At 47.5% G+C, this 115,343-nt stretch carries 96 protein-coding genes and 2 pseudogenes (2 of these 98 cut by a window edge); 70 read left to right on the forward strand and 28 right to left on the reverse strand.

The window, feature by feature from the left end; translation table 11 throughout:
• The 3 genes from ASF12_RS36385 to ASF12_RS25705 all read right to left on the reverse strand — a co-directional run.
• Positions 1-476, reverse strand: partial view of an S-layer homology domain-containing protein gene (locus tag ASF12_RS36385; protein ID WP_063892658.1) — the 5' end (the start) only. Its footprint begins 1,078 nt before the window's first position; only the first 476 of its 1,554 coding nucleotides appear in the window; it begins with the start codon at positions 474-476; its stop codon lies off the left edge, out of view.
• 63 nt (positions 477-539) lie between these two features.
• Positions 540-2,300, reverse strand: a complete 1,761-nt coding sequence (locus ASF12_RS35915) for a glycosyltransferase (protein WP_235533283.1) — start codon at positions 2,298-2,300, stop codon at positions 540-542.
• Positions 2,301-2,454: 154 nt separating this feature from the next.
• Complete coding sequence (locus ASF12_RS25705) at positions 2,455-3,174, reverse strand: response regulator transcription factor (RefSeq protein ID WP_056040930.1); 720 nt, start codon at positions 3,172-3,174, stop codon at positions 2,455-2,457.
• A gap of 282 nt (positions 3,175-3,456) precedes the next feature.
• Between ASF12_RS25705 and ASF12_RS25710 the strand changes: the two genes are divergently transcribed.
• The 15 genes from ASF12_RS25710 (at position 3,457) to ASF12_RS25780 (ending at position 23,984) form a co-directional block, all read left to right on the forward strand.
• Entirely contained in the window at positions 3,457-4,647 is a 1,191-nt protein-coding gene (locus tag ASF12_RS25710) for an ABC transporter substrate-binding protein (protein ID WP_056040933.1), read from the forward strand.
• Between the two features lie 34 nt (positions 4,648-4,681).
• Positions 4,682-5,641, forward strand: coding sequence for an NHLP bacteriocin system secretion protein (locus tag ASF12_RS25715; RefSeq protein WP_056040934.1), 960 nt, complete (start codon positions 4,682-4,684; stop codon positions 5,639-5,641).
• 196 nt (positions 5,642-5,837) lie between these two features.
• Positions 5,838-7,994 (forward strand): NHLP family bacteriocin export ABC transporter peptidase/permease/ATPase subunit, encoded by a 2,157-nt coding sequence (locus ASF12_RS25720; RefSeq protein ID WP_081419050.1) that lies wholly within the window; start codon positions 5,838-5,840, stop codon positions 7,992-7,994.
• Positions 7,995-8,020: 26 nt separating this feature from the next.
• Positions 8,021-10,939: an NHLP bacteriocin export ABC transporter permease/ATPase subunit gene (locus tag ASF12_RS25725; RefSeq protein WP_056040937.1), complete on the forward strand. Its 2,919-nt coding sequence runs from the start codon at positions 8,021-8,023 to the stop codon at positions 10,937-10,939.
• A gap of 102 nt (positions 10,940-11,041) precedes the next feature.
• Positions 11,042-11,425 (forward strand): hypothetical protein, encoded by a 384-nt coding sequence (locus ASF12_RS25730; RefSeq protein WP_056040939.1) that lies wholly within the window; start codon positions 11,042-11,044, stop codon positions 11,423-11,425.
• A gap of 177 nt (positions 11,426-11,602) precedes the next feature.
• Complete coding sequence (locus tag ASF12_RS25735) at positions 11,603-12,886, forward strand: dicarboxylate/amino acid:cation symporter (RefSeq protein WP_056040940.1); 1,284 nt, start codon at positions 11,603-11,605, stop codon at positions 12,884-12,886.
• Positions 12,858-13,748, forward strand: a complete 891-nt coding sequence (locus tag ASF12_RS25740; RefSeq protein ID WP_155973466.1) for a GNAT family N-acetyltransferase — start codon at positions 12,858-12,860, stop codon at positions 13,746-13,748. Before ASF12_RS25735 ends, ASF12_RS25740 begins: the two co-directional genes overlap by 29 nt.
• A gap of 18 nt (positions 13,749-13,766) precedes the next feature.
• On the forward strand, positions 13,767-16,202 hold the full coding sequence (locus ASF12_RS25745; RefSeq protein WP_056040945.1) for a beta-ketoacyl-[acyl-carrier-protein] synthase family protein: 2,436 nt from the start codon (positions 13,767-13,769) through the stop codon (positions 16,200-16,202).
• A gap of 66 nt (positions 16,203-16,268) precedes the next feature.
• On the forward strand, positions 16,269-16,574 hold the full coding sequence (locus tag ASF12_RS25750) for a phosphopantetheine-binding protein (protein ID WP_056040947.1): 306 nt from the start codon (positions 16,269-16,271) through the stop codon (positions 16,572-16,574).
• A complete protein-coding gene (locus ASF12_RS25755; RefSeq protein ID WP_056040950.1) occupies positions 16,571-17,314 on the forward strand; it encodes an SDR family oxidoreductase in 744 nt (247 codons plus the stop codon). The genes ASF12_RS25750 and ASF12_RS25755 overlap by 4 nt, the downstream gene beginning before the upstream one ends.
• A gap of 29 nt (positions 17,315-17,343) precedes the next feature.
• Positions 17,344-18,075, forward strand: a complete 732-nt coding sequence (locus ASF12_RS25760) for an SDR family NAD(P)-dependent oxidoreductase (protein ID WP_056040952.1) — start codon at positions 17,344-17,346, stop codon at positions 18,073-18,075.
• A 50-nt stretch (positions 18,076-18,125) separates the two neighbouring features.
• Entirely contained in the window at positions 18,126-18,350 is a 225-nt protein-coding gene (locus ASF12_RS25765) for a hypothetical protein (protein WP_056040954.1), read from the forward strand.
• Entirely contained in the window at positions 18,347-19,339 is a 993-nt protein-coding gene (locus ASF12_RS25770; RefSeq protein ID WP_056040955.1) for an ABC transporter substrate-binding protein, read from the forward strand. Before ASF12_RS25765 ends, ASF12_RS25770 begins: the two co-directional genes overlap by 4 nt.
• A 131-nt stretch (positions 19,340-19,470) precedes the next feature.
• Complete coding sequence (locus tag ASF12_RS25775; protein ID WP_056040957.1) at positions 19,471-22,809, forward strand: ATP-binding protein; 3,339 nt, start codon at positions 19,471-19,473, stop codon at positions 22,807-22,809.
• Positions 22,810-23,003: 194 nt separating this feature from the next.
• The gene (locus ASF12_RS25780; protein WP_056040959.1) at positions 23,004-23,984 is read left to right on the forward strand and encodes a cell wall hydrolase; all 981 of its coding nucleotides are present in this window, start codon (positions 23,004-23,006) and stop codon (positions 23,982-23,984) included.
• Between the two features lie 165 nt (positions 23,985-24,149).
• Here the strand turns inward: ASF12_RS25780 and ASF12_RS25785 are convergent, their stop codons facing one another.
• Complete coding sequence (locus ASF12_RS25785; RefSeq protein ID WP_056040961.1) at positions 24,150-24,821, reverse strand: zf-HC2 domain-containing protein; 672 nt, start codon at positions 24,819-24,821, stop codon at positions 24,150-24,152.
• Positions 24,821-25,306, reverse strand: coding sequence for an RNA polymerase sigma factor (locus ASF12_RS25790; RefSeq protein WP_056040963.1), 486 nt, complete (start codon positions 25,304-25,306; stop codon positions 24,821-24,823). The genes ASF12_RS25785 and ASF12_RS25790 overlap by 1 nt, the downstream gene beginning before the upstream one ends.
• 207 nt (positions 25,307-25,513) lie before the next feature.
• Between ASF12_RS25790 and ASF12_RS25795 the strand changes: the two genes are divergently transcribed.
• Positions 25,514-25,891, forward strand: coding sequence for a VOC family protein (locus ASF12_RS25795; RefSeq protein WP_056040965.1), 378 nt, complete (start codon positions 25,514-25,516; stop codon positions 25,889-25,891).
• 110 nt (positions 25,892-26,001) lie between these two features.
• On the opposite strand, the gene ASF12_RS25800 is transcribed toward ASF12_RS25795, so the two are convergent.
• Positions 26,002-27,039 carry an NAD(P)/FAD-dependent oxidoreductase gene (locus tag ASF12_RS25800; RefSeq protein WP_056040966.1) on the reverse strand — a complete coding sequence of 346 codons (1,038 nt, stop codon included), beginning with the start codon at positions 27,037-27,039 and terminating at the stop codon, positions 26,002-26,004.
• A 199-nt stretch (positions 27,040-27,238) separates the two neighbouring features.
• Between ASF12_RS25800 and ASF12_RS25805 the strand changes: the two genes are divergently transcribed.
• Positions 27,239-27,727 carry a SitI3 family protein gene (locus ASF12_RS25805; RefSeq protein ID WP_056040968.1) on the forward strand — a complete coding sequence of 163 codons (489 nt, stop codon included), beginning with the start codon at positions 27,239-27,241 and terminating at the stop codon, positions 27,725-27,727.
• A 791-nt stretch (positions 27,728-28,518) separates the two neighbouring features.
• Here ASF12_RS25805 and ASF12_RS25810 read toward each other — a convergent pair.
• The 3 genes from ASF12_RS25810 to ASF12_RS34030 form a co-directional block, all read right to left on the reverse strand.
• The gene (locus ASF12_RS25810; RefSeq protein ID WP_056040969.1) at positions 28,519-29,499 is read right to left on the reverse strand and encodes a hypothetical protein; all 981 of its coding nucleotides are present in this window, start codon (positions 29,497-29,499) and stop codon (positions 28,519-28,521) included.
• 301 nt (positions 29,500-29,800) lie between these two features.
• On the reverse strand, positions 29,801-30,337 hold the full coding sequence (locus tag ASF12_RS25815; RefSeq protein WP_056040971.1) for a hypothetical protein: 537 nt from the start codon (positions 30,335-30,337) through the stop codon (positions 29,801-29,803).
• A gap of 430 nt (positions 30,338-30,767) precedes the next feature.
• Entirely contained in the window at positions 30,768-30,968 is a 201-nt protein-coding gene (locus ASF12_RS34030; protein ID WP_081419055.1) for a transposase, read from the reverse strand.
• A 197-nt stretch (positions 30,969-31,165) separates the two neighbouring features.
• Between ASF12_RS34030 and ASF12_RS25820 the strand changes: the two genes are divergently transcribed.
• Complete coding sequence (locus ASF12_RS25820) at positions 31,166-31,579, forward strand: hypothetical protein (RefSeq protein WP_056040972.1); 414 nt, start codon at positions 31,166-31,168, stop codon at positions 31,577-31,579.
• 820 nt (positions 31,580-32,399) lie between these two features.
• Here ASF12_RS25820 and ASF12_RS25825 read toward each other — a convergent pair.
• Positions 32,400-33,911, reverse strand: a complete 1,512-nt coding sequence (locus tag ASF12_RS25825; RefSeq protein WP_056040974.1) for a methyl-accepting chemotaxis protein — start codon at positions 33,909-33,911, stop codon at positions 32,400-32,402.
• 280 nt (positions 33,912-34,191) lie between these two features.
• Here ASF12_RS25825 and ASF12_RS25830 point away from each other — a divergent pair, with 280 nt between their 5' ends.
• The 11 genes from ASF12_RS25830 (at position 34,192) to ASF12_RS25880 (ending at position 45,844) form a co-directional block, all read left to right on the forward strand.
• Positions 34,192-35,955 (forward strand): sensor histidine kinase, encoded by a 1,764-nt coding sequence (locus ASF12_RS25830; protein ID WP_056040976.1) that lies wholly within the window; start codon positions 34,192-34,194, stop codon positions 35,953-35,955.
• Positions 35,948-37,555, forward strand: a complete 1,608-nt coding sequence (locus ASF12_RS25835) for a helix-turn-helix domain-containing protein (protein ID WP_056040977.1) — start codon at positions 35,948-35,950, stop codon at positions 37,553-37,555. Before ASF12_RS25830 ends, ASF12_RS25835 begins: the two co-directional genes overlap by 8 nt.
• A 276-nt stretch (positions 37,556-37,831) precedes the next feature.
• Positions 37,832-38,746 (forward strand): ABC transporter permease, encoded by a 915-nt coding sequence (locus tag ASF12_RS25840; protein ID WP_056040979.1) that lies wholly within the window; start codon positions 37,832-37,834, stop codon positions 38,744-38,746.
• Positions 38,747-38,778: 32 nt separating this feature from the next.
• A complete protein-coding gene (locus tag ASF12_RS25845) occupies positions 38,779-39,708 on the forward strand; it encodes a carbohydrate ABC transporter permease (RefSeq protein ID WP_056040981.1) in 930 nt (309 codons plus the stop codon).
• 86 nt (positions 39,709-39,794) lie between these two features.
• Positions 39,795-41,363 carry an ABC transporter substrate-binding protein gene (locus tag ASF12_RS25850; RefSeq protein WP_056040983.1) on the forward strand — a complete coding sequence of 523 codons (1,569 nt, stop codon included), beginning with the start codon at positions 39,795-39,797 and terminating at the stop codon, positions 41,361-41,363.
• 413 nt (positions 41,364-41,776) lie between these two features.
• Complete coding sequence (locus ASF12_RS25855; protein WP_056040985.1) at positions 41,777-42,073, forward strand: LiaF transmembrane domain-containing protein; 297 nt, start codon at positions 41,777-41,779, stop codon at positions 42,071-42,073.
• A 33-nt stretch (positions 42,074-42,106) separates the two neighbouring features.
• Entirely contained in the window at positions 42,107-42,781 is a 675-nt protein-coding gene (locus ASF12_RS25860; protein WP_046232873.1) for a PspA/IM30 family protein, read from the forward strand.
• Positions 42,782-42,786: 5 nt separating this feature from the next.
• Positions 42,787-43,284: a PspC domain-containing protein gene (locus ASF12_RS25865; RefSeq protein ID WP_063892659.1), complete on the forward strand. Its 498-nt coding sequence runs from the start codon at positions 42,787-42,789 to the stop codon at positions 43,282-43,284.
• Between the two features lie 2 nt (positions 43,285-43,286).
• The gene (locus tag ASF12_RS25870; RefSeq protein WP_056040988.1) at positions 43,287-43,979 is read left to right on the forward strand and encodes a PspA/IM30 family protein; all 693 of its coding nucleotides are present in this window, start codon (positions 43,287-43,289) and stop codon (positions 43,977-43,979) included.
• Positions 43,980-44,058: 79 nt separating this feature from the next.
• Positions 44,059-45,144: a sensor histidine kinase gene (locus ASF12_RS25875; protein ID WP_235533284.1), complete on the forward strand. Its 1,086-nt coding sequence runs from the start codon at positions 44,059-44,061 to the stop codon at positions 45,142-45,144.
• Positions 45,145-45,184: 40 nt separating this feature from the next.
• Complete coding sequence (locus tag ASF12_RS25880) at positions 45,185-45,844, forward strand: response regulator (RefSeq protein WP_056040989.1); 660 nt, start codon at positions 45,185-45,187, stop codon at positions 45,842-45,844.
• A gap of 38 nt (positions 45,845-45,882) precedes the next feature.
• Here the strand turns inward: ASF12_RS25880 and ASF12_RS25885 are convergent, their stop codons facing one another.
• Positions 45,883-46,566: a hypothetical protein gene (locus ASF12_RS25885; protein WP_056040991.1), complete on the reverse strand. Its 684-nt coding sequence runs from the start codon at positions 46,564-46,566 to the stop codon at positions 45,883-45,885.
• Positions 46,567-46,657: 91 nt separating this feature from the next.
• On the reverse strand, positions 46,658-47,020 hold the full coding sequence (locus ASF12_RS25890) for a hypothetical protein (RefSeq protein ID WP_056040992.1): 363 nt from the start codon (positions 47,018-47,020) through the stop codon (positions 46,658-46,660).
• 311 nt (positions 47,021-47,331) lie between these two features.
• On the opposite strand from ASF12_RS25890, the gene ASF12_RS25895 reads away from it, so the two are divergent.
• The 10 genes from ASF12_RS25895 (at position 47,332) to ASF12_RS25940 (ending at position 59,208) form a co-directional block, all read left to right on the forward strand.
• Positions 47,332-48,102, forward strand: a complete 771-nt coding sequence (locus ASF12_RS25895) for a YwmB family TATA-box binding protein (protein ID WP_056040994.1) — start codon at positions 47,332-47,334, stop codon at positions 48,100-48,102.
• Positions 48,103-48,245: 143 nt separating this feature from the next.
• Positions 48,246-49,802: a glucose-6-phosphate dehydrogenase gene (gene zwf / locus ASF12_RS25900; protein WP_056040996.1), complete on the forward strand. Its 1,557-nt coding sequence runs from the start codon at positions 48,246-48,248 to the stop codon at positions 49,800-49,802.
• A gap of 147 nt (positions 49,803-49,949) precedes the next feature.
• On the forward strand, positions 49,950-51,536 hold the full coding sequence (locus tag ASF12_RS25905) for a peptide chain release factor 3 (RefSeq protein ID WP_056040997.1): 1,587 nt from the start codon (positions 49,950-49,952) through the stop codon (positions 51,534-51,536).
• Between the two features lie 269 nt (positions 51,537-51,805).
• The gene (locus tag ASF12_RS25910) at positions 51,806-52,135 is read left to right on the forward strand and encodes a hypothetical protein (RefSeq protein WP_056040999.1); all 330 of its coding nucleotides are present in this window, start codon (positions 51,806-51,808) and stop codon (positions 52,133-52,135) included.
• 184 nt (positions 52,136-52,319) lie between these two features.
• Complete coding sequence (locus tag ASF12_RS25915; protein WP_056041002.1) at positions 52,320-53,348, forward strand: LacI family DNA-binding transcriptional regulator; 1,029 nt, start codon at positions 52,320-52,322, stop codon at positions 53,346-53,348.
• Between the two features lie 20 nt (positions 53,349-53,368).
• On the forward strand, positions 53,369-54,535 hold the full coding sequence (locus ASF12_RS25920) for a Gfo/Idh/MocA family protein (protein ID WP_056041004.1): 1,167 nt from the start codon (positions 53,369-53,371) through the stop codon (positions 54,533-54,535).
• Between the two features lie 18 nt (positions 54,536-54,553).
• Positions 54,554-55,255, forward strand: coding sequence for a ThuA domain-containing protein (locus ASF12_RS25925; RefSeq protein ID WP_056041006.1), 702 nt, complete (start codon positions 54,554-54,556; stop codon positions 55,253-55,255).
• The gene (locus tag ASF12_RS25930) at positions 55,248-56,351 is read left to right on the forward strand and encodes a Gfo/Idh/MocA family protein (protein WP_056041008.1); all 1,104 of its coding nucleotides are present in this window, start codon (positions 55,248-55,250) and stop codon (positions 56,349-56,351) included. The genes ASF12_RS25925 and ASF12_RS25930 overlap by 8 nt, the downstream gene beginning before the upstream one ends.
• Positions 56,352-56,596: 245 nt before the next feature.
• Complete coding sequence (locus ASF12_RS25935; RefSeq protein ID WP_081419057.1) at positions 56,597-57,700, forward strand: M24 family metallopeptidase; 1,104 nt, start codon at positions 56,597-56,599, stop codon at positions 57,698-57,700.
• A gap of 248 nt (positions 57,701-57,948) precedes the next feature.
• Positions 57,949-59,208, forward strand: coding sequence for an alpha-D-ribose 1-methylphosphonate 5-triphosphate diphosphatase (locus ASF12_RS25940; protein WP_056041010.1), 1,260 nt, complete (start codon positions 57,949-57,951; stop codon positions 59,206-59,208).
• A gap of 6 nt (positions 59,209-59,214) precedes the next feature.
• Here the strand turns inward: ASF12_RS25940 and sspI are convergent, their stop codons facing one another.
• A complete protein-coding gene (sspI, locus tag ASF12_RS25945) occupies positions 59,215-59,445 on the reverse strand; it encodes a small acid-soluble spore protein SspI (protein ID WP_056041012.1) in 231 nt (76 codons plus the stop codon).
• 195 nt (positions 59,446-59,640) lie between these two features.
• On the opposite strand from sspI, the gene ASF12_RS25950 reads away from it, so the two are divergent.
• Positions 59,641-60,306 (forward strand): potassium channel family protein, encoded by a 666-nt coding sequence (locus ASF12_RS25950; protein ID WP_056041014.1) that lies wholly within the window; start codon positions 59,641-59,643, stop codon positions 60,304-60,306.
• Positions 60,307-60,315: 9 nt separating this feature from the next.
• Positions 60,316-61,167, forward strand: a complete 852-nt coding sequence (locus ASF12_RS25955; protein WP_056041016.1) for a TrmH family RNA methyltransferase — start codon at positions 60,316-60,318, stop codon at positions 61,165-61,167.
• A 745-nt stretch (positions 61,168-61,912) separates the two neighbouring features.
• On the opposite strand, the pseudogene ASF12_RS25960 reads toward ASF12_RS25955, so the two are convergent.
• Positions 61,913-63,076: pseudogene (locus ASF12_RS25960) on the reverse strand (DHA2 family efflux MFS transporter permease subunit).
• A gap of 104 nt (positions 63,077-63,180) precedes the next feature.
• Positions 63,181-64,113 carry an alpha/beta hydrolase family protein gene (locus ASF12_RS25970; protein ID WP_056041022.1) on the reverse strand — a complete coding sequence of 311 codons (933 nt, stop codon included), beginning with the start codon at positions 64,111-64,113 and terminating at the stop codon, positions 63,181-63,183.
• A 395-nt stretch (positions 64,114-64,508) separates the two neighbouring features.
• Between ASF12_RS25970 and ASF12_RS25975 the strand changes: the two genes are divergently transcribed.
• A complete protein-coding gene (locus ASF12_RS25975) occupies positions 64,509-65,126 on the forward strand; it encodes a TetR/AcrR family transcriptional regulator (protein WP_056041024.1) in 618 nt (205 codons plus the stop codon).
• A gap of 588 nt (positions 65,127-65,714) precedes the next feature.
• On the opposite strand, the pseudogene ASF12_RS34035 reads toward ASF12_RS25975, so the two are convergent.
• A pseudogene (locus tag ASF12_RS34035) lies at positions 65,715-66,491 on the reverse strand (IS5 family transposase).
• A 717-nt stretch (positions 66,492-67,208) separates the two neighbouring features.
• Between ASF12_RS34035 and ASF12_RS36685 the strand changes: the two are divergent.
• The 5 genes from ASF12_RS36685 to ASF12_RS26005 form a co-directional block, all read left to right on the forward strand.
• Positions 67,209-68,916: leucine-rich repeat domain-containing protein (locus ASF12_RS36685; RefSeq protein ID WP_442952557.1), on the forward strand; the 1,708-nt coding region annotated here is incomplete at its 3' end.
• Between the two features lie 103 nt (positions 68,917-69,019).
• Entirely contained in the window at positions 69,020-69,280 is a 261-nt protein-coding gene (locus ASF12_RS36690; protein ID WP_056041030.1) for an FIVAR domain-containing protein, read from the forward strand.
• A gap of 62 nt (positions 69,281-69,342) precedes the next feature.
• The gene (locus tag ASF12_RS26000) at positions 69,343-72,003 is read left to right on the forward strand and encodes an S-layer homology domain-containing protein (protein ID WP_056041033.1); all 2,661 of its coding nucleotides are present in this window, start codon (positions 69,343-69,345) and stop codon (positions 72,001-72,003) included.
• A 582-nt stretch (positions 72,004-72,585) separates the two neighbouring features.
• Positions 72,586-72,798, forward strand: coding sequence for a hypothetical protein (locus ASF12_RS34740; RefSeq protein ID WP_155973468.1), 213 nt, complete (start codon positions 72,586-72,588; stop codon positions 72,796-72,798).
• A gap of 279 nt (positions 72,799-73,077) precedes the next feature.
• On the forward strand, positions 73,078-74,019 hold the full coding sequence (locus tag ASF12_RS26005) for a LysR family transcriptional regulator (RefSeq protein ID WP_056041035.1): 942 nt from the start codon (positions 73,078-73,080) through the stop codon (positions 74,017-74,019).
• A gap of 20 nt (positions 74,020-74,039) precedes the next feature.
• On the opposite strand, the gene metE is transcribed toward ASF12_RS26005, so the two are convergent.
• Both metE and ASF12_RS26015 read right to left on the reverse strand, forming a co-directional pair.
• On the reverse strand, positions 74,040-76,310 hold the full coding sequence (gene metE, locus ASF12_RS26010) for a 5-methyltetrahydropteroyltriglutamate--homocysteine S-methyltransferase (protein ID WP_056041037.1): 2,271 nt from the start codon (positions 76,308-76,310) through the stop codon (positions 74,040-74,042).
• A gap of 664 nt (positions 76,311-76,974) precedes the next feature.
• Entirely contained in the window at positions 76,975-77,232 is a 258-nt protein-coding gene (locus ASF12_RS26015) for an RNA chaperone Hfq (RefSeq protein ID WP_056041039.1), read from the reverse strand.
• Between the two features lie 661 nt (positions 77,233-77,893).
• Between ASF12_RS26015 and ASF12_RS26020 the strand changes: the two genes are divergently transcribed.
• Positions 77,894-78,253, forward strand: a complete 360-nt coding sequence (locus ASF12_RS26020) for a hypothetical protein (protein ID WP_056041042.1) — start codon at positions 77,894-77,896, stop codon at positions 78,251-78,253.
• A 256-nt stretch (positions 78,254-78,509) separates the two neighbouring features.
• Here ASF12_RS26020 and ASF12_RS26025 read toward each other — a convergent pair whose 3' ends face one another.
• The gene (locus ASF12_RS26025; protein ID WP_056041044.1) at positions 78,510-78,941 is read right to left on the reverse strand and encodes a MerR family transcriptional regulator; all 432 of its coding nucleotides are present in this window, start codon (positions 78,939-78,941) and stop codon (positions 78,510-78,512) included.
• Positions 78,942-79,170: 229 nt separating this feature from the next.
• Between ASF12_RS26025 and ASF12_RS26030 the strand changes: the two genes are divergently transcribed.
• Complete coding sequence (locus tag ASF12_RS26030) at positions 79,171-80,292, forward strand: NADH-dependent flavin oxidoreductase (protein ID WP_056041464.1); 1,122 nt, start codon at positions 79,171-79,173, stop codon at positions 80,290-80,292.
• Between the two features lie 54 nt (positions 80,293-80,346).
• Here the strand turns inward: ASF12_RS26030 and ASF12_RS26035 are convergent, their stop codons facing one another.
• Entirely contained in the window at positions 80,347-80,922 is a 576-nt protein-coding gene (locus ASF12_RS26035) for a chloramphenicol phosphotransferase CPT family protein (RefSeq protein ID WP_056041045.1), read from the reverse strand.
• 432 nt (positions 80,923-81,354) lie between these two features.
• Here ASF12_RS26035 and ASF12_RS26040 point away from each other — a divergent pair, with 432 nt between their 5' ends.
• The 7 genes from ASF12_RS26040 to ASF12_RS26070 all read left to right on the forward strand — a co-directional run bounded on the left by ASF12_RS26040 (position 81,355) and on the right by ASF12_RS26070 (position 92,528).
• Positions 81,355-83,124 carry a cache domain-containing sensor histidine kinase gene (locus tag ASF12_RS26040; RefSeq protein ID WP_235533285.1) on the forward strand — a complete coding sequence of 590 codons (1,770 nt, stop codon included), beginning with the start codon at positions 81,355-81,357 and terminating at the stop codon, positions 83,122-83,124.
• Positions 83,125-83,165: 41 nt separating this feature from the next.
• The gene (locus ASF12_RS26045) at positions 83,166-84,749 is read left to right on the forward strand and encodes a helix-turn-helix domain-containing protein (RefSeq protein ID WP_056041049.1); all 1,584 of its coding nucleotides are present in this window, start codon (positions 83,166-83,168) and stop codon (positions 84,747-84,749) included.
• A gap of 151 nt (positions 84,750-84,900) precedes the next feature.
• A complete protein-coding gene (locus ASF12_RS26050) occupies positions 84,901-85,806 on the forward strand; it encodes an ABC transporter permease (protein ID WP_056041050.1) in 906 nt (301 codons plus the stop codon).
• Positions 85,807-85,808: 2 nt separating this feature from the next.
• Entirely contained in the window at positions 85,809-86,678 is an 870-nt protein-coding gene (locus ASF12_RS26055) for a carbohydrate ABC transporter permease (RefSeq protein WP_056041051.1), read from the forward strand.
• A gap of 65 nt (positions 86,679-86,743) precedes the next feature.
• Entirely contained in the window at positions 86,744-88,315 is a 1,572-nt protein-coding gene (locus ASF12_RS26060) for a hypothetical protein (protein WP_056041052.1), read from the forward strand.
• A gap of 57 nt (positions 88,316-88,372) precedes the next feature.
• A complete protein-coding gene (locus ASF12_RS26065; protein WP_056041053.1) occupies positions 88,373-91,021 on the forward strand; it encodes a glycosylhydrolase-like jelly roll fold domain-containing protein in 2,649 nt (882 codons plus the stop codon).
• 331 nt (positions 91,022-91,352) lie between these two features.
• Positions 91,353-92,528, forward strand: a complete 1,176-nt coding sequence (locus ASF12_RS26070) for an MFS transporter (protein WP_056041054.1) — start codon at positions 91,353-91,355, stop codon at positions 92,526-92,528.
• Between the two features lie 114 nt (positions 92,529-92,642).
• Here ASF12_RS26070 and ASF12_RS26075 read toward each other — a convergent pair whose 3' ends face one another.
• Positions 92,643-93,002, reverse strand: a complete 360-nt coding sequence (locus ASF12_RS26075) for a winged helix-turn-helix transcriptional regulator (RefSeq protein WP_056041055.1) — start codon at positions 93,000-93,002, stop codon at positions 92,643-92,645.
• A gap of 125 nt (positions 93,003-93,127) precedes the next feature.
• Positions 93,128-93,346 (reverse strand): helix-turn-helix domain-containing protein, encoded by a 219-nt coding sequence (locus ASF12_RS26080; RefSeq protein ID WP_081419059.1) that lies wholly within the window; start codon positions 93,344-93,346, stop codon positions 93,128-93,130.
• Between the two features lie 514 nt (positions 93,347-93,860).
• On the opposite strand from ASF12_RS26080, the gene ASF12_RS34745 reads away from it, so the two are divergent.
• The 11 genes from ASF12_RS34745 (at position 93,861) to ASF12_RS26130 (ending at position 105,072) form a co-directional block, all read left to right on the forward strand.
• Positions 93,861-94,319: a hypothetical protein gene (locus tag ASF12_RS34745; RefSeq protein WP_155973469.1), complete on the forward strand. Its 459-nt coding sequence runs from the start codon at positions 93,861-93,863 to the stop codon at positions 94,317-94,319.
• Between the two features lie 56 nt (positions 94,320-94,375).
• A complete protein-coding gene (locus tag ASF12_RS34750; RefSeq protein WP_155973471.1) occupies positions 94,376-94,558 on the forward strand; it encodes a helix-turn-helix domain-containing protein in 183 nt (60 codons plus the stop codon).
• Positions 94,555-94,686, forward strand: a complete 132-nt coding sequence (locus ASF12_RS36695) for an AraC family transcriptional regulator (RefSeq protein ID WP_081419060.1) — start codon at positions 94,555-94,557, stop codon at positions 94,684-94,686. Before ASF12_RS34750 ends, ASF12_RS36695 begins: the two co-directional genes overlap by 4 nt.
• Positions 94,683-95,276 (forward strand): hypothetical protein, encoded by a 594-nt coding sequence (locus ASF12_RS26095; protein WP_056041063.1) that lies wholly within the window; start codon positions 94,683-94,685, stop codon positions 95,274-95,276. Before ASF12_RS36695 ends, ASF12_RS26095 begins: the two co-directional genes overlap by 4 nt.
• A 31-nt stretch (positions 95,277-95,307) precedes the next feature.
• Positions 95,308-96,018: an S-layer homology domain-containing protein gene (locus ASF12_RS26100; protein WP_056041065.1), complete on the forward strand. Its 711-nt coding sequence runs from the start codon at positions 95,308-95,310 to the stop codon at positions 96,016-96,018.
• A gap of 403 nt (positions 96,019-96,421) precedes the next feature.
• The gene (locus ASF12_RS26105) at positions 96,422-98,164 is read left to right on the forward strand and encodes a sensor histidine kinase (RefSeq protein WP_235533297.1); all 1,743 of its coding nucleotides are present in this window, start codon (positions 96,422-96,424) and stop codon (positions 98,162-98,164) included.
• On the forward strand, positions 98,157-99,308 hold the full coding sequence (locus ASF12_RS35125; RefSeq protein WP_056041067.1) for a response regulator transcription factor: 1,152 nt from the start codon (positions 98,157-98,159) through the stop codon (positions 99,306-99,308). Before ASF12_RS26105 ends, ASF12_RS35125 begins: the two co-directional genes overlap by 8 nt.
• Positions 99,309-99,447: 139 nt before the next feature.
• Complete coding sequence (locus ASF12_RS26115; RefSeq protein WP_056041069.1) at positions 99,448-101,124, forward strand: extracellular solute-binding protein; 1,677 nt, start codon at positions 99,448-99,450, stop codon at positions 101,122-101,124.
• A 193-nt stretch (positions 101,125-101,317) separates the two neighbouring features.
• On the forward strand, positions 101,318-102,277 hold the full coding sequence (locus ASF12_RS26120; protein ID WP_046232844.1) for an ABC transporter permease: 960 nt from the start codon (positions 101,318-101,320) through the stop codon (positions 102,275-102,277).
• Between the two features lie 32 nt (positions 102,278-102,309).
• Positions 102,310-103,197: a carbohydrate ABC transporter permease gene (locus tag ASF12_RS26125; protein ID WP_046232843.1), complete on the forward strand. Its 888-nt coding sequence runs from the start codon at positions 102,310-102,312 to the stop codon at positions 103,195-103,197.
• Positions 103,198-103,302: 105 nt separating this feature from the next.
• Entirely contained in the window at positions 103,303-105,072 is a 1,770-nt protein-coding gene (locus tag ASF12_RS26130) for an extracellular solute-binding protein (RefSeq protein ID WP_056041071.1), read from the forward strand.
• Between the two features lie 162 nt (positions 105,073-105,234).
• Here ASF12_RS26130 and ASF12_RS26135 read toward each other — a convergent pair whose 3' ends face one another.
• Entirely contained in the window at positions 105,235-106,725 is a 1,491-nt protein-coding gene (locus tag ASF12_RS26135; RefSeq protein ID WP_056041073.1) for a glycoside hydrolase family 43 protein, read from the reverse strand.
• A 173-nt stretch (positions 106,726-106,898) separates the two neighbouring features.
• Between ASF12_RS26135 and ASF12_RS26140 the strand changes: the two genes are divergently transcribed.
• The gene (locus tag ASF12_RS26140; RefSeq protein WP_056041467.1) at positions 106,899-107,813 is read left to right on the forward strand and encodes an ArsR/SmtB family transcription factor; all 915 of its coding nucleotides are present in this window, start codon (positions 106,899-106,901) and stop codon (positions 107,811-107,813) included.
• Between the two features lie 92 nt (positions 107,814-107,905).
• Here ASF12_RS26140 and ASF12_RS26145 read toward each other — a convergent pair whose 3' ends face one another.
• The 4 genes from ASF12_RS26145 to ASF12_RS26155 form a co-directional block, all read right to left on the reverse strand.
• On the reverse strand, positions 107,906-109,186 hold the full coding sequence (locus tag ASF12_RS26145) for a glycoside hydrolase family 27 protein (protein ID WP_056041075.1): 1,281 nt from the start codon (positions 109,184-109,186) through the stop codon (positions 107,906-107,908).
• Positions 109,187-109,294: 108 nt separating this feature from the next.
• The gene (locus ASF12_RS26150; RefSeq protein WP_056041077.1) at positions 109,295-110,176 is read right to left on the reverse strand and encodes a helix-turn-helix domain-containing protein; all 882 of its coding nucleotides are present in this window, start codon (positions 110,174-110,176) and stop codon (positions 109,295-109,297) included.
• An 89-nt stretch (positions 110,177-110,265) separates the two neighbouring features.
• Positions 110,266-110,448: a helix-turn-helix domain-containing protein gene (locus ASF12_RS35920; RefSeq protein ID WP_235533286.1), complete on the reverse strand. Its 183-nt coding sequence runs from the start codon at positions 110,446-110,448 to the stop codon at positions 110,266-110,268.
• Between the two features lie 32 nt (positions 110,449-110,480).
• Complete coding sequence (locus ASF12_RS26155) at positions 110,481-111,098, reverse strand: AraC family ligand binding domain-containing protein (RefSeq protein ID WP_235533287.1); 618 nt, start codon at positions 111,096-111,098, stop codon at positions 110,481-110,483.
• Positions 111,099-111,329: 231 nt separating this feature from the next.
• Between ASF12_RS26155 and ASF12_RS26160 the strand changes: the two genes are divergently transcribed.
• Together ASF12_RS26160 and gnpA are read left to right on the forward strand one after the other, a co-directional pair.
• Positions 111,330-112,349 (forward strand): glycoside hydrolase family 88/105 protein, encoded by a 1,020-nt coding sequence (locus ASF12_RS26160; RefSeq protein WP_056041078.1) that lies wholly within the window; start codon positions 111,330-111,332, stop codon positions 112,347-112,349.
• A 12-nt stretch (positions 112,350-112,361) separates the two neighbouring features.
• On the forward strand, positions 112,362-114,527 hold the full coding sequence (gene gnpA, locus ASF12_RS26165; protein WP_056041080.1) for a 1,3-beta-galactosyl-N-acetylhexosamine phosphorylase: 2,166 nt from the start codon (positions 112,362-112,364) through the stop codon (positions 114,525-114,527).
• Between the two features lie 141 nt (positions 114,528-114,668).
• On the opposite strand, the gene ASF12_RS26170 is transcribed toward gnpA, so the two are convergent.
• Positions 114,669-115,343, reverse strand: partial view of a MerR family transcriptional regulator gene (locus ASF12_RS26170; protein ID WP_056041082.1) — the 3' portion only. Its footprint extends 66 nt past the window's final position; 675 of the gene's 741 nt are visible here — the last part of the coding sequence; the start codon falls outside the window, past its right edge — the gene reads right to left on this strand; its stop codon occupies positions 114,669-114,671.

Below are 115,343 nucleotides of genomic sequence, written 5' to 3' on the forward strand. Positions count from 1 at the left end.
GTTTTGCCCCAAGTTTCGGAGGCCGCCTTCTCTTCCTCTGGTACAATAATACCTTGTTCAATAGCTAAAGCAATCCAATCCTGAGCCCATAGGCTGGCTGAAAGCGGAGACTTCGCTGCGCTTTTCGGGGGCGTTTCCACACCCTTAAGCCGGAGCGTCATAATGAGCGCTTCCTCATAGGTCATTTTTTCATTGGGATAAAATAAATTTTGTTTATTATTGCTGATAATCCCCATCGCGCTTAGCTTCATGACCGCCGGGTAAGCCCATGAGCTTTGCGGGACATCGCTGAACCGGAAAGGCTCAGCTGCTGCTGCATGGACACCAGAAATGCCAAGTCCCGATACCGTGCCAGTCATGGAGCCTACAGCTCCTAAAGCGAGTAAAACCTTGGAAGCGCTTTGACGTAATGAATTGCTCTGCTGCGCCGCTTTGCGGTATTTGCGCATTTCCTTCTTCAACAAACGGTCATTCATTTTAACTCACCCTCATTTTCGTATAATGTCCTGCTTATATGTAAATTGGTTATTCAACGGAAGCTAATGACTAACTAAGTGTTCAGCAAAATAGAGCCTGTTCCGCAATACGCTTTCATGATTCGGAATAAATACAGCGGCCTCCTCGTTATGCATCCGCGCTAGCTCCGGCATATTTAAACGATCGTAGCATACGCATAGCTGCAAGTGAGGTACCCAAGTCCGGCAGCCGTGTGCCTGAAGCGAATTGGTTTGAAGGAAGGAAGGGATGTGCAGCGCCTGCTTGTACCACGAGATAGCCCCGGCATAGTCACCCTCCTCCATATGATAAAAACCGAGGCGGCAGCAGTTTTCCGGTCTGGGTGAGGCATAGGTGAAGGATTGCAGCACCATTTTTCGTGCTTCGCCCAGCTTCCCCAAAGCATGAAAAGCATCCGCAGCGTTTCCGCATGCAGCGATGTTATCGTCCTGCCAGCCTTCTCCTTGGTCCAGCATCTTTTTGTACTGGGATATGGCGCGATCCCACAGCTTGTGATCTTTCAGCTCATTTCCATAATAAAAAAGATCGCGTGCCGAAAAGCGTTCCCCGCTCTGCTCCCGCTCCTCATAAATGAGCAGATTGCGCATGGACTGGGAATGCTCGCGTCGATGGGTAACGGCCGCATCAGACTTACGGATTTCTCCATGTACGGCCAAATATTCGTGAACTTGTCCAATCCATTGGAAGCCTCGTTCTCTTCTCACGATACGGTTGCGTCGCAAGCTGCTGGAAACATTGCCGTCATCATCAAACGAAAGATGATACGGCATGGACACGGCATCCACATCTGAAGTCAGCTCGGACAAGGTTTGCAGCAGCAGCTGGGTATCCTCAGGCAGCAGCACATCGTCAGCATCCAGCCAAAAAATGTAGTCCATCTTCGCCTTGCTGAAAGCATAATTACGCGCCTTGGCAAAATCATTCACCCAGGCAAAATCATAGATGCTATCGGTAAAATCACTAGCGATGGCTTTGGTTTTATCGATTGAGCCTGTATCGACGATAATAATTTCATCGACGGCCACATTGACGCTGGACAAGCAGCGCGCAAGGGTCTGCTCTTCATTTTTTACAATCATGCATAGGCTTACGGTAAAGGGACGATTGAGAATTGGAGGGTGGGTCTGAGGTGGTTTATGATCGTCGTGTTCAGAAGGGAGAAGATTAATGACCGTGCAATCTTGGGCGACAGCCAGCTCGTAGCCAGCCGGAATGGCATCTAGGCCAACAGTTGAAAAAGCAAGGCTGCCCTGTTCAGGCTGAAAATAAAAACCGCGCATTTCGATGAAGGCGCTCTTGCGTATGACGAGCAAGGGTCCCGCCAGCGTGTCCACTTTGCGGATTCCGCGTGAACGAAGCGCACGTCTTCCTTTTGCCAGCGTATAAAGCGAGGCGATATCAGAGTAATCGTATTCCAGCCGCTGCTCCCCGGTTATGTCATTCATCATAGGACTAATAACCGCAAGGCTGCGGTTATCTTCCAGACACCCAGCAAGATCGGCCAGCCACTGGCTGGTCACCGCGATATAATCATGCATAAATACTAATAATTCGCCTTCAGCCAGGGAAGCTCCGATTTGGAACCCTTCGGCAGCGCTGAGTGAGTCAGGCCAAGTTAAGCAGCGAAATCCCGGCATGCCCTTATATCGCTCAAGTCCGGAAGGGTCATCCAGCTCATTGATTACAATCAGCTCATAAGGATAAGCTGTATGCAATTGAATGCTTTGGATACAAAAATGGAGCCTGTTCATTCGCTCGGCAAAGACAATAATGGAAACGCTCATTGCAGCCCCCTGTGTAATAGACGAAAATGGCTTCTTTCACTTATATGTTATGAATTCTACCATATCCAACAATGAAATAATATTGGGCTTTTAGATTAAATGAGAGGGAATTTATACTGCGGGATGAATAAAAATGGAACCGATGCCATCCCATTTACTCAGTGGCTTCGGCAGGCTTGTCGTTGAACTTATAGCCGACGCCGCGAATGGTGCGGATATAATGCGGCTTTGCTGGATTTTTCTCCAGTTTTTTTCGCAAATTATAAATATGTACCATGACGGTATGCGTATCTCCCATATGAACATCATCCCAGAGCAGCGAGAAGAGCTGTTCGTTTTTGTATACCCGATTTGGATTTTTAGCGAGATGGAACAGCAGCTTGAATTCCTTGGCCGATAGGGAAACGGGCTTGTTGTCCACGAGCACAAGGTGGGTGGCAGGATCAATGAGCAATTGATCAAATTTTAACGTTTTGTCGGATACCTCTTCGTGCTTATGCAGCAAATTGCTTCTTCGGATATGTGCTTTAACTCTGGCGATTAGCTCAATCGGGCTAAACGGCTTCGAAATGAAGTCATCCCCTCCAAGGCCAAGCCCCAGCACTTTATCAATATCCTCATCCTTGCAGCTGACGAACAAAATCGGCACATTGCTCGTTTTGCGAATTTCGCTGCAAATTTGAAAACCGTCCATGCCTGGCAGCAGCACATCGAGCAGCACCAGATCAGGAGCATGCTCCTGCGCGGCTCTAAGGGCATCCACCCCATTGTAGGCAGAGAGCGTATGAAACCCTTCCCTTTTCAGAGACATAGTCAGCAATTCATTAATTTCATGATCGTCATCCACGATCAAAATCGTATTCTTTGAAGACATAAGATAGCCATTCTCCTCTTGTATAGCTTGCTGGTTGCGAGCGAGTAGATTTCTCTTCTCTAGCAGCGGCATACCCTGCCGAAAGTCTCAAAATTATCCTGTTTTAAGTATCTCATGTTCGCAAAAATATGTCGATTGGATAAATCAGATTTTAAATGAAATTGAGGTTATCTTGACTTTGAATTGATGGTTTAACATTTTGGGCTATTTTATAATGTAGGGCAGTAGGACTTGATAGGTATTAAGGTTTAGTCAGGTTTAGTTTTGAAGGGAGATAGCCTAGTGAATGTTATTGGGGGAACACGCCGAAAGGGGCTGTTATGGAAAATCGCACTGCTCGGAATCGCGCTGACGATAAGCGGATGCGCTTCGTCCTCCGAACCGGATCAAGCTCGGGAGCGGGCGCTTAGCGGCTCGTCTAACGAGGTGGTCATTGGAGCGGTATGGCCATTTGAGCAGCAGAACGATCAATTTCATGAAGGGCTTCAGCTGGCGCTTGAGCAAATCAATCAGGAAGGCATTCTGGGCGGGAAGAAAATCAAGCTGATGGAAATGGATGATGATGCCTCTACGACAAAAGGCATGGCGATTGCGCAGCAATTTGCGGATAATCCTGCTGTCAGTGCGGTCATCGGTCATCGTGGTTCTTCCGTCACGGTACCAGCGTCACGCATTTATGCGCATGCGGGCATTGTGCTGCTGACTCCGGCATCGACATCACCGAAGCTCACTGATGTGAACAGCTCTTATATTTTCCGCAATATTCCTAATGATAATCAGCTAGGACAGGCGCTTGCCATGTACGCTGGTGGAACGAAGCACCGTAATATAGCGATTTATTATACGGATGACGAGTATGGTAGAGGACTGGCGAATGCCTTCGAAGATCAGGCATCCCAGTCTGGGCTTCGCGTCGTTGACCGTCTATCAGGCTATAAGGATACGGCTGATATTATGCGTATTGTCGATAAATGGAAAACGCTAGATAGCGATCTTATCATGGTAGCCGCGAGGGCAAGCGAAGGAATCTCCTTCGTAAAAGCCATTCGCGCAGCTGGCATGGATATTCCCGTCATTGGCGGCGATGCGCTGGATTCGGCGGAATTTGCCAAAGCGGGTGAAGCGGTGGAAGGAACGATTGTCGCTTCCGTTTATTATGAGCTTGGACCTTCCGAGCTTAATCAAAGCTTCCGGCAGCAGTATATCGACAAATATGGGAAGGAGCCGGGCAAATGGGCTGCACAGGCCTACGATTCGCTGAGGCTGCTTGCTGACGGCATCGAGAAAGCGGGCTCCCGCAGCCCGAAAGCGTTAGCTGCCGCGCTGTCCGAGCTGAAGGGCTGGGAAGGGGTCACAGGCCAGCATTCCTTCGATGCAGAGGGCGACGTTCAGGGCATGAGCATCGTCATGAAAAAGCTGGAGGCAGGAACCTTCAATCGTCTGGATGAGGTGCTCCTTCCGAATCCATTGTAAGGCAGCGTTAGGCTTCAACACTTGGGAGGTAGCGATGAATAATCATGTTTTTCGTAAAGTGGCACTTGAGCGGCTGTCTTCCCCGGAGCAGCTCGACAATTTGGTTCGGGTAACCTCGCCTCGCGGCTGGCTTATGCTCACGGGTGTAGGCTTGCTCATTGTCGCCGCCTTGTATTGGGGGATATTCGGCACAATGACCGTCAAAGCGGATGGGCCGGGTGTACTCATTCGCCCAGGCGGACTGAAAACGGTTCATGCCTCTGCGGCAGGAGCGATGTCTGATATTCGTGTGGTCGAAAATGACACGGTGAAGCAAGGCGAGGTCATTGGCCGGATGGAGCAGCCGGAGCTGCTGGAGCAAATTAAACAGACTAAGCTTGCCATTGCGAGCCTTGAAGGGGCGACAGCTGAAGACAGGGCAGGCCGTGTAGCGGAGCTTAAAAGCCTGAAGCAGCAGCTCGAGCAGCAGCAGCTCGGCTATGAATACAGCACAAGAGTAATAAGCCCGTATACGGGCAAAGTGAAAGAGGTTTTGGTGAAAACCGGCAATTACATTGGTGACGGCTCTGATATTATCCGGCTGGAAACGTACGGCGTGCAGACGGATGAATTGATTGCCGTGCTGTATGTGCCGGTCAGTCAGGGCAGGCAGCTGCTTCCGGGCATGGAGGTACGCGTTTCGCCAGGCTCGATTAACCGCGAAGAATTTGGCTCGCTGGTTGGGCAGGTCGTCTCGGTATCCGAGTTTCCAGTAACGGTGCAGGGAATGATGTCTACGCTGGGCAATGAAGGTCTTGTACAGCAAATGGCGTCGCAGGGCGTATCGCTTGAAATTCGCGTCAATCTTGCCCCTAATTCCGAGATGGCAAGCGGGTACAGCTGGACGACGGAGCAAGGTCCGCCCGTTCGGCTGAACAGCGGCATGATGGTCGATGGTTCCATCACGGTCAGCTCGCAGCGCCCAATTGCGACCGTCATTCCATATTTTAAATAATTAAGAAGGGCGCGGTGAAAAAGGCGCAGCGGAATGAAAAGTTTGGGCTGGAGAAACGCAAGTGTTCGCTTTTAGCCTTGAATTTCCCCGGACACGGGTATATTCATAGAAATTCAAGGCTAATGGCGATCGGAGGCCCTATCTTTTCATGCAGCGCAGCCTCTTTTAACCACGCCTAACAGAGGAGAGCGGATTCGTGGCCTCAAAAAGAGTAAAGACGCCAACCGTATTGCAAATGGAGGCCGTAGAGTGCGGAGCGGCTTCACTTGCTATCGTGCTCGCTTATTACAAGAGCTTCATTCCGCTTGAGGAGCTGCGAATTGCCTGCGGTGTCTCCCGGGATGGAAGCAAGGCCAGCAATGTGCTCAAGGCAGCGCGCCAATACGGCATGGAAGCGAAAGGGTATCGCAAAAATCCGGAAGATCTAAAAACGATGGAATGGCCGCTGATCATCCACTGGAATTTCAATCATTTCCTTGTACTGGAGGGCATTCATAACGATCGCGTGTTTTTGAATGATCCGGTCACGGGTCCCCGTGAAATTACATTCGAGGAGTTTGACCAATCTTTTACCGGCGTTGCCATTGCAATTAAGCCATCCCCTACGTATGTCCGTCAAGGGAAAGCGCCAAGTGTGCTAAGCTCGCTGTCCAGCCGAATCAAAGGGTCGGAAAAGGCGCTCATCTTCGCCATAGTGGCTGGATTATTTCTTGTATTGCCGGGCCTAGTTATTCCGGTGTTCAGTAAGGTGTTTATTGACCAAGTATTGCTGGGCAATTTGAAAAATTGGCTGTTCCCGCTGCTTATCGGCATGGGGCTGACCGCTTTGCTCCGGGCGTTTCTGACGTGGCTGCAGCGCTATTACTTGCTCAGGCTGGAAATGAAGCTTGCTCTAAGCTCATCCAGCCGTTTTTTCTGGCATGTGCTGCGGCTGCCGATTGAGTTTTTCTCCCAGCGGTTCAGTGGAGATATTGCGGCAAGAGTTGCCATTAACGACCGCGTTGCCCAACTGCTTTCCGGGCAGCTTGCTGTAGCGGCGCTCAACTGCGTCATGATTGTATTTTATTTGCTGCTGATGCTGCAATACAGCATAGTGTTGACCGGCATCGCTATCGGGGCTTCCCTGCTTAACCTTGTGTTCATGCGGTTTATTACTCGCAAACGCAACGATCAAAATTTGCGCCTGCTGCAGGAGGCCGGCAAGATGCAAGGCGTGTCCATGAATGGACTTCAAGTCATTGAGACGTTGAAATCGAACAGCTCCGAGGCGGACTTTTTCGTCAAATGGTCGGGCTACCAGGCGAAGCTGCTTAATTCCACCCAGCAGTTTGGGGTGTCGAATCAGTTTCTAATGGCCGTTCCTGCTTTGCTGACGAGTCTAAGCGCCATTGCGACTTTGTTTCTCGGCGGCTTTCAGGTTATGGATGGGGCGCTGACCATCGGCTCGCTGGTCGCCTTCCAAAGTCTTGCCGCAAGCTTCAGTCAGCCGGTCAACGAAATGGTTGCGCTGGCGGGCACGATTCAAGAAGCGGGAGGAAGCATGAAGCGGCTGGATGATGTGCTGCAATATCCGATTGATAGACAAATGCAGCAAAATCAGGAGCAGGCTTCTGAGTCGCCTGATATGGCGAAGCTATCGGGGCAAATTGAAATTAGCAATTTGACGTATGGCTACAGCAAGCTGGAAGGTCCGCTGATTGACCGGTTTAATTTATCGATTCAGCCGGGAATGAAGGTCGCATTGGTTGGCGGCTCCGGCAGCGGAAAATCGACGATTGCGAAGCTGATTGCCGGCATTTACGAACCGTGGGACGGCGATATCCGCTTCGACGGGTTAAAACGCGATGAAATTTCCCGCAATCGGATGGGCAATTCGCTTGCCGTTGTCGATCAGGACATTGTGCTGCTGGAAGGAACGATTAAAGAGAATATTACCTTTTGGGATTCTACCATACCGGAGATAGACGTTGTTCGGGCTGCAAAGGATGCGGTGATCCATGATCATATTGCGGAGCGCAGCGGCGGTTATGAGCATATGATTTCGGAAAATGGCGGCAATTTCAGCGGGGGGCAGCGCCAGCGTCTGGAAATTGCACGGGCGCTGGCTGGCAACCCATCGATTGTTATTTTGGATGAGGCGACAAGCGCGCTGGATCCGGCAACGGAGAAAAAGGTAGACGATAGTCTGAGGCGCAGAGGCTTGACCTGTATTACGGTGGCCCATAGGCTCAGCACCATCCGGGATGCGGATGAGATCGTTGTGCTGGAGCGCGGAAAGATTATTGAACGGGGCACGCATACTTCTCTCATGGAACGAAATGGCTATTATACCCGTCTCATTCAAAATCAATAGACATGGTGCGAAAAGGAGGTGGAAAAGTGGCTGAAGCAATAAAATTCAACCTGCATTCATTTTTTGAAGAATACGGTGCCTGTCATGAGGTGGAAGGCAACAGACCGATCCTAATAACCGATCAAAATGATGTATGGTACGTCGATTCCGGTTATGTGGATATTTTCGCCGTGACCGTTGAGCTTGAAAATGGCGGGACGAGAAACAAGCGGCGCTATTTATTCAGTTTGGAGGAAGGGGCTCTCCTATTCGGTTTTGAGGATTATGCAGGGGTAGAGAAAGCGGGCTTGCTGCTGACAGCATCCGTAGGCACGAAGGTATTCCAAATGAACCGGGATATGTTTATGAGCCGCAGGGCGGAATACAGGCTGAGCGACGAGAAACTTGGCCCTTTAATTGATCAATGGGTAGGCTGCTGGTCAGCGGCGCTGAGTGTGCGGAATGCCCCGCCGGAGTTTGAGCTGCTGGAGCAAAGCGAGCACCTTGAGCTGGCACCCGATCAAACCTGGCGGTCTCTGCAAACGGTATGGGTGAAAATACGTGACGGCGTCGTTTACTGGGTATCCGAACATCCGATTACAGCGGAGGAGCCCTATTACATACCCGTGACCTCCTCCAGCTGGCTGGAAACGAAGCAGGCTGCGGAGCTCGAATTGCGGAGCACGCTTGAATGGCTGCAAAATGATCAGCAGCTGCAAGGCTTATATGCGTTTCATCAATTAATCGCAAGCCGCTTGGCTGTGCTGTTGACGAAGGAGCGGCTGCAGGAGCATGAACGCCTGCTTCGGCGAACAGAGCATGACGATTCGCTAATGGATCATGCGCTCAAGCGCTTGCTTGCCGTTACAGGACCGGAAGATCAGCGAGCTGCTGCTTTCCATTCAACCGATCCGTTGTTTATGGCCTGCCGCATCGTCGGCGAATATGCCAGCATCGTCATCAGGCCTGTAGGCAGAAAGCTTAAAAAACAGTCGCAGCGTTCACCTATTCAGGAACTGGCTGAATCCTCTGGCGTCCGCTCCCGCAAGGTCGTACTCAAAGGGGAATGGTGGAAGGAGGATAATGGGCCGCTGGTCGCGTTCATGGAATTATCCCGTGAGCCCGTTGCTCTAATTCCGGCTTCTGCCGGCTCCTACACGTGGGAAAATCCGCTTAGCGGCGAAAAAGGCATCGTTCATGCCGATACGGCGGCGGGCCTCGAGCCGATGGCTTATATGTTTTATCGGACCTTTCCAGCTCGTGTGCTCGGCATAAAAGACATTTTGCAGTTTGGCACGCATCATTCGATTCGGCGGGATCTCATTATGGTTCTGCTCATGGGTGCGTTAGCCGGCTTGCTCGGCATTATGCTGCCGGTTGCTACCGGCATATTGGTAGATACGATTATTCCGGAATCGTATCGCGGACCGCTCGTCCAGATGGCGCTAATTCTCGTCTCTGCCGTCCTGTCGATTGCCTTGTTCCGGCTGGCGGGGTCGCTCGCTTCGATGCGAATGGAGGGACGGGTAGAAAGCTCGATTCAGGCGGCGATTTGGGATCGGCTGCTGAATTTGCCGGTATCCTTTTTCCGCAACTATACCGCTGGCGATTTGGCATCGAGAGCGAGCAGCATAAATACGATCAGGCAGCTTTTATCAGGGGCGGTTTTGGGCTCGCTGCTGACGGGTGTATTTTCTATTTTTCAATATGCGCTGCTGTTTCGTTACAGCCCGAGTCTTGCTTTAGTGGCAGGGGGTCTTGTGCTCATTTCCATGACGTTTACGGTTACCATTGGCTTGCTGCAAATTCGTTACCAGCGCAGGCTGCTGGATATTCAAGGACGTATTTCCGGCACGGTGCTCCAGCTGCTGAACGGCATTAGCAAATTTCGCATGGCGGCGGCGGAAAACCGCGCTTTCTTCTTATGGGCAAGAGCGTTTGCGGAGCAAAAGAAATTGTCCTTCAAGGTTAGAATGCTGGATAACTACTCCAGCGTGTTTCAATCCTTTTTCCCCTTGGTCACCTCCATGGTGTTGTTTTATTTGGTCGTTTCCAGCAATTCCGCGCTGTCGGCGGGACAATTTATCGCTTTCTTCTCCGCCTTCTCCAGCTTTCTAATGGCGATGCTGGCGATGGCTTCCGCGCTGCTGTCGGTCGTGCATATCGTGCCGCTTTATGAGCGGGCGAAGCCGATTTTAAGGACGCTGCCCGAAATGCATGATCAGCTGGAAGATCCGGGCGAAGTGAGCGGGGCGATTGAAATTCGCCATATCCAGTTTCGCTATGCTGAGGATCAGCCGCTTGTGCTGAATGATCTGTCGATGAACATTAAAGCAGGGCAGTATGTCGCCTTCGTCGGTGCTTCCGGCTGCGGCAAGTCCACGCTTATGCGGCTATTGCTTGGTTTTGAGCAGCCTCAAGGCGGCTCGGTTTATTTTGACGGACAGGATTTGCGCTCGCTTGATGTGGGGCTGCTGAGGAGCCAGTTTGGCGTTGTTTTGCAAAACAGCAAGCTGATGTCCGGCGATATTTTCACCAATATTATTGGCACCTCCGATTTGACGCTTCAGGATGCTTGGGAAGCAGCGGAGATGGCGGGCTTTGATGACGATATCCGCAGCATGCCGATGGCGATGCATACGGTTATATCCGAAGGCGGAGGCACGCTTTCCGGCGGGCAGCGCCAGCGCCTAATGATTGCGAGAGCGATTGCCAAGCGGCCGAAAATTCTCTTTTTTGACGAGGCTACGAGTGCGCTGGACAACCGGACGCAAAGCATCGTCAGCCAAAGCTTGACCAAATTGCAGGTGACGAGGATCGTCATTGCCCATCGTTTGAGCACGATTACGCAGGCTGATCACATTTATGTGTTTGATAAAGGGCGAATTATTCAATCCGGCACTTATGAGGAGCTGCTGCAGCAGCAGGGCCTGTTCGCGGAGCTTGCCAGCCGCCAATTGGCGTAACAATTGAACTAAAATTGAACGAGAGTTGAGAGCAGATTGAAGCTGGGCTGTTATTCTAATACCTGTAAGAAACAAAACTACATTTATTGGAGGAATTAAATCATGAGTTGGAATGAACAGCAAGTTACGGATACGGTAAATGCAGTAATCACGAAAGCGAATTCGGATGCAGAATTCCGCGCGCTTGCAGTAAGCGACATCTACGCAGCAATTAAAGCAGCAACAGGACATGAGGTTCCACAAGAATTTAAAATCAACATCGTTGATGCAACTGGCTACCACGCGACAATCGTACTGCCGGAAGTACGCGGCGCGGCTGATGAACTGACAGAAACAGAACTGGAATCCGTTGCTGGCGGCAGCAAATCGGGAGCTAATGATTTCTTTAATGGCGTAGGCTCTATTGCCGAAAATGCAGCTAACACAGCAATCCGCGTTGGCGAAAATATCGGTAATGCAACAGCTGACCAAATCAGAAATGCTTAATTCCTTTATTCCTTTCATACTTAAATAGAGCTTGCATTGGAGTGATATCCGCCGCTGAGGCACGATGTCACTCCAAATTTATAGAGAAGCGATGAGAGGGACAGCTGCTTGCCAGCGAGTGCCCGCGGTTTCCAGCGGAGGCTGCTTCGTCGCAATGCCTAACAAGAGGGTGCTTGTGTGTCGGTTGTGTCTGTTTTGTCATTCAAATGGATCAAGTCTTTCTGGATGATTATGCTGTGCATGGTGTCGGGTATAGCTACTGGCCTCTATGCGCCAAGTATCGCTCATTCTGTAGCGGATTTCGGCGATCTTTATTTATCCTTCCTGAAAATGTGTGTCATTCCGATTATGATGACCGCCATTATTTCCAGCATCGGCAGCTTATTCATCAATAGCGGCGCCATGAAAACGATTGGACGCATGTGCCTCGTCTATGCCGCTGCACTCGTCATTTCCGGCGTATTCGGGCTGGTATTTGGGGAAATCGGCCATCCGGGGGCCGGATTGCCGGAGCAATCGAAGCAGGTGCTGGGTGCGATCGTCAACGACTCCAGTACAAATGGAGCGACTGTAGAAGAGGAGAAATCGCAAGGGATTTTGCTGTTTTTGCTCGATATGATACCTTCTAATATTTTTACAGCACTGATGGAAAACAATACGCTGCAAATTTTGTTCTTCTCCGTTATCGTCGGCGTAGCCGTTGGCATGATGCGAACGAGGCAAGGGGAAGATGTGCTGCAGCTGGCGGATGTGCTGTTCCGTGCTTTTCAAAAGGCGATTTCCTGGTCGATGTACGCGCTGCCGTTTGCTTTGTTTTGCATGATGGCGGGTCAGTTTGCCACGTTGAACTTGGACATTTTGCCCGCCATGCTCAAGCTGATTATGATGTTTTATCTCGTTAGCGTCGTTTTAATTATCGTCTCCGTCGCCGCATTATCATTGCAATTGCGCCAGCCGGTCAAGGTGGTCATCAGCGCTTTGAAGGAGTCGCTTATTTTAGCATTTGGCACGCGAAACAGCATTGCTACCGTTCCATCCTGCATGCATGCTTTAAGCAAAGAGCTGCAGCTGCAGCCGCATGCGATTCAACTGGTTGTACCGATCGGCATGATTATGTGCCGTTACAGCATGGTGCTTGTCTATACGCTGGGCATTGCATTTACCGCTCAATTGTATGAATACGACTTTACGATGATGCAGTGGATGCTGGTGCTGGTCGGAGCTGTGCTGACTTCTATCGCAGGAGCAGGTTCGCCGGGCGTCGTATCCATTGGCATGATCGCGATTATAGCAGGGATGCTGAAGCTTCCGGCTGAAGTGACGATCATTTTATTGCTGGCAATCAATCCGATTATCGATCCCATTATTACGGCGGCTAATGTATCTATTAACTGCGCTACAGCTTCACTTCTGTCAGCCAGAAAGGAACCTCATGTACAAGATAAAGAGATTAGCGCCTAATGACAGATTGAAATACAAGCCGCTCATGTTTCAGTGGCTTTATTTGCAATTGGAGCAGAGCGAGAGGAGCGGTCAAGGGCAAAGCCGCTTTTTGCTGATAGGGGCGGAAATGGGAGATGAGCCGGCAGGCTTGGCTGTGCTGGAGCTGCGGGAAGGGGCAGGGGCGCAGCATGCGATATTGCAATGCCTGTTCGTAGCGAAGCCATGGCGCAGGAAGGCAATCGCCTCCTCCATAATGAGAGAAGTGCGAAGCCTATGCCTTGAGAAGCAAATGGCAAGCCTTGAAGTTTATTATTATTCCGGAAAGTCCTCTACGGAGTCGATAGAAGCTTGGCTGCAAAAAGAAGGCTGGACACATCCATTATGCGATGCGGTTGTTTTCCATATTAATCGCGATATCGCCCGCGCAGGCTGGCTTCGGGAACGGCCTTTGCCAAGCGGCTTGGAGCTGTTTCTGTGGGCAGACAAGAAGGAACAGGAGCTTAAGCAATCGATTGAAGCAGCGGCAGCTGTTTTTCCAGATTTCCTGTCGCCGTTCAAAACCTTTGCGCCTTTGGAGCCAAGCAACAGCCTTGGGTTACGCTCGGAGCAGGGCATTAAGGGCTGGTCGATGACGTACCGGCTGAACGAAGAGACGATATTGTACGATGCGGTATACATTTCGCCGGAATATCAGCAGATAGGTCTAGCTTTCCATATGCTGGCGAGGTCGATCTGCCTTCAATTGGAAGCGGGCATTCCCTACGGCATTTTTACAGTGAACCGAGGGACCCCTGTCATGATGAAGCTCGCGCAGCAATGGCTTGCGCCTTATTCATGGAAGACGAGCGAGAAGCGGATTAGTTATTTGCCATTGAAGTAGGGATTTGGGGGAATGAACATGAAGGACAATGAACGCACCCATCGTATTGCGGTAACAGGTATAGGCGTATTGTGCGCGCTGGGCAATGAGCCGCAGGCCGTCTTTGAGCGAATGCTCGCGTCAGAGACAGGAATTGGGACAGTTACCCGTTTTAAGACGGACACATTGTTAAGCTCGCTTGCCGGACAATTGGAAGAATCGTGGCGGGAATCGGCACTTGCACATACGGCGGATCAGTCGATGGACTGGTGCGCGCGGTATGCCATTGCGGCTGCGAAGCAGGCGCTGCACAGCAGTGGCCTTACTATAGCACCAGGAGATTCCGCTGTGCAGACAGCAGCAGTTGATTCAGCAGATGTCGCTGCAACTGCAACTGCTGCTGCGCATCAGATCCCAGCCTCAAGAATTGGGCTGGCGCTTGGAACGTGCAACGGCGGCATATTATCGCTGGAGAAGCAGTGGGATTTGTCGGCGCTGGATGAGGAAAATACAGCTAATTATCCCTTTTACCAGCAGGGGGATGATACTGCGCGGCTGCTGGGCGTGCAGGGACCGGTGGCGACGTTAAATACGGCATGTGCCGCTAGTGGCAATGCAATCGGCTATGCCAGCGATATGATTCGCTGGGGATATGCCGATGTCATGCTCGCAGGCGGTTCAGATCCGCTGTCGCATAGTGTATATGCCGGATTTAATGTACTCCGGGCGCTTAATCCGCTGCCATCCTCGCCGTTTGGCAGCCGCTTTGGCCTTAATCTGGGCGAAGGCGCAGCATTTGTCGTGCTGGAGCGGATGGATGCCGCTGCTGCGCGCGGAGCGACCATCTATGCGGAGCTATGTGCCTATGGGCTGAGCAATGATGCCCATCATATGACGGCTCCGCATCCGGAAGGCGCAGGGATGCAGCGGGCGGTAGATATGGCCCTGAGCCTTGCGCAGGTTGCCAAACAGGATATTGAATACGTGAACGCGCATGGCACCGGAACGCAGGCGAATGACCGCGCGGAAATTAGCGGTTTGAAACGCAGCTTTGGCGAGCAGCTGACCATTCCGGTCAGCTCAAGCAAAGCGTATTTTGGGCACAGCCTAGGTACCGCTGCTGCCCTTGAGCTTGTCACTTCGCTTTATGCGATCAAGCAAGGCTATGTGCCGGCAACGCTGCATTTTGATACGGCGCGCGAAGGCTGCGAAGAGGCGGATATTATTCAGCACAGCATGCGCCCGATGCGTCCAAAGTATATCGTCAGCAATAATGCCGCCTTTGGCGGACACAACGTTTCATTAGTGCTGCGGACGGATAATTTGAGTGAAGCAGCGATACTGCATACGGAAAGCATAGCCCAGCTCGCCAAGCGGCGGGTTGTCATTACCGGGCTTGGCGCTGTTGGAGGCGGCCATATTCATCAGGGCAGCATCCTGAATGGGCTTGCAGAGGACGCTTCCTCAGAAGCAGTCGGCGCATTCTCTTTTTCCCTGAAGGAGTATGACAAAAGCAAATATGAGCGCCGAATGAATCAGCTGTCGCAAAATACGATCGGAGCAGCACTTGCTGCACTGGGGGACGCGCAAATAACCGAGGCGGAGAAGGAAGAGCTCGGCTTTATTTTTGGCACAGCCCGGGGCAGTACAGATAGCATTTCGCAATATTTGGAGTCGGTATTTGTGAAAGGGCCGGAATATGCGAGCAGCATTTATTTTCCGCATACGGTCATTAATTCAATTGCCGGGCAGACGGCGGAGAAGCTGAAGCTGCTGGGCTTCAACAGCTCATTCAGCACGGGAGGAAATGAGGGCCTGACGGCAGCGCTGTATGCTGCTGGCAAAATCCGCGAGCGTACGTTGTCCTCCTGCCTTATTGGAGCGGGAGATGAACGCTCGGCGCTGTCGAGCAACATTGACCGTGCGAAAGGCTTGCAGGCGAGCCGTTTTCGGATGGTAGAGGGCAGCGTCTGTATGGTGCTTTGTGATCTGGAGCAAGCGAGGCAAAGGCAGACTGGCATTTATGCGGAATTAAGCGGCTTTGGCACCGCCTTTGGAGCAGTGGCAAATGCTTCCCAGCAGGAAGCGACGCTTTGCAAAGCGGTAACCGAAGCATTAAATGAAGCGAAAATTGGCATGGCACAGCTTGGCCTGATTTTGCTGAATACGGTCGGCAGGCCTGATGAAACAGAAGGCGAGCATCGCGCTCTATCTTCATTGGCCGCCCATGACCAGACACCGCCCATTATCAGCTTCAATGAAAGCGCGGGCTTTGGCGAATCCTACAGCTCGATGCTGCATCTTGCTGCGGCTGCGGAGCTTGTGAGCGGTAAAGCCGCAAGTGAAGTGGCGAGCGGCGCCTATGTCCATCTGGGCATTCCGCGGCAAACGGATCAGCTACAGCATGTGTTAGCGATAAGCTCGACGGTCAACGGCAGCTACTGCGCGGCAGTTGTAAGTGCATGGAACGATTGATGGGCGCTTGCACGAGGGAGCTATTTTCACGATACAAAAAGCTTAATACCAAGGAGGCGCATACGTATGAGCGTAGAGCAAATTTTAGACATGGAAACGATTAAACAGACGATTAAGCAACAGCTGTTAATTGACAGGCTTAAGCTTGAGGATATTACAGCGGAGGAAATTACGGACGATTTGATTTTATTCGGCGATGGGCTGGGCCTGGATTCGGTAGAAGCGTTCGAGGTAATGGTAGGCATGGAAGAATTGTACGGGGTAATGGTGGAGCAAATTCCAGCTGATGAATTAAAAATTCATTTAAAAAATGTCCAGTCCATAGCCGAGCTGATTATGGCCAGCCAGCAGAAGGGGACCGAAGGGCCATGATCTTTCGTGATCACGTCATTTTGATTACTGGCGTAACACGCGGCATTGGCCGGGCCATCGCCCTGCGATTCCTTGCAGAAGGAGCTGTCGTTGCCGGCATTTATGTGCGGGATGATGAAGCGGCGGAGCAGCTGCGGGGCGAGGCTGAGGAAGCTGGCGGACGGATTAGTTTGTACAAAGGCTCTGTCAGCGATCATCATTTTGTAGCAAATGTAATGAAGGACGTATTCGAGACGTATGGCCGTCTGGATGTGCTGGTCAACAATGCAGGACGGACGAATGATCAAATGGCGCTATTTATGGAAGAGCAGCAGTGGAATGAGGTGCTGGATACGAATTTTATCGGCACCTGCTGCTGCTCGCAGGAGGCGGTCAGCTATATGCTGCGCCTTGGGAAGGGCGCCATTATTAATATGGTGTCCGTCAGCGGCATTTACGGACGCGAAGCCCAGACGAATTATGCGGCATCCAAAGGCGCGATTATGGGCTTAACGAAGCTGTATGCCCGGCTTTACGCCTCGCGAAACATTCAAGTTAGCGCTATTGCGCCAGGCATGATTGAGACCGAAATGGCCCAAGGAGTGCCAGCGGAGAAAATGGCTGATTTTTTAAAGCATACGGCAGCCGGGAGGCTTGGCTCAGCTGAGGAGGTAGCCGAAGCGGTTATGTATTTGGCGGGACCTCTAGCAAGCTATCATGCAGGTCAAACATTGAAAATAGATGGCGGGTTTTTGCGTTAAGCTGGATTGGGATAGAAGGGGGAATGAGGATGAAAACCGCATTTTTGCATCATGCCGAAAGTGCTTTGGGCACAGCGATAGCGCTATATTTGCTGCAGCGGGGCATCCGGGTTGCGGCGAGCTTCCAGACGCCTGAGCAGGCGGAGCAGTTTAAGGCAGAGCTGCCGCCTCCGTTGCAGGAACAATGTCAGACGATTGTTGCGCCGGACGTCCAAATGAAAGCAGTCGAGTCGGCTATTGCGGGCATAGCCGAGCAGATGCAAGGGCTTGACCTGTATATTCATGGCCATGATTGGGTCGACGAGCTGGAGGCGCAGCAGCATGATCCCGCCGAGTTCGCCTTGAAGAGCTACAGCCTTCTGAGCGAGCTGTTTTTGTACAGCCGGGCGGCGGGGAGCGTGATGGCCCGCAAGCAGCGGGGGCAGATTATCGTGCCGATGCTGGCAGATTCGCTGCATTACGACGGCTTTCCTACATCCCCGGTATATAACCAGGGAGCGCTCGCTTTTGTCAAAAGCTTCGCCAAGGAGCTGTCGCCGTTTCGCGTCAGTGTAAATGCGCTGACATTTGGGTATTTTCGCAGGGAGAAGCAAGCGGCCGCTGGTCGAAGTAATCGCAAGCCGTTTGATATTTATGCATTAAAACCGCCATTGCCGGAATTGGAAGAGCTCGCCCACGGGCTCGGCCTGCTTCTTGATTACGGTCATGGCATGAGCGGTCAAAATACGACATGGGGTTACGGTATTCAGTCTGTTCTCTAGCAAGGATATGAGGACGCGGCTTAAGGTAACCTTTGAAAGAGGCGGGGCATATGGGGGATCAGCAGCAGGCCGAGAACGATCAGAAAAAGGAAAATGGGCAGGCTGATGAGCTGTTGGAGGAGGAGCTGGAAGAGGTAGTTGGAGGCTTGGCGACCGTCTCGATTCCACGCTGCAAGCTTTGCCATGTTCGTATCGCTGTGTATGACATGACCGTATGCGCAGTATGCTTTCGCAAAACTCAAGTTTCGCATGGAGGGGAGGATGGCCAGCAATGATCGGCAAATACGATCGCTTGGCCTTCTGCTTGTTTTTGGTGTTGGCAATAGGCTTTATTACAGCATCATGTGCAAGCACGTCACAGCAGGCCTATCAATTGGAATCAGAAAAACAAGCTCATGCAGCAAATCCAGCCGCCTTCAGCCCATCTCCCGCAAGTTCTGCCGTTCCGGCTGCTAAAGCGGAGGTGGGGGAGAATGCTGGAAGTAAAGTGGAGCTTCCGGTTTACACAGAGGAGCAATTAAAGACATACCCGGAGGACATCCGGGACATTTTGAGCAGAGGCAAGCTGAGGGTAGCCCTCTATCAGGAGGACCGCTATCCGTTTTTTTATGTAGATGATCAGGGAGTGCTCCGCGGAAGCGATGTTGAGCTTGCAAACGACATCGCTCTTAAGCTTGGCGTACAAGCAGCATTTATACGAACAGCTGATTCATTCAATGAAGTTATTAATCAAGTATCCCAAGGGGAGGCGGATATCGGCGTTTCCAAGCTGAGCATTACCTTGGAGCGGGCGAAGCGGGTATTATTTTCCGATGCCTATTTGAATTTGAAACAAGCGCTGTTGATTAACCGTATGCAGCTTGCCGCAATTACTGAAAAAGGCGATGCTGCTGATCCGCTTGCCCTCATCCAAGGCCGCGGGGAGCAGGTGGGCATTGTCGGAGGCACCTCTTATGCGGGCTTTGCCCAGGAGCTTTTTCCAAATCAAAGCCAGGCGAGCTATCCGAATTCGGCCGAGCTGTTTGATGGCGTAAGGCAAGGGGATGTGCTAGCAGCCGTTTATGATGCCTTTGAAATTTCCCGTTATTTGAAAAAATACCCTTCGTATTCGCTCCAGCTGCAATTCGTGCAATTGGATGATCACGATGATGATATTGCCATTGCCGTCGATCCGCAGCGTTATCATCTCCAACAGTGGATTAACACCTATCTCCATATGGAGCAGAAGGAAATTCAAAAACGGCTTGAAAACTTTGAGATATAAGCCCATTACAAGTATGAAACTTATAGATTCTTATATTTTAAAAAAAGGATATGGTATGATGCATAGGCGAGTGTTACTGCTTCGGCCATCTTATTTTGTAATAAAAAGGGGTAATCAGCGGTGAAGCTTCCATGAAGAAACGTGTGCCTTTCCTCTATTTTTTCGTTCCGATAGCGCTGGCTGCATTTATATTCATCATACTGATGACTTTTAATTCTGCTTTGGATAAGGATAAACCAGAAGCGAGCAGGGGGAAGCTGTCGATTACAGCACAGGATCAGATTGCGGGTAATGGCAGCTCGCTCGACGGCGAGTGGGAATTTTACTGGAATCAGCTGTTGGAGCCTGATGATTTTACAGCGGGGAATGTCGGCGAGGCTGGCTACATAAAAGTGCCCAGCTCATGGAGCAAGCATGAAGTTGACGGACAAAAGCACACAAGCAAGGGCTATGCCACCTATCATCTTGTCATAAAATTGCCGAAGACGGACACCGAGCTGGGCCTGGTTGCTAAAGGGATAACCTCCGCCCACCGCATGTGGATCAATGGGAGGCTCGTTTCTGAAAGCGGAGTTGTTGGTCGAAGCGAGGCAGAGGCGACATCGTATATGATGCCGTCAGTACTTCGGTTGGAGGTAGGACAGACGCAGGCAGACATTGTCATTCAAGTGTCCAACTACACGCAGCGCAAAGCAGGCCTGTTTGCTTCTTTAACTTTGGGAGAATACGACAGCCTCCATTCGTATATGAAAAAGAAGCTTGTGTTCGAAAGCATGTTAATAGGCTGCATGCTCATTATGGGGCTCTACCACATCGTTTTGTTTATCCTCTTGCGTAAAAATTGGGAATCTTTGTTTTTTGGCCTCATTTGCATTTTGCTGGCTATGAAAAATAGCTCCCAATCCCAATACACGTTATCCGTCTTATTTCAAAGCTTAAACGATAATGTTTTAGTGAAAATCGAATATTTAGGCTTTCTCGGGAGCGCCCCGCTGTTTGTGCTGTTTTTCTATTACAGCTTTCCACGCCAAATGACAAAACGAATGCGCAATATACTGTGGATTCCAGGCATGCTGCTCACCTTGTTTATTGTGGTGACGCCGGTTCAAATATTTACGAAGCTGGCCGTTGTCATGCAGGTTTATGCGATTGGGATTGGTTTTGTGCTCATTCAGTATGTATTTAAGGCTGCCATTGGCAGGCTGTCAGGCGCAAATTTGATGCTGACGGGCACCGTCGTCTTTTTTATTACGGTCGTCAACGATATTTTGATGAGCAATGACACGATTAGAACGGGCATCTATTTTCCATATGGGCTGCTGTTTTTAATTATTTGCTTATCCATTATTGTGTCGATCAAATTTTCCAATGCCATTAAAACGAATGAGCGCTTATCTGCCCGCTTGCTAGATCTGGATAAGGTAAAGGATGAGTTTTTGGCCAACACCTCTCATGAGCTTCGTACACCGCTTAACGGCATTATTGGGCTGGCGCAGTCGCTGCTTTACAGCATGCATGATCGGATGGAGGACAGCCAGCGTGTGCATTTGAATATGATTGTATCGAGCGGGCAGCGCATGTCCTATTTGATTAATGATATTTTGGATTACGCTCTATTAAAAAATAATGATATGCGCCTTCATATTGCAAAAATCGATTTGCATCAGCTGGCGCAGGTTGTGCTGACCGTCGTCAAGCCGCTGGTGACGGGCAGAGATCTAGTGCTCCTTAATCAAATTGGCACGGATTTTCCGCCTATTTATGCCGATGAAAACCGGATGCAGCAAATTTTGTTTAATTTAATAGGCAATGCGATCAAGTATACGCCATCGGGATATGTAACGATAAGCGCACAGCATTACCGCGACTATGTGGAAATTCACGTCGAGGATACCGGCATCGGCATAGCAGAAGACAAGTTTGAAATCATTTTCAATCCGTTTGAGAAGCTTGAATCCATTGATGATACGGGAGCAGGTCTTGGACTTAAAATTACGAAGCAGCTTGTCGAACTGCATGGCGGGGAAATTACAGTATGGTCGAAGGTGGGGCAGGGCTCTCTATTCAGCTTCACGATTTTTCATCAGCCGGTAAATCGTTCGGCTGGAACGTTGATGACGCAGAAGGAGACGGGCAGGCAGGCGCTCATGGGTGATGCTGAATCGATGGCAGCATCCCTATACGCTCCAGCAGGGGATAGAAGCGATGCAGAGCTGTCTGTACAGCGTCCTTATCGCGTGCTTATTGTGGATGATGAACCAGTGAATTTGCAAGTGGTCATTCAACAGCTGGCACCGCTGCCATGCGTATTCGAGACCGCGACTAGCGGCGCTGAGGTGCTGGCGCGCATGGATGAGCTGCATGAGGTGGATTTGGTTATTGCCGATTTAATGATGGTTGGCATGTCCGGTTATGAGCTGTGCGGTCTGATTAGAGAAAAGTACAATTTAATTGAGCTGCCTATATTAATTATGACAGCAAGCAGCAGGGATCATACGATTAAGGCCTGCTTCAGCGCCGGAGCAAATGATTATATTTCGAAGCCGATTGGGCGCAATGAGCTCGTAAGCCGCGTTCGTACGCTGCTGCTGTTAAAAAGGTCCGTTCAGGAAGTGAGCCTGAATGCGCAGCAGCTTGCAGAGCTAAACGAGCAGCTTTCCGAGCTGAACACGAATCTGGAGCATCGCATTCATGAGCGAACGGTGGAATTGGAGCGCAAAAACAAAGATTTAAGCCGGCTGGAGCTGTCACGCAGGCGGCTGCTCAGCGATATTTCCCATGAGCTTCGTACGCCGATGACGGCGATTCAAGGCTATGTGGAGGCGATCGTATCTGGACTGGTGGAGCAGGAAGCGGATAAAAAAAGATATTTACAGATGGTTTTGGTCAAAGCGCTCGGTCTAAACCGTTTAATTCATGATTTATTCGAGCTGTCGCGGCTGGAATCAGGCAAATCCGAAATGATCTTTCTCATGATGACGCTGCAGGAGCTGGTGGCGAAAATCGAGGATAAATTCATGCTCGATGTCGTGCGCGCCGGGCTGCAATATGATTTTCAGCTGGCATTCGATTCGGCTAAATTGGCTGAATACCATGTAGTTGTGGATATGGACCGAATTACGCAGGTGCTGACCAACCTTGTGTTTAATGCAATTCAGCACACGGGGGCGGAAGGGCAAATTCGCATACATTGTGCGATCGAAGAATGGGCAGGCAATGACGATTCCGCCGGCCAGCTCACCATACGTGTTCAGGATAATGGGGCAGGCATGCAGAAGGAGTCGCTGCCGTTTGTATTTGACCGCTTCTTTCGGGAAAAGCATGATCGGCAGGCGGTTCAGGGGAGCGGAATTGGCCTTGCGATTGCCAAAGAAATCGTCCATTATCATGAGGGAGAAATTCATGTGGAGAGCGCGTTGGGAGTAGGAAGCACCTTCTATTTCACGCTTCCGCTGTACGTTTTTGAATAGCGGGTGGAACAAGCTTTTTATTATTTCTGTGAAAATGTTAATCCTACAGCCCTAATTAGCTGTGGTATAATTTTGCCCAGAGAAAGAATGCTGGGAGATTGCTCCAGCTAGGGCCGTGTTTTAACTGAGGAGCTGCGACGGTTTGCTGTCATCTCTTCAAATGAAATACGACCACAATATTCTGGGAGGTACGTATGATTAAAGAAAGCAGGCCGGTTAAACGGCTAATATTCGCTATGGTTTTGGGAATGCTTCTGCTATGCATCGGGCCCTTGGCAAGCGCTTCGGCCGCGGATGACGCGAAGATTAAACTCGACGGCAAGCAAGTAGTGCTGAATGATTCTACGTTTATTCTGGATGGAAGATTGTATGTGCCTGTGGCCCGCATCGCTGAATTGTTCAGTGCCAAGTCGAGCTGGGATAGTGACAATGAGGAAGTAACGATACATACGGCATTGAATGATAAAATCGTACTCGGAAACGAAGTGCCCGTTGTCTATTTCAATGATGAGCGCTATGTGATGGATGCGGCTCCCGTTTTCAAGGAAGGCAGACTGTATGCGTCCCTGCGCCAATTAGCCGAAATGCTGCATGCCGATTTGCAAGTGAATGCACAGTCAGGCGATATTGAGCTTGCTACTGTGAAGCCAGCAGTAGTAACAGACAAATACGGAATAGACGAGATCAGCAAGGAAACGAGCAGCAGCAAGTCGGAGCTGCTTAAGCGCAACGGACTGGATAGCAAGACCAAGCTTAAAGCAGGTACGAAGCTGAAGGTGGTCATTCCTTCGATTTTCGATCACGCAGCTGACCCGTTCACAGAAGCAGATTTGACGCTGCTTGCCAAGATCACAATGGTTGAATCAGGCTATGAGTCGTATCAAGGGCAGCTTGCCTTGGCGAATGTTATTTTGAACAGAGTGAAGGACTCCCGTTTTCCGAATACGATTCGTGAAGTGATTTATTCCGGCAGACAGTTCCCGCCAGCCCACAATGGCCTCCTTGATAAAAGCAAGCCCAATGAAGGCTCCCTGCGCGCAGCTAAGGAAGCGCTCAACGGCAAAAACAATGTGCAAAACGCCATCTACTTCTTTAACCCTAATATATCCCAAGGCGCGTTCTGGGATAGCCTAGAAGTCATTACGACGATCGGCAATCATAGCTTCGCAAAATAGGAACGACACATATAGAGAAGTCCGTTATGGCGTAGTGAGCCGTAACGGACTTTTTTGAAATATAGGAAAGGATATGATGTTTCCATCCTTTCTCTATATTTCTCGGACTGAAACGCGCCGCGCCGCCAAAGGAAGGCGCCAGCCGTTTCACCTTGCTGTATGGACCTAGGAAGCCGGCTTGGGATTCATACGTTTATAGTCAGCTTCTTGCTCGGCAGTTGCTTTAGGAATATCCATGCCTTTTTCCCAAATGATGAGACGGTCGTTTTCGTCCTTGCCTTCGTAATAAATAATTGTTTTCTCTTGCGTAGGATCGGGGCTGTCCAGTGAAGACCAATATTCGGGCAATATTTCAGGCTTTTTATCCTGTTTAGAAAAGAAACGCCTACGCTCATTAATTTTGTGTACTTCTCTATTGGTATCGGTTAGTCCGCCTACGTTGCTTAGATAGCCATTCACATTGGCTGTCATTCGGTAATGAATGGAGCCATCCTTCATTTGATAGACTTCGCTGATGGCAATATCCTTGCTGGCTATAGCAAAATTCCTCATGCCAAAAAAATAGAGGGCTGTCAGCAAAATAATAACGGCAATACAGACGCTGATGCCAGCTATGACCCATTGTCTTCGTTTGATTTTTTTTAGAAAATTGATCTGTTTCTGTGGGGCCGCCTGAAAGCCCTCGGTCTCCGTCATCATGCTGTCGAGCACCTGCCTGCAATCGCTGCACGAAGCGAGATGCTGTTGGATGGCTTCATTCGTATCTTCGCTTGTCAGCCCTTCGATATAGTTGGGCAGCAAATCCTGCACAATATGGCAATTTAATTGTTGTCCCATTATACGCTCCCTTTCATCATTTTTTGCTTGCCCCGGTAAAAGGTTACTCTGGCCCAAGCTTCGCTTTTTTCCAAAATTTCTCCGATCTCGGCATAGCTTAATTCGCCGGAAAGCCGCAAGTACATCACTTCTTTCGTTGTTGCATCCAATTGATGCAGCATACGAAACAAGGAGAGCTTATCTTCCTTATGTAAAATATCTGCTTCGACCTGCTGCCCCATAGAAACAGGAATATCACATGCATCCAAGGAAACGGATGGCATCTTTTTGTTTTTATTAAGCTCCCTATACCACGCGCGCTTAGCGATTTGGCATAACCAGACCGACATTTTGCAATCGCCGCGAAAGTTGTGGATCCCCTTCATCGCTTGATAAAAGGTCTCCTGCGTCAGCTCCTCCGACAAATCGGCATTTTGCGTCAAGCTGTACAAATATTTATAAACCGTTTGCGCGTACGTGCTATAGAGCTGCTCCATGCTTTCCATTTCTACACCTCCTACCCTATAAGTGCATGAACATTGGATTTCGTTACAGATGCCCTGCAATATTTTTTAAACCGATTGAAAGCATGGCTATGATAATTTAGTTTACTGCATCAAAGTGAAAAAGGCTGGATTTTTATGGGGAAAGGATTTAAAATAGAGTCATAAAATGAAACTGTGTTTCACTATATGAAACAGGAGGCGGAATATATGGCTTATCATTTTTATGGTATTGATCATGTTCAGCTGGCAGCCCCGGAAGGCTGCGAAACAGAGGCAAGGCGCTTTTTTAACGGCATATTGGGGTGGACGGAAATTCCAAAGCCGGAAATGCTGAAAAAACGCGGCGGAGTCTGGTTTAAATGCGGCACCCATCAAGTACACATTGGTGTACAGCGGGACTTTGTTCCGGCAACGAAAGCCCATCCTGCCTTTCATGTACAGAGCCTAGATGAATTGCGCGAGCATTTGCTTCAGCATCATATCCAGGTAATCGACGACGAGGCCAGGGCAGATGAAGGGGTCAAACGCTTCTATTTAAACGATCCATTTGGCAACCGCCTTGAGTTTCTAGAGTGGCTCTCCTAATCATTTAATAAGCCGAAGGCAGACGTCTATACGCAAAAGCCCCTATCCGGGGATGAACCTGGACAGGGGCATAGCTCACAATAAGCATTCTGTTTATGGAAGAGATAACTTTACGATTTAATAGAGGCGATATGCAGCTGCTTATTGCGTTCTTTGAAGCGCACATTATGGGAGGACACGTAGGCGTATTGATCCGCTTCCGGCTCCATGTACAGTTTGGCGCTGTTCAGGGCAAGCACAGCATCGGTAAACGTTCCGGCAATCAGCCTAACCTTGCTGTCATAATGGACGCAGTCGCCAGCCGCGAAAATGCCCGGTACATTCGTCGCCAGACGGTTGCTCACGTTGATTGCCCATTCGCCCAGCTCAATGCCCCATTCTGCAATTGGACCATAGTCGCTCGTATAACCATGGTTGACGACTACGGCATCAACATCAAGCACCTCGGATTCGCCCGTCTCGGCATGGGTAATCGTAACGCTGTGAATCGTCTCCCCTTGCCCATTCAGCTGGCTGACGAAATAAGGCGTACGTACATCAGCAGTTGCCATCATATCCGCGACATGCTTCTCCATCGCTTTGAATTGGTCACGGCGGTGAATTACGATAACCTCTGCCCCAATACCCGTAAGCTCATTCGCCCAATCGACGGCGGAATTGCCGCCGCCTGAAATCAGCACTCTTTTTCCACGGAAGGAGATCAGCTCTTGAATGGTGTAATGCAGATTCGTCACCTCGTAGCGGTCAGCACCCTGAATATCAAGCTTCTGAATTTGCGTAATGCCGCGGCCTACGGTCACAATGACCGTACGCGATAGATGCTGCTCGCCAGTTGTCGAGGTAAGAAGGAAGTTGCCATCCTCTTGCTTGACGACGCCGACGATTTTTTGGTTGAAGACGAGTGTAGGGTCAAACGTGCGAGCCTGCTGCTCCAGCCAGGCAATCAGCTTGTCACAGCGCATCGGTGGAATGCCGCCGACGTCCCAAATCATTTTCTCCGGGTACGTGTGCAGAAAGCCGCCAAGCTCATTTTGAGCTTCAATCAGCTTGGTTTTCAAATCGCGCATTCCGCTATAGAAAGCAGTGTACATGCCCGCAGGGCCTCCACCAATAATCGTTACATCAAATAATTCCAAGGATTCAGACATTTGAACTAGCCTCCAATTATAATGAAAATCATTATCAACTCACTATTTTCTATAGTAAAGGAGAATAAGGGGGGGCGTCAACAATTGGCATATGTCAAAAAAGAAAATTTTTCCGTTTAGCGCTCCGGTCAGAATCCGTTCAGAGCTATTTGCTATGATGCATGTAGGATGCTGATATCAATAAAGCGGAGGGGAATTTATGGCACTGCAATATTCCTTAATGTTTGAGGAGCGGTCATTGACACAGTCGATGGTGACAAAGGTTTTTAAGCAACTGGGCTTTGTGACCGAGCAACTGGTTCCGCTTGCGGGTGGTTTTCGGGTGGATGAGTTTAATGAAAGAATCGGGTTTTCGATGACGGTTATCGATACGCTCGATATGTCATTTGGATGGGATTCCGACTATTTGGAAGACGAATTTATGTACCAGCAGCATGTGAGCTTTAAGCTGTACAATTCGTATGATACAGAGCCGGAGGCTTGCGAGCTGATGCTCCAAATGGTGTTCAGCCTACTTGATATGGCGGGCTCGGATGCCCTCCTGACATTCAGTGATTCAGAAATTTTTTATCGGAAAAATAACGCCTTCTACGTCAATAATGATTTTGGCTTCTGGGAGCATGACAGCGTGAAAGCTTTAATCGGCACGATGGAGTATCAGCCGTTTAGAGCTGTGGTGCATATATAATAGAAAGCTTATAAATATGATGTCCGCTGAGGAATATATTCCTTGGCGTTTTTTGTTATTTGAGAATCATTTATAAGAGTGATTATCTCAGGGGATTTTTCTAAAATATAATAATAAGCAATAGATACGTAGAAGGATAAATGCTGAATTAATTTAATTGATGGAATGTCGAGACATATGCTGCACTTCAACTCTGAAAGTTGCATGTGAGGTTTTCCAGCCAAGACACTTTTTAGGTCTGTTATTGATTAAATCAAGGGCGGGCGAGAGAGAGAAGTTCTTCCGCAACCTCAGCAAAATTAGAGAGTCTATTAGAGAAATATCTTGTGTAAATTTTTTTGCATTTTCTTTGGTTCACCGTTTCTTGGAGAATGTACTCACGTGTAACATTGGGAGGATTGATATGCTTTTGTAACAAGCAAATTACTTGTGATAAAGGCTGATGCTGGAATATATGTAGCCTGTTAGAAAGCTTCTTCCATTAAATTAACGGTATGATAATCTAACGTAACAGCTTGTTAATATGCTCTAGCAACGTGACGATACAAGACCTGCGCTTCCATCGTTCAGAGACCACAATACCCCATTCCAAATGACCAAACATTATGCTATCGTTCTCTTGTGGTAAAATACCTAAAGCTCATGGCTGATTCAACTGTATAGGGGTGTCTGGTAACTTCATTCTACATAAGAATCAGTCATGAGTCATTTTTTGTCTCGTCTTTTGATTATTTTCTGTAATATAATCTTTCTAGTAATCTAGTTAATTGTTTATATATGCTTATGAAATGCTATTGAACGGGATATATTTCTATTACTTGTTGAAAGCTTCTTGTATGGGGGAGTAATCCCTCATTTACAGCATTATAATCATAATACATTGCTTCATTTCTATTATTCAATATAAGCAAAAACTTTTTTCTTCCATTATTGCTTATAAACTTTTTCATTTTACTTTCTTCAAAATTTAGTATTATTTGTTCTCCTTGATTTAAAGATACAGAATCTAAAATTTCAACATCACCTTTGTTATCAAGATACAAGATATCAGCATTAGTTGTGTAGGATATCGGGGACAGTTCTAATTTATCATAGAAATTAGTTGCGTAATTACGTTGCTCTTCTGTAACAAGAGGAATAGATTCATTATTCTGTTCGATCCAACGTAAGGCTGGTATAGTTCTAATTCCCCCTTCAATCTCTATGTGCTTCTGTATGTCGATAGTGTGTGTATTGTCGATTTTGGAGTTAGTTACAAATAACCTGATTACACTTGCACCTAAACCACTATACTGATGTGGAAAATTATCTAATATAGGGAATAAAATTAACTCTTTACTACCGTTTGCATCCCATCTAATCCGTAGATCAATTTCTATAATGGATCCTTTAGGAAGAGGAATTTCCATAGTTTTATACCAATCTGATTCGCTACTGACACTTAGTTCTTTTAATTTATTTCCCTGTAGAGCAATTAAAGATACATTTGTATCCATAAATTCATTACGAAGGTACAACTTAGCCTCAATTATATCTGATTTCTTCTCTTTTAATACATAGTAGTAATAGTCTTTTATGGGTGTTTTTATTGCATTTTCATCATTTAATTCGAAATTAATATTGAAATGAGATTTTTCGGATAAAACTTGTGGGAATTCTTCTAACTTTATTCTATTAATATGCTTGCTTTTTAAAGTAATGCTGTTCGTTTCTCCCTTGCAACTTATTAAAGTGAAAAGACATATGAAAAAAAATATAATATATTTCTTCAATATTTTCTCTCCTAGTTTTTTGAAATTAACATAAAAACCCGTATCAACGGTGGTTGTAGACTTCTTCTTGTCCACAATCCGAAGAAACGGATTTTTAAACAACAACATTTGATACTATTTAGGTACCTATGTAGTGAATCAGGTTGCTCTTTTAGGTCTCATTCACTATATGGATATTTTTACACAAAACCAAAACGAAGAAATCTTAAAATATTTCATTAGAGGTTATTTAACCTCAATAATTGTGTTTTAAGACATTACGAATCAAGATGCTGTACCTAAGTAGTAAACACTATTCAGCTTACCAGGTTTGTCGATAAGATGTGTATGCGTATTCAATTGCAAATATTCCAGAAACAGAGTGTTGAGTGAATCCTTCCCAAGTGCCTCTCGCTGTTGAAGTAGCAGATGCTGTCGATAGAGCAATAATACCGGTCTCAACATCTCTATTCCCTTGGGATTTAACAACCATTGCTCCATTTTCTTGATGAGCAAGTAAAGTTTCAGCAGAAACGACGTAGGAATAATGATCTGGAGTAGTGGTGCCTGCGGATGTATATATAATGCCACCCCAGTTTTCTAATTTCGAACCAAGTTTTGTCTCACCATCTGCCGCATCAGAAATGCGGATCTTTTGGGTGCAGATCATACCTTCTGAACATCCTTCTTCAGCATTTCCAAATGAGACAGAAGATTGGAGTTGCGATGTATCAATAGATTGATAAATTACACTAATATTAGATCTTTCCTCTTTGTTCTTGTCATTTGCTAGTACATTAGTTGACATACTCAAAACTAATGCAGATGATAAAACTAATAATGATATCTTCTTATTCATAAACGTATTCCTCCTAATATGTGTATTTTAATTCGGATAGGGAGTATTACCCCTACAAAAAAGGTTAACATTTCTATAAATGATATTCATTAGACTAAATTACCATTTTTTATAAAATTCATTTTTTTAATACTTTGTTATCTTCGCTAGCGTTCTGTAATATTGTTCCGCTGACAAAACAAAGGAATGTCATTTTCCGTTCAAAGATGATGAAGACATTGATTATGTGTTGACTGTAGATATTAGGTTGTCCAGTGAGAGCATGATAAAAAGATACTTTTCAACCTGATGAACTATATAAAAAGGAAGATGAAGTGATTTTTCAGTAATGCTAGGAACTTCATCTGAATAAATGCGAATTTATTTCAGTTAATGACCCACATGTGCAACGATAGTTTTCGGAAAATTGCCCAAGGAGGCTTTGATTTTTTCAAATATTGGTTGTAAGCTGGCGAGTCTTAAGCCACATTATTGGAATGTTCTCTCGAAATGCTTTGGAGATTTTTCGGGAAGAATAAATACGGTGCGTATAGGCATAAATGATGATTTTGGTCAGTATGTTGGGATGGCAACTGTTCGCGATCACTAGGGGCAGCGTTAAATATCGCATCATCAACACGTTTCTGGACATTGTTAATCATACGTGCAACATGTTTTACTCGTTTATTTTTTTAAAAAATCCATTGGCAGAAAAAGTTAATTCATGGTATATTCATTGAGAAAAAAACTCTCTAATTTATCCCAATTTAGATACAATAAAATCAAGCAGGGAAGGAGTAATAGAAAGATTCGAATTTAAAACCTTAATATTTACTGGGAGGAGTTTAATTGAACTATTATTCTCTTGAATATATTTGCGAAAATATGTTGGATAACGCAAAGCTTAAATTTGATATATTAAATAATCCACACAAGATCATTTTAACGTTTATGGTTTATGAGAAAGCAGATAACAAATATTTCAAGGTTGTTTTTGAATTCAATAACTACTACTACTTGAACATCCTGAAAGATATTGAAGCTAGTTTTAAGGAACAAGGATTATTCACATTTGTATTAGAGGTTAGTATTAAAGAAAAACCTATTTCAGAACTGAATGTTGTTCTTAATAATGAAACGCAAGTAGAAACTTATTGGGAATTAAATATTATTGGAGATTTCATAATTACTATTAAGTATTTGACTATTCAGTATCATTTAATTGAGGTTAATGAGGAAGTGTATAGAGCATATTCTAATTAATAAAATCATATTAACATTGAATAAATCAGCTATATGTGCTGAATTGAAAATATTTCAACATGGTGATGCTTCCCGAAGGGATGCGTTTAGCACCGTGTACAAGAAATTCAGAAACGTTTCTGCCTTTTACGCCTCTTACTTGTGCTAGAAGATGATTCTGCTGAAATAGTCAATAGTCGTCAGAAACTTAACGCCTATATGCTCCCCGTTTGTAAAATCATGCGATGCTTGCCCTTTTGAAACTCTGTTCGTTGCAGGGTGATGATCACGAAACATGCTTTCATATTCAAACAAAAGATGCTCAATTACGCTGTATTCAACCCTTTTTTAAACGGAAATGTCTCTGAGACACACTGTTTGTGTATTAATGGGTCTACATAGCCTCAAGGGTATAGGTCGGCTTTGTATATTTCAAATTCTTGTGTTCCATGAGTTTGGAGACTCTCCGCAAGGAGAAATGACACCCATTTATACTTTTAACCTAACATGTAATGAGCTGCAATTTCCAATTAAATCTCGCAGTGAAGCTGGCATCTACTGCACTTTGTTTACAATGAAAATCTTCAACTCGTTATGTTTTGGGGAGAAGTCCCCATTTTATGATGTCCACTCCAAAGCTGGATAGGCAATTATTAAAGGGGATTTAGATGTCTTCAATATGGCGAAGTTCTTATGGTAGAGGTATTACAGTAACTCTAAGTACATATTTATACTAATTGATTAAGGGTATTTCAGTAGTGAAAAGTCAGTGTGAAGAGCAGACAATTGCCCCCTAAACTAAAGGCAATTGTCTTTTTACCGTGTACTTAATATCTTTAAACTACAACGTCCTCGCAATATCGACCAGCGATTGTGACATGTCGTTAATTTCATCCATGGAGGCGTTGACTTGCTCGGTCAGGGCAGCCTGCGTCTGCGTTAAGCTAGCCATGTTATGAATGTGCTGGAGAATTTCCTCGATATAATCCTTCATCTTGTTCAAGCTGTTTTCGATATTGACCGTTGCATCGGCGCTGTGGACGGCAAGCTTGCGCACTTCATTGGCGACGACGGAGAAGCCTTGGCCGAGCTCGCCGGCACGCGCTGCCTCAATTGCAGCATTGAGGCCCAATAGATTCGTCTGATTTGCGATTTCTTTAATAAAATTAGAAATGTTTTTCGTTTCATCGGCACTATTTTTGGCATGATTGGCTGCTTCGGTCGATTGCTCTTGGGCAACGGCGAGCTCCTGCGCCTGGGTCGTTACATTGTTAATGCCTTTGACCATATCCATAATCGATTGCGAAAGCTGCTCGGTTTTCTCATTCAACAGCTTGACGACATCATCTTTATTTTTCTCATATGTAATATCCCGAATCGTGCCGGCAACGCGAAGCGGAACGCCTTTGGAGTCCCGAATCGTTTCTCCGCCTGCATGGAACCAGCGATATTCGCCATTTTTCAGCTTTAAGCGGTAGTCCAGATCATACGGCGTTTTACCGCTGTAATCGTTCATATGATCCGCAAATCCTTTCACCGTCCGTTCGGCATCGTCAGGATGCAGCCTGCTGCTCCAGCTGCTGAATACGTTAGGGAAATCACTTTCGTCTTGAAAGCCGAGCGTTTTGCGGAATTGGGGTGACCACCAAAATTCATTATTTGGATTAACCACGTCGCCAGCTACAACCGTCATATCCCATGGGGCTTCGACTAGGGCACGGTTAATCAGATCGTAGCGCGTAACGAGAGCCGCTGTTTCCTGATCTTTCATTTTCTTGTCATGGATATCGAATAAAGCGCCAGCTACGCGGAGCGGAACACCCATCGAGTCTCTTACCGTCGTGCCCGTTGCACGGAACCAGCGATATTGACCATTTTTCAGCAGCAAGCGGTATTCCAAATCGTAAGGGACTGTCCCGGTTCGATCGTTCAAATGGTCGGCAAAGGCAGCGAGTACCCAGTCATGATCATCTTTGTGCAGCTTGGACGACCAGCTGTCCAGTATATTCGGGAAATCAGCCTCATTCTGATAGCCTAGCATTTTGCGCAATGCATCGCTCCAAATAAACGTGTTTTTCGGATTGACCGGATCTCCGGCAATGACCTGCATATCCCATAGTCCAACTTGGATAGCCTCCGTTACAAGCTGTAAACGAAGCTCCGCATCTGCGGCTTGCTGGGTCACCATCTGAAGGGCAGCATTAAAATGCTCTACAATGGCTTTCGTTGCGTCTGAATGGACAGCAGGCAGGGCAAATGGAGAAAAATCATGCTGTGAAAATAGCTCGGAGCGTTTTTTGGCTTCTTCTAGCAAGGCTGTCATGGCCTTGGATTGAGCATCCTTGAGAAACATAAGGTTGTCCCCCTTTTCATTTGCGAAACTTTTCTATAAAGTCCCAGGTTAACTCCACGATAACACTTAAAAAGCTATATTTCTACAGCGTTCGACAAACTTTCATAGGTTTAAATTGCGTCTTTTTTCCTAAACGGCAAAAACGAATGAAAACCGTCCGCTAGACGGCACTTTGAAGGAAGAATGACCGCTGCTAAACTCATAGATTATGATTCAAAGAAAAGCCTTTCAATGGTAATATAGGAGTAATTAGTAGATTAATTTGGGAGGATTTCGGCCTATGAGGTTTGGGCAATCGATTAAAACGAAGCTGATCATCGGCTTTATGGGCGTTATGCTCCCCATTGTCGTATACATGCTCATCAACAATATGTATGCGAAAACAATTGTGAGGGAGAAGGTTTCGGAGACGTATCGCAATACGCTCGATATTTTTGGCGGGCAGATGGATCATAACCTGGAAGAGATCAATGAATATTTGTACCAGATGTCGGTGCTGGATTCCGATGTTGGCCTCCTCACCTCGTTTCCGATGGACAGCGACTGGTATATGCTCACCAAGGTGCAGATCGATTCTAAGCTGAACCGGGACGTTGGCGTGTACAGCCTGCTGGACAGCATTTTTGTCTATCACGAGCATGACATCATATTTGGCACAGACAATGCGGTGTATGAGGATGCGCGGCAAATCATTAAGCAAAATATGGTGCAGATGACGAAGGGAGGACAAGCGCTGCTCAATGATCCCGAAACGTGGGAGGTCAAATACGACGAACGTATTCCCGGGCATTATTTTCTCATTAACTTTATTGAGGTCAGAGATGGGCTTTACGTCGGCGGCATCATTCGGGTGATGGATTTGGAGCGGCTGCTGGCGATTCAATGGAGCGATGGCGACATCGGCAACAACGGCATTTATTTGCGTGAAGGCGATCAGTCCGCCCAGGCACTGACGGAGCAAGCGCCGCGGCTTCTGAATGGGCAGCTGACTCCTGGGACGGAGTCGCCCAATTCGGTCGTCGATCCCGATACGAAGCAATCGTATTTGGTGTTAAACCGCAACAGCAGCTTGGCGAATATCTCCTATAGGGTGCTGGTTCCGGAGCAGACGCTGCTGAAAAGCCTCATTTTTTTCCAAAATGCAGCTTTGCTTGCGCCGTTTGGCTTTTTGCTGCTGCTGGGCATTTATTTGCTGTTTATGCGCAATATGCTGTTTAAGCCGCTGCGCGAGCTCATGCTCGGAATGAAAAAAATCGCCATCGGCCAGCTTGATGTCCGCCTTGCGGCGAAGCAGTCGGGGCAATCGCTGGAGTTCGCTTTTCTCGGCAACACCTTCAACAAAATGGCGGAGCAAATTACGACGCTCAAAATCGACGTTTACGAGGAGCAGCTGCGCGTCAAGCAGGGGGAGCTGCGGCAGCTTCAAGCGCAAATCAACCCGCATTTTTATATGAACAGCCTGAACATTGTTTATAATTTAGCGGCGCTTGGCGATACGGAATCGGTGAAAAAAATGTCCCTGCATCTTGCCGATTATTTCCGCTTTATTATGCGGTCAAACCGCGACATGATTTTGCTCAGCGAGGAGCTGGATCATATCGACAATTACATTACGATTCAGAAAATGCGCTTCCCGGACAAGCTGCAATTTACATATGACGTGCCGGAATTTGTGAGAAACTACAAGGTCGCGGCGCTGACGGTGCAGCCTTTTGTGGAAAATGCCATTATTCATGGGTTCAAAAACCGCCGCAAGCCATTCATCATACATATTGGGGTGGAGGCGCAAAAGGATGGCGGATTTTATTTGACGATTACCGATAACGGAACGGGCTTCTCGGAGCCGGTGCTGGACAAGCTGCAGCGCAAAATTCCGCTTATCGAAGGCGAGACGAGCAGGCTCGGCATTATGAATGTCATCCATCGGCTGCAATTAATTTATAGCGAACGGGCAGCCATTACGTTCAAAAATGTAGAAGAAGGCGGCGCTGCCGTTACCATTCGATTCCCGGTAGGGGAAGAGGAGCTAATTTCGAATGTATAATTTGCTAGTAGTAGATGATGAGGATATTGCCGTTCGCGGCATAGTGCAGGGGATTAATTGGTCGGATGTGCCGATAGGCCAGCTGTTTACCGCCTGCGATGCGGAGGAAGCCAAAGAAGTGCTGCTGCAGGAGAAGGTGCACATCGTGCTGTCGGATATTGATATGCCTGATTTGAACGGCATTCAGCTATTGGAGTGGGTCAATGAGCATTCTCCTTCCTCGGTCACCGTGTTTTTGACAGGCCATGCCGATTTCAAATACGCGCAGCAGGCGGTGCAGCTGGATTGCTTCGATTATTTGCTGAAGCCGGTCGATCATGAGGTGCTGAAGACCTGCATTCATAACGCGATTGAGAAGGTTGTGGAGCTGGAGGAGCTTGAAGAAATCCGCAGCACCTACAGCCATTATTATGAGCAGTGGAACAAGCAGCGGCCAGCACTTATTGAGCGTTTTTGGCAGGATATGCTGCATTACCGGGTTTCGGCTGCCCCTGTGCATCTGGATTCTTCGATGGAAACGTACGGCATACCGCTGCGTGCGGATAGTGAAATACGTGCGGTGCTGATCAGCATCGAACATTGGCGAGAGGAATGGTCGGCGCGCGATGAGGAAATTATGACCTACGGGGTGAAAAATGCCGCGGCCGAGCTCGTGCTGGGCGGCAAGCCCGGGCATATTGTGCACGACGGAAACGGCATTTTGTACGCTCTCTTCTATAGTAATGAGGAGGACGAGCAGGCGATTGCTGCTCGCTGCAAAAATTTCATCCAGCAGGCACGGGGCTTGCTGCATTGCCAGCTGTCTTGCTATATCGGCGCCGCGACGGTGGCCCAGCAGCTTCGCGGCAGCGTGCAGCGGCTGCTTGATCTGGAGCGCAGCAATGTAAATGCGGCCTGCGCCGTTATACACGAAAGCAGCCATAGCATTCAGACTTCGAGCGTATCGACAGCTTCACAGCCGCTGCCCTTCACCGATTGGGCGATGCTGCTTGCACCGGGCAAGCGAGCGGAACTGCTGCTGCGCATTGACGAGCATTTTGATCATTTGCAGCACAACAACGGCGATTATACGCAGCTGGCTTCGTTTTATTTCGGCTTTATGAATATGGTATTCCAGTGGCTAAGCAAGCAGGGGGTCGCTATAACCGACGTATTCGCAAAGCGCGAATGGGAGGCGGGCGAGCAAGTAATGAAGTCGCTGCCGCGCATGCGCAGCTGGACGCATCAAGTATGCATGCAGCTAACGGACTATGCCGGAACGGCGGGCAAGGACGTATCGCAGGTCGTAGCCAAGGTGCAGCGTTATATGGAGGAGCATTTGGATGAGCAGTTCAGCCGCGAGCATGCGGCGGAAGCCGTCTATTTGAATCCGGCGTATTTGTCCCGGCTGTTTCGACGGGAAACGGGGCATTCGCTGACAGATTATCTCGTCAGAATGCGCATCGCCCGCGCCCGGGAAGAGCTGGAGAAGACGAATACGAAAATCAGCGATATTGCGGTCATGATCGGCTATTCGAACTTTTCCCATTTTTCCAAGCTGTTTAAGAAAGAGACGGGTCTCACCCCGCAGGAATACCGCAAAAAGGTTCAGCATATTTAGAAGCGTGGTGAAAAAGCGAAGCGGAATGAAAAGGTTGAGCTGGAGAAGCGGCAGCGTTCGCTTTTATCCTTGAATTTCAACAAGTTGCGGCTCATTCATAGAAATTCAAGGGTAATGGCGATCGTAAGCCAATCTTTTCATGCAGTGGAGCCTCTTTTTCACCACGCTTCTAAAATAAGTCATTATAGCGTTAATACAGTCACGGAGCCGATAGATGAGAGGCTCCGTTTTTCATTACAATTTAAACATAGAGAGGGATGGAGAAAGGATGAAAATATGACGCTCGCTACCAACATGAGAAGATATTGGATCTTCTATGTCATGATGGCTCCCGGAGTATTGTTTTTGATTTTCAACAACTATATTCCGATGCTAGGAACCGTCATCGCATTCAAAAACGTCAATTACACTGATGGGATCATTAATAGTCCTTGGGTCTGGTTCGACAATTTCAAGTATTTGTTTAAAACATCAGACGCCTGGATTATTACGAGAAACACGCTGCTTTACAACATTTCGTTCATTATTCTGAATATGATTGTGCCGGTCGCATTTGCGATTATGCTCAATGAGATGAAAAACAAGCTGATGGCTAAGTTTCATCAAGCCGTCATTTTCCTAGCTTATTTTTTATCGATGGTCGTAGTCAGCTATTTGGTGTACGGATTCCTGCATGATACGCATGGCTTCGTCAATACCTCCATTATGAAATGGCTGGGACTAGAGCCGCTGCAATGGTATTTCGAGACGAAAATATGGCCGTTCCTGCTGCCAATTATTAATACGTGGAAAAATGTCGGCTATTACACCGTGCTTTATTTGGCGGCTATTATTGGCATTGACGACGAATATTACGAAGCGGCAACGATAGACGGCGCCAGCAAATGGCAGCAAATCAAAAGTGTGACGATTCCGCTGCTTATGCCAACTATTATCGTACTAACGCTGCTGCAAATTGGACGGGTATTTTATGCGGATTTCGGTTTGTTCTTCCAAGTGCCGCGCGAGTCGGGTCCTTTGTTCCCAGTAACGAACGTTATCGACACGTACGTTTACCGCACCTTTATTGCAATGGGCGATATTGGCTTATCGTCAGCAGCGGGGCTGTATCAATCATTGGTCGGCTTCATACTCGTATTCCTGTCGAACTGGTTCGTTCGCCGAGTCGACAAGGACAGCGCATTGTTTTAGAGTATGGATAAAAATGGGAGGAAACAAACCTTATGCAAACTGAAATGAGCAAATCGGGCTCGAACCCGTTCAACGCGATTTCGCCTACAGCGAACACGATCATCAACATTGGTTTTATGCTGTATACGATCGCTTGTCTGCTGCCGATTCTTTTGATCGTCATGGTATCGCTATCGAATGAGCAGGATGTGCTGACGAAAGGCTACAGCTTCATTCCAAGTCAAATCGATTTTACCGCTTATAAGTTTCTCTTTACCGATTGGCAGCAAATTTTGCGCTCTTACGGCGTTACGATTTTCGTAACGATTGCCGGTACCATTCTCAGCCTCATTATTATGGCTCTGTATGCGTATCCGATTTCGCGGACGGACTTTCCGCACCGCAAGTTTTTCACCTTCTTTATTTTCTTCACGATGCTGTTCAACGGCGGGCTGGTGCCTTGGTATCTTGTCTACGTGAACATGCTGAATCTGAGGGACAACATTTGGGCCCTTGTGCTGCCGCTGCTCGTCTCTGCGTTTTTCGTGCTCGTCATTCGCACGTTTTTCCAGTCGACGATTCCAGTAGCCATTCTCGAAGCAGCCAAAATCGACGGAGCGAGCGAGATGCTGATTTTCTTCCGTATCGTCACGCCGCTTTCACTGCCCGTGCTGGCAACCGTTGCGCTTTTCAGCACCGTCAACTACTGGAACGATTGGTTCCTCAGCCTCGTCTTTATTACCGATGACAAGACGCTGAGCATCCAATATCTCATGTACAAAATGCTGCTCAACATTCAGTTTCTGGCGAGCAACAGCAACGCAGCATCGGCCATTGCCGCAGCGGGAGGCCAAGTCTCCTTCCCGAATGAAACGGTGCGTATGGCTATGGCGATTATGGGTATTGGACCGATCGTATTCGCTTATCCGTTCTTCCAGAAGTATTTTGTAAAGGGTTTGACCGTCGGCGCTGTAAAAGGCTGACGGCAGGCTCTGCCTGCTAAGGGCTGTTACCGGATCAATGCCGGTGCAAGCATAGATTTATCATTTTTGGGGAGGTCAATGGGGATATGATTAGAACAAATAAGGGAGTGCTTGGCGTTACCACCACGATGCTCACTTTTGCTTTATTGCTGAATGCTTGTTCCGGCGGCAGTGGTGCGACGAATGGAAATGCTTCACCAAGCAATGCAGGGGAAGCAGCGGCAAGCCCAGCTGCATCCGAGGCGGCAACACCAGCTGACAATGGAGCTGCGGGCCTGGAGCCGTATACGATTAAACTCGTGTACACAGGAGCACCACAGGCAGATGAAGCGAAAGTGGAAGCGAAGCTGAATGAATATTTGAAGGATAAAATCAATGCTTCCATTGATTTAATGCCCATCGATTGGGGTCCGTGGGATGATAAAATCAATCTCATGATCGCTTCGCGCCAAAAGGTTGATATTATTTTCACCGCGCAATGGAATAAGCATGCCGTTAACGTTGCAAAAGGCGCATTCCTCGATTTGGGCGATCTGCTCAAGGAAAATGGCCAAGATATTTTGAAAACGCTTGATCCTGTATTTTTGGAAGGCGCGAAAATCAACGGCAAAAACTATGGCGTTCCAACGAATAAAGAGCTTGCGGCGCAAGGCGGCATCATTTACCGCAAAGACATTGCCGATGAGCTTGGCATCGATATGACGGCAGTAAAAACGATTGCTGATCTTGACAACGTATACAAAGTTGTAAAAGAGAAGCATCCGGAATTGACTCCGCTTTATTTGAAAGACGGCGAGACGTTCAACTCGCATTATTTCGGCAATTATGACGCGCTGGGCGATACGTCGATCCCGGGCATTATTTTGAAAGATGAAGATGGCACGACGGTTAAAGCGAACTATGATGTAGCGCGTTATGTCGATACGCTTAAGCTGACTCGCGACTATTTCAAAAAAGGCTACATTAACAGCGACGCAGCAACGAACCAAACGATGAACTACGATGCTATGAAAGCAGGCAATGTATTCTCGATGACTTCGTCGCTGAAGCCAGGCAAAGATAAAGAGCTTGAGAACCAGACAGGAATGACTGGCAAGCTTGCTCAGCTGGAACTGAACACGAAGACGATTGCGACTTCGGAAACAGCTGGCTCTATGCTAGGTATTTCTTCCACTTCGGAGGATCCTGCTCGCGCTATGATGTTCATCAATCTGCTTCACTCGGACAAATATGTCAACAATCTGCTTAACTTCGGTATCGAGAATGACCATTATACGAAGGTTAGCGATGAAGTGATTAAGTCCAGTGATAATACGAAAAACTACAACCCAGGCGCAGCTTGGATGTTCGGCAGCCAGTTCCTGAACTATGTATGGGAAACTGAGGACCCGAACAAGTGGGAAAAATTCAGAGAGTTTAACCAAAATGCCAAAGTTTCTCCTGGCCTTGGCTTCGTCTTTGACGGCGAGTCTCTGAAAGCGGAGATCGGCGCAGTTGTCAACGTCGACAAACAGTATTTGACGGCACTCGAAACAGGTTCGGTCGATGTGGATAAAGTACTGCCGGAATATACAGCGAAGCTGAAATCCGCAGGCATCGAGAAAATCATTGCTGAGAAGCAAAGCCAGTTTGACAAGTTTTTAGCTAGCAAATAAAGGTGAAACGGCCGAAAGCCGTCCTCTGGCGGCGCGGCGCGTTTCAATCCGAGAAATATAGAGAAAGGATAGCGATACGATATCCTTTCCTATATTTAAAAAAATACCGGTAGACAACGTAATTCAAGCGAGCGGGCAGCCTCCTCAGGTAGAGGGGGCTGCCCGCTTGTTTTCACATAAAAAACCGCACTAAGACTGCGGTACGGCATGCCTCCCCGACCAAGGTCTAGTGCAAAAACAGCCGCAGGTCCATTTTAGAAACATGCAAAACAACCTACAATAAGTACATAAGCAACACCGCAACAAACGAAGCAAATGAAACAAGCGAAACAAAGCAAGAGGCACAAGGAACTAACAAACGATTGGGTTTGCGGCATTTCACAATTCACAACACGGAAGGCGGTGACAAACAAATGGCAAATCAAAAACTGCTTGGTGTTATCCTAGCGATAGTAGGAAGCTTCATCGTTCTCAAATTTCTCGGCGTACATCTTGGTGGATTAATCGGCTTCCTGTTCCCTTTCATTCTGATCGGCCTAGGTGTTCTTGGCTGGAGCAACAATAAGAAATGGATCGGCGGCATTCTCATAACGATCGGTGCACTCGGTGTTTTCTCAAAATTTTCAGGCTTGATCCTGCTGGTCTTGGCTGTTGGACTCGTCGTTTACGGCGTTTCGCTTCTGAAAAAAAGCAGCTATCGCGGTTACTAATCAAATATAGATGGAGATTAAGGAGGGAAGCCAATGAGCATTATGCGTAGAGTTCGCGACATCACGGTCGCCACACTAAATGAACGATTGGAAAAAGCAGAGGACCCCGTTAAGCTGATTGACCAGTTTCTCTGGTCGACAAGGGAAGATATTTTGCAGGCGGAACGCTTGTATGAGCAATATACAGGGCACACCAACCACTTGAAGATCCAATGGCTGCAAGCTGAGCAGCAGAAGGAAAAGCGTGAACAGCAAGCGATGACTGCCTTGAAGGCAGGCGAGGAGCAGCTGGCAAGGCTGGCGCTTCACGAGAAGGCAAGCAGCGAGGAGCGCGCAGCGCAATACCGCGATTTGTACGAGCAAAGCAGGTTGAATACGCTCGGCCTTGAAGAACAGCTTCGTGAAATGCGCAGTGAATACCAATCGGTTTATGATAGACGTGAATATTATGCAGCAAGAATGGAATCGCTAAGGTTGCAGCAGCGAATGAATGCAAGGTTTAGCGGAATTGGCGAGCAAGGCGCACAGCCGGGCAGCATGTTCAGAAGGCTCGAAGACAGCATCAGCAACATGGAGCTGGAAGCGAAGAGCCTGCATGATTTGCGCCGGATGGGCAGAGAGTTCGCTACTGAAGCAGGCCATTCGATTCAATCGGCAATCGAGCAAGAGTTGGAGCAGCTCAAAAGGAAGCTGCAGAAGGAGGGCTGATTGATTTGAAGAAACTATACCGTTCGTCACGAGACAGCAAACTATTCGGCTTATGCGGCGGGATTGCCGAAGCCTACAATATAGATGCAACACTGCTCAGAATTTTACTCATCGTAGTGACCATATTCTCGAGCGGAATCGTTATTTTTATCTACTTACTGGCTGGTCTGGTCGTTCCGAAAGAGCCGCCTTATTATAACAATGGCGGGTTTGGAAATGGATTCGGCAACGGTTACGGCAATGGCGGTCAAGGATCGCAAGGCAATGGCTACGGTTATGGCAGCGGCGGTGCTGGTGGAAACCAAAACTTCGGTTCGCAATTCCAAGGCTCGTTCACCAAAGGGCCACAGCAGCAATGGAACGGTCAAACTGGGCAGACGCCACCAAACCCATCCTCGTCGCAATTTGACAGCATGTTTGAGGATTTGGAGAAAAAGGCACTTCGTAAAGAAATCGATGAGTTACGCGCAAAATTAGCCAAACACGAGAAGGGAGAGTTATAATTATGGGAATCTTCAAAAGAATGAAAGATATGACGAAAGCATCGGTGAATGAGGTATTGGACAAAATGGAGGATCCGGTTGTGATGCTCAATCAGTACCTGCGTGACATGGAAGCGGAAATTCATTCGGCAGAGGTTACAGTAGCGAAGCAAATCGCCAACGAGCGCCGTATGAAGCAGCGTTTGGAGGAAGCTGTTCGCAGCACGGCTGACCGTGAGTCGAAAGCAGAAGCGGCAATCCGCAATGATCAAGAGCAGCTTGCCCGCAAATTGCTGGAAGAAAAATTGTTCTTCGATCAAAAAGTAATTGAATACACGGATCTGTATGCTCAATCCAAATCGCAAGCAGAGGAGCTGACTCAGCAGCTGCATGCGCTGAAAGACGAGTTTTATCAGCTTCGCAACAAACGCAATGAGCTGGCATCCCGTGCTCAAGTCGCGAAAGCGCAAAAGCATATTGCTCAATTGACGACTACGAATACAATTGACAAAGGTACAGCTTCCAGAGGCTTCAACCGTATGGAAGAGAAAATTTTGCAAATGGAAGCGGAAGCGGATGTATTGCGCACACCGTATTCCTACAGCGGTACGGCTGCACCATTTAATGCAGTAGAAGCCGAAAAACAGCTTAAAGTGGATGAGCAGCTGGATGCACTCAAAAACAAGCTGAAGCTGGATAAAGCACCACAGGAATAATACAACCCGCAGGATGAGAAGAGAGCGGACCGGGCAACCGGTCTGCTCCTTCTTGCTTGTCGTTTAAGGAGTGAGCAGGTTGGCCGAAGAGAAGCCCTTGCAAGGAGATCAGCCTATTGCGCCGCAGCAACAGGATCAAAGGCAGCCGTTACCAGGCCCAGGCCATCATCAGCAGAAACTGGGCGGCCAGCGCAATGGGCGGGATGCAGCCAATCGGCGCAAAAACTTAACGGAGTCGCTCCTATGGCTTCTTATTATACTTAGCCTCGCAGTCATTATGCTGCAAGGCATCGGTTATGTGAATTTATTTACGCTGCAGGCGAAATGGGCAGTTATTGGGCTCGCGATTACTGGAGCAGCAATGGCACTTGTTGCTTTGAACAATTATTTGCAAAATTCGAAGCTGCGTGAGGTCATTAAGCGGTTGACCGAGCAGCAGCGCAAACGCAGCTATCCGGTGACGATTGATTCGGCTGAGCATGATGAGCACTCGGAAAGCATACAACGGGAAGAGCAGGATGATGTATGGACGGAGAAGGTTAAATTTTCTGCAGTTATTGAAGAACGCCAGCGGCTTGCGCGCGAGCTTCATGATGCGGTCAGCCAGCAGCTATTCGCAATTTCGATGACGGCGACGGCGGTCAGCCGGACGATTGAGCGCGATTGGGAACGGGCGCGCCGGCAGGTGCAGCTGATTGAAGAGATGGCCTCCGTGGCCCAGTCGGAGATGAGAGCGCTGCTGCTCCATTTGCGGCCTGTACACCTCGATGGGAAAAATCTCGCTCAAGCACTGACGCTGCTTGTTGGTGAGCTTAAGGAAAAAGTGCCGATGACGATTGATTTGTCGTTGGATGATTCCATAACGATGAAGCCAGCGGCGGAGGATCATTTGTTCCGCATTGCGCAGGAGGCATTGTCCAATACACTTAGACATGCCAAAGCGGATACAATGAACATAAAGCTTTATCGGGAGGATGGAGCCGTATGCATGCTGCTGCAAGATAGCGGTGTGGGCTTTGATCTGGAGCAGAAGAAGAAAACCTCCTATGGCTTGCTCACGATGGAGGAGCGGGTTAATGAGCTGCGCGGCAAGCTGTATATGTCATCACGCCCTGGGGAGGGCACACTGATTCATATTACGGTGCCGCTGGATATAAATGGGTAAACAGTGAAAAGGACGAAAGTGGGGGAGCCGTGTGGAGTCGATGGAACAATTAGCTGCACCCGTAAAAGTGCTGCTGGTAGATGATCACGAGATGGTGAGAATCGGCCTTGCTGCCGTATTGGATACGGAAGAAGGCATAGAAGTAGTCGGAGAAGCAAGCAACGGGTATGACGGTATTCGTATGGCCCAATCGTATAAGCCGGATGTTGTGCTGATGGATTTGGTGATGGATGGCATGGATGGCGTGGAGACAACAGCGAAGCTGCTGGAATTGTACCCGGATTGCAAGGTCATCGTTCTGACGAGCTATCTCGATGACAGCAAGCTGTATCCGGTCATTGAAGCGGGTGCGTTCAGTTATTTATTGAAAACATCTAGAGCAAACGAAATAGCGGATGCGATCCGTGCGGCCGCACGCGGGCAATCGGTACTGGAATCGCAAGTAGCGGCCAAGATGATGAGCCGCATGCGCCAGCCTAAGCAGCCCGTCGTAGCTCCGCTGCATGATGATTTGACCGACCGCGAGATGGATGTGCTGAAGCGGGTCGCACAGGGGATGTCGAATCAGGAAATCGCGGATGAGCTGTTCATTGGGGTGAAAACCGTGAAGTTTCATATTACGAACATTTTCAATAAGCTTAACGTAGATGACCGGACACAGGCTGCCATATACGCACATAAGCAAGGAATTGCCGAATAGGAGGCAATTTCCTTGCTTATTTTTTTGAAAGTTATTGGTTAGCCTTCATCGTTCAGCAGCAGGCCGCTTGGGGGAAGCGGATAATGCATTTTCATCGAGCTGTAGTAAGTGGCGTATGGCTGCGTACGCTCGGCACTATTTTTCAAGAGATCGGTTGTCCGGATTTCGTCGCCGCCGAGCGACAAGGCCTGCAGCAGCGTCGTCATTAGCCCGTAGGGGCCTAGAAGCTGGCGATACAAATGCTGGCCTGACAGCGGGTACTCGCGGTAGATGGAAGCGGCAATGGCAGGACGCAGCATCCAGCGGCTTGTGATGTCGTCCCGTATAAAGCCAACCAGCTCCGCCGCATGATGGTTCATGGCCTGCTGCGCACGATCCCACAGCGATGGCTTAATGTAGCGGGCTACCTGTACAAAAGCTTGCTGCAGGCGATTCATGACGCCCGTCAGCTTCGTCAGCTGTTCGACAAGGCAGCGCTCGTTGAAATCATTGCGGATTTTGATAGCAATGACTTGCACCTCTTTGTGGGCTTGTCTATATTGTTCGAGCCAGACGGCCGCATGGCCGGCAGCTTCGCGATAAGGATCATTCCAGTCAAAATCATGCTCGGGAGGCCGTTGAAACTCCATGTCCCTGTAGGGATAACTGGCATAAGGCGTGATGCGCTGTATAGGCTCGAAGATGGCTCTCCGGTTCGTACGTTCGATAGGGCGGATGGACATTTCAATAACCTCCTTCAATCGGTTTCCTGTAGTTAGCATAAAGGATGACAGCTGCAAATACTGCTGAAAATCGCTGTCGAAAGCTGGCTTATTAAATGAGCAGGAACAAAAAGGCAATTAGGGCAAGGTCAATAGCGAACGCGCCGCCATACGGCCAGTTATACCCCGGGTAATTATAATAGTAGGGATCATAAGGATAAGCTTGGGTTTGAGCGACTTTTTCTTTGGCTGTTTTGCTTGCTTTGCCTTTGTTTTTGCCTTTGGCCTTATCGGCTTTAGGGGATTCGGCTTCGGCCAGCATCTGTGCGCCCGGTTGTTCATTCAGCGTAAGCTTGCCGCCTCGGCAGTGGCTTAACACGCCGAAATGCCTTGCGCCGTCGTGGGTCACAATGCAAACGGGCATTCCGCAAAAACGCGATATGACGCCTTCTTCAAGCGGATAAATTTGTTCCATATACGAGTAACCTCCTATTGGGCTTTATGCTTTTGCAAGCAGTATATTCACCTACAGGCGGATGTGTATGGATGTTTACCCAGATGAGCGAAGAAAGCAGCCTATCTACAGTAAATTCACCTTTTTCTGCCTAATTCAAACAGCAATCGCGTTTTTAAATAAGCGGCAAGCGGAAATGTAAGGCTAGAGGCTCAAAGGAACACAAGCAAAAATAAATATATTGCTCCTGTTCTTTCATGGAATTTCATGTAAAATGGAAGCGTTATCCATGATTTGGAAGGCTATGTAGACCAAGGAGGCTGATGTGTTCGATGGCAAAGCTGAACAGGTACACGGAACCGGATAAAATAAAACGGCGCAGCCGAATCGGCGTGCTGGCAGCAGCAATGGTATTGCTTTTTGGCGCGGTATGGGCGCTCGTTAATCAGGACAAGCTGACAACGCAGGGGAAAGCGGAGGGCAGCTTGCTTCAGCATGACGTTAAGCAAATGTGGAGCTGGAGCGATGGGCTGCTGAAGTCCGGGGCGCCCGGAGCAGGCTGGACGCTGCGCTGGTATGCGAGCGGAGAGGCGGCTAAACTGCGGGAGCAGCTGTTTCCACGCTACGAGGGCGATGCGGAAGGGGAGCTGAGCACGCTGCTGCCGGAAGTAGGCGGCAAGCTGTCTATGAGCGTGACGGCGTCAGCCGGGGAAGGGAAACAGCAGATGCTGCTGCTTTTTTCCACCGAATCAAGCAAACAAGCGGATCAGCATAAGCTGCTTTCAGCTATAGATCATATCGAGTCTGCTATGAGAAGGACAAATATTTCTTATGATGGAGGAATAACCATCAGAGGCTTGACAGAATATAATAATGTTGCAGAGAGGCTTGCGCAGCTTGCAGCCGCTGAACAGGTGGAGCGGTATGATGATGCCGGGACGGTGAGCGAAAGCTTTTTTACTGGAGGGCTTAAAGCTTCTGTAAAGACTGGCGGCAAGGAGGCGAATATGCAGGTTGCCGTGCATAAAGGAACGGATACGGGACAGCTGGAGGTCGTCATTGGAATCCCGCTGATTTCGGGAGATTACAGCGCTTCGCAATAGATGAAATATTGTGATGGAATCAGGAGAAATAACGATCGTTATTAGTTTTTTTTATGGTGGATTGCGTAGCAGTTTCAGGATTAATATGTTAAACTACATACCATGCAAAGACGTATAAAAATTCATAGGAAAGAATGAGGAATATGGAGCAAAATACGAATCCCGAAACGCTATCGCCGCAAGGCGCCGTATATTATTTGTTTGGAGCAACAGGCGATTTAGCTAAGCGCAAATTGTTCCCTGCCCTGTTCAGCTTATATAAAGAAGGAAAATTGTCTGAAAAATTTGCGGTCGTAGGCCTTGCCCGCAGACCTCGCACGAACGAGCAGTTCCGTTCGGACGTTTATGATTCCATTGTGGAATTTTGCCGTTACAAGGCGGATGATGCCGAGCTATGGAATCGTTTTGCCGAGCATTTCGAATATATGTCGCTGGATATTAACACGGTGGACGGCTTCCGCGAGCTGAGCAAGCTTTCGGAGCAGCTGGAAGCGAAATTTGATATTCCAGGCAACCGCTTATTCTACTTAGCACTTGCGCCTGCGCTGTTCGGACCGGTGTCCTTCAACCTGCGCGACGGCGGGCTGCTTGAGTGCAAAGGCTGGAGCCGCGTCGTTATTGAGAAGCCTTTCGGCTACGATCTTCCATCCGCACAAAAGCTGAATGACCAGCTGAGCCAAGTGTTCAAGGAAGAGGAAATTTTCCGCATTGACCACTACTTGGGTAAAGAAATGGTGCAAAATATTCAGGTTATCCGTTTTGCTAATGCATTTTTTGAGCCGTTGTGGAATAATAATCATATCGCCAATGTGCAAATTACGCTGTCGGAAACGGTTGGCGTAGAGGATCGCGGCGGTTATTATGACAAATCCGGTGCATTAAGAGACATGGGCCAAAACCATATGCTCCAAATGCTCACGATGATTGCAATGGAGCCGCCTAGCCGTCTGCATGGCGAAGATATTCGCGATGAGAAGGTGAAAGTGCTGCGCTCGCTGCGCAACTACAAATCCAGCGATGAGGTTCGCAAAAACGTCGTTCGCGCCCAATACAGCGAAGGCTCGGCTCGCGGCAAGGAATTGGCCGGTTATCGCCAAGAGGATTCCGTTAATCCGGAATCGACGACGGAAACGTATTTCGCTGCTAAAGTAGCGGTAGACAACTTCCGTTGGGCTGGCGTTCCGTTCTATATCCGTACAGGCAAACGCCTGCCGGTGAAGACGACTGAGGTTGTTATTGAATTCAAGTCGATGCCGCAAAACGTTTTGTTCGCGCAGCGTCATGATCTTGCGCCGAATTTGCTCGTCATTCGGGTTAACCCGATGGAGGGCATTTATATTAAAGTCAATGCCAAGACACCTGGTGCCGACAATTCGGTACAGCCCGTGGCTATGGAATTTTGCCAAAGCTGCCAAATCGGCTTGAATACGCCGGAAGCGTATGAGCGTCTGATCCACGATGCGGTGCGCGGCGATTCCACTTACTTCACCCGTTGGGATGAAGTAGCGCAGGCATGGGAGTTTGTTGACAAAATCGCTCAAGCATGGGGCGAGGACAAAAAGGATCTTGGGTCTTATTCTGCTGGCTCATGGGGTCCGGAAGCGGCAGATAAGCTGCTTGCAGAGGATGGCTTCCACTGGTGGCCGGTCAATGGACAGGACGAAGACAAAGTGATCTGGATTACGAACAGCGGCAAGTAAGCAGCTGCGAGGAAATTAGCGGTACTTTATTTCTTCGCAGTCTCCAAGCAGCAGGCTGGGCGTCAATTTCGCATAATTTCAAATGAAGATATTCCACAGCGCACCGCCTTTAGGCCGTGCGCTGTATGAATGAAGGGAAGGCAAGCAATGAGCAAAACGCTAAGCAATGAATTGCAGCTGGAAGTCGATAAGCGCCGCACCTTTGCGATTATCTCTCACCCGGATGCGGGAAAAACGACGCTAACCGAGAAGCTCCTCCTGTTCGGAGGAGCTATTCGTCTGGCAGGCTCCGTTAAGGCGCGGAAAGCAAGCCGCCATGCGACCTCCGACTGGATGGAAATTGAGAAGCAGCGTGGAATCTCCGTTACTTCCAGCGTCATGCAATTCGATTACGACGGCCATCGGGTCAACATTTTGGATACGCCTGGCCACCAGGATTTCAGTGAGGATACGTACCGGACGCTGACAGCAGCGGATAGCGCGGTCATGCTGATTGACGTTGCCAAAGGTGTCGAGGCCCAGACGATCAAGCTGTTCCAAGTTTGCCGTAAACGCGGCATTCCGATTTTTACCTTCATCAACAAGCTGGACCGTGAAGGACAAAGTCCGTTTGAACTGATGGAGGAGCTGGAGCGTGTGCTTGGCATCCGTTCGGTTCCAATGAACTGGCCGATTGGCATGGGCCGCGAGCTTTGCGGCGTTTATGACCGGATGAAAAACCAGGTCGAGCTGTTCCAAGGCAATGACCACAGCACGATTGAAGTTCGGAAAACGGATGATTACAACGATCCGATTATTCGCGAGATGGCAGGCGACTATTTGCATGATCAACTCGTGCAGGATCTTGAGCTTCTTGATGTAGCAGGCGATCAATTCGATATCGAGAAAGTACGCGCTGGCGAGCTGACACCGATTTTCTTCGGCAGTGCGGTTAACAATTTCGGCGTCCAAACGTTTCTGGATAACTTCCTTGAGCTGGCGCCAAAACCGACAGAGCGCATGAGCAAATCCGGCCCGGTTGAACCGACGAATGAGAAGTTTTCGGGCTATGTCTTTAAAATTCAAGCGAATATGAACCCGGCCCACCGCGACCGGATTGCCTTTTTGCGCATTTGCTCCGGGCGGTTTGAGCGTGGGATGAGCGTTCGCCATGTCCGTGCGGGCAAAGATATTAAGCTGGCGCAGCCGCAGCAGTTTTTGGCGCAGGATCGCGACATAGTGGAGACGGCTTATCCGGGCGATATTATCGGCTTGTTCGATCCGGGCATTTTCCGGATTGGCGATTCGCTGTCGCAAAACTCGGAAGTCATATTTGATGAGCTGCCGACGTTCTCACCAGAGATTTTTGCTAAAGTAACGGTTAAAAATGCCTTGAAGCATAAGCAGTATCAAAAAGGCGTTGACCAGCTGACGGAGGAAGGCACGATTCAGGTGTTCCGTTCGGTTGGCGGCTTTGATGAAACGATTTTGGGCGTCGTTGGGCACTTGCAGTTTGAGGTGTTCGAATATCGGATGCGTGCGGAGTATGGCGTCGAAATCCAGTTGCACCGCATGACGTTCCAGTTTGCACGCTGGATTGTAGATGACAAAATCGATCCGGCGAAATTCCGGATTAACTCCACGCTCGTTCAAGATAAGAAGGGCAATTATGTCGTCTTGTTCGAGAATGAATATGCGATGAGGACGGCGATGGACAAAAATCCTACGTCGAAATTTCTAGAAACAGCGCCTTAATCGCGCTGGAAACGCCAGGGCAGGCAAGCGGCTCTGGCGTTTTTTTTTGAAAGATAAGCATTTATAAGTTTCTCCCTTATTAATGGCTTATATTTCTCGGACTGAAACGCGCTGCACCGCCAAAGGACGGCGACAGCCGTTTCACCTTGTGGAAAAGCATTGTCAAACCTAGTCGAATTGGAATACAATAGGAGAGTATATGAGAAGGAAGCTTGTATTTGTTTTCCTTGCATGGTGACGATTGCATCGAAGTGGGGGGTTGAAGGAAAATGAGCAATGTAAAAACGTTATTGTTGATTACAGGAATTTTTGAAATTATTATAGGAGTCCCAGTTATGGGCGGCCTGATTGTAATGGGTCTTTCTTATATTCCGTTAGTTGTAATGCTGGCTCTGCATATTGTGACCTTGGTGCTGGCTTCGCAGCATAATGCCGATAAGCATGGCAGCATTTTGGGTATTGTGACGTCCGTTATTGCGGTTATTCCGATTGTGGGCATGATCATGCATTTAATTACAGGCGTTTTGCTCCTTGTTAGTGCGTCAAAGGCAGATCGCAACCAGTCGTATTCGCCACCTCCGCCGCCGTCAAGCTTCTAAGGAAGTCATTGTAAGCAGCGGTTGAGAACAGCAAAGAAGCAAACAGCAAAGAGCAGGGCAGGCCTTCCGGGGTTCAGCACTGCTCTTTGCTGTTTATGCTTTTATTTTTAGTATTGACGAGCTTCCACTTTCATGAAATAATGTACGCGTGTACATTGATTGAATTTGCTTGAGAATCAGGAGGATGCTTGCTTTGGTTAGTAGAAAAGAAGTTGCGTCACTTGCGGGCGTATCCGAAGCCACAGTATCCAGAGTGCTTAATAAGGTTGGGCCTATCAGGGAAGAAACTCGGCTTCGAGTAGAGGATGCGGCAAAGCAGCTTGGTTATGTGCCAAGTGCGCTGGCGCAGCAGTTTGCTAGAAGCCGCAGCGGCAATTTGGGCGTTATCTTGCCATTTGTACCTAAAGTTCATTTGTTTTCCACGTATTATTTTGCAGAAATTTTGAGCGGCATTGGCGAGGCGGCTAAGCAATATGGGTATGATGTGCTGTTAATCTTTCGAGAGCCTAGCGGCTCGCGTGATTATGCCAGGCTGTTTCTGGCGCAGAAGATCGATGCCTGCATTGTGCTCGGCGCTCAAAATGTGCCGGAAGAGAAGAAAGCGCTTGCGGAGCTGCAGGAGAAGGGTTATCCGTTCTGCCTCGTTAACCAGCGATTCGCGGAGGAAGGATATTTGTCCGTCGATGCGGATCATCATGCGGGGAGCTACGAGGCCGTCAAGCATTTGATCGACGGCGGGAGCCGAAGGATTGCTTTTCTCAATGGGCCAGATGTGTTTTCAAGCAGTATGGACCGAATGACCGGCTACAAGCAGGCGCTTGCACATGCGGGACTTGCTTACGATCCGTCATTGACGCTGCTGGGCAATTACAGCCGCAAGAGTGGGGTTGAAGCTGCGGAAGCTGTCGCAGCGCTCATCCGCAGCGGCCAGGCGGATGCGGTTTTTGCCGCTAATGACCGGATGGCTATTGGCCTGATGGATGGCTTGCGCGCGTATGGAATCGAGGCTGGGATTGATGTGAAGCTCGTCGGCTATGATGATTCGGAAGGCTCGGTTATTGTGAGCCCGAAGCTGACGACGGTAGCGGTACCTTTTTACGAAATGGGAAGAAGGGCAGCTCAGCGGCTGCTCGCTCCAGAGAAGGAACTGCTGGAGCAGGCGGAGGAAGGGCTGCTGCCTGTGCATTTGATTAAGCGGGAAACATCTTCATAAATCGGGAGGCGGAGATTGATATGGGGAAAGTACGTGTGGGAATGGTCGGCTATAAGTTTATGGGAAAAGCGCATAGCAATGCTTATCGGGCTTTGCCGATGTTTTTTCCGAAGACGCCAGCGCTGCCAGAGATGAAAGCGATTTGCGGGCGCAACGCCGAGGCGCTGGAGCAAGCTAGAAGCCAGTTCGGCTGGGAAAGCGCCGAGACGGATTGGCGCAAGCTGATTGAACGCAGCGACATCGATGTGATTGATATTAATGCGCCAAGCGATGCGCATAAGGAAATTGCGCTGGCGGCTGCCGCAGCTGGCAAGCATCTGTTCTGCGAAAAGCCGCTGGCACTCAATGTAGCGGATGCGAAGGAAATGCTCGATGCGGCAGAAGAGGCTGGCATCAAGCATATGGTTGGCTTTAACTATCGGTTTGCACCAGCGGTGCAGCTGGCGAAGAAGCTCGTCAGCGATGGCCGATTGGGCGAAATCTACCATTTCCGTGCGGTATTTCTTCAGGATTGGATCATTGATCCTTCATTCCCGCTCGTCTGGCGCTTGCAGAAGGAAGTTGCCGGCTCAGGCTCGCATGGCGACCTTGGCGCTCATCTGATCGACTTGGCGCGCTTCCTTGTTGGCGAGTTTGACGAGGTAATCGGCATGAGCGAAACGTTCATCAAAGAGCGCCCGCTGCCATCGGAAATGACGGGGCTTAGCGCCAAAGGGGATGCTTCTGGTGCTCGCGGCAAAGTAACGGTGGATGATGCGACGCTGTTTATGACTCGTTTTGAAAATGGTGCGCTCGGCAGCTTCGAAGCGACGCGCTTCGCGGCAGGTCACCGCTCTACCAATGCTTTCGAAATTAACGGCAGCAAGGGCAGTGTCAAATTCGATTTCGAGCGTCTGAATGAGCTGGAGGTTTATTTTACCGACGATGCTGATGACGTTCAGGGCTTCCGCCGCGTGCTGGCGACCGATCCGGCTCATGCTTATATGGATGCCTGGTGGCCGGCGGGACATACGATTGGCTATGAGCATACGTTCACGCATGAAATGCAGGAGCTGATGCTGGCGATTCACGAGGATCGTCAACCGGTACCGAATTTCCACGATGGCCTTCGGTGCCAAGAGGTGCTAGAGGCAGTTGAGCAGTCCATTACAGAGCGCCGTTGGGTGAAGCTGGCGGAGTATAAATAGAGGAGATGCGATAAGACGATGAGCAAACCGAAGGCATTAATCGTATGGGGCGGCTGGGACGGACATCAGCCTAAAGAGGTAGCAGCTATTTTTGAAGCAGTGCTTGCAGGAGAAGGCTTTGAGGTTGAGGTTTCGGATACGCTGGAGGCTTTTGAGGATGGCGAGAAGCTGAAGGCGCTGGACCTGATCGTTCCGGTATGGACGATGGGAAAGATTACGGGCGATCAGCTGAAAAATGTGTCCGAAGCGGTTCAAAGCGGCGTTGGCCTTGCCGGCTGCCACGGCGGCATGTGCGACTCCTTCCGCGAAAGCGTAGAATGGCAGTTCATGACGGGCGGCCAGTGGGTATCGCATCCCGGCAATGACGGCGTGGAATATGTGGTCAATGTGACCAACACGTCCAGCCTGCTGACCGATGGCATTGAGGATTTTACAGTAAGCAGCGAGCAGTATTATATGCATGTGGACCCAGCGGTTGAAGTGCTGGCGACGACGCGCTTCCCCGTTGCAGACGGTCCTCATGCGCTGAATAAAGCGGTTGATATGCCGGTCGCTTGGACGAAGCGCTGGGGCGTAGGCCGCGTCTACTATAATTCGCTTGGGCACCAGGCTAATATTGTAGACATTCCAGTTGTTAAAGAAATGATGAGACGCGGGTTTAACTGGTGTGCGGAAGGCAAAGCAGCTGCGGCAGGCAGAGACGGAGGCAAACATGAGTAAAGTCAAGGTTGGGATCATCGGGACAGGAAATATTAGCCGTATTTATTTGGAAAATGGTTCAAAATTCAGCTCCATGGAAATTGTCGCTTGTGCGGATCTCGATGTAGAACGCGCCAAGGAGAAAGGCGCGGAGTATGGCATTCGCGGCTGCTCGGTCGCTGAGCTGCTTGCGGACCCGGAAGTGCAGCTGGTCATTAATCTAACGATTCCAGCCGCACATGCCCCAGTGTGCTTGCAGGCGCTGGAAGCTGGCAAGCATGTGTATGTGGAGAAGCCGCTCGCGGTTACGCGCGAGGAAGGCAAACAGGTGCTGGAGTTGGCGGCGGCGAAAGGGCTGCTGGTAGGCAGCGCGCCCGATACGTTCCTTGGCGGCGGACTCCAGACGTGCATTAAAATCATTGAAGACGGCTGGATTGGCACGCCTATCGGCGCTACCGCTTTTATGATGTCCGGCGGACATGAGAGCTGGCATCCGGCACCCGAGTTTTATTACCAGCAAGGCGGCGGCCCCATGTTCGATATGGGACCTTATTATTTGACGGCGCTAATTGCGATGCTAGGACCGATTGCCCGTGTAACGGGCTCGACTCGCATTACCTTCCCGGAGAGAACGATTACGAGCGCGCCGAAGCATGGGCAAAAAATTGAAGTTGAAGTGCCGACGCATGTGGCCGGCATTATGGAATTTGCCGCTGGGCCAATCGCGACGCTGCTGACTAGCTTTGATGTGAAGGGCGGCTCCACGCTGCCATTCATTGAGGTGTACGGCAGCCAAGGCACGCTTCAAGTTACGAACCCGAACAATTTCGGCGGGGAAATCAAGCTGCGCCGCGGCGGGGCTTCGGAATGGTCGACGATTCCACTTGCTTACGGCCATTCGGAAAATGGCAGAGGCATTGGCGCAGCCGACATGGCGCAAGCCATTCTGACGGGCCGCAAGCACCGGGCAAACGGCGAGCTTGCTTACCATGTGCTGGAAGCGATGCATGGCTTCCATGATGCGGCGGAGCAAGGCAAGCATTATGTGATGCAAAGCAGCTGCGAGAAGCCAATGGTATTTCCGCTCGGTTTGGCGGAATATACACTGGACAAATAGGCTGGTAATAGACAGTTGAAGCAGGCTCGTTAATTCGCGTAAATCGCGGGTTGGCGGGCTTTTTCTTATAGATGCAGGTCGTTGGATTAGCAAGGGGGAGGTGCTATCCGGTGTTAACGCGCTATTTTTCACAAAAGGCTCTCGTTTGTCTTGCACCATCCGCTTCCAGTTTCAGGCTCATTTGAGGTATGATAGAGCTATTGGATTTAGCAATTGGTGCACTAGATGGAGGAGGAGAGTGAAACGTGTATAACCCCTATGAGCTTAGAAAATCAAGCTTGATCGCCGAGCTTTCGGCTGCTGGAATCGAGGCTGCGCTCGTTACGTCGCCGGGCAGTATTTTTTATTTGACGGGCTTTCATAGCGATCCGCATGAGCGTTTTATGGGACTGCTCATTAACCCGAAGGAGTCGACATATACGCTGTTTGTCCCGGCTTTGGATCAGGAGAGTGCGAGCGAGGCGGCGATGGTATCGAAGCTGGTCGCGATATCGGATACGGACAATGCCTACGAGCTGCTGGGCAAAGAGGCGGATATTAGTGCGGCTGCAATCGGCATAGAAAAGCGGCATTTGAATGTGGCAACCTATGAGCAGCTGGCTGGAGTATTTCCTAAGGCCGCATTCCGGGATGTGGAGCCGCTGCTGATGCGTTTGCGCCTTCGCAAGTCGGCGGAGGAAATCGAGCTTGTGCGCGCCGCAGTCGTAATTGCGGAGAAGGTGCTGCAGGAAGCGGCAGCCAAGGCGGCTGTTGGCGTGTCGGAGCTTGAGCTGAACGCCGAGATAGAATATCGGCTTCGGGTGCTGGGCGGCGATAAGCCTGCATTTGAGACGAGTGTGCTGGGCGGCGCTCGCTCCGCATTGCCGCATGGCCGGTCGGGCGAATATCGGCTGAAGGAAAATGATTTTCTGCTCATTGATATGGGCGTATACAAGGGCGGTTATTGCTCGGACATTACGCGCACCTTTGTGATCGGTGAAGGTACAGCCGAGCAGGCGCGTATTTATGATGCGGTGCTGGCGGCGAACCGTCAAGGGATTGCGGCAGCAGAAGCTGGCAGGACACTTGCCGCAGTCGATCGCGCTGCCCGCGAAGCCATTACCTCACGAGGCTATGGCGAATATTTCACCCACCGCGTGGGGCATGGCTTCGGCATTGATATTCATGAGCTGCCTTCCGTTCACGGGAGCAATGAATCGCTGATTGAAACGGGGCTGCTGTTCACCGTAGAGCCGGGCGTTTATGTGCCGGGGGTTGGCGGCGTCCGCATCGAAGACGATATTTATATCGTTGATGATGGCAAGCCGCAGGTGCTGACGAGCTTTCCGAAGGAGCTTCAGCATTTGTAATCTGCGATACAGCCGGAGTATGAACCGATTTATACGAACCTCCTGCCATGTTGAATGGCAGGAGGTTTTTTGTTATTTTTCACCTGGTGATTGATCTTGCAATTGATCTTGCACATGGACGGGACAACCCCTTTGTTATTGAACGCAAAAATGGTATGTTAAGCTTTAATAAAGCTTGTCTGACAGCTTAGTAGCTTCTACATAATCACTTTATATTTTTGGCAAAATTATAAAGGGGAGCGTGCAAGATGAAGACAGAGATGCGGCAATCGGTTGTGATGGTTAAAGGGAAGCTCGTGCTGCCGGATGCAGTAGCGGAAGGGGCAGTTATCGTTAGGGACGGCATCATAGAGGAAGTGCTGCTTGGCGCAGAGCAGGTACAGAGCTGGCTAGCGCAGCAAGGCGACTTTGCTGAAAATGTTGGTGAGCATGAACATGATGGACGAGGTGTAGGAAATAGCGGCTACGCAGCGCTTGAAATCATCGAAGAGGAGAACTGTTATGTGCTGCCTGGACTCATTGATATACACTGTGATGCGATTGAAAAAGAGGTGCAGCCCAGACCAAATACGCTGTTCCCGTTAAGCATGTCCCTGCTGGAGTTTGAACGCAAGCTTCCGCTGCATGGCATAACGACGATGTACCATTCGTTATCGCTTGGCGTTGGGCTTAGTCTGAGGGGCGAGCATTTGCTGACGCAGATGGTGGAGCTCATTCGCAGCTACCGCGAGCGGCGCTCTGTCGTGCGCAATCTAATTCATTTGAGATACGAGATTTCGTATTTGCCGGGTTTGCCTATCGTGAAGCGCTATGTGGATGAAGGTGCCATTGATTATTTGTCCTTCATGGATCATTCGCCGGGCCAAGGGCAGTACAGGCAGCCAGGCTCGTTCGAACGTTATGTGATGAAAAATCAATCGGTCAGCATCGATGAAGTAAATGCCATCGTAGCAGAGCTGATGGAAAATAGGCGCCAAATTGATTGGGCCGGATTAGAGGAGCTTGGGAAGCTGGCCGTGCAGCGGGGCATATCGGTCGCTTCGCATGATGATGATTCAAGCGAGCGAGTCGATCAATTGAAGGGCTGTGGCGTCAGTATTTCAGAATTTCCGATTACGCTGGAAACGGCTCTATATGCGGTGCAGCAGGGCTTGCATGTATGTGTAGGGGCGCCTAATATTGTGCGCGGCGGCTCGCATGATAAAAACCTATCGGCGGCTGAGGCGATTGGGGTGGGTGCGGCAGACATCATTTGCTCAGATTATCATCCGTCGGCGCTGCTGCATGCGATTTTTAAGCTGGCGGATGAAGGAATAGCCGCTTTGCCCGCAGCAGTTCGCACAGCTACGCTCGCTCCAGCTGAAGCGCTGGGTATAGCAAGTGAAGTTGGCTCGCTGGAACGGGGCAAAGCGGCAGACCTTGTTATTGTTGATCGTTATGAAGGCCATCCATGGGTCAAACGGACAATCGTTGGCGGCAAAACGGTGTATACCGCGTTGACCCGTTAAAGCATTTTAATTCGTGGCGGGCTGGGCGAATCGTGCTAGCTGCGTATGCAGCGCTGTTACCAGACGGGCTTGTTCCTGCTCGTCGATTTGCTTCCAAATCATTTCGAACAAAACGCCGAGTCCGGGAAGCGCACGCTCGTCATTGCCAATCGAGCTTTCGATCACTTCGGTTAATTCATTGAGCGGCTTATCGTGTACCCGCCTTATAATGGCTTGACGCAAATCCAGATTATCCAACCGGATTCCCTCCAAGTCGTCGTTATTACGCGCAACCGCAGTGGTCCTGCGCATGGTAAGCGAGGCCGCTAAAAACCTGCTAATTGGCGTGCCTGATTAATATGTCCGCAGCTGCAGCTTTTCATTCTGCACGGGTGCGTGTGTTATAATGGTCGATAGCAGATTTTCGTACATATAGGAAGGGAGAGTTGCGTTTTGCCGAAAAAACAATACGCCGTCATTGGCATAGGCCGCTTCGGTCTTAGCGTCGCATCATCGCTCACCGAAATGGGCTTTGAGGTGCTGGCGATTGATACGAGCGAGGATCGCGTACAGGACGCGGTCAATCATGTGACGCATGCCGTCATTGCCGACTCCACCGACGAGGAAGCGATGCGGGCGCTGGGCCTTCGCAATTTTGATGTCGTGGTCGTGGCGATCGGGCAGGATATTCAGTCGAGTATTTTGACAACCCTCATCTTGAAGGATATGGGGGTTGGCGTCATTATCGTAAAGGCGCAAAATGAGCTGCACGGCAAAGTGCTTAGCAAAATCGGCGCAGACAAGGTTGTATATCCAGAGCGGGATATGGGGCTGCGCGTGGCGCATCATTTGATCTCGCCTAACATTTTGGACTACATTGAAATTTCCGAGGATTACAGCATCATTGAAATTAAAGCGCCTGAAGCGATGATTGGCAAAAGCTTAAAGCAGCTCGACATTCGCGCCAAGTTCAAATGCAACGTCATGGCGATCAAGACGGGTTCAAATATGAACATTGCGCCATATGCGGATGATCTCATTCGCGATATCGATATTTTAGTTATTGTAGGGAAAAATTCAGACTTATCCAATTTAGAAATTGCCTATTCGGAAGGTTGACTAATAAATATGAACAATCATAGCCTTTTAACCTCGATTCAAAATGACCGTGTGAAGCAGTGGGCCTCCCTGCTGGACAAAAAATACCGCGACCGCCTCGGCAAGTTTATTATTGAAGGCGTTCATTTGGTGCAGGAAGCTTTCGCCGCTGGAGCGGCAATCGAAGCAGTCATGTACGATGCGGAGCGCGGCTTGCCGGAGGAGCTGCGGAAGATGGCGGAGCAGGGTGGCCGCGGAAGCGGATATGCGGGCAGTGCTGCGGAGAGTGCGGGAATAGGTGCCAGCGTCGAATGGATTCAGGCGGCGCGGCCGGTTATGGCAAAATGCTCGGGGACGGATACGCCGCCGCCGGTTTTTGCTGTCGTGCGCAAGCTGGAAGCAGCGGATGATGCTTTATTTTCAGCTAACGGATTGGTCGTTGTACTGGATGGGGTAAGGGACCCTGGCAATGTCGGGACGATTATTCGCAGCGCGGATGCGGTTGGAGCCAATGGCGTCGTGCTGGGCAAAGGCTGCGCTGATCTGTACAATCCGAAAACGGTGCGCTCCACGATGGGCTCGCTATTTCATTTGCCGATTATAGAGGCGGACTTGACGGAGCTGCTGCCTGCGGCGCAGGATCGCGGCTTTGCGCTGGTTGGGACGAGCCTCGAAGCGTCGCATACTTGCTATTCGTATGATTGGACTGCACCGACTTGGCTGCTGCTCGGCAATGAGTCGGAAGGGCTGTCTGCAAGCTCGCTTGAGGCAGCCGATGAGACGGTCATTATTCCGATGCACGGACGGGCGGAATCGCTGAATGTGGCGATGGCGGCAACCGTGCTGCTGCATGAGGCGATGAGGCAGAGACGGTATGCTTAAGTTTCTAGGTCATTTGTGAGTTATAACATATTTTGAGACTAATTATATGATAGTTTGAGACTTCTTATAACATCATAGTGAGACAACTTTGTGGCAGAAAAGTCCTTGATACGTAAGGGTTTTCTGCCATTTTGTTAGTGAATGATTTTGTGGATTTTGAAAATAATTGATAATAAATATCCTTTTTAGACCCTATGATTTTTTTTACTATAGATTGAGATAATCCGGGTGCTTATTTAGTTTTTGCACGATTGTTTAGGGGAACAGTAAAGAAAGGGTGAACTTGTTATGATCGGAGAAAAAATTAGAGCTTATCGTAAATTACTTAATCAAAGCCAAGTTGAGTTTTCAGCAGCCCTCGGAATCTCACAGGGTAATTTAAGTGAATTCACTTACTGCACAGGAAGGAAGTCTTTTATCTATGTATAGAAAGCTCAATATAATTGATCAAAGAAGTATATTAGATTTCATCGATTTTAAACTAATGAAGAGCAGAGAGGTGAATGATCTTAATAAATATAACAAATTGCAATTTTAATCTGCCTTGTAGACTCGGTTTTAAGACAGCTGTTAACTTCTTCAGAGGAAAATATAAGCACTACTGTTCATAAATTAATTTTTATCAATCGTCAACAACACAGTCAAGTATTCCATTAGAGGATATACTAGGAAAAAATTATTTTTCTTATATTTAAAGCATAATGAAGTTAATATAGTCTTAAGAGCAGGTTTAAATATTGCCTAACTATGCTGAACGAGGGAGTTCACTATCAAATAAATAAATTAGACATTCCAGACTTTGGGTAATGAATTCGACTATAAAGGGCTTAAAATTGTGTTTGCCGATGGAGCTGACCGTATAAACAGGAGTACCTGGGCACTTATTTCCGATACCTAGCCCGCAGATGGAAAGCCATTTAGGACCAACTCTGTCATATATTCTTCCTGCGACTGGTGACAGGATTCCCATGACAATCCCGCCGTGCATCAACATCAATCCAGATTCCAAAGCGGAATACCCCAGCATTTTTTGTGTGTAGATAGGTAGCATGGTCATGCCACCGATAAAAACAATAAAAATAATAGCGACAAGGGTCATAGCCAAAGAAAATACTTTGTATTGGAATATTCTAAACTCGAGTATGGGTCGTTCTAATATTAATTGTAGAATAATAAACCAAACTAGAACGATCAAAGCACCAATTATTGTTAGTATAAATGAGTAACTGCCCCAACCAGCCGTTCCCGTAATGCTAAACCCGTATAGCAAGCCACCGAAGCCAAGTGAAGATAAAATGATAGACAACATATCAAACTTTGGAGAAGTGCTTTCGGTTACATTCCTTAATATGAAATAAGCAGCAATCAAAACGAATAGAACAATCGGTAAAAGGATTTCAAATAGCACGTTCCATTGATAATGGTCAATAATCCAACCGGACAGGGATGGACCAATTGCCGGTGAAAATGCAATAACGAGGCCGAAAATTCCCATAGCCGTTCCCCGTTGTTCTTTTGGAAATATAACAAATAGAAGTGGCATGATAATACCCGCGCCTAAAGCTTAGACAATTCGTCCAGTCAACAAGAACGAGAAATCTGGAGCAGTCGCACAGATTAAAGTACCTAACCCAAAGAGACCCATAGCTGTAAAAAATAATGATCGCGTCGAGAATCTTTGTATTAAAAAAGCTGTTATCGGAATCATAATACCACTTACTAACATGAATGCCGTGGTTAGCCATTGCGCCGTATTCTGTGTAAAATGAAAACTTTGCATGAGATGTGGCAGCGCTGTAGTCATTAACGTTTGATTGAGAGTTGCAATAAACGTTCCCAGCATGAGAACTGCCACGATGCCTATTCGATTGATTTGCTGGACAGATCGTTTATTTACCATATATGTCATGCCACCCTTGCTGTATATTATCCTTTACATTATAGACGTACAGTAGTTACGCTCCTTTGCCAGTGAGAGGCTGGTAAAGGAGCGAGTCTAGGGCTTATTAGAACTTACTTGGATTCAATTCGACCGACTGGATTGTTATCTTCTGACAAGGACTTTTTAACTGCCGACCAGCTGTCATGTTCAATATCGAGCGCATGACGAAGATAAGCCCATGTGACCCGCTGGATCAAAGCGACTTGTTCTGGGTTTTCATCCGTTGTTTCCTTAACCTCGTAACCTGAGATTCCGCCAAGTGAGTGTTCTGCACCGAAGAGGGTGAGCAGGCTCTCGGCTCCCGGGCTTAAGAAGTAAGGGTCTGCCATCCATTCCGGGCCGCGGATGGTCAGCTGATACTTTTGCGGGATGTAGTCTTGGTCCCCGATGATCACAAGGGAAGGAGTGGTCATGTGCTCGAAGCTCACGTTCAGGTGCGGCATTTTCTCGGCCGCAAACGGTGTCAGGTTGTCCCCACCTTGCCCAGCGGTGGCGAACAGCACACCCGCTTTGATGCGCGAGTCGGATAGGTCCTCTTCCTTCTTGGTCTTCGGGTTGAGAACTCGCAGGCCCAAAAGATTGCCCGCCGTTTGGCCGCCGAAGGAGTGTCCGGCTGTGGCGATGCGGCTTCGGTCAAGGCGACCGCTCAGACCGGGAACAGCAGATTCTAGAAGATCAAGCTGATCGAGAATCAGCTTCATGTCTTCGACTCGGGAACGCCAGATCCCAGGTATGCGGGGATCGTCCTTAGGGAGACCCGCTGTCCTCGAGTCGAGATGGGTGGGTTGTATGACCGCGAAGCCGTGTGCAGCCCAGAAGTCAACCAAGGGGCCGTAACCATCCAACGATGAGCCAGAACCATGTGAGAAAACAATGATAGGTAAGTCTCGACCGGTCGTTGGCGCTGATACTTTTACTAACAAATCCTCGCCACGACCTAGGGATTCTAGCACTATCGACTTCACAGAGGCGATGGTAGAGGGTGCGTTCATATTGATTTTCATAATAAATATTCCTTCCCTTCTCTTCTAATCTTTAATATTTGCGAATCCGCCTTTGTTCTGCTATAGTCGGGCATAAACGGAACCGCGTTCCTATTATATACGGAATATTGTTCCGTTTACAAGAGGTTTATGAAAAATCTCTTCTGATGAAAAATAGTTACTAATTATTGAGTTTCTATTACCCATGATGTTTTTGAATATGCGACAATATTAAAAAAGTGGAGAAAGGCACTTTGTGGGTCTTCATCACTATCAAATTCGAATATATTAATATTTCTTAAACTATTTGAAGTAATGGTCATGACTGTTGCACATCAGAATATTCAGTGCAGTCAATTTAGTGTTATATTATATTTATTGGGATATAGAACTTACTAATGGGGGATATTACTTAAATGAACGATAAAACGGAAGATCGAAGTGATGGATTAGAGCCTCGACAGCAAACAACTCGATACGTGCGTGCCGACGCACAGCGCAACATTAATGCTTTGCTCCAAACAGCAATGACAGTGTTTGCAACTTCAGGGGTAGACGCTCCTGTTCGAGAGATTGCGGAAAAGGCTGGCGTTGGAGTAGGAACTGTTTACCGTCATTTTCCACAACGCTCTGATTTAATTGAAGCTGTTTTTCGTCAGGAGATTGATGCTTGCGCAGATGCTGCGATAGACTTAGCCGATAAATATAAACCTGTTGAGGCACTGGAACGATGGATGTTGCGCTATTTGGAGTTCATAGCGACTAAACGTGGACTCGCGGCAGCTCTACATTCTAACGATCCAGCATACGAAACTTTACCTATCTGTTTTGTAGAGGAATTAAGCCCTGCTCTGAAGATTTTGATTGAAAGAGCAACAACTGCTAATGAAGTACGTACTGAAATTACGCCAGACGAATTGTTGTGGGCGGTTGCGAGCCTTTGTACGTCAGTAAACAACAATGGTGATATAGAGCATGTAAAAAATATTGTTTCTCTTCTCATCGATGGGTTGCGTTTCCGTGCGAACCTTTAACACCTCGACAAGATTTTTGATTGTGTTTGCGATGAATTGATTAGTGAACCTTTACGGCCCCTGACCGGTAAAGGTTTGCTAATGCGCTCTATGAAGGGATACGGGAGTACGGACGAGCATGGGGACAAAGAGTTCGATTAAGAGTTACGCAAGCATAACGAACTTACGACGCTAGATCCTGACCATTTCCGCGTCAGATCGCAATGTACTTATCCAGAGAGCTCTAAGCAACAGGTTAGTAATTCTGAGTTTCTTCAAGGCAACGTGTCAGGCTTGAAAAATGGGCATTTTTTAAGCCACATCGTACAATGCATCCAATCGATTTTGAGATAGATACTCCATTACAGAGAGGGTCTATTAAAAGAAAAGAATAACTCAGATGAAATAGATTTAATTGAACAAGCGAAGCATTCGTGGAGGTAAGTAACCTTACACGGATGCTTCGCTTGTTGTGCGTTGACAGCGCAACGGTTTTGGTTCCAGCATTGATGTGCCTGCATCTTCAAACAAAGCTGCGCTGTGCGAACAAATAGCGATGTGTCATTAAGCTAACGTACAGGTTAGTTCTAGGACGTGTCTGAAAACTCATTACTGAGTCCATTTGAAAATGGCAGCCACGTATACAAACGACAAGAATGACTTTGCTAGCTTGTCATAACGGGTAGCCACGCGGCGAAAATGTTTGATTTTATTGAAAAAGCACTCCACTAAGTGTCGTTCTTTGTACAAATACCAATCCACTTTCCATGGATTTCGACTATTTGATTTAGGCGGAATGATATAGGATGCCTGTCTGGCCGTAATCCAATTCCGAATCGCTTCAGAGCCATACGCTTTGTCGCCAAGAATGTGGCTTCCCGTAATATTAAATTCTTGGAGTAAATCTATCGCTGGAGTGGATTCATAGACTTGACCACCCGTCAGAAGAAAAGCGAGGGGATTTCCTAAGCCATCGACTAAAGTATGAAGTTTGGTTGTCTTTCCACCACGAATGATGCCAATGTGCTGATTTACTTCGTGTCCTTCTGCGTTTTTTTAGCACCGGCACTGTGTTGATGGGCTTTAACTGATGTAGAATCAATGCTCAAGTTTTCAAAATCCGCTTCTACTTGAAGCGCTTGGAAGATAGCAACAAGTAATCGTATCTCTCCATTTACAGAAACGACTATAGACTGTTTTCCATGAACCGTAACGTTCTTCTGGCAAATCACGCCAAGCAGCACCGCTACGAGCGATCCAAAGAATGGCATTAAACATGATGCGATTGCTTCATTTTGACGGACGTCCTGTTTGATAGGGAGGGAACATATCCTTAATTTGTTCCCATTGTTCATCGCTAAGTTCATACCGCCTTTGTATCATGATTAATGCTCCAATCGTTTTTCTCAAATCATAACACAAAGTTCTTTAGTTTTCAGACACGTCCTAGGAACGTAAATTTGTCACAACTTAGTCAGTCCCGATGTGACTTAAAGCCTTGGTACATCGGGATATTTTTATAACCAACATAATATTATTTTCAACGGACAAAAACACAACAAACAAGGAGCAAGATCCACGGCGATCTTGCTCCTTGTTCTACCTCCATGAGGAAAGAAAAAGATTCCTGACCTAGTCACATGACTCATTGTCAGATGATAAGAATATTTTCTAAATAATGTCCGTAAATCACGATCTTTTTTAGTTATACGCTCAAGTTCTTGTCATTTGGCGTTGGCTGGATCGACGACAGCATGCAACCGATTGCCGTATGCTTCACATCGCCTCGTTGAGACACTAATTTGCCTGACCATCCAGACTCCGATTTCCTCTCGTTCGTTCGCCAAAAATACCCCAAGAGACCCTCCAATATCACTTTTAGATATTACGGCATTTTTCAAAACCGACTTTACAAAAACGTCAAAAACTCGTAAGTATTGATACTGCGCGAAATTGGCTGATTTTTTCATTATTCTTTTATTAGCCTTCTTTATAATCAAATGTAGTTGCCATCCAGTTGCAGAAACCTATCCCTATCCCGCTCATCCGACAAATTTCTACTCTTCGTCATCTCACTTCAAGTTATAGTAAAGGAGAAAAACCATGAAAAAATCAGTCTTATGTCTATTAATTGCATTATTTACGTTCGGGACTTCATTCTCGCAGATTCTACCTGTTTATGCAGCTGAGAACGATTTTACTTTTACAATCGGTTCCAATGGCGCAACGGTCACGGACTACAGGGGTACGGATCTGAATGTGGTTATTCCCGCTGAGTACGCGGGTACGACGGTAACCGAAATTGGGAGATCAGCATTTGATACGTACGGTACAGGCAAACCTAAAATTACGAGCGTCGTGATTCCGAACAACGTGAAGGTAATTCAAACATATGGATTCCGTTATACTGGCCTCACTTCCATAGACCTTCCAGACAGTTTGTTAACGATCGGCGCCAGCGCATTCGAGAACAATCCGCTTACAACAGTCGTTTTTCCAGATAGTGTGACGACGATCGGCAACTATTCTTTTTATATGAATAATTTGACATCGATTAAATTATCGGAAAATTTGAAGACGATTAATGGCGGGGCTTTCGACACCAATCACATTACGAAACTTGTCATCCCGGCCAGCGTAACGAATGTCGCCAGTAGTTCATTCTATAATAACAACTTAACAAGCATAACTGTGTTAGGCAATGCAACAACTTTTGGGACAGGTGTATTTGCGGGTAATCCGGGCAATCTGAAAATATTCGGAATTGCGAATTCTCCCGTAGCCGTTTATGCGTCGAGCAACGGACATACATTTGTGGACGGAACGGCGTTATTTCAAGCGGTCTCTAGCGCCAAGTCGTTGTTGAAAAGTTACTTGGTAGGCACCAGCGTAGGACAAGTTCCGGCCAATGCCTACAACGACTTATCGGCAGACTATGACGCAGCCATGCTTTTTATCGACGGAATCGGTAATGCCTCCATCGCCTCCGACCTGGCTAACGCCGCAACTCCTCTGACCTCTTCAATCGCGGCATTCAATGCGCAAATTGTCCAGGCCGGCAATCCCGCGGCGTTGGCAGCGGCGATCGCGGCGGCACAGCAGGCGTTGACGGATCATCCGCAAGGGGAGAACGTGGGGCAGGTGTCAGCGGGAACGCGCACCGCACTGCAGTCCGCAGCCAATGCGGCGCAGCAGATWCTYGATAACGGAGGCAATTACACGCAGGATCAACTGGATACGGCAGTTAACCAGTTAAATTCAGCGGTTCAAGTCTTTAATGCCGCCGTTCTTCAAACGGGCATTCCGACGGCGCTGGGCGTGGCGATCACGGTTGCGCAGCAGGCGTTGACGGATCATCCGCAAGGTACGGATGTAGGGCAGACTTCGGCAGGAACTCGCACCGCGCTCGAAACTGCGATGGATGCGGCGAAGCAGATACTTGATAACGCAGGCAATTACACGCAGGATCAACTGGATACTGCTGTTAACCAATTAAATTCAGCGGTTCAAGTCTTTAATGCTGCTGTTATACAAGCGGGTGTTCCAACGGCGCTGGACGCGGCGATCGCGGCGGCGCAGCAGGCGTTGACGGATCATCCGCAAGGGGAGAACGTGGGGCAGGTGTCAGCGGGAACGCGCACCGCACTGCAGTCCGCAGCCAATGCGGCGCAGCAGATWCTYGATAACGGAGGCAATTACACGCAGGATCAACTGGATACGGCAGTTAACCAGTTAAATTCAGCGGTTCAAGTCTTTAATGCCGCCGTTCTTCAAACGGGCATTCCGACGGCGCTGGGCGTGGCGATCACGGNTACACGCAGGATCAACTGGATACGGCAGTTAACCAGTTAAATTCAGCGGTTCAAGTCTTTAATGCCGCCGTTCTTCAAACGGGCATTCCGACGGCGCTTGGCGTGGCGATCACGGTTGCGCAGCAGGCGTTGACGGATCATCCGCAAGGGGAGAACGTGGGGCAGGCGTCAGCGGGGGCGCGCACCGCATTGCAGACCGCAGCCAATGCGGCGCAGCAGATACTTGATAACGGAGGCAATTACACGCAGGATCAACTGGATACGGCAGTTAACCAGTTAAATTCAGCGGTTCAAGTCTTTAATGCCGCCGTTCTTCAAACGGGCATTCCGACGGCGCTGGGCGTGGCGATCACGGTCAGTTAAATTCAGCGGTTCAAGTCTTTAATGCCGCCGTTCTTCAAACGGGCATTCCGACGGCGCTGGGCGTGGCGATCACGGTTGCGCAGCAGGCGTTGACGGATCATCCGCAAGGGGAGAACGTGGGGCAGGCGTCAGCGGGGGCGCGCACCGCATTGCAGTCCGCAGCCAATGCGGCGCAGCAGATACTTGATAACGCGGGCAATTACACGCAGGATCAACTGGATACGGCCGTTAACCAGTTAAATTCAGCGGTTCAAGTCTTTAATGCCGCTGTTATACAAGCGGGCATTCCAACGGCGCTGGGGGCGGCGATCACAGCGGCGCAGCAGGCGTTGACGGATCATCCGCAAGGTACGGATGTAGGGCAGACTTCGGCAGGAACTCGCACCGCGCTCGAAACTGCGATGGATGCGGCGCAGCAGATACTTGATAACGCAGGCAATTACACGCAGGATCAACTGGATACTGCTGTTATCCAGTTAAATTCAGCGGTTCAAGTCTTTAAAACCGCTGTTATACAAGCGGGTGCTCCAACGGCGCTGGGGGCGGCGATCACGGCGGCGCAGCAGGCGTTGACGGATCATCCAGAAGGTACGGATGTAGGGCAGACTTCAGCAGGAGACCGCGCTGCCCTGCAGACCGCGATAGATGCAGCGCAGGCTATTGCCGACGATGCGGAAAATCAATCTCAGACTCGTTTGGATGAAGCTACTGTCAGTTTGAACGACGCTATGGCGGTATTTGAAGCCGCTTGGGTGGGGATGGTGCTAACCGCATCGGCCAATGATTTGTACGGAACGAGCGACACGCTTCGCTTTACGGTATTTTACGGATATGAAGTAACCGTGATAGGGACACCGGTCGTTCCGATCATGGTTGGAGACAATTCCGCCACTCAGACGGTATATGCCCCATATATGGGAGCGCGCGGCAAGGCAGTGACAAAACTTACTTTCGAATTCGAAGTTCCTGCTGGGCTCGCGGATGTTGACGGAATTAAAGTTGCTGCATCATTGGAGCTCCCGGACGGTGCAAGCATCGTTCGCACCTCCAGCGGACACCCGGCTTCGCTAACTTACGTAGCACCGGACGCGAACGGAATACGTATCGTGGCGATACCGCCCGAAGTTGCCCTGACGGTTGCACCGAACGGATCGGAACGTAAAGTGATCAGTGTGATGGCAAGCCTGTACGGCGGAGCTGCGGGAAATGAGCTGACACAGCTCCGTTGGCTGCCTGGAAATCTTAGTGGGGTTGATTTTGCCGGCGGAACGAAAGGAACCGATATTTTGGCCACACCTCAATTCACCACTACTGCCAACGGCGACTATACCGTTTATGCCCTAGACGAAGCAGGCAATGAAGTAGTGAAAACCATCACTGTTACTGGGATCTCAACCCCGTCTTCGTCGGATAACGGCAGTCGACCGGTCACATCGGGGACGACTGTGAAGTTAGATCCGAATGGCGGGATTACAATTCTTGTCGATCCATCCGACATCAAACAAGTCAAGCGTTCGGACGGCACGGTGATCGAGCAAGTCATCCTCACCGAACGGACGAGGGAGCAAGTGCTGGAACTCCTGCAAGATGCGACCGAACCGTTTATCAGCATTACAACCGGCAATCGGGAGCAAGCGGTACAGGCACAGTTTCAAGCTGACTGGCTCGCGGATATGGTCAAAGCTAATCCTAATACAATTATCGAGGTGAGGTTGAACGATTCTAGCTACCAATTGCGGTTAAGCGCGATCGATCTGATCGGCTTTGCGGAGCGTCTCGACGCGGAAATATCGAATTTGACCGTAAACATCATACAGGTGCTGGCTGGCGAGCATATTCGACAAGAGATCGATCGGATCGGCGTTTCCCAAGGTTTTTCTGTTTTCGCCGACGTCATTGACTACAAGGTGATGGTCGAAGCAAACGGGCAAATGTTGGAGGTGAGCGACTATGGCGGATCGTACTCGATCCGGACCATTAAGTTAGACCGAGAGATCACAAACCGTAACCTAGTTGCCGTTCAGTATATCCCGGAAAACGGAACCGTCGTTTTTGTTCCGGCAAAGATGGGAACCGGTCCAGACGGCACTAACGAGGCGATTCTGAACGTGCCACATAACAGCTTGTACACAGTCGTAAATGTGCAAGCCCGAACGTTCGCCGATTTAACCGGACACTGGGCGAAAGCGGATGTGGAGCATCTGGCGTCCAAGCTGCTGGTGAACGGTGTGGCAGCCGACCGTTTTGACTCAGAGGGAACCATTACACGAGCGGAATTCTCTGCCTTGCTCGTTCGTGCGCTAGGGCTATCCATGAAGGAGAGCGAGGACGGTGATCGTTTTGCGGATGTTCCTGCATTCGCATGGTATGCATCTGCAGTAAATGCGGCAGTGGATAGCGGGCTGATTAGCGGCATCGGTGCCGGCCGTTTTGCGCCTAACGACCCAATTACCCGCGAGCAAATAGCCGTTGTGATTGCTGGCGCCTTAACCTTCACCAGCCATGGAACCGATAGCGAAGGGCAAGAGGGAGGCCATCTGGATGCTTTCACGGACCGAGACTCCATTTCTTCATGGGCGCAAGCTGCGGTAGTCCGAGCATCGGAAGACGGCATTATGAAAGGGATGGTAGACGGACGCTTTGCCCCAAGGGAGTATGTAACGAGGGCGCAGGCAGCGGTTATACTGAAAAGGTTCCTGCAATATGTGCATTTTATCGATTAAATCAAGCAAAGTAATCAATCCACAATTAATCGAGATACTCAAGAAAATGGTCTAAATGAAATCCACGAAATCTTCGGGCTGTTGTAGTTTCGGATCAAGTTCTTGTTATTTTGCGATGACCAGAACTTGATCCGTTCCAAACAAGCGGGAGTTTAGTTCCAATTAATAGTATGATAAGTCGAGTGCAGTAGAGATAGTTCAAACTGAAAAGCGCGAGGAGATTATGGTGCAAAGTTTTATCAAGATTGTATGATGCATTCCATAAATAACGGTGGCTTACCAAGTTTTTATATTGCGATTGAATCATGCTCTAAATGAGACTCACCTCAACATCAGCTCAGTTTCATTCGTCAGTACAGTTATGATGATTGCCTCTACAAGAAACCCGTACCTTTCGATTTTGAAGTATTTAACGGAGACAATCTGCTCTGTCTTATCGAGTATCACGGTAGGCAGCTTTACGAAAAAGTTCAAAGCATTTGGTAGAACAGCGGGGCATGAGGAGAGAGATAAAGGAGCAATTCTCTACGTTAGATCCTTGGAGTCGCAGAGCCATGCTTATGGCATGTGGGATTTTACCACATGATGAAAAAACAGTATCTAACACACATAGAGGAAACACATTCACTTTCTTTATCCGAACAGTACGTACTCGATTGGTCTTTAAATAAGACAATTACAAGAGAATTTGCTTCTGACAGCCAACAAAAAACTTATAATTTAGGAGGTGTAAGCTTTTTCACCAATATTGTGCCGAAATTAATTACAGAGAATAACGCTTTGTGCCAAAAATGATTAAATTTTGTGTCAAATGAAGGTTACAGAATGCCGTTTAAAGCTAGTAGTTTAGTGCCAAAGTGAGTTACAACTCACAAAAGGGACATGACCTTCATGGTTATAGTTTAAATCTATATCCAGGTATGATTTATTGGTATCATGCTATATTCTATTCTTATAGGCAGTTTACGATGTAAGGAAGTTATGAAAAGTACTCGATCTAGTGGGGAGTAAATATCAAAATTTTCTGCTATATCAGAGATAGTTTGCTAAATTTTGGATTAAAGGAGTATTCTAATGACCTTGCAGCAATTAAAATATATTCTGACCATCGTCAGAAGCGGCTCCATAAGCGAAGCGGCAAAGAGGCTATTTATTTCGCAGCCGAGCTTGTCCAACGCGGTGAAAGAAATTGAGATGGAAGCCGGTATTGAGATTTTCCTTCGATCGTCCAAGGGAATCGTGCTATCAAGCGACGGGGCGGAGTTTTTATCCTACGCTAGGCAAGTCGTGGAGCAAGCCGAGCTTCTCGAGCAGCGGTACATGAATCGTAAGCCTTCGAAGAAGCTGTTCTCGATCTCAACACAGCATTACGCCTTCTCTGTGCAGGCTTTCGTCGGACTGCTGAAGGAGCTTAACGTGGACGAGTACGAGTGCACGTTACGCGAAACACGCACTCACGAGATTATCGAAGACGTACGGAATATGAGAAGTGAGCTCGGAATCATCTATATGAGCGACTTCAACCGAAAGGTGATTCAGAAGATATTAAAGGACAACGAGCTGCGATTTCATCCACTGTTCCAAGCGGAAGCGCACGTATTCATTAGTGAGGAGCATCCACTTGCCTCCAAGGAGCTGCTGGACATCGAAGATTTGGATGACTTCCCGTGTTTGGCCTTTGAGCAAGGCGAATATAATTCCTTTTACTTCGCGGAGGAAATACTCAGCACCCGAACGTACAAGAAGAAAATACTGGTCAGCGACCGCGCCACGCTATTCAACCTGCTGATCGGACTCAATGGCTATACCATTAGCTCGGGCGTACTGAATAAGGATCTTAACGGGGAGCAAATCAAATCCGTAAGGCTTCGTACGGACGAGAGCATACAGGTAGGTTATATCGTGAATCAGAAGGCAAGTTTGAGCCAGCTGGCCGCCGCCTACGTTCTGAAGCTCAAAACGGTCATTACGGATTTCGGCTATCCGATCATTAAACAAGAGGATGAGCTCGCTTGAGCCCATCCTCTTGTATGTTATTACAATGTTGCTCTTACTTCTTTGGCTGCTTGGACAAGGTTCTTCAAGCTGGCCCATGTTTCAGTGACACCGCGAGTTTTAAGTCCGCAGTCCGGGTTAACCCATAACTTGGAGACCTCTATCTTGTCAAGCATGCGATCGAGTCCTTGTTTAAGCTCTTCGACGCTTGGGATCCGAGGTGAATGGATGTCGTATACGCCTGGGCCGACTTCCGTACGGAAGCCGCACTCTTTGATTGCGTCGATGATGGCCAAGTCTGAGCGCGACGCTTCGAACGTAATGACGTCGGCGTCCATTGCATCGATATCGCGAATGATATCGTTGAACTGGCTGTAGCACATATGAGTATGAATTTGCGTTTCGGCTTTGACGCCGCTATGCACGAGTCTGAAGGCAGGAATCGCCCAGCTCAAGTACTCGCTCTGCCAGTCGGAATGACGTAACGGAAGCTTCTCTCTTAATGCGGCTTCGTCGATCTGGATAATTTCGATGTCGTTGGCTTCGAGATCGAGTACTTCGTCACGAATCGCAAGACCGATCTGAAGAGCGCTTTCCTTCAGGCTGATATCTTCGCGAGGGAACGACCAATTCAGGATCGTTACGGGACCCGTCAGCATGCCTTTGACCAGCTTGTTGGTACGGCTCTTAGCGAACGCCGAGTATTCTACAGTAATCGGCTTGCTGCGGCTAATGTCGCCCCATACAACCGGGGGTTTTACGCAGCGTGTTCCGTAAGACTGCACCCAAGCGTTCTCAGTGAAGATAAAGCCATCCAAGCATTCGCCAAAGTATTCGACCATGTCGTTTCGCTCGTATTCGCCATGAACAATGACATCAATTCCGATTTCTTCCTGCTGCACGATGCATTCTGCGATTCGGTCAAAGTTGAATTGCTTATACTGTTGCTCGGTGATGTTGCCTTTCTTGAAGGCTGCGCGGTTCGCGCGGACGTCAGCCGTCTGAGGGAACGAACCAATCGTCGTCGTAGGTAACGGCGGTAGATTGAATTTCGCTTTCTGAATCGTTTCCCGCTCGGCGAAAGCAGGAAGTCTCGTGAAGTCGGCGTCCGTCAATTCCGCCACTCTCTTTTGTACCGAGTTGTCGTTCGTGAGGCGCGATGCACGGAACAGCTCCTCATTCTCCGTATAAAAAGCGGATGCTTCATGGCTCGCTTGCTCCAGGATCGACTTGAGTTCTGCAAGCTCGCGCAGCTTTTCTTCCGCGAACGCGAAATATTGCTTATTCGCCGCCGTCAGCTTCGTTTCGTGCTTAATCGTGTATGGGACATGAAGCAGCGAGCATGAAGTGCCGAGCACGACTTGGCTTGCATGCTTGCCGATCTCGTGAACGAGGGCAATTGTCTGCTTATATTGGTTTTTCCAGATGTTTTTGCCGTTGATTACGCCGGCGAACAGCACCTTGTCATTTGCGAAGCCATGCTTGCGCACGAGGTCCAAAGACTGCTTGCCCTCGACGAAGTCGATCCCGATCCCGTCAAACGGCAGCGCTTGAAGATCCTGATAGCAGTCGCGAATGTCTCCAAAATACGTTTGCGCGACAACTTTTACGCTACCTTTAGCGGACAGGATACCGTTATAAAGCTCTGTGAACAGCGCGATATCTTCCGCAGTCAAATCCGATACCAGTGCAGGTTCATCCAGTTGAAGCCATGCTGCGCCAAGAGTGTTCAATTGGTTAAGGACAGCCGTATAAGCTTCGATAATCGCAGGCACGAAATCCTTCGCTTTCTTCGAGCCGGTGAATCTCGCGAGCTTGAGCAGGGTGAATGCTCCGATTAGCACAGGCTTGGTTGCGATGCCGAGCTGTTTTGCTTCCGTAAATTCGTCGAACAGCTTCGATCCGGCTAAACGGATGCTTGTCGTGTTATCGATTTCGGGAACCATATAGTGATAGTTCGTGTTGAACCATTTTTTCATCGCCAGCGCTTTAACGTCGCCTTTTTCGCCTTGATAGCCTCTCGCCATTGCGAAATACGTCTCCAGCGGGCTTAGGCCGAGTTCTTGGTATCTTTGCGGAACGATCCCAAGCAAGCAAGCCGTGTCGAGCAGTCCGTCGTAGAAGGAAAAATCGTTGGACGGAATGAAATCGACGCCGTTCTCCTGCTGAAGCTTCCAGTTTGCCGATCTAAGCTGAGCCGCCGTTTGTTGCAGTTCTTCGACGGGAAGTACGCCTTTGAAGTATTTTTCGGATGCGAATTTAAGCTCTCTGAGCGCGCCGACACGTGGATAACCGATAATGGATGTTTTCAATTGTAACAGCTCCTTGAGTAAATGTTGGCTTTAGTATAGAGCGCGGAAGCTGCTATCGGGAAACACAAAAAAACTATGCCTTGGCATAGTTTTTGACTATGGCTAAAACGAAAAGTTTGTTAAATCAATATATTGATTAAAAAGTAAAAAAAGTCCAATAAACAAACTATATCGGCCATAAGGTGTTCGGCGGAGGCGGCGATGTGATCGCGCGGCAGCTGAAAGTCCCGCTCGTGCACAAGATCGACTTGCGCACGAGCGGAAGAATATGAGGCCAAAACAGCATTCCTTAATGGATACTGTTTTTATGAAATATTGAGATGTGCAAGTAAAACTCGAAAAGGAAAGAAGACGACAGATTGAAAAGGTAATCCTATTTGAAAACATCAGGTTAAAACTATTTGACTATGAAACAAGATATGATGATTAAATCTCATTTAATGATGCTAATACAAAGAGATACATGAATAAGCTTGGAAAGACAATCTTCAAAGTAAATAATAGAAAGAAAAAATAATTAGAAATAAGATTTTCAATCTGTCTTTTAGAGAGAATAAGTATTGTCTCAGAAATTCATATAAAATTAAGTGGTTAATCTCAACGAACGATATAAACTGTCTCAAGTTTATGATATAAAAACAGCCTTAAACGGGCTGTTTTTGTTTCAAAAGATGTTATAACTCACAATATGCCCGGATAGGATCAAGAACATTGATCTATCAGGGTTTTTCGCGTGTTTGTAGACCACACTCTGGACCCCGTTGTATGCACGAATTAAAACAACATAATTATCAAATAATTGAATTTCCCCTTTAAGATGTACGCCATTCTTTGTGATGATCATGCATTCGAGCTCATTTTTCACAAAGTGATCAAGATGCCAATCTTGACTGCATTCAGTATGCACAGACGCTTTATTCATAAATAATTCCTCTCTCTCTTTATATAGAATTCATTACTTTTGAACGTTGATTGTTTTAATATAGCACACTCCTGTCAAGTACCAGCATGAGTAGAGGGTGAAAATCAAGTATTTTATTTTTTTAGAATTTTGTTAAGGATTGAAACATTTTTTTGCCGCTGATGCAGGGCTATGCTTTAAAGAACTAACGGCAAAATTATAGTTCAAAATCGTAAGCTCAATTGATTTAAGTTTCATGATTCATTGGGCTATATACGCAACGATATGTGAATGGAGTCTTTATTTTACCTCGAATCCGTATTTGGATTCGACGGGGATAGTTCGAGCATGAGTTGTAGGGAAATAACGATTTTATTCTTATTTTTGTACAACTAGGACTGAAGTATGTTTTTATCTTTATACTCACTAACAAAAGAAGGTGGAGCAGTATTGGATAAGCCAGTGAAAGGGGTAACTCAGCGTGTTTAACTGACAAATCTCTCTTGCTTCTTTGAGCCAAGGAAGCAATAACCTTAGCTTTGCTGTACAGAACATCTCCAGGATGTTGAAGCTGGGCGGACCATTGGATCAAAATTCAGCAAGTTGACATCATGCTTTCGTCCACTCCATATCATCTCTCATCTCATAATCTATAGTATGTTGAATAAGGAGATGATAGATTATGAGAAAAGTACCTTTGAGAAACAAAAAGGTAGCATTAAAGTCGGGGAAGAAGATCTTAAGCCGTAAAAGTCTCGTTGTAAGTATTAAAAAAGCCGTTCGAATTACGCAGCTTGGCGATGGTTTTGCGCGGTTTACCTTTGCACCAGTGACAATTCCTGCATTTAGTTCTAGAAACTATACGGTTAATGGAAACAGCTACAACATTATTAGTGGTTCTTGGTTTTTAACTGGCACACAACAAGGTTATTTGCTCAATAACTATTCCTCGGGAGAAAGCACATGGTTCTTCACTGCATGGAATCCATCGAACGTAGCCAGATCTGCTTATTACGTTGTTATTGCGAAGCTAAAACCATAATGTTCATTGGCTGTTGAGTATGTTCTATATGACAACCCCCTACCACGCAAATCTACGCGCAGCTCCGCGTTGAGCGTCGGGGAGAATTTTATCGACGATTTTTTTTGTGCCTATTGGCGGCGGGACCCGAGGACAACTTAATAACTAACCTGAACAGTCCCGATGAGCAGCAATATTTAATCGGGACTGTTTTTTATATTGACTACTTTACACGATAGAATGCCGCTGTGTTGTGCAGCTAACGTTCTCTGTTAGCTTAAGTATATGAGTTCACGTCCTTATTCTCTAAACCATGGCATTTAAAGTTATGATTAGGATTTTTCCTAACCTCTTCTTTCTGAAGTTCATACATGGCTATCTTATAGTTTATTTCCTCCAAGCACCTCAAGTCTTCTTCCATTTTCTTCTGCAATTCCAATTTATGCTTCACCAACATTTCTTGTCTTTCCAAGAAAGTAGCATTTCCTGCTCCATAAAGATCCTTATATTCTTTTATCTTAGCAAGAGACATTCCTGTCTCTCTGAGACAACGAATAAAAGAAACCCAATCTAGATGTTGTTCGGAATAAACTCTGCGGCCGTTCTCATTGCGAGATACATTGGGCAGTATTCCTTGCTCTTCATAAAATCTAAGTGTCTTTGCCGTTATATTTAATTTCTCCACTACATATTTCATTGAATACATCATTTATCTGTCCCACCTTTAGCTACAGTTACTGTAACTAGAAAGATATCATAAAGAATTCTGAAAATCCAAAAATCTTGTTTTAATCATATGAAAATTTATTCTTGACTTGCCCTAACGTCAATAGAATACACTGAGTCAGAACTTATGACAGGAGGCGATGGACCAGAAAGGTAGGAAAGCAACTAGACAAAGCCGCTGTCGAAAAATATTGAATGGAGAGGTTATTAAAATGAATCAAAAATACAGTAAGCTATTTGAATCCTTCACGTTCAGAAACGGAATTACAATCAAGAATAGAGTCGTTATGGCACCTATGACAACTTGGTCAAGTAATGACGACCTTACCATTTCAGATGAAGAGGTGAAATATTACAAACAGAGAGTAAATGGAGTAGGGCTTGTCATTACTGGCTGTACTCATGTTTCACCTAATGGGCAAGGTTTTACGAATGAATTTGCTGGATACAACGATGAATTTATTCCAAGTTTACGAAAATTAGCGGATGCAGCCAAAAGTGGAGGTTCCCCTGCTTTGCTGCAGATTTTTCATGCAGGGGATAAAGCCTTGCCGGGATTGGATGCAGTCAGTGCGAGTGTCTATCAGCCGGAGGCTACTCCTTTTGGCCCAAGTGCAGAAACAAGAGAGCTATCACATGAGGAAATCCTGTCGACTATACGTGCTTTTGGCGATACAACGAGAAGAGCAATTGAAGCTGGCTTTGATGGCGTCGAAATTCATGGGGCTCATGGATTTTTAATTCAAAACTTCTGGTCTCCTGCAACCAATCAAAGGACAGACCAATGGGGAGGAACCATTGAAAATCGATTGCGTTTTCCATTGGCAATTATCGAAGAAATTAAAAAGGTCATTGAAAAGCATGCTACAAAACCGTTTATGTTAGGCTATCGTTTGTCCCCTGAAGAATCCTCTAAAGTGGACGGATTACGTATGGAGGACACGTATAAATTAATTGATTTCCTTGTTGAACAAAATTTAGATTATATACATGCTTCATTAGATCATGTGTTTTCCAAGCCTATAGATAGTCAAGATGAGAAAACAAAGCTTGAATTGATTCTTGAAAGAGTAAACGGTAAGGTGCCTGTGTTGGCGGCCGGTTCCATAATCTCACCAGATGATGCTCTTAAAACAATGGAATTAGGATTACCGTTATTCGCTATTGGGCATGCGTTAATTATGAACCCCGATTGGATTGAAAAGGTTGAAAATGGACGTGAAGCTGAGGTCGATTCCGTACTAAGCGTTTCAAAACTCGACCAGCTTCATATTCCAGAAAAACTTGGGAATGTTATTCAAGCAGCGCCAGGATGGTTTAATATCGTTGAGTAGAAAAGTGGCCCCATAGGGGCTGCTTTTCTTATTTATCTTGAGCTAATCTATCCGTTAGCTTCTTTTACTTAATTTCTTAAATACCGAGTATTCCTTATTGGACTTAATAAAACTTAATATCTTTTCGGCACATTCTATTGGATTCATTTCTTCTGTATTTACTTCGAGGTCATATTCATTAATGCAATATACTTTGCTGAACTGTGAAGCTGCTAGTCCTATATTTCTATCTCCTCTTGCTTGCTCTCTTCTTATGAGTTCTTCTTTCGAGCATATTACACCTATAAATAACGTAGGCTGGTCGAAAAATAGATCAAGAGACTCATTAAACCGCTTGTCATTGTCGATTACAGTATCTACTATTACATTCAAGCCCATTTCTGAAAACAATTTAATTGTCGAATAGTACATTGAGAGTAAGGGATCAAACATGATTTGTGCGATAACTTGCTCATCTACTTCTCTTGCAGGTTCAATATCTGAAAATTTATTTCGAAAAAAATCCTTGATAAAATCATCTATTGATAAATGATGAAAAAGAATCTCTTTCTGATTCATCAGTTCAATAGAAATACTAGTCTTTCCTGAACTTGAAGTTCCGTTCATCAATACAATGATTCCTTGCTTCAAACGAATCACCCTCACATATAAGATTTGCGTATTTTTCAGATAATGTTATATTCACAAAGCACATTGCTCCCGCGCCATCGCTTAGGCTACGACCTCATTATATTCCATTTCCGATCACTGATAAAAGAACGTATACGCCATTTGAAAGTTGGTATTTCTCCAAAGAGACCTTTCTCCTTCCGATTTTACAGCCCAATCCACAAAAATACCCCTGCATAAAACTAAAAATGCCCCTTTGATTAATTGCGATTTTTAACGTATATTTTCGTGTAATTGGATATAAAGCTGTTCCAGTTTTTGTTCAGGTGCTCTACGGTAGCGTCCATGCACCGCGGCATGTACAATAATAGATAGACAAGGCGTTTGACCTGGAAGGGCTAGGGGATGGAGCATATGAGCTGGATGCGAAGGGTAAGGTTAAAAGTAAAAAACATGAGGTTTCAATACAAATTATTAATGGGCTACTTGCTGGCCTGTGTTATTCCTTTAATATTTGTAAGCGTTATCATATTTCGTCAATCGGCGGGAGCGCTGGAGGATTCCTCTCAAGAATTTGCTTCTCTTTACACGTCGCAGCTCAAGACGACATTGAACGAGTTTCTCGAGGAATATGACAAGGTCACCAAGTCGGTATTGGTTGACAATGAATTGATCTACAGAATTGGAGATAAGCGAAGCTTGCCAATGGATGAATTAATCGTTCAAAAAATGGAGGTTCAGCGGCTATTAATGCGCGTGGCCTTGCTCAAGCCAGAAATTAGTACCGTGATGCTAATCAGCCGGGATACCAACGTGTATCAATATACGACTACAACTAGCAGAGTGGTAGAGGATATTTTGTTGTCCCGTGAATGGTATAAACAGCTCAGCAGCACAAAGGATACTTTTTTTATTACCGGGCTGCATGATCGTTCTTATTACGAGGATAAGGGGGCAGGAGCTGTAGTAACGGTCGGACGGGTATTGTTCAGCTCGGACGGAGCCTATGCAGGCCTTCTTCTCATAGATTTGGACCCGTTTACCTTGCTGCGGCTTGATCATGAATTTGTTTTGGCTCGGGACAAATACGGCATGAGCGTCATCATAAGCAATAGCCAAAATGAAATCGTCTATCATTCCGATGCGGCCAGCGGCCGCTTATCCTGGCAGCAAGTACTTGAATCCGGTACAGAGCTTCTGCAGGATAATGGCAGCGATGACAGCATTATTTTAACGGGCAGCACCACGCAGGGGAATTTGCTTATTCGAACCGAAATCCCACGCTCGAAGCTGCTGCACAACATCAATCAAATCAAGGGAGTGACGGTGTCGGTCATTTTGATGAGCTGTCTCGTCATCACTCTTATATCGTTTAGTTTGAGCTATAAGATTACGAAGCCTATTAAAGCCCTCCGCAGAAGCATGAAGCAGGCAGAGGTAGGCCAATATTTGCCCATAGAGAAAGAGCAGGCTAACGATGAGATTGGCAGCTTGGTGCACAGCTACAACAAAATGATTATAACGATTCGAACCTTAATTAATGATGTGTATATTGCGGAGATCAAGCAGCGACAGGCCAAATTCATGGCTCTCCAGAATCAGATCAATCCCCACATCCTTTATAATACGTTGGAATCTATCCGTATGAAGGCGCTCGTTAAAGGGGACGAGGAAACCTCGAATATGATTAAAATTTTGGCGCGCATGTTTCGGCTGGCTTTAAGCAAAGAAGGCAAGCACCACTGCGTGAAGCATGAATTGGAATATACCACTAACTATATAGAGCTGCAAAATATCCGATTCGATAATAGGTTCAGACTGGATATCAGAATGCCCGAAGAGATGCTGAATTGCAGCATCATTCCCCTCATTTTTCAGCCCATTGTTGAAAATAGCATTAATCATGGATTTGAGGACTACAGCCGGATAATCAATATCGAGATTGAAGGCATCTGGACGGACGAAGGAGAAATGCTCATTCGGTTAATGGATGATGCAGCCGGTATTTCATTGGAGAAACAAGAAGAGCTGCGTGCCTTGTTGGAGTATGCTGAATCGGACAAATATAAATTAGGTGGAGCTGATGAATCGGAGGGTAACGGGATAGGCCTCAAAAATATAGCTGAGCGTATTAAACTCCATTATGGCGCTGATTATTATTTAACGATTCGCCAGAGACTTGATCGGGGAACGATCGTCGAAATATTAATTCCTAAACGGTAGGATATTGTTCGGCAGCAAAATAGAAGGAGAGGGGTTTTGGCATGAAGCTGGTGTTGGTTGATGACGAGAAAGGCATTGTGGATGGCATCAAACTCTTAATAAACCGGTATATCCCGGAATGTGAAGTGGTCGGCGTAGCCTATAATGGCTTGGAAGGTGGAAGCTTAATTCAGGAATTGCAGCCGGACATTGTAATTACGGATATTCGGATGCCTCAAGTTAGCGGCCTCGACATGATTAAGCTGCTGAAAGACAAGGGCAGCCAGACTACATTTATTCTCTTAAGCGGATATGCTGAATTTGAATATGCACGGAGAGGTATGCAATTAGGCGTACAAGCCTATATCAATAAACCGGTCGAGGAAGAGGAGCTTCAAAGCTGCGTTCATCAAGCCATGAAAGCGATTCGTGCAGATCGGGCTAAGCGGCAGGAAGTAGCTGACTTGAAGCAGGAGGTCCATCATCTTATTCAAGAGAACGCTCTGCGGGATATCCTAGATGTCGGCAGCGATAATACGGAGCTTATGGAAGAGTGGCTTGAAATGGCGCAAATCCCGACAAAGGGAAACGGGTTCGTGGGGTTTGTACTTGAATTTGATCGTAAATTCGATGCTCTAAAGGAAGTCGGTCTACAGCAGGTGCTCTGTCAAATAGATCTGGCTCTTGAGCAGTATGACGGAGTGTATCGGTTTCGTTATACAGGCGCGCAGGTTGCCGTGGTAGTTGCTCACGGAGGGCCTATCCGCTATACGGAGCTGCTTCGTGCGGTGCAGCGTCTCCAAGAGGAAGTAAACCTAAAGCTGGGGCTTTCTATGACCATCGGTGTTGGAACGATTCAGGAAAGGGCCGCTGGCATCAGCCAGTCTTTTGAAGAAGCACGCTATGCGCTAAGCTATAAAGTCGTCAAGGGAGCGAACACGGTAATATCATTCATTGATATTACAAATCTGTCAGGAAGGATTCAATCTGTACCAGAAGAGAGCATCGCCAAGCTGGAAGCGGCCCTTGAGAACATGGATGAAAAGGAATGTGTAAGCATCATACACGATATTTTTCGCTTGATGGATTCCGAACCAAGCATGACCCCCGCTGATTTACAGATGCATTGTGTGAACATACTGTTAGCGAGCATTCGGAAAATGTCCTTTCAGCAGCTGCAGCAAAATGATTTTTTGGGCCGTCATATTTTGTCATTGGACGGTATATCCCGATTTCGGACCTTAGAATGCTTGGAGGAATGGATGGTTCAAGCCATTAGAAAAATAATCGAGTTCAAGCTGGAGCATAACATACCTAAGAAGAAGGATATTATTGCAGAGGTGAAGGAATATGTATCTGCCCATTATAATGAACCGATTACACTTGCGGATTTGTCTGCGCGTTTTTTTATTAGCCCTTATTATTTAAGCCAGTTTTTCAAACAAAAGACGGGAGAAACCTATGTAAGCTTTTTGAGCCGAATTCGCATCGGTAAAGCAAAGGAGCTTCTTGAAAGGACCGATTTAAAGGTGTACGAAATTTGCCAACGGGTAGGTTACTCGGATACGCAGCATTTTGCACGGCTTTTTGAAAAACTAACGGGCTGCAAACCAAGCGAATATCGCAAGCGGCTGCCAAGCAGCTAGCCTTATTTAGCCACTCCCTGAAGGAGTGGCTTTCTATTTTCCTTAAAAATGCCCTTGTTTATCCTTAAAAATGCCCAATTGAGAGACACAACCCCTAGTTGTATATTATTCATGTAAGCGAATACAACAACGAGATATTGGGGGTGATCAGTTGAAAGAAGTTGCATTTTATCGAATGAAGGTGTATTGGCCGTTGTATGTGATGGCGATTCCGGGAATCGTTTTTCTCATTATATTTAAATATATTCCACTGGCTGGTGCTGTAATCGCCTTCAAGGACTATTCGGTGTTTCAAGGGCTGATGGATAGTCCTTGGGTAGGCTTCAAGCACTTTGAGACTTTGCTGGAGCATCCTGACTTTGCCCGAGTGTTCGGAAACACGCTGATATTAGGTTTTCTCAAGCTCACACTGGTTTTCCCGGTGCCGGTTCTTCTGGCGCTGATGATCAATGAAATTCGAAAATCGGCGCTCAAGAAAGGAATACAGACCGCTTTGTATATTCCGCATTTTTTATCTTGGGTTATCGTTGCCGGTATCGTTTTCGATTTTTTTTCATTAAGCGGATTGTTTAACATCGTTATCGGCTGGTTCGGCTTTGAACCTCTGCTGGCGATGCAGGAAAGCGAATACTTCCGGCCCATTTACGTGCTTTCATCCATGTGGAGGGATGCTGGCTGGGGAACCGTTGTGTATATAGCGGCGATCAGTGCGATTGACCCTCAACTGTACGAATCCGCGATGATGGATGGGGCGTCCAAATTCCGACAAATTCGCCATATTACATTCCCGCTGCTGCTGCCTACCGTACTGGTACTGTTCCTGCTTGAAATCGGCAACTTTTTGGATCTTGGCTTTGATCAGGTCTATAATCTAATCACCCCGATGACCTACAACGTAGGAGATATTCTGGATACGTACGTGTTCCGGACCGGCATTCAGCAAGCGCAGTACAGCTTCGCTACGGCGGTTGGATTATTCCAGTCGATTATTGGACTGATACTGGTGTATATATTCAATCGAATGTCGAAGAAAGTATCGGATGGGGGGCTCTGGTAGACATGTTCGAATCGAGAAGCGAAAAAATATTTGTATCAGGCATTACGATCGTTCTCATCCTCCTGTCCGTCATAGCTCTCATCCCGCTGTTGTCTGTCATATCTACCTCGCTTAGCTCCAAAAACGCTGTGGATATGAATTTGGTCACCTTATGGCCGAAGCAGTTTACCTTCGACTCGTGGAGTTATATTATCGATCGTCCTGACTTATGGAAATCGTTTTTTCTAACTCTGGTCACGACGTTGATTGGAACGGTTTTGGCGCTGCTGATGACCGCGCTGCTTGCTTACCCGCTTTCGAAGTCGGAGTTCCGCTGGGGGCCCGTAATCATGATCAGCGTCGTAATCGCCATGATCTTCAAAGCCCCTATCGTACCTTACTTCCTGACGATTCGCGGCATAGGACTTTATGATAATCCGTTGGTGCTCATCATACCGCATATTCTGAATCCTTTTAATTTGATTATCATGAGAACGTTTTTTAAACAATTTTCGAAGGAGCTGGAGGAAGCGGCCTTGCTTGAAGGCTGTGGGTATTTCCGGATGCTGTTTCAATTGGTGCTTCCACTGTCCAAAGCAGTCCTTGCGACACTGGCTTTGTTCTACGGCGTGGTGTTGTGGAATCAGTTCCAGCATCCGCTCCTTTTCCTGCAAAATACCGACTGGTTTCCGCTGCAAATCAAGATTCGGCAGTTTATTACAGACGATAACGTCATTATGGCGGGCGCTGCATCAACGGTTGATCTGAACTACAACGAGCGAACCTTAAGAGCGGCCACGGTTATCTTCGCTATCCTTCCGATCATTATGGTGTATCCTTTCTTACAGAAGTATTTTGTTAAAGGGGCAATGATCGGTTCGGTAAAAGGCTAGTCATCCTTTTAGGTTTTTAGGCGAACAGCCTTAAACATATTACGGAAAGATATGGGGGAAAACAAATGAACGTTAAAAAAATGGGATTAACGATAGCGGCGGGAATTTTGGCTGTTACGGTTATAAACGGCTGCGGCGGCAACACGAACACTTCGAATGATGCTGCCCAGAGTCAAACGAGCAGTACAGATGGGGTAGTCGATATTGAAGTATGGGGCACCAACATCGGTTACAAGCCGATCACCAAAGGCAGCCAGCTGTATGAATTTTATAAGGAAAAGCTTGGCGTAGGCGTCATCCATCCTTATGTGGAATGGAACGGTGGAACGAATTACCTGAATCAGCTGAACTTGAAGATTGCGGCGAACGAAATGCCAGATTTGTTTACTCCCCAACAGGGCATGGAAGACAGCTTGGCCAAAAATGGCGCAATTGCCGACCTGACAGAGCTATTGCCGAAATATGCCCCGAATCTTTGGGAAACGATACCTACTGAAATGTGGGATGTTGTCAAGGCTAATGATCCAACCGGTCAGGGGAAAATCTATTACATCCCTGGCTCGGTCGACTACGGAAGATATGCGGGGATGATTCGTCAGGATTGGCTCGACAAGCTGAACCTGCCGATGCCAACAACGCAAGACGAGTACGTCAAAGTACTTGAGGCGTTCCGGGATCAGGACCCTAACGGCAACGGTCAGAAGGATGAGATTCCAACTGGCGGCCGTCAAGATGCTCGCTGGATGGACCACTTGTTCGCGATGTACGGTGTGGCCATGTTTGAAGGGTACCCGGAGTGGGATCTGTACGATGGCGAGCTTACTTATTCAGCCGTAACACCGAATATGAAAGCCGCTTTAGAGTTCATCGCCAAGCTGTATAAGGACGGATTATTGGATAAGGAGACGCTTCTGAACGACAAGGCAAAGTGGGATGGGAAAATTACGTCCAATAAGGCCGGGAACTACTTCCACTGGGTGGAGCAGCTCAATCTCAATTTGGAAAACCTGCAAAAAAATACGGGTGTGAAAGCAGAATTTTCCGTGCTCCCTGTACCTAAAGTTGAAGGTTATGAGGGCTTTTACACCGGGAAAAGATTTGCTCCCCCGCAATGGGTCGTGAAGAACAATAAAGATGAAGAGAAACTGATGGCTACCTTAAAGCTGCTGAACAATATGTATGACAAAAATAATTTTAAAGCGCTATACCTCGGTGTGGAAGGCATGCACTATACAATGAAGGACGGCAAAGCCGTCAAGCTTCCGGACGATAAGAGTACGCAGGAAAATCTAGTTCTTAATCCATATTCAAGCTCGTCGACACTTGACTTTACCATTGATCTTTTTGAAAGCACCGCATCGGAAGAGAGTAAGTGGATCGTCGATCAGGTGACTAGCAATATGCAGGAAGCTCAAAAATATGCCAAGGTCATCGCCGGCGATGGTATGTCTGCCAGTGTATACGAGGGCTATCCGGATATTAACAATCGGACGCTGTTCGTGGAATATGCAGCCAAAATTATACTTGGACAATACCCAATCAGCAAATTCGATGAATTCGTAGACAAGTGGAATAAGTCGGGTGGAGAAGAAGTGACGAAGCGTGCCAGAGACTGGTATGCCAAAGTAAAGAAGTAATCCAGTAAAAAATTAATCCACTAAAGATAAAGGCTTTGAATCAGGAGGGAGGCTAGGATGAGCAATCTTTTGAAGGAAGTGCTTGAGGGTCGAGAACATAATTATATCCTTCCCTTTCTCTGGCAGCATGGCGAGGAGGAGCAAGCGATTCGCGAAGAGATGGCACGTATTCATGAGGCTGGAATCGGTGCTGTTTGTGTAGAGGCACGGCCTCATCCGGATTTCCTTGGGCCGAAGTGGTGGGCGGACATGGACATCATTATGGATGAAGCTCGAAAGCGCGACATGAAGGTGTGGATGCTCGATGACGACCATTTTCCAACCGGACATGCGGCAGGCAAAGTGAAGGAGGCTCCAGAGGAGCTTCATCGCAAGTTCCTGGGTGAACGTTTTATCGATACCATCGGTCCTGCCAAAGGCACCTCTCTGCTGCTGGATACATTACTGATGAGCGGACTTCGGCCCACCATTTCGCAGAGCCAATACGCGACCGGCAAAAACAAGCTCATTTCCGTAGTCGCTGTGCGTCGAGCATCAACCAATGAAACGTTAACCAGTGAATGCATAGACTTAACTGAGCTAGTGCATGACGGCATTCTGTACTGGGATATTCCTGAAGGCTATTGGCGGGTATTCATCGTTTCAGAAAACAAGGATGGCGGCAGCAAGGCGCAGGAGGATTATCTAAACCCGCTCGTTCGGAATTCGGTTCGTATTTTGCTTGATACGGTTTATGAGGCTTTTTACAATAGGTATCACGCAGATTTTGGAAATACCTTTGCTGGATTTTTTTCAGATGAACCCGGGTTCTACAACGATAAGACGACCTTTGATTTCAATTCGAAGCTGGGAAAACAAGGCGTTTCCCTGCCTTGGAGCGATGAAATGCCGGCCCTGCTTGAACAGGCGTTGGGGGAGGATTACCGTAAGCAGCTGCATCTCCTCTGGCATGAGGCGGGGGAAAAGTCGAGCATGGTTCGGTATGCTTATATGAATATCGTCAGCAAGCTTTACGGGGAAAGCTTCTGCAGCCAGATCGGCGAGTGGTGCAGAGCCCACGGGGTAGAATACATTGGACATGTGCTGGAAGATAATAACGTTCATGCAAGGCTTGGCTCCGGTGCAGGCCACTTCTTCCGCTCGCTTTGGGGACAGGACATGTCGGGTCTCGATGTAGTGCTGTGGCAGATCGTTCCAGGCTTCGATGAAATGTCTTTTCGCTGGCCAGCAGGGGAAACAGACAGTGAATTTTTCCACTATGGCCTTGCAAAGCTAGGTGTGTCGCTGGGGCATATCGATCCGAAAAAAAAGGGCCGGACGATGTGCGAATTGTATGGAGCCTATGGATGGGCAGAAGGGCTAAAGCTGATGAAATGGCTCACTGACCATATGCTCGTTCGTGGCGTCAATTATTTTGTTCCACATGCATTCAGTCAAAAAACGTTTCCGGATCCAGATTGCCCGCCGCATCTGTATGCAGGCGGGAAAAATCCGCAATACCGCTATTATAAGCATCTGAATCATTATATGAATCGGATAAGTCACCTGATTTCAGGCGGGCGGCATGTGGCGACCGCAGCAGTCGTTTATCATGCGGAAGCCGAATGGTCGGGGGAGGCGATGTATTTTCATAGGCCAGTCAAGCAATTGATGCAAAATCAGATCGACTGTGATGTTGTTCCCGTTGATATTCTGATGGCAGCGGCGAGTGTAAAGGATAGCAGGCTGCTGATTAATCAAGAAGATTATCGTTGCCTTATCGTTCCTTATGCAGAGGCGCTGCCAGCAGCAATGCTCCGAAGTTTGGTCCAGTTCGCCGATCAAGGTGTTGCCGTCCGCTTTATTGATGGCTGGCCTGCACGTTCGAGCGAAGGCAGTGACGTGTCTGCCGAGCTAAACAGTCTTGCTCATCATCGGAACGTAAAGCTTGTCGCATTAGACCAACTAGCCCAACAATTAATGGCTGATGGATATTACGATATGAAAGCTGCTAATTACGAGCCATATCTACGGAATTATCATTATGTTCATGAAAAAATGGCTGTATTCATGTTTTTTAACGAGCACCCGCATCAAAGCATTCATACAGAAATCGTTTTGCCTGTCCAAGGCGAAATATATGCCTATGATGCTTTTCTGAATCGGTTGACCAAATGCAAGGCAAACAGGGAGACTGGAGCGGTGCAGCTGGAGCTTCATCCCTATGAATCGATTGTTCTTCTCCATGGGGCTGATCTTGGAGACTTCACCGTGCTTCCAGAGCAGCGGACCGTAACAGGAATGGATATAGCAGGTGAATGGACGATTTCCACCGCTGATGCTGAGCACTATCCTTCGTTCAATGAATGGGGGAGAATGACGGCTTTAACAAACATGAGCAAGCCAGATTATTTACCGCGATTTTCCGGCACCTTTCGTTATGAAACGGAGTTTGAATGTACGCAGCATTGGAATCAAGCCTTATTAAATCTTGGGGAAGTCTATGAAACGGCAGAAGTATGGGTAAACGGAGAGCAAGCTGGCGTGCGTATATGTCCACCCTACCAGCTAGAAATCGGCGGTCTGCTGAAAAAAGGGAAAAATAAGCTTGTCATTGAAGTTACGAATACGCTCGTGAAGGACCAGCGCGACTACTTGTCGGCTTTCTCCCAGCAGGAACCGAGCGGGCTAATGGGGCCTGTACGGGTGAATGTGTCAGAAGATTAACTTATTTAATGAAGGAATCCATATTTTTGCAGCAGGAGTTGCCTGGCATAACAGGCGGCTTCTGCTTTTTTGTCGCGAATAAATCAATTTTGAACCGGGGTCCCTTTTCATTGGTTTTGAGATTCATAAAGTATGGATTCAGCAATCGTTATGCCGGTACGGTGTTAACTTAATTTAGTGTATATGCTCAGGGTGACACTAACCTTTAACACAGTACCTGTACTAAAAGTGCGTACTTACATATTTATAGTGCAATCTTTATACTCAGAGCATGAAATAAATAATTTCTATACGCCTGGAAATATTGAAATTAAGAAAGAGGGATAATTTTATGTCAAATGTCTGGAAAATTTATTTATTAGCTGCTGTTAGCTTTTTGGTTGGAACATCCGAGTATATCATAGCAGGGATTCTCGACACAGTTGCAAGAGACGTTAATGTCTCCGTCGCTGCTGCTGGTCAGCTCATTACTATTTTTTCACTCGCCTATGCTTTTGGAACACCTTTCCTTATCGCATTTACAGCACGAATGGAGCAGCGCAAGCTTTTAGTTTATTCACTTGGCGTATTTGTGATTGGAAATATTATCGCCGTGGTTTTACCTGGCTTTGGATTTCTTATAGTCTCACGCGTTATTCTTGCACTAAGCATGGGAGTATTCGTTGTAACCTCCTTTACTGTCGCTACCAAGATGACTCCACCTGATAAACAAGGAAGTGCAATTGCAACGCTCCTTATGGGCTTTAGCACCTCGTTGATTATCGGTGTTCCGCTAGGCAGAGTTATTGCTTCCGTTTATGATTGGAGATTAATCTTCGGGGGAATCGGTGCACTTAGTATTCTTGCGATAATCGTTATACTCTTAGTCATCCCACGCTCAAATGGCGATGAATCGGTTCCCTTGCGCAAACAGCTTGCTTTAATTAAGCAACCGAAAATAATGGCAGCCCTAATGATCACTTTCTTATGGATTTCTGGTTATTCTATTGTCTACACCTACATTTCTCCCTTCCTGCTGTCGGTTACAGGGATGAACAGTAAAACAGTCATCATTGCTTTATTCGCTTTCGGGATTGCCAGCTTATTCGGCTCAAAGTTTGGCGGCTATAGTACAGATAAATGGGGATTCCCTCGTACTTTATTTGTCAGTATGGTACTGCATGCAGTAGCCTTAGTTCTACTGTCATTATCAGGCCAATGGCCTGCTATCGCTTTCCTTGTACTCATATTTTGGGCTCTCTCCGCTTGGTCAACAAGTCCAACTCAGCAATATCACTTAATGACGCTTGCTCCGGCTGCTTCAGGCATTATGGTGAGTATGAATACTTCAGTTTTACAGCTTGCTATGGGTGCTGGTGCAGGAATTGGAGGCGTTGTCGTGGAACAAGCTTCCTTAGCTTTGATTAGTTGGATTGGAGCTGCAGTTATTGCCATCGCTGCAACAACCGTTATGGTATATTTAAGAGTAACCCGCTCTAAAACTCCATCAGAACTTAGAAAGATATAGAAAAAAACTAATATCTAAAAGAGGGGTGCTTAACCAACTGCAAGACTGCTATAAAAAAGAAGTATTTCCCTGTTCAGGAGATACTTCTTTGTCATATATACAAAACAACTATGCCTACCGCTGTACAGCCTCCAGAGCTGGCGAACTGTTTTTCTCTCCCCACTCGCACATCATATTTAACAATGGAATGAGAGAAAGACCACTTTCAGATAATGAATATTCAACTTTTGGAGGTATTTGGGGATATTCCTTGCGTATGATAAGCCCATCTGCCTCCAGCTCTTTTAACATGATGCTTTGCGTTTTAAAGGAAATGGTACCGATAGATCGTTTCAGCTCATTAAACCGCATTACCTTATTTTCAGACAGCCAATACATAATGATCATTTTATATTTACCGCCTATTAAGGACAACGTGTATCCAAAGCCAGTTTCTTTTAGTTTCACGCCAGTTGGAATATAGGTTTCGCTCACAAGCTACACTCTCCTTTTGGTAAGTATATGATATAAATATGCATACTTAATAATACATCATTATGCAATCTTATTGAAAGGATCATGCTGCTTACCACATGCTGCCCGGCCCTGCTACCAGCCCCTCAAACCCACCCCGTAAATTCCAATATCGACGCCTTTGCTGATTGTGCTTCGGATTTCGCCCCTTTGCGCCATTCTTTTGGAGATGCTCCCATAAGCTTGGAGAAGCAGCGATTGAAGCTGGAGATGGAATGAAAGCCGACCTGCTCGGAGATCGAAAGGATCGAAAAATCTGAGCTTTTCAACAGCTTGCAGGCCTCTTCGATCCGGGTGCTGTTCAGAAATCAGTCCTGATGATCAAGAAAACCTTGATGTATCAGGACTTTTTTTATAATCCTCCTCACTTAACTTTTCAACAGGTCTTTCCGTAGGTTCTTTCTGATTCGGAGGAAGACCGTCTATGGAAGATCTATGAGCTGAATGTCTGAAGCATCCCAAACGAAGCAGTATTATTATCGATAATGATTCAAGCAGTCCTCATCTTTATAAGGTGGGGACTGCTTGTGAAGTACAGGAAAAAGAGCTGTATGATCCTTAAACAAACAGTAAAATATTAAAGAAGTTACATAAAGTATATTGTGCGAAATTCCGTTAACTGGGATGATATAGATTGTCTGAAGATAATCAGCGCCTTAAAGATGGATGTACAGGAGGAATAAAGTTGAGCAAATACTTGCTGAAACTGCTCGCATATAGTCTTGTGTTGGGGATTCTGCCTACTATAATAATCGGCTTTGCTTCCTATTCTATTGCTTCCGGGGATATGGAGGGAAAAGTCAAGGAAATGAATATGCAGTGGCCATTGGAATCAGTAATCCTTATGTACAACTTACAGATACCGTTATTGCGTATGGGGAAAGCTTAAACGCTTTGAAGGTGCGGATCAGTCTTGGTCCGGAAATTATTATTCATTATGGCGATATCGGGAATCATTCAGCTAACGATCATTATGAATATTCCCATTTAAAGATACTGGAGGAGAGAGTAATATACGCAATTAAAGAAATGCAGTCCGATAGTGCATCCGATTTGCTGGGGCAATATTTGGACACCTTGGTTTATAAGGATCGTACTTTGTATGAACATCAAACGTTGCTCCTGCAATTAGCCTCCAGACTTCTGCAAATCGTACAAGAGCAGGGTATGTCAATCAAGCAAGTATTGGGGGGGAAGGTGACATGGGGAAAATATTTCAACTGCAGACACGGGAGGAGATCATTCATTGGTTCGAATCTAAATTGTTTGGTCCCATAATTAAGTTGCTGTCTGACAACTCTAAGATTCAATACGTGAAAATTGCAGACAGACTAATGAATATGATTCATGAGCAGTATGATCAGGAGATTACGCTGGAATTGTACTCGAAGATTTTAAATTATCATCCGGTTTACTTAAGCCGCATCTTTAAACGGGAAATCGGTATATCCTTTAGTGATTATTTGACTGACTACCGAATGAAAATAGCCAAAGTGATGCTTGAAACGACGATATGAAAATATCGGAAATCAGCGAGAAAATAAAATACAAGAATATTAGTTCTTTTATCCGGAGCTATAAGAAGACCTATCAAATTACACCAGGCCAATACCGGAAGAATATGATGAACGGAGCCCAAGAATGAAGTTCATCTGTGAATTGAATGGAAGTGCAAAGACTGTGGAATTGGTGTTAAATGTCGGAGATACAGTATCCACACCGACGCCGATACCAACATCCACGCCAACAGCGACACCGATGCCAACGTCGGCTCAGACTGCAACAGCAACACTGAAACCGGCACCAGCAGCAAGCGGTTCTTCAATAACGCTAACTGCAACGCTTGATAGTACAACGGCTATAGCGAAAGCAGAGGTCACGGCAGCAGCCATCAATACTGCTTTTTCCAATGCGGCACCCGACAGTACTGGTGTCAAGACAGCAGATATCATCTTACTCCAAGTGGAGGGTGCCAAGGCGTATGAACCGGTATTACCGTCCAGTGTGTTTACTCAGGGAGACAAAAAACAGCTTATTAAATTGATTACACCTATAGGAACCGTTGAATTGCCCGGTAATATTTTTGAAGCCTATCTCACAGAAGGCAGCTCCAGCATTTCCGTTCTTATCGAATCGGCAGACAAGACAGCTATTGAGGATCCGTCATTGAGAGAAAGTGTTGGAGACAAACCAATCATTGAATTGACCATAAACGTAGACGGTAAAGCAAAATAAAAATGCACCGGTCAAAGTATCCCTTCCCTACGTGCCAAACCAGGATGAGCAAAAGAATAACGAGTATCTTGTAATCTGGTATATTGACCAGGCAGGGAAGGCCACAAAGGTATCAAACACTAAATACAACTCAGCAACGGGTATGGTAACCTTTAGTACGCCTCACTTTAGCAAGTTTGCCGTTTCTTATGTATTTAAGACTTTTAATGATGCGTCTATATTTCCTTGGGCTCAGAAACCGATTGAAATTTTGGCTTCCAAGGGCATTATAAACGGGATTTCAGAAACGTCTTTCTATCCGGGGACTAACATTACAAGAGCTGATTTCCTGGTTATTCTGGTAAGAACATTAGGAATTACAGCCGACTTCAGCGACAACTTTAGTGATGTCAGCCCATCGGACTACTACTTTGAAGCACTGGGGATTGCCAAGAAGCTGGGTATCAGCAACGGAGCAGGGAACGACGTCTTTAATCCAAATGAACAAATCTCCCGTCAGGATCTGATGGTTTTTAGCAGAAGGGCACTTCAGATTTTTGAAGTGGTTATACCACAAGGCAGCGCCGCGGATATCCAGAAATTCGGTGACAGATCGGAGCTGGCGGCATATGCAGTGGAGGATGTTGCCGCTATAGTGAAGGAGAGGATTGTCAGCGGCAGCGGAAATACCCTTAATCCTAAAGCCTACGCGACCAGAGCAGAAGCTGCTGTCATTATGTACAGAATCTTTAATAAGCTGTAGGAGGTTTTTTTGCATTTTGTTCCTCCGATTGCACTGGTAATTTCATAACTTGGGAAGAAAAAGGTAAACCCAGCTTAAACAGACTCTTCAAAGGGTCTGTTTTTTTATGCACACCTTAACATTTCAACAGTTGCATAATTTGATTTCTATTTCATGAACTCTTTTGACTATATGAGGATAATAAAAACCAGCAAGGGAACTCTTCTATGTTAGGGGGTACTTTGCTATTTAATGAGGATGGTCATCCTAGGGGCAGCTTTTTTGTTTTTTGAATTAATGTTAATAAGAATTCAGCATCACTTCATATGAACGCTTGCAGGTATGGCCCTTTAATTTGTCGAATGATAGGTGCGATAATAGGTGGAGGTAAATGTGGCAAGAAGGGGGCATGTCCGTGGGAGGAATGTTTAAGCTGATTGTGAATTATATTCAGCAGGCGACGATGAAGAAGAGGATCATGTTTATTTTTGCAAGCGGCACCCTTGTTCCTTTTATTTGTGTCGCGCTGCTGTCTTATCATACGATGTCTTCGATTCTGTCGGGCAATTTGGAGAGCAGTGTGCGCAGTAATCTGAAGCAGGCAGAACTCTCTTTGGAAAAAACCATCAGCAACTTGAATCACGTCTCCCAGCAGCTTGCGCTGCAGGGCAGCATTGGCAAAAAAGTAGATTCGCTCCTCTCCTCCGATAATCAATTTGAAAGAGCTGTGCTGACGGAAGAGATTAATACGGAGCTTAATCTGATCTCTTTTACCAACCCGACCATTGGCCTCATGATGTATTATTCCCAAGCTAAAGGCACCTACATGTTCAACAGTACTATCGTAAAAGAGGATTATGAAATAAATGGTTTGCCACTGCTTGCTGAGTACTTTAGAATTTCTTATTTTGGGCCTCATATCAGCAATGAGCGCTATAATGACGAATATGTGATCTCGGCGCTCCGCAAGGTGGATTTGCCCGGAGATCCTGATGATATGTATGTGTACGTCGAGTCAGGCTTCAAAATGACCCCGTCTATTTTTGAAAATAAACTGGAGGATGCCTCCTATTATCTGATTTTGGATAACGACAAGAGGATTGCGTACAGCGATGTGCCTGCTGACTTTGCTATGAACCATTACTTTAATGACAGCAGGGGCAATAATGGATCCGGTCTGCTGAACGGGTATTATTGGTTTGAAAGCACCAGCAACCAGGGGTGGAGCGTAGTATCGCTCATTCCCAAAGACGAATATAACAAGGAGAAAAATCGCTGGGTCATCCAAATGATCTATTTGTTCTTATTGTTTCTTGCCGTCAGCTTGCTGATTGCCTGGTTCCTGTGGAAGATGGTATACATTCCGCTGCAGCAGTTCAATCATCAGATCAAATCCATTACGCAGCGGAGCACAGCTCTTGCCGAAGTACCGCGTATCAAGATTCCAGAGTTTGATTTTCTGCTCAAGCAGCTGCAAAATATGAAAAACCAGATTTCTGAGCTGATCCAGGAGGTGGAGGTCAAAGAGAAAGGGAGAGCCGACCTTGAGGTGGAGAAGCTGCTGTACCAGATCAACCCGCATTTTCTGATGAATACGCTGGATACGGTCCACTGGCTGGCCGTGATGAACGGACAGAAGGACATCGACAGGCTGGTGGTCTCGCTCAATAAGCTGCTGTATTACAATCTGGGCAAAAGAGGACAAGTCTCCACTATCCGTGAAGAGATCGACTCCATCAGGCAATACTTAACGCTCCAGCAGATCCGGTATGATTTCGCCTTTGATGTGCGGATCCATGTGGATGACGATGTGTTGGATATAGCGATTCCACGGTTTATTTTACAGCCGATTCTTGAGAATTCCCTTTACCACGGACTTCATGATGAGGGATATATTCAAGTGGAGGTGGGGAAGGACGAAGGACAAATTATAATAACTGTCTATGATAATGGCGCAGGCATTTCGGAAGAGGAGATCGCGAAGCTGCTCCATCAGAAGCAGGTTGAACAGCAGAAGGCCGGGATGGGGATTGGAATGAGCTATGTCAAACGAATGATTGAGAACCAATATGGCGGTCTGGCCAGTCTTGAGATCCAAAGTGAATTGGGCAAAGGAACGACCGTCTTTCTGAAATTACCGAGCATGGAGGTTCTGCCGAATGATTAAAGTCTTAATTGTGGATGACGACAACCTGGTGCGCAAAGGATTGAGATCCATGCTTCCTTGGAAGGAATACAGTATGGAAGTGGTGGGAGAAGCGAAGAATGGTGAAAAGGCTCTGGAATTTCTCGCTGCGCAGAAGGTCGATTTATTGCTCACTGATCTGGCAATGCCTGTCATGTCAGGTATGGAGCTGATGCGGGCCGTCCGGAAGCAATATCCCCACATCTCTATAGTTGTGCTGACGCTCCACCAGGACTTTGAATATATTCAGGATTGCCTAAGACTGGGGGCTATTGATTATATCGCAAAGGTTGAACTGGAAACGGACAGCTATGATGAGGTAATGGGCAGAATCAGAGGACGAATACTGGAAGAGAAGACGAAGAATGCTGCTCTGGTCATAACCGATGAGGTGCAGCTAACAAATAACCGCTTCTATGATGCCGTTCCCGGTCAAAAACTGGATGACGCAAGCCAGGATAAATCATTTTTGCCCACGCCAAATAATGAAAATTTGCTCGCTGATCTGAAGAAGCAGGGGCTCGCCTTGGTCTGGGTTCACAAAGCATCCGAGTTTGACGAATTTCTGGAGAATTTGAAAAGGGCAGCTTTGCCGCCTGCAAGACTGACCGCGTTCCTGCATGCATTATTGCTGGGATGGAACCGGATCTACGCCTCGGTAACCAAGCAGCAAATCGAGCTGCCGGAAGCCTTCGGTGCATGGTTTGAAGTGGAGGAATGTCTGCGTAAGGCGAGAGCATCCCTGGCTGCTGCCATTGGCAAGCCCCAATATTCGGAGGAGGTCAAGGAATGCATTGCGAAAGCGGTGCAGGCCATGCATGAGGAATTAGCGGATCCGGTCATTGCTTCCGAAATGGCCAAAAGAGTGAATATGAGCCGCAGCTATTTCAGCCAGTGCTTTAAGGACATGGTCGGTATGACCTTCAATGAGTATTTACGTTCTATCCGGATGGACAAGGCCAAGGAATACCTGCAGTATACGCAAAAAAACATGCAATGGATTTCCGAGCATACCGGATATACGGATCAGAAATACTTCAGCCGGGTGTTTTATGAAAAAACAGGCATGCTCCCCAGTGAGTACCGGCAATCCGCCCAATCCGGGGTACAAATGTCCGATGTTTAGGGGGACAAATGTCGACTAACGCGGCTCTAACTTCCTCCATATCTCTACCCAAACTGAAAGCCGCTTTCTGCCACGAAGGCGGTTTCTATCCTGTATACTCAGGTAACAAGGCAATCTTACTGAAGGAAGGGAAGGTAAGATGAACAGAAGACATAGGATGATTGCTTTGATCGTCATCATACTGTTTATAAGCGCGTGCAGCAGCTCCAAGAGCTCCAATCCAGATACCGATCAAAATGCCAGGCTGCTTCCCGATTCATCCGGAAAATATGAGAGCCCCGTTACCATTAGAATTGGTACGACCGTCGAGTCTACTAAGTCACTGCTGGAGGGCGAAACCCTTGTCGATAATCAATATACCCGAAATATCAAAAATAATTTGAATATTATCGTCGACTATTCTTTCAAAGCGTCGCCGGCGAATTATAACCAGAAAGTAAGCCTGGCTATTGCCAGCGGTGATTTGCCGGATGCGATGGTTGTAGGTCCTGTTGAGTTAAAAGAAATGATTGAGGCCGATCAGCTCATGGATCTGACCGAAGTGTATCATACGTATGCTTCTCCGGTAATCAAGAGGATTGTGGACAGCACAGATGGAGAAGCGCTTAACAGCGTAACGTTTAACGGAAAAATTCTCGCACTCCCCAATGTACAGCTGCGTGCGGATGGAGTCCATCTCTTATGGATCCGCAAGGATTGGCTGGACAAGCTGCATATGGAGCCGCCCCAAACGATGGAAGAGCTGGAAGCGGCTGCGCAAGCCTTTGTGGAACAGGATCCGGACGGCAACAACGAGCGGGATACGATAGGATTGGCTGGACCAAGCTTGACGGGCAGGCTGTATGCGAATTTTCTTCATTCAACCAACAATTTATATGGCTTTGACGGAATCTTTGCCGCCTATGATGCCTATCCGGGCTATTGGCTGGAGGATAGCGGCAAGGTGGTATATGGCTCAGTCCAGCCGGGAACCAAGGAAGCTTTGGGGAAATTAAGAGAAATGTATTTGGCAGGACTCATTGATCCTGAAATGGGGGTGCGAGAAGATCCGGGAGAATCCATTATGAACGGAAAGACGGGGATGTTCTTTGCGCCGTGGTGGGCACCTTATGGACCTATAGACGATGCAGTCAGGAGCAATCCCGAGGCCAATTGGCAGGCCTATGCGCTCCCGCTGAACCGGAATGGCGAATATCGTCCTCACATGAGTACATCCACAAGTCAATTTGTCGTGGTCCGTAAAGGATATGAGCATCCGGAAGCCGCAATGTTAATTCTTAACAATCTGGTTCTTGGGGAAAGCGAGGGAACCTTCACAACCGAAAGGGGCCCGACAGAATATCCTTTACGATTAACTTATGCGCCGACCGATGAGACCGAATATGAAGTGAAGGCGCTCCGGCAGGTGTTGGCGGGAACCAGCACCGCTGAGGATTTCTTGGATAAGCCCGAATACAAAATGCTGCTATCGGATATCCGGAATATTGGCCCAGTCAAATTGGGACCTTATGACAAATACGATATCAAGTATTGGGCTCCTGATAAAAACAGGGCGATGTGGATACGCGGCTACTCCTTGATGGTGGGCGGTTCGCCGCTGGTAGACAACGAGATTAATGGAATATTCAGTGCCACCTATGCCCAAACCAAAACCATGGAAAGCAGGTGGCCAAAGCTTCAGCGGCTTGAAGAGGAGACCTTTCTGAAGATTATTCTCGGCGCAGCTCCGCTGGATGCCTTTGACCAGTTTACTGAGGAGTGGATCAAGCAAGGCGGGGAACAGATTACTCGGGAAGTAAATGAATTGAACCGATAAGCTCAGCATGAATGTTCCCAGCGTGGCGCTGGAGCAGCTTCCGGCGCCATAAATTGTTTTGAATAGTAGGAATAAAATAATGCTGGACCCGAGACTGCTTGGTATTGGGGCCCGGACGCGGCTTCGCACACGTTTTTAATGTTAATATTTTACTTAATAGTATATAAATTGAATTAAACGGTGGAGGAGAACTATGGACATCAATACGGCAAGTAAAACCATGGTGGATGCAAAATCCCCCAAACGGTTTCAAAGCAAAGACAAGTACTATTTATTTCTGATGGCATTGCCATTTCTGGTTCTGGCTTTTTTATTCTCGTACCTGCCGCTTTACGGATGGATCTATGCCTTCTATGACTACCGGCCCGGCATTCCGCTCTCTGCTTCCGAATTCATGGGCTTTGACTGGTTCACATCGATGATATCCAATGAAATTCAGCGTCAGGAAGTTCTGAGAGTGCTGCGCAACACCTTCGCCATCAGCTCTTTAAATATTGCGACTTCCGTTTTGCCGGTCATCTTCGCAGTCTTTCTAGTTGAACTCAGAAGCACTAGATTCAAGAAAATTGTACAAACGCTTACAACATTGCCGAACTTCATCAGCTGGGTACTCGTTTATTCCTTTGCCTTCATGCTGTTCTCGGTAGATAACGGGTTTCTGAATAACCTGCTGCTGGACTTGGGGTGGATTTCGAGGCCGCTGAATATTCTCGCCTCCGATGATCATACCTGGATGGCGATGACCTTGTGGAGTGTATGGAAAGGATTAGGCTGGGGCGCGATTATGTATATTGCCGCCATTACAGGCATTGATCAGGAGATCTATGAGGCAGCAAGAGTCGATGGTGCCGGACGCTTCCGGTTGATGTGGCATGTAACTGTACCGGGCATTATGCCTACATTCTTCGTGCTGCTGCTGCTCTCGATCGGTAACTTCATTAATAACGGGATGGAGCAGTTCTATGTGTTCCAGAATGCGATGAATACGAATCATATCGAGGTTCTGGACCTGTATGTATACAACATCGGCATGACGAACTCGAACTTCGGTTTCGCAACAGCTGTAAGCATGCTGAAATCACTGGTTAGTCTGTTCCTGCTGTTCGTAGCGAATAGCATGTCCAAAATCATCCGCGGTGACAGCATCTTTTAATCTGACAGACAGAAAAGGAGAGAAGCGACATCATGCCTGCCAAAGAGAAATTTACGTTGTTCCATTTCATTAACTATGCCGTGTTTGCGATCATCACGCTCATTTGTGTATTTCCATTTTATTATCTGTTCATTAATACGATCAGCAATAATGACCTCAGCAGCAGAGGACTGATTATGTTCTATCCGAAAGACCTCCATTTTACCAACTACATGGATGTCTTTAAAATTCCCGGTCTAGGACAGGCAGCGCTTATGTCGGTCGGGCGTACGGTGATTGGCACCATTTTGACGGTTGCCGCCTCCGCCTTTCTGGGATACTTGTTCACCAAGCAAATGTGGGGACGCAAATTCTGGTACCGCTATCTGGTCATTACGATGTATTTTAACGCCGGTTTGATTCCGTGGTATTTAACGATGCTGAATCTGGGGCTGACCAATAATTTTGCCGCTTATGTATTGCCGTTCATCGTCCAGCCGTTCTTTATCATTCTCGTCAAAACCTTTGTGGAGTCTACGCCGCTCGCCCTGCAGGAGTCTGCACAAATAGATGGGGCCGGTTATTTCAAGGTTTTCACAAGTATTATATTGCCACTGATTACGCCGATTCTGGCAACCATTGCAATCTTCTCGTCGGTCACCCAGTGGAACAGCTTCACGGATACCCTATTTCTGGTCACGGATCAGAAGATGTTCACGCTTCAGTTCATTCTGTACCGCTACATGAATGAAGCGACTTCAATTGCCCAACTAATGAAGCAATCTACAGGCGCGATGGATCTGGATCTGGCCAATATGGCAACGCCGACCTCCATCCGCACAACCGTGTCCATGGTCGTTGTGCTGCCGATCCTGCTTGTGTATCCGTTCTTCCAGCGATTCTTTGTCAAAGGCATTATGATTGGCGCAGTCAAAGGCTAAACGGCCGATGTTAATTGCTTGAAGGAGGTGAAGTTCTTCTACTGAACGTCTGTTTTATGCAAGAAGGACAGCCAAAGAGTATGAACAGGGGAGGATTTTGGAAATATGAAAAAAAGATGGTATGGTTCTGCGCTGCTCATCCTAATGTGCGCTATGCTCGTATTTACTTCAGCCTGCAGCAATAATAATGGAGGGAATTCGGCGGACGGCGGTACAAAGGCTCCAGCCGCTTCCGGTAACAACGAAAACCCAGATAGAGAAGAGATCACCATTGATGTGTTCTCGATGCTGGCTAACTATGCCGGGGAGCAGCCCGGATGGTTTGCCAAGCTTGTGAAAGACAAGTTCAATATTAAGCTCAACATCATCGCCTCCAATCTAGCTGGCGGACAGCAAAAAATCGCGACCATGATGGCCTCCGGCGATCTAGGCGATCTAGTTGTGTTCGGCACCAACGGCAGAGACTATCAGGATGCCATCAAAGCGGGTCTCTTGCTGGACTTTACCAAGGACGATCTGCTGAACCAATATGGTCAGGGCTTGCTGGCCAATGCCCCGGAAGCCATTGAAGCGAACAAGAAGCAATTTGGCGGCGGCACGGCGGTATACGGAGTAGGATTTGACGTGGGAACCGGTGAAGGTCCTTCTGAAGGCGCGACGATGAATTACGGGCCGAATCTCCGCTGGGACTTGTACCAGCAGCTTGGAAGCCCGGAAATCAAGACGCTGAATGATTATCTGCCACTGCTTAAAAAAATGCAGGAGCTCGAACCAAAGAGTGAAAACGGCCGTCCGACTTACGGTATTTCGCTCTGGTCCGACTGGGACGGCAGCTATATGACACTGGCAAAAGTCATTGCCCAGTTTCACGGATATAATGAAGGCGACGGCCTGAATCCGGCAGGGATGATTCTGACGCATCAGAATAAAGATGAATGGCAGGGCGTCCTTGATGAAGACGGATATTATCTTCAAGGTTTGAAGTTCTACTACGATGCGAATCAAATGGGGCTGCTTGATCCGGATTCCTTAACCCAGAAGTTCTCGGATGTCTCCAACAAGATCAAAGACGGGCAAGTATTATTTTCACACTTCCCTTGGGTTGATAACGTTTACAATACCCCTGAACGTACAGCTGAGGGCAAGGGCTTTGCACTGGTGCCTTTTGCCGATGAGAAAGTCACCTCTTACGGGCAGAGCCCGTACGGCGGCAACCGGGTATGGGCAATCGGGGCGGATGCCAAGGACCCTGAGCGCATTATGGAATTCCTGAGCTGGCTGTACTCTCCGGAAGGCGTAATGGAAGCGAACTATGGCCCGAAAGGCTTGGCCTGGGATATCGACGGCAGCGGCAAGCCTTTCGTAACCGAATACGGCTGGAAGGCGCTGCCGGCGAATGCCGAGCCGGTACCAGCGGAATATGGTGGCGGCACATTCAAAGACGGTACGAATCAAATTAATAATACGACCCTGAAGCTGACGAACATCAACCCGGATACAGGGGAAACGTATGACTACAACCTGTGGCCTTCAACGCTGAATCATAATCCGGACCCGGTTACCAAAAGCTGGCGCGAAGCTACGGGTGTAATGACAGCGAAAGACTATTTTGTAAAGAACAACATGATTGAAGTCTCGAAGCCGTTCTTTACGACGGAAACCCCGGTTACCGTCCCTGCCCAGCTGCAGCAGAAGATTGACGGAATTGGAAAGATTATTAAGGAGTATTCATGGAAAATGGTCTTTGCCAAGAACGATGCTGAATTCAACAAGCTTCAGGAAGAGATGATTACGAAATCCAAAGGTCTTGGTTATGACGAAGCGGTAGCCTATGAAGTCGGAAATGCAGAGAAGATGGTGTTTCCTTTTAGATAAGGAATATATGAAGGATTAACTGCCGATTAAGTCCGGTGCGGGAATTTGCTCCAACCCAATGCATATCTTTAATTTCATACCATTAAAACAAAAAGCCGGTTTTCAGGATGTTCCTGAATAACCGGCTTTACATTTTTCTAGCAACCCATGTTTAGGAGAGATTTAAAGATATTCGCACTTGAAGTTTGAGAACTCAGCCTTAGCTTCTTCCCCATAAGCATATAAGCCGATGAGGACGCCTGTAAAGCCTCCTGCAACCTCAGAGGATAGGTATCTGGTTTGTGCCGTGCCTAAGAGAGTATCCTTGCCGTTTGCTTGAATAAGGAAGCTATAGCACTCATGACTTGCCCGAATAATCAGAGTAGCATGGTTGTCGCTTTCCAAATCTATTTCATATTCAATGGATTTAATATCTCCGATATTCAAACGCTCAATAACTATATACCCGGTTTCAGCTTTACGTATAGCCAAATCATAATGATGATTCTCATCCATATAAAGAGTTATACCGGCTTCGCCGTGGGTGAGGCTGACATCGCATGAAATGACGGCGTTGAAGTCTCTTTGTCTTATGCCGATAAAAGTCGGGGATGCTGGAATATCCAGCGTCACTGCGGTCCCTTTAAGCGTTGCTTTATCGGGTTCTAACAGATAATTCGCTGCAATAGGATGACGAAGATAGCACCAATCCAAATTCCAATCCGTGTTCTCGAAGGTATAAAGCTTTTTCTCCTGCTGGATGACAGGCCCCCAGTTCCGATCAGTGTCAAAACTCGTTAGAGTGGTGCCGTTGTGCCCTGCTGTAAACCAGCCATCCTCATCGAAGGCAACCGGTGTAAGGAAAACTTCGCGTCCGAGATGATGGTAGGTAAGCCATTGACCGATTTGACGGAAGCCCAGATGGAGCATCCACCAATTTCCTTCGTTATCCTGAACCAGATCGCCATGGCCAACCCCCTGCAGCTCATAACCGCCCTTATTGCGGTTGGTTAGTACGGGATTATTCGGGTAAGCTTCGAACGGTCCGGAAGTAGATTCTCCCCGCGCATAGATGACCATATGGCCATATTCCGTTCCGCCTTCAGCCGCCATCAGGTAATACCGGCCATTGATTTTATATAGATGCGGGCTTTCCAAATAGCGCCCGCCTGTTCCCTGCCAAATCGAGCGGCTCGGCGACAATTTGCTGCCCGTTTCAATGTCAATTTCACACTGAACAATGCCGCCTATCCCGTTATCATCTTTCCCGTTGCTCATAAAGAAGGCTTTTCCATCTTCAAAATACAAATCGGGATCGATTCCCCCCTGTTCCACATAGATCGGCTCCGACCATTCATCGTAAATATCGTCGGTCCATACATAGAAATTTTGACGAGTGGTGTCGTTGGTCGTGGTCATGTAGAATCTTCCGTTGTTGTAACGTATCGTTGGAGCAAAAACTCCGCCGGAGCTGCCCACCTTGCCGAGCTGAACCTGACTCTCTCTGGTTAGACAATGACCGATTTGCGTCCAGTTAATCAGATCCTTGCTCTCAAAAATCGGTACGCCAGGGAAGTACTGAAAGGAACTGCAAACAAGATAATAGGTGTCTTCTACTTTGCATACACTAGGGTCTGGATAAAATCCTTTGATAACCGGATTATTGTATTTCATATATCCTCCTCATTTATTAATTCACATGTATGTGAATTTAATGTGATAAGCAGCTAATGAAATTAAACACTATTGCTGAAATTCTTGCAATAGATTGGGCTTGAAGGTTCCTGTTAATTCTATTAAATTTATATATATATGATTTCAATAAATGTGGTCAGGAGATTATGATGATAATCAAAGCGAACGGGGAAGCGAAGTTCATACCGTTATATGAAGCGTTGGCCAGTGAGGTTAGATGGAAAATTATGAGTCTCATTGCCGACAGCGAAATGAACGTGAAAGATATTGCGAATCACTTAGAGCTCAGTCCCTCTATCGTCACGATGCACATCCGAAAACTCGAACAAGCCGGGCTCATCGGAAGTCGCAGGGTGCGGTTGGGCGGAGGGACGCACAAAATGTGTTTTCTCAAACAGAAAGCCGTCGAGATTGAGCTGCCGTTCGCCAGCCAGACAGCGAAGGTCAGAGAACAAAGTATTTCGGTCGGTCATTACACGGCTTTTGAAGTCCATCCTACTTGCGGGCTTGGTACGCTCGAGAAAGAGATCGGGGTATGGGATGACCCTAGATATTTTCTTGATCCCGAGCGGGTTCACGCCGCCATTCTGTGGTTTGGGTGGGGCTATGTTGAATACAAAATGCCTAACTATCTGCTTGCAAATCAAACCGCAGAGGCCATCGAAATATCAATGGAGATTGCTTCGGAAGCGCCTGGCTTAAGAGATTATTGGCCTTCGGATATTGAGTTCACGTTCAACGGCATCTCCCTAGGCACATGGACTAGTCCGGCTGACTTTGGAAGAGCTGCGAGGGGGAGACTTACACCTGAATGGTGGCATCGGAATGTGAATCAATACGGGCTATTGAAGACGATTCGAATTGACCGAGCGGGTACATTTATGGATGAAGAACGTATGTCGGATGTGACCCTCGCGGATATTAAGCTGCAGGAACCGTTCTGGACGCTTCGTTTCGCCGTTGATGAGCATGCTGTTAATGCAGGAGGGTTGACCCTCTATGGTTCGGGATTCGGCAATCACGATCAGGATATTGTAATCCGCGTTCACCTGAACGAAGATTATTAATTCGATAATCTGATGGATGAAAAATTAGAAATAAAAAAAGAGATCCGGCTTATGACAGCAGATCTCTTTTTGTTGTTTTTGTTGTTGAACTCTTAGACGAATCGATAGAGGCGTACACCGTGCGGCTGTATCGTGGCCTGCAGCGAGCCTGCTTTTAACTCAGCTGGCTCTCCGCTCCACAGCTCTGTGCCTTCAGTAACGCTGGTCAGGCCGATTTGCTCAATGGCCAGATTCAGAGGCAACGGGTTCTCGCCAACGTTGAATACGGCAGCATAGCGGGCGCCATCGGTGTGTTCGGCTGTCCAGACGATGAGATCTCCCTGGCAGAGGGCTTCCTTGGCTCCATGGCTCTCCCGGTGCATGCGCAGAACCTCGCGGTTGGTAAGCAGCGAAAGCGTCCAGTCATCGTTATCCCGCAGTTCACCACCGAAGATAAGTGGCGAGCGGAAGATGCTCCAGAGCGACATCATCGTCAACTGCTCATCGCGTGTGAACCTGGTCCAACGGTCCGCCCCGCCGCCATCCACCGAGCGGATGCCGATGTGCCCGAGGGGCAGCATGTCGCAGTCCGGCCAACAGCCAGCCTCCGGGACGCCTTGCCATTTCCGGCAGCGGTCGAACATATCCAGCAGCAGCGGCCATAGATCCCAGAAATCGTCCGTAACCCGCCACATGTTGGCATGCTCGGTGAAGAACTCCGCGTATTCCACCGGAGCAGGACCAGGAGAAAGGCTCAGCACCATGGGCCGGCCGCAGCGCTCAATCGCCTTGGAGATCAGGGCTATCTCCGGCTGATGAGTGTCGTACAGCCTGGAAGCGGCGATGTCGTCTACCTTCACCAGGTCGACACCCCACTCTGCGTACAATTGAAAGAGAGAATCGTAATAGGCCTGAGCCCCTTCCTTTGACGCATCTACGCCGTACATATCCGTATTCCATGGGCAGATGGAGTTCGTATGCGCAATATCGCGTGCTGTCGCGGCTGTACCTAAGATAGGGGTAGCGGCGTGAGCGGCCTGCCGCGGAATGCCGCGCATAATATGAATGCCGAATTGCAGTCCAAGACTATGGACATAATCGGCTAATGGTTTGAAGCCCTGGCCGCCCGCTGCGGAAGGAAACCGGTTCTCGGCAGGCATCAGCCGGGAATATTCATCCATCACCAGCGGAACGAATGGACGGTATTGTGAAGAATTCGCAAAGGGCTCGTACCATTGAATATCGACGGTAATGTAGCTCCAGCCGAAGTCTTTGAGATATTCTGCCATGTATTCCGCATTGCCGCGGATTTCGTCTTCTGTTACGGCCGCGCCGTAGCAATCCCAGCTGTTCCAGCCAAGCGGCGGAGTTGGTGCTGTAAGCGTATGATTCATCGTAAAGCTCCTTTACTGATTAATTATTGCTCTTTCTAAGTTCATCATAATAAAGGAGACTAGCGATATCTATAGTAATCTTACGAGTGGAATAGTACTATATTGCGGTTAATCAAAAAACAGCCTGCGGTAGGTTAGGCTTTCGCCCCCACTCCGGAATTCTCCCGGTGTAAGCCCGGTCAGGCTGCGGAACGCCTTAATGAAATAACTCCCGCTGGAGTAGCCAATCCGCTCGGCTATGGCTTCAATGCTCAGACTGGTTCCTCGCAGCAGCTCCATGGCCTTCTCCGTGCGCACGCGGGTCAAATAAGCGCCGGGTGTCAGGCCCGTACTAGCCGAAAACCGGCGGATCAGGTGATATTTGGACAGGGAGACATGCTCGGAAAGCTGATCGATACTGATCATCCGTGAATAGTTGTGTTCTATAAATTCGGCTGCGAGCCTTATATTCTTTGACCAGTTGTCCCTGTCTCGCAGAGTGGTTACCTGCATTCTGGCCAGTTCTGTCACGAACTGATAAACGCAAGACGACGCAATCAGCGGATCTGAGATTCTTCCTGCTCCCGCATCAACCACAATCATCCGCGACAGCCGGACTGGCGCACAGTCTGCGGGCAAATGGGGAACTTCCCCCGCAACACGCAAAAATTTGCGCCAATGGGGCAAAATCAGGTTGGGCCGGAACAGCAGGAACAGGAATTGCCAGGGCTCTTTTGAATCCGGATGGTAGTAATAGCGGTGGGGTCCGGGAATTTCAGCGAGAAAAGCCTGCCCGGCAGTGACCCGGTGAGTCCGGTTTTCCGACTCAAACACGCCTTCACCGGAAATAGTGTATTGGAACAACAGAAGAGGCCCATCATTCCGCTCCAGGCCGTCCCAGCGGTAAGAGGGATCGGTGATAGCATCATATCCGGCCGCATATAATACGCACAACTGCAGCTCCTTATCTTCAGCAAACCGAAAGCCGTAGGTGCCTCTGGGGATGTCCATAAATGTCCTCCTTGTCGTGAAAATACTGCTTGTCTGCCAGCGGTCAATCGATTATTACCACATGATACCCTGCCCCTGTTACTACCACCTCAAACCCACCCCGTTAACTCCAAAATCGACGCCTTGGCCGATTGTGCTTCGGATTTAGCTCCTTTACGCCATTCTTTTGGAGATGCTCCCATAAGCTTGGAGAAGCAGCGATTGAAGCTGGAAATGGAATGAAAGCCGACCTGCTCGGAGATCGAAAGGATCGAAAAATCTGAGCTTTTCAACAGCTTGCAGGCCTCTTCGATCCGGGTGCTGTTCAGAAAGTCGTGATATATTCCAGTGCTGGAGAGATGACAAAATCGCCCTTCAGACCTTGTTCCGTTTCTTGTTCGGCCAGCATTTCATTCGTGGAATGAATTCTAATGAGCTCTATGTAAAGGGATAACAATAAGCCGTAGGCACTTTCCTGATAGTACGGATTTTGCTGCTTCAATTCCTCTACAACCGACGTGGCAAGGGAATAGATTTTGGGATACTGCTCCTTATTTAAAATACAGTGCTTTCCCTGGACCCTCCACAGGTTCGGCTCGAAGCTGCTGTAAGCACTCTTAAAGGTTTGCTGAAACAGATCCTCCGGTGAAAAAAAGAGATAGGACCATAGACTAGCTTCATTAGGCGAGCTATACGTGGTGTGGGGAAGATATCTGGGAAGGAAGGTCACATCGCCTGCCTTGAAAGGTACCGTTTCTCCTTTGATCTCCATGCTGCCGCTATCCGAATGGCAAATACCGATCTCCAAGTGGTTATGGAAATGAAGATGCTCGCTTTTGATATCCGAAATTCGCCAGCGTTCCCCGCTTAACAGCAGAACAGGGAAGTTGATCGGCAAGCTGTAGTGGCGGTATTCGATGACGGGCTTCTTTTTTCTAGGCATATTCCACACTCTCGTTCCCATTACGTTAATTTGAGTTGATTATAGGTGAAAGCACTGCCGAATTCAATGAGCGCACAAAAATAAATGATCGAAATTGCACATTTTTTCTGCGAATATGCTTAGATGTAGACTATTTTAATGCTTACAATAGAGATTATAAAGCGTTTACAATAACTCGGATGGCTCTCAGGCGCCTTTGGGAGACATGTGCGAAGGAGAGGGGTATTTAATATGCTTCAAATTACTTATGACAGGGAAGAGATTTTAAGCGTTATAGACAAAGTTACGAGAAAAACACTAGCTATGGATTTAACATGGGACTGGCCTTGCGGAGTAGCTTATTATGGTGTATCCAGAGCTTACCAGGCAACAGGAAATAAAGAGTATTTGGATGCGCTTATCAGTTGGGCGGATGAATATATTGAGCTGGGCTTGCCGAGCTGGACGGTCAACACCTGTGCGATGGGCCATGTGCTGATTACGTTGTATGAAGAAACCGGCAACCAGAAATATTGGGATATTGTGATGAGCAAGGTGGATTATCTCCAAAATAGTGCGCTGCGGTTCGGAGATCATGTGCTGCAGCATACGGTGTCCGTGTCCAACGATTTTCCGGAGCAGGCTTGGGCGGACACGCTGTTTATGGCGGCATTTTTCCTGCTGCGGGTAGGCAGCAAGCTGCAAGATCAGGCGATGATTCAGGATGCCCTGAATCAATATTACTGGCATATTAAATACCTGCAAAACCCTAGCACCGGCCTCTGGTACCATGGCTACAATAATGTGAAGCAGGATCATATGTCTGGGTTCTACTGGGCGAGAGCAAATGCCTGGGGTGCTTATACGATGTCGCAGGTTAAGCCGCTGCTAAAGGAATGGTATTTGTATCCGCAGTGTATGGACGTGGAGTGCTCGCTCCGGGATCAGTTGGCCGCACTGAAGCTAGTGCAGACGGAGAACGGCTTGTGGCGGACCTTGCTCGATGACGTGGAATCCTATGAGGAGGTATCTGCGTCCAGCGGAATTGCGGCGGCGATGATCAATAACGGCAACCCGCTGCACACTAAATATGTGCAGAAGGCCCTCAAAGGCATCATGGAAAACATTAGTGAGGATGGACGGGTACTTTCTGTATCTGGCGGAACGGCAGTCATGAAGGACCGGGAAGGGTACCGCAACATCCCAAAAGATTGGACACAGGGCTGGGGACAAGGCTTAGCACTCGCTTTTCTATCCGATATGCTCAAATAGGAGGGAATCCATTTGTCTAAACAAACGACGGGAGCCTTTACCCTCCCGGGTGAGGCTGGTTATGAGGCACTGACTCTGGAATTAGCAGAGCGCTGGGGCGCCGATGTCATTCGTGACAGTGACGGCACGAAGTTGTCCGATGAGATTATTAACGCAGGGTACGGTATCTATTCGACGATCTGTATCGTAAGAGACCATAATGAGTGGGCGTCGCAAAATCTGGATAAGCTGCAGCAGTGTTTTTTAATAACGAATCCGAAGGTAGCGGTGCAGGATTATTTATCCGTTTATTTGATGGAGGACTTTTTCGCTGAGCAGTTCAGAGTCAATGATTCCAAAGAGGCGTTTAAATATTGGCAAATTGTTGACCGGACGACTGGGGAAGAGGTTCCGAGAGAGCAGTGGAATTATGACCGCGAATCGGGGAATGTGGTGCTTACCGGAATTGTGCCTTGGCATAAATACACGGTCAGCTTCATGGCCTACCGGATCTGGGAAGAGATCTCCATGTACAATCACACCACGAATAACTGGGACAAAGAGCATCTAATGCAGATTGATCCGATGTATCTGGAAACGCAGCAGTATATGCTCGACTGGATGGAAAACTGGTGCGCCCAGCATAAGGAAACAACGGTAGTCCGGTTCACCTCCTTATTTTATAATTTTGCCTGGATCTGGGGCAGCAGCGAGCGCAATCGCCATCTGTTCTCGGATTGGGGCTCCTATGATTTCACGGTGAGTGCCAAAGCGCTTGATCTGTTCGCCAAAAAGTATGGCTATTCGCTGACGGCCGAGGATTTTGTAAATGGCGGCAAATACCGCGTCAGTCATATTCCGGCGGAGCAGCGCAAGCTCGACTGGATGGCATTTATTAATGATTTTGTCATTGGCTTCAGCAAACAGCTGATTGATATTGTGCATAAGCATGGCAAGCTGGCTTACGTCTTCTATGATGACAGCTGGGTGGGCATGGAGCCATATAATGATCGTTTTCCGGAGTTTGGCTTCGACGGCATGATCAAATGCGTATTCTCGGGTTATGAAGCACGGATGTGTTCAGGGGTAAAGGTGGACACGCATGAAATCCGGCTGCATCCATATTTGTTCCCGGTCGGATTAGGCGGACTGCCTACCTTTATGGAGGGCGGCGATCCTACGCTGGATGCCAAAATGTACTGGATTAATATCCGTCGCGCCCTGCTAAGAGAGCCAATTGATCGGATCGGATTGGGCGGATATTTGCATTTGGTGGAGCCTTACCCGGAATTCTGCGATTATATTGAGAAGATTGCCAATGAATTCAGGGAGATCAAAGAGCTGCACCAGCAAGGCAAGCCGTATCAGATCAAGACGAAGGTTGCGATTTTGCACAGCTGGGGCAAGCTCCGATCGTGGACCTTGTCCGGCCATTTCCATGAGACCTACATGCATGATCTGATTCATATCAATGAGGCGTTATCTGGCTTGCCGGTTGAGGTCGGATTCATCGATTTTGAGGATATCCGCCAGGGAAAACTACAGGACTATGATGTGGTGATTAATGCCGGCTCGGCCGGTTCAGCATGGAGCGGCGGAAAGCACTGGAACGACAGCAAATGCGTGGACATGCTGACCAAATGGGTATATGAGGGTGGTACGTTTATCGGGGTTAACCAGCCTTCGGCGGTTGAAGGGTATGACAGCTTTTTCAGAATGGCCCATATTCTCGGTCTGGATGAGGATACCGGCGCCAGAGTCGTTCATGGCAAATGGACTTACGAGGCTCGTGACGAGCATGGACTGGTGCCTGTTGGGGCTAGCATTGCAGCTAAGAAGGGCATCTATCTTACCGACGGGTCAGCTGCGGTTGCGCATGAAACGGACGGACAAATCACGCTGTCTACGCATGCTTTTGGCAAAGGCAAGGGAATCTACCTTCCTTCGTTCGAATTCAGCTTGGAAAATACCCGATTGCTGCTGAACCTGATCCGCTATGCCGGCAATGAGCTGAATGAAACGAAATACATGACGGATAACTTATATACGGAGTGTGCATATTATCCGGAAAGTAAAATACTCGTTGTAATTAACAACAGCGATCAGCTTCAAAGCACGACAATTGATACGGAATATGGACAACAGACGCTTGAATTAGCTCCATATGACACGACGATCATGACGATTGGCGGTTTATAAACATAGAATATTAATTAATGAATCCGCAAGGTTGTCAAAGGTTATCAAATGCAGAAAGCCGCTCTCTAATGGAGCGGCTTTCTGCTTCCTATACACGTCTCATGAGCAGCACGACTGTAATGCGGGCAAGAGGGAAACGAATTAATCAATCTCTAGCCATGCTTCGAAAAAATTACGCAGTTCTTGTCCTTCTTCCTTGGTTGAAACAAGATATTTGCAAATAATCTGACCTGGCTTGTACCCCAAACGTTGTGAAGTGCTCCAAAATTCCTCTGCATTCATTTGTTTGTCGCGGTTCATCCAGAGCAATCCATGCAAATAATTTCTTTCTTCATCGTCACCTTCGCGTATAATATTTTTTACCTCCGAATCTACAAACATGCCGCAGACCATCGAATCATTAAAAGGGCCAGCAAGTATATCTGCCGATAGACCAGGGTCATCCAAATACAACTGCACCATTTCTTTATCCTGAAAATTAAAAGAGCGGACTGGTGATAGCTTGGCTTTTATTACGCGTAGTGGTTGATCTTGCATATGCTGGTATTTTTCGAGCTTTTTTTCTCTTGCTTCGATTCGTTCGGTCACTTGCTGCAAATAGGCGATTTTCTGTTCCAATTCAGTCTTTGTTTCTCTCAATAATAAGTTTAAATCATCGGCACTCTTGGTGTTGATGATTTTGATTGTTGATAAGGGGAGCTCAAGACTTCTAAAAAAAATAATATCACAAATATCGAGCATCGTTTGGTATGAAAAATTCCGGTAGTTGTTATCGTCATTGCGTTCAAAGCGAATCAGGCCCTCTTTATCCCAAAA

Origin of the sequence: Paenibacillus sp. Leaf72, from assembly GCF_001422685.1 — a bacterium.
GTDB lineage: Bacteria > Bacillota > Bacilli > Paenibacillales > Paenibacillaceae > Pristimantibacillus.

Bases quoted from the DNA above. Each gene is read 5' to 3' on its own strand.
- ASF12_RS35915 (WP_235533283.1), bottom strand. From the start codon at position 2,300: ATGAGCGTTTCCATTATTGTCTTTGCCGAGCGAATGAACAGGCTCCAT.
- ASF12_RS25855 (WP_056040985.1), top strand. From the start codon at position 41,777: ATGGCAAATCAAAAACTGCTTGGTGTTATCCTAGCGATAGTAGGAAGC.
- ASF12_RS25910 (WP_056040999.1), top strand. From the start codon at position 51,806: ATGAGCAATGTAAAAACGTTATTGTTGATTACAGGAATTTTTGAAATT.
- ASF12_RS26040 (WP_235533285.1), top strand. From the start codon at position 81,355: ATGAGGTTTCAATACAAATTATTAATGGGCTACTTGCTGGCCTGTGTT.
- ASF12_RS26030 (WP_056041464.1), top strand. From the start codon at position 79,171: ATGAATCAAAAATACAGTAAGCTATTTGAATCCTTCACGTTCAGAAAC.
- ASF12_RS25705 (WP_056040930.1), bottom strand. From the start codon at position 3,174: ATGTCTTCAAAGAATACGATTTTGATCGTGGATGACGATCATGAAATT.
- ASF12_RS25745 (WP_056040945.1), top strand. From the start codon at position 13,767: ATGAAGGACAATGAACGCACCCATCGTATTGCGGTAACAGGTATAGGC.
- ASF12_RS25780 (WP_056040959.1), top strand. From the start codon at position 23,004: ATGATTAAAGAAAGCAGGCCGGTTAAACGGCTAATATTCGCTATGGTT.
- ASF12_RS25750 (WP_056040947.1), top strand. From the start codon at position 16,269: ATGAGCGTAGAGCAAATTTTAGACATGGAAACGATTAAACAGACGATT.
- ASF12_RS34030 (WP_081419055.1), bottom strand. From the start codon at position 30,968: ATGTCCAGAAACGTGTTGATGATGCGATATTTAACGCTGCCCCTAGTG.
- ASF12_RS25955 (WP_056041016.1), top strand. From the start codon at position 60,316: ATGAACAATCATAGCCTTTTAACCTCGATTCAAAATGACCGTGTGAAG.
- ASF12_RS34740 (WP_155973468.1), top strand. From the start codon at position 72,586: ATGATGAAAAAACAGTATCTAACACACATAGAGGAAACACATTCACTT.
- ASF12_RS25760 (WP_056040952.1), top strand. From the start codon at position 17,344: ATGAAAACCGCATTTTTGCATCATGCCGAAAGTGCTTTGGGCACAGCG.
- zwf (WP_056040996.1), top strand. From the start codon at position 48,246: ATGGAGCAAAATACGAATCCCGAAACGCTATCGCCGCAAGGCGCCGTA.
- ASF12_RS25835 (WP_056040977.1), top strand. From the start codon at position 35,948: ATGTATAATTTGCTAGTAGTAGATGATGAGGATATTGCCGTTCGCGGC.
- ASF12_RS25870 (WP_056040988.1), top strand. From the start codon at position 43,287: ATGGGAATCTTCAAAAGAATGAAAGATATGACGAAAGCATCGGTGAAT.
- ASF12_RS26095 (WP_056041063.1), top strand. From the start codon at position 94,683: ATGAAGTTCATCTGTGAATTGAATGGAAGTGCAAAGACTGTGGAATTG.
- ASF12_RS26020 (WP_056041042.1), top strand. From the start codon at position 77,894: ATGAGAAAAGTACCTTTGAGAAACAAAAAGGTAGCATTAAAGTCGGGG.
- ASF12_RS25770 (WP_056040955.1), top strand. From the start codon at position 18,347: ATGATCGGCAAATACGATCGCTTGGCCTTCTGCTTGTTTTTGGTGTTG.
- ASF12_RS25930 (WP_056041008.1), top strand. From the start codon at position 55,248: ATGAGTAAAGTCAAGGTTGGGATCATCGGGACAGGAAATATTAGCCGT.
- ASF12_RS25790 (WP_056040963.1), bottom strand. From the start codon at position 25,306: ATGGAAAGCATGGAGCAGCTCTATAGCACGTACGCGCAAACGGTTTAT.
- ASF12_RS26115 (WP_056041069.1), top strand. From the start codon at position 99,448: ATGAACAGAAGACATAGGATGATTGCTTTGATCGTCATCATACTGTTT.
- ASF12_RS25815 (WP_056040971.1), bottom strand. From the start codon at position 30,337: ATGAATAAGAAGATATCATTATTAGTTTTATCATCTGCATTAGTTTTG.
- ASF12_RS26070 (WP_056041054.1), top strand. From the start codon at position 91,353: ATGTCAAATGTCTGGAAAATTTATTTATTAGCTGCTGTTAGCTTTTTG.
- ASF12_RS25915 (WP_056041002.1), top strand. From the start codon at position 52,320: ATGCTTGCTTTGGTTAGTAGAAAAGAAGTTGCGTCACTTGCGGGCGTA.
- ASF12_RS26055 (WP_056041051.1), top strand. From the start codon at position 85,809: ATGTTCGAATCGAGAAGCGAAAAAATATTTGTATCAGGCATTACGATC.
- ASF12_RS26130 (WP_056041071.1), top strand. From the start codon at position 103,303: ATGAAAAAAAGATGGTATGGTTCTGCGCTGCTCATCCTAATGTGCGCT.
- ASF12_RS26065 (WP_056041053.1), top strand. From the start codon at position 88,373: ATGAGCAATCTTTTGAAGGAAGTGCTTGAGGGTCGAGAACATAATTAT.
- ASF12_RS25755 (WP_056040950.1), top strand. From the start codon at position 16,571: ATGATCTTTCGTGATCACGTCATTTTGATTACTGGCGTAACACGCGGC.
- ASF12_RS25850 (WP_056040983.1), top strand. From the start codon at position 39,795: ATGATTAGAACAAATAAGGGAGTGCTTGGCGTTACCACCACGATGCTC.
- ASF12_RS25805 (WP_056040968.1), top strand. From the start codon at position 27,239: ATGGCACTGCAATATTCCTTAATGTTTGAGGAGCGGTCATTGACACAG.
- ASF12_RS25765 (WP_056040954.1), top strand. From the start codon at position 18,126: ATGGGGGATCAGCAGCAGGCCGAGAACGATCAGAAAAAGGAAAATGGG.
- ASF12_RS26005 (WP_056041035.1), top strand. From the start codon at position 73,078: ATGACCTTGCAGCAATTAAAATATATTCTGACCATCGTCAGAAGCGGC.
- ASF12_RS25885 (WP_056040991.1), bottom strand. From the start codon at position 46,566: ATGTCCATCCGCCCTATCGAACGTACGAACCGGAGAGCCATCTTCGAG.
- ASF12_RS25895 (WP_056040994.1), top strand. From the start codon at position 47,332: ATGGCAAAGCTGAACAGGTACACGGAACCGGATAAAATAAAACGGCGC.
- ASF12_RS25880 (WP_056040989.1), top strand. From the start codon at position 45,185: ATGGAACAATTAGCTGCACCCGTAAAAGTGCTGCTGGTAGATGATCAC.
- ASF12_RS25830 (WP_056040976.1), top strand. From the start codon at position 34,192: ATGAGGTTTGGGCAATCGATTAAAACGAAGCTGATCATCGGCTTTATG.
- ASF12_RS25825 (WP_056040974.1), bottom strand. From the start codon at position 33,911: ATGTTTCTCAAGGATGCTCAATCCAAGGCCATGACAGCCTTGCTAGAA.
- ASF12_RS25975 (WP_056041024.1), top strand. From the start codon at position 64,509: ATGAACGATAAAACGGAAGATCGAAGTGATGGATTAGAGCCTCGACAG.
- ASF12_RS26045 (WP_056041049.1), top strand. From the start codon at position 83,166: ATGAAGCTGGTGTTGGTTGATGACGAGAAAGGCATTGTGGATGGCATC.
- ASF12_RS25740 (WP_155973466.1), top strand. From the start codon at position 12,858: ATGTACAAGATAAAGAGATTAGCGCCTAATGACAGATTGAAATACAAG.
- ASF12_RS25890 (WP_056040992.1), bottom strand. From the start codon at position 47,020: ATGGAACAAATTTATCCGCTTGAAGAAGGCGTCATATCGCGTTTTTGC.
- ASF12_RS36695 (WP_081419060.1), top strand. From the start codon at position 94,555: ATGAAAATATCGGAAATCAGCGAGAAAATAAAATACAAGAATATTAGT.
- ASF12_RS25785 (WP_056040961.1), bottom strand. From the start codon at position 24,821: ATGGGACAACAATTAAATTGCCATATTGTGCAGGATTTGCTGCCCAAC.
- ASF12_RS25795 (WP_056040965.1), top strand. From the start codon at position 25,514: ATGGCTTATCATTTTTATGGTATTGATCATGTTCAGCTGGCAGCCCCG.
- ASF12_RS25775 (WP_056040957.1), top strand. From the start codon at position 19,471: ATGAAGAAACGTGTGCCTTTCCTCTATTTTTTCGTTCCGATAGCGCTG.
- ASF12_RS25800 (WP_056040966.1), bottom strand. From the start codon at position 27,039: ATGTCTGAATCCTTGGAATTATTTGATGTAACGATTATTGGTGGAGGC.
- ASF12_RS25845 (WP_056040981.1), top strand. From the start codon at position 38,779: ATGCAAACTGAAATGAGCAAATCGGGCTCGAACCCGTTCAACGCGATT.
- ASF12_RS26155 (WP_235533287.1), bottom strand. From the start codon at position 111,098: ATGCCTAGAAAAAAGAAGCCCGTCATCGAATACCGCCACTACAGCTTG.
- ASF12_RS26120 (WP_046232844.1), top strand. From the start codon at position 101,318: ATGGACATCAATACGGCAAGTAAAACCATGGTGGATGCAAAATCCCCC.
- ASF12_RS26105 (WP_235533297.1), top strand. From the start codon at position 96,422: ATGTTTAAGCTGATTGTGAATTATATTCAGCAGGCGACGATGAAGAAG.
- ASF12_RS25730 (WP_056040939.1), top strand. From the start codon at position 11,042: ATGAGTTGGAATGAACAGCAAGTTACGGATACGGTAAATGCAGTAATC.
- ASF12_RS25860 (WP_046232873.1), top strand. From the start codon at position 42,107: ATGAGCATTATGCGTAGAGTTCGCGACATCACGGTCGCCACACTAAAT.
- ASF12_RS34750 (WP_155973471.1), top strand. From the start codon at position 94,376: ATGAATATGATTCATGAGCAGTATGATCAGGAGATTACGCTGGAATTG.
- ASF12_RS35125 (WP_056041067.1), top strand. From the start codon at position 98,157: ATGATTAAAGTCTTAATTGTGGATGACGACAACCTGGTGCGCAAAGGA.
- ASF12_RS25840 (WP_056040979.1), top strand. From the start codon at position 37,832: ATGACGCTCGCTACCAACATGAGAAGATATTGGATCTTCTATGTCATG.
- ASF12_RS25715 (WP_056040934.1), top strand. From the start codon at position 4,682: ATGAATAATCATGTTTTTCGTAAAGTGGCACTTGAGCGGCTGTCTTCC.
- ASF12_RS26145 (WP_056041075.1), bottom strand. From the start codon at position 109,186: ATGAATCATACGCTTACAGCACCAACTCCGCCGCTTGGCTGGAACAGC.
- ASF12_RS26015 (WP_056041039.1), bottom strand. From the start codon at position 77,232: ATGAATAAAGCGTCTGTGCATACTGAATGCAGTCAAGATTGGCATCTT.
- ASF12_RS26160 (WP_056041078.1), top strand. From the start codon at position 111,330: ATGCTTCAAATTACTTATGACAGGGAAGAGATTTTAAGCGTTATAGAC.
- ASF12_RS26025 (WP_056041044.1), bottom strand. From the start codon at position 78,941: ATGATGTATTCAATGAAATATGTAGTGGAGAAATTAAATATAACGGCA.
- ASF12_RS26060 (WP_056041052.1), top strand. From the start codon at position 86,744: ATGAACGTTAAAAAAATGGGATTAACGATAGCGGCGGGAATTTTGGCT.
- ASF12_RS25940 (WP_056041010.1), top strand. From the start codon at position 57,949: ATGAAGACAGAGATGCGGCAATCGGTTGTGATGGTTAAAGGGAAGCTC.
- ASF12_RS25970 (WP_056041022.1), bottom strand. From the start codon at position 64,113: ATGAAAATCAATATGAACGCACCCTCTACCATCGCCTCTGTGAAGTCG.
- ASF12_RS25925 (WP_056041006.1), top strand. From the start codon at position 54,554: ATGAGCAAACCGAAGGCATTAATCGTATGGGGCGGCTGGGACGGACAT.
- ASF12_RS25920 (WP_056041004.1), top strand. From the start codon at position 53,369: ATGGGGAAAGTACGTGTGGGAATGGTCGGCTATAAGTTTATGGGAAAA.
- ASF12_RS26135 (WP_056041073.1), bottom strand. From the start codon at position 106,725: ATGAAATACAATAATCCGGTTATCAAAGGATTTTATCCAGACCCTAGT.
- ASF12_RS25905 (WP_056040997.1), top strand. From the start codon at position 49,950: ATGAGCAAAACGCTAAGCAATGAATTGCAGCTGGAAGTCGATAAGCGC.
- ASF12_RS26150 (WP_056041077.1), bottom strand. From the start codon at position 110,176: ATGGACATCCCCAGAGGCACCTACGGCTTTCGGTTTGCTGAAGATAAG.
- ASF12_RS26125 (WP_046232843.1), top strand. From the start codon at position 102,310: ATGCCTGCCAAAGAGAAATTTACGTTGTTCCATTTCATTAACTATGCC.